The 86,273-nt window shown below is 66.0% G+C and carries 72 protein-coding genes and 1 riboswitch (1 of these 73 only partly in view); of the genes, 36 read left to right on the top strand and 36 right to left on the bottom strand.

Annotated features, from left to right (window positions below; genetic code table 11):
• Window positions 1–290: transposase (locus tag BMY12_RS20065; RefSeq protein ID WP_143068985.1), on the bottom strand; the 290-nt coding region annotated here is incomplete at its 3' end.
• 513 nt (window positions 291–803) lie between these two features.
• Here BMY12_RS20065 and BMY12_RS17155 point away from each other — a divergent pair.
• Entirely contained in the window at window positions 804–1,781 is a 978-nt protein-coding gene (locus tag BMY12_RS17155) for an integron integrase (protein WP_093288957.1), read from the top strand.
• Window positions 1,782–1,952: 171 nt separating this feature from the next.
• Here the strand turns inward: BMY12_RS17155 and BMY12_RS17150 are convergent, their stop codons facing one another.
• The 3 genes from BMY12_RS17150 to mgtA form a co-directional block, all read right to left on the bottom strand.
• A complete protein-coding gene (locus BMY12_RS17150) occupies window positions 1,953–2,720 on the bottom strand; it encodes an SDR family NAD(P)-dependent oxidoreductase (RefSeq protein ID WP_093288956.1) in 768 nt (255 codons plus the stop codon).
• Window positions 2,721–2,820: 100 nt separating this feature from the next.
• Entirely contained in the window at window positions 2,821–3,609 is a 789-nt protein-coding gene (locus BMY12_RS17145) for an outer membrane lipoprotein-sorting protein (RefSeq protein ID WP_093288954.1), read from the bottom strand.
• A gap of 90 nt (window positions 3,610–3,699) precedes the next feature.
• Entirely contained in the window at window positions 3,700–6,432 is a 2,733-nt protein-coding gene (gene mgtA, locus BMY12_RS17140) for a magnesium-translocating P-type ATPase (protein ID WP_093288952.1), read from the bottom strand.
• A gap of 289 nt (window positions 6,433–6,721) precedes the next feature.
• Here mgtA and BMY12_RS17135 point away from each other — a divergent pair, with 289 nt between their 5' ends.
• On the top strand, window positions 6,722–7,534 hold the full coding sequence (locus BMY12_RS17135) for a hypothetical protein (protein ID WP_093288951.1): 813 nt from the start codon (window positions 6,722–6,724) through the stop codon (window positions 7,532–7,534).
• A gap of 44 nt (window positions 7,535–7,578) precedes the next feature.
• On the opposite strand, the gene BMY12_RS17130 is transcribed toward BMY12_RS17135, so the two are convergent.
• From BMY12_RS17130 to BMY12_RS17110, 5 genes are all read right to left on the bottom strand, one after another.
• On the bottom strand, window positions 7,579–7,854 hold the full coding sequence (locus tag BMY12_RS17130) for a DUF167 domain-containing protein (RefSeq protein ID WP_093288972.1): 276 nt from the start codon (window positions 7,852–7,854) through the stop codon (window positions 7,579–7,581).
• Between the two features lie 40 nt (window positions 7,855–7,894).
• Window positions 7,895–8,221 (bottom strand): hypothetical protein, encoded by a 327-nt coding sequence (locus tag BMY12_RS17125; RefSeq protein WP_143068991.1) that lies wholly within the window; start codon window positions 8,219–8,221, stop codon window positions 7,895–7,897.
• Between the two features lie 242 nt (window positions 8,222–8,463).
• Entirely contained in the window at window positions 8,464–11,511 is a 3,048-nt protein-coding gene (locus BMY12_RS17120) for an efflux RND transporter permease subunit (protein WP_093288948.1), read from the bottom strand.
• Entirely contained in the window at window positions 11,508–14,726 is a 3,219-nt protein-coding gene (locus BMY12_RS17115; protein WP_093288946.1) for an efflux RND transporter permease subunit, read from the bottom strand. Before BMY12_RS17115 ends, BMY12_RS17120 begins: the two co-directional genes overlap by 4 nt.
• Window positions 14,723–15,805, bottom strand: coding sequence for an efflux RND transporter periplasmic adaptor subunit (locus BMY12_RS17110; protein ID WP_177189050.1), 1,083 nt, complete (start codon window positions 15,803–15,805; stop codon window positions 14,723–14,725). The genes BMY12_RS17115 and BMY12_RS17110 overlap by 4 nt, the downstream gene beginning before the upstream one ends.
• A gap of 303 nt (window positions 15,806–16,108) precedes the next feature.
• Here BMY12_RS17110 and BMY12_RS17105 point away from each other — a divergent pair, with 303 nt between their 5' ends.
• Window positions 16,109–16,591, top strand: coding sequence for an FKBP-type peptidyl-prolyl cis-trans isomerase (locus tag BMY12_RS17105; RefSeq protein ID WP_093288971.1), 483 nt, complete (start codon window positions 16,109–16,111; stop codon window positions 16,589–16,591).
• 54 nt (window positions 16,592–16,645) lie between these two features.
• On the opposite strand, the gene BMY12_RS17100 is transcribed toward BMY12_RS17105, so the two are convergent.
• Together BMY12_RS17100 and metH are read right to left on the bottom strand one after the other, a co-directional pair.
• Entirely contained in the window at window positions 16,646–18,649 is a 2,004-nt protein-coding gene (locus BMY12_RS17100) for an alpha/beta hydrolase family protein (protein WP_093288943.1), read from the bottom strand.
• A 109-nt stretch (window positions 18,650–18,758) separates the two neighbouring features.
• Entirely contained in the window at window positions 18,759–22,550 is a 3,792-nt protein-coding gene (gene metH, locus BMY12_RS17095) for a methionine synthase (RefSeq protein ID WP_093288942.1), read from the bottom strand.
• 415 nt (window positions 22,551–22,965) lie between these two features.
• Between metH and BMY12_RS17090 the strand changes: the two genes are divergently transcribed.
• From BMY12_RS17090 to ppnP, 4 genes are all read left to right on the top strand, one after another.
• The gene (locus tag BMY12_RS17090; protein ID WP_093288940.1) at window positions 22,966–24,105 is read left to right on the top strand and encodes an alkane 1-monooxygenase; all 1,140 of its coding nucleotides are present in this window, start codon (window positions 22,966–22,968) and stop codon (window positions 24,103–24,105) included.
• A 29-nt stretch (window positions 24,106–24,134) separates the two neighbouring features.
• Window positions 24,135–24,308, top strand: coding sequence for a rubredoxin (locus BMY12_RS17085; protein ID WP_093288939.1), 174 nt, complete (start codon window positions 24,135–24,137; stop codon window positions 24,306–24,308).
• Window positions 24,309–24,420: 112 nt separating this feature from the next.
• On the top strand, window positions 24,421–24,594 hold the full coding sequence (locus BMY12_RS17080) for a rubredoxin (protein WP_093288937.1): 174 nt from the start codon (window positions 24,421–24,423) through the stop codon (window positions 24,592–24,594).
• Window positions 24,595–24,600: 6 nt separating this feature from the next.
• Window positions 24,601–24,915 carry a pyrimidine/purine nucleoside phosphorylase gene (gene ppnP, locus BMY12_RS17075; protein ID WP_093288936.1) on the top strand — a complete coding sequence of 105 codons (315 nt, stop codon included), beginning with the start codon at window positions 24,601–24,603 and terminating at the stop codon, window positions 24,913–24,915.
• Window positions 24,916–25,012: 97 nt separating this feature from the next.
• Here ppnP and BMY12_RS17070 read toward each other — a convergent pair whose 3' ends face one another.
• The 3 genes from BMY12_RS17070 to BMY12_RS17060 form a co-directional block, all read right to left on the bottom strand.
• Entirely contained in the window at window positions 25,013–26,770 is a 1,758-nt protein-coding gene (locus tag BMY12_RS17070) for a DUF885 domain-containing protein (RefSeq protein ID WP_093288934.1), read from the bottom strand.
• Between the two features lie 85 nt (window positions 26,771–26,855).
• A complete protein-coding gene (locus BMY12_RS17065; RefSeq protein WP_093288933.1) occupies window positions 26,856–27,626 on the bottom strand; it encodes a vitamin B12-dependent ribonucleotide reductase in 771 nt (256 codons plus the stop codon).
• 1 nt (window position 27,627) lies between these two features.
• A complete protein-coding gene (locus tag BMY12_RS17060) occupies window positions 27,628–29,724 on the bottom strand; it encodes an adenosylcobalamin-dependent ribonucleoside-diphosphate reductase (RefSeq protein WP_436278871.1) in 2,097 nt (698 codons plus the stop codon).
• A 200-nt stretch (window positions 29,725–29,924) separates the two neighbouring features.
• On the opposite strand from BMY12_RS17060, the gene BMY12_RS17055 reads away from it, so the two are divergent.
• From BMY12_RS17055 to BMY12_RS16995, 13 genes are all read left to right on the top strand, one after another.
• Window positions 29,925–31,052, top strand: coding sequence for an NAD(P) transhydrogenase subunit alpha (locus BMY12_RS17055; RefSeq protein ID WP_093288930.1), 1,128 nt, complete (start codon window positions 29,925–29,927; stop codon window positions 31,050–31,052).
• 3 nt (window positions 31,053–31,055) lie between these two features.
• A complete protein-coding gene (locus BMY12_RS17050; RefSeq protein ID WP_093288928.1) occupies window positions 31,056–31,349 on the top strand; it encodes an NAD(P) transhydrogenase subunit alpha part 2 in 294 nt (97 codons plus the stop codon).
• Between the two features lie 77 nt (window positions 31,350–31,426).
• The gene (locus tag BMY12_RS17045) at window positions 31,427–32,851 is read left to right on the top strand and encodes an NAD(P)(+) transhydrogenase (Re/Si-specific) subunit beta (protein WP_093288927.1); all 1,425 of its coding nucleotides are present in this window, start codon (window positions 31,427–31,429) and stop codon (window positions 32,849–32,851) included.
• 164 nt (window positions 32,852–33,015) lie between these two features.
• Complete coding sequence (locus BMY12_RS17040) at window positions 33,016–34,110, top strand: potassium channel family protein (protein ID WP_093288925.1); 1,095 nt, start codon at window positions 33,016–33,018, stop codon at window positions 34,108–34,110.
• A gap of 152 nt (window positions 34,111–34,262) precedes the next feature.
• Entirely contained in the window at window positions 34,263–36,356 is a 2,094-nt protein-coding gene (locus BMY12_RS17035) for a toll/interleukin-1 receptor domain-containing protein (RefSeq protein WP_093288924.1), read from the top strand.
• A gap of 49 nt (window positions 36,357–36,405) precedes the next feature.
• Window positions 36,406–36,750: a hypothetical protein gene (locus BMY12_RS17030; RefSeq protein WP_093288922.1), complete on the top strand. Its 345-nt coding sequence runs from the start codon at window positions 36,406–36,408 to the stop codon at window positions 36,748–36,750.
• 19 nt (window positions 36,751–36,769) lie between these two features.
• On the top strand, window positions 36,770–37,240 hold the full coding sequence (locus BMY12_RS17025; protein WP_093288921.1) for a GFA family protein: 471 nt from the start codon (window positions 36,770–36,772) through the stop codon (window positions 37,238–37,240).
• Window positions 37,241–37,369: 129 nt separating this feature from the next.
• Window positions 37,370–37,849: a DUF3015 family protein gene (locus tag BMY12_RS17020; protein ID WP_093288920.1), complete on the top strand. Its 480-nt coding sequence runs from the start codon at window positions 37,370–37,372 to the stop codon at window positions 37,847–37,849.
• A gap of 78 nt (window positions 37,850–37,927) precedes the next feature.
• The gene (locus BMY12_RS17015) at window positions 37,928–39,850 is read left to right on the top strand and encodes an Lnb N-terminal periplasmic domain-containing protein (RefSeq protein ID WP_093288918.1); all 1,923 of its coding nucleotides are present in this window, start codon (window positions 37,928–37,930) and stop codon (window positions 39,848–39,850) included.
• Entirely contained in the window at window positions 39,850–40,695 is an 846-nt protein-coding gene (locus tag BMY12_RS17010) for an alpha/beta hydrolase (RefSeq protein WP_093288917.1), read from the top strand. Before BMY12_RS17015 ends, BMY12_RS17010 begins: the two co-directional genes overlap by 1 nt.
• Before the next feature lie 63 nt (window positions 40,696–40,758).
• Window positions 40,759–41,499: a queuosine precursor transporter gene (locus BMY12_RS17005; protein ID WP_093288915.1), complete on the top strand. Its 741-nt coding sequence runs from the start codon at window positions 40,759–40,761 to the stop codon at window positions 41,497–41,499.
• A 197-nt stretch (window positions 41,500–41,696) separates the two neighbouring features.
• Complete coding sequence (locus BMY12_RS17000; RefSeq protein ID WP_093288914.1) at window positions 41,697–42,506, top strand: crotonase/enoyl-CoA hydratase family protein; 810 nt, start codon at window positions 41,697–41,699, stop codon at window positions 42,504–42,506.
• A gap of 295 nt (window positions 42,507–42,801) precedes the next feature.
• Window positions 42,802–44,967: a primosomal protein N' gene (locus BMY12_RS16995; RefSeq protein WP_093288912.1), complete on the top strand. Its 2,166-nt coding sequence runs from the start codon at window positions 42,802–42,804 to the stop codon at window positions 44,965–44,967.
• Here BMY12_RS16995 and BMY12_RS16990 read toward each other — a convergent pair.
• Window positions 44,964–45,743 carry a hypothetical protein gene (locus BMY12_RS16990; RefSeq protein WP_093288911.1) on the bottom strand — a complete coding sequence of 260 codons (780 nt, stop codon included), beginning with the start codon at window positions 45,741–45,743 and terminating at the stop codon, window positions 44,964–44,966. The genes BMY12_RS16995 and BMY12_RS16990 overlap by 4 nt on opposite strands.
• 82 nt (window positions 45,744–45,825) lie before the next feature.
• Complete coding sequence (locus tag BMY12_RS16985; protein WP_093288909.1) at window positions 45,826–46,404, bottom strand: TMEM165/GDT1 family protein; 579 nt, start codon at window positions 46,402–46,404, stop codon at window positions 45,826–45,828.
• 12 nt (window positions 46,405–46,416) lie between these two features.
• Window positions 46,417–46,589, bottom strand: a riboswitch (yybP-ykoY riboswitch).
• 96 nt (window positions 46,590–46,685) lie between these two features.
• Here BMY12_RS16985 and argS point away from each other — a divergent pair.
• Window positions 46,686–48,461 (top strand): arginine--tRNA ligase, encoded by a 1,776-nt coding sequence (argS, locus tag BMY12_RS16980; protein WP_093288908.1) that lies wholly within the window; start codon window positions 46,686–46,688, stop codon window positions 48,459–48,461.
• A gap of 66 nt (window positions 48,462–48,527) precedes the next feature.
• Window positions 48,528–49,136, top strand: a complete 609-nt coding sequence (locus tag BMY12_RS16975; RefSeq protein WP_093288906.1) for an SPOR domain-containing protein — start codon at window positions 48,528–48,530, stop codon at window positions 49,134–49,136.
• Window positions 49,137–49,185: 49 nt separating this feature from the next.
• Here BMY12_RS16975 and BMY12_RS16970 read toward each other — a convergent pair whose 3' ends face one another.
• From BMY12_RS16970 to uvrD, 4 genes are read right to left on the bottom strand one after another with little or no spacing between them, the layout of a single operon-like run.
• Complete coding sequence (locus tag BMY12_RS16970) at window positions 49,186–49,407, bottom strand: hypothetical protein (protein ID WP_093288905.1); 222 nt, start codon at window positions 49,405–49,407, stop codon at window positions 49,186–49,188.
• A gap of 52 nt (window positions 49,408–49,459) precedes the next feature.
• Entirely contained in the window at window positions 49,460–50,215 is a 756-nt protein-coding gene (locus BMY12_RS16965; protein ID WP_093288903.1) for a M90 family metallopeptidase, read from the bottom strand.
• Window positions 50,212–50,364, bottom strand: coding sequence for a hypothetical protein (locus tag BMY12_RS20385; RefSeq protein ID WP_177189049.1), 153 nt, complete (start codon window positions 50,362–50,364; stop codon window positions 50,212–50,214). The genes BMY12_RS16965 and BMY12_RS20385 overlap by 4 nt, the downstream gene beginning before the upstream one ends.
• Before the next feature lie 6 nt (window positions 50,365–50,370).
• The gene (uvrD, locus tag BMY12_RS16960; protein WP_093288969.1) at window positions 50,371–52,650 is read right to left on the bottom strand and encodes a DNA helicase II; all 2,280 of its coding nucleotides are present in this window, start codon (window positions 52,648–52,650) and stop codon (window positions 50,371–50,373) included.
• 322 nt (window positions 52,651–52,972) lie between these two features.
• Here uvrD and BMY12_RS16955 point away from each other — a divergent pair, with 322 nt between their 5' ends.
• The 6 genes from BMY12_RS16955 to BMY12_RS16930 are packed head-to-tail and all read left to right on the top strand — an operon-like array spanning window position 52,973 to window position 58,361.
• Window positions 52,973–55,099 (top strand): TonB-dependent receptor, encoded by a 2,127-nt coding sequence (locus tag BMY12_RS16955; protein WP_177189048.1) that lies wholly within the window; start codon window positions 52,973–52,975, stop codon window positions 55,097–55,099.
• 32 nt (window positions 55,100–55,131) lie between these two features.
• The gene (locus BMY12_RS16950; protein WP_177189047.1) at window positions 55,132–55,827 is read left to right on the top strand and encodes a DUF4198 domain-containing protein; all 696 of its coding nucleotides are present in this window, start codon (window positions 55,132–55,134) and stop codon (window positions 55,825–55,827) included.
• On the top strand, window positions 55,824–56,309 hold the full coding sequence (locus BMY12_RS16945) for a carboxypeptidase-like regulatory domain-containing protein (RefSeq protein ID WP_093288899.1): 486 nt from the start codon (window positions 55,824–55,826) through the stop codon (window positions 56,307–56,309). Before BMY12_RS16950 ends, BMY12_RS16945 begins: the two co-directional genes overlap by 4 nt.
• Window positions 56,309–56,908: a cobalt transporter CbiM gene (gene cbiM / locus BMY12_RS16940; protein ID WP_093288897.1), complete on the top strand. Its 600-nt coding sequence runs from the start codon at window positions 56,309–56,311 to the stop codon at window positions 56,906–56,908. Before BMY12_RS16945 ends, cbiM begins: the two co-directional genes overlap by 1 nt.
• Window positions 56,905–57,669 carry a cobalt ECF transporter T component CbiQ gene (gene cbiQ / locus BMY12_RS16935; protein WP_093288895.1) on the top strand — a complete coding sequence of 255 codons (765 nt, stop codon included), beginning with the start codon at window positions 56,905–56,907 and terminating at the stop codon, window positions 57,667–57,669. The genes cbiM and cbiQ overlap by 4 nt, the downstream gene beginning before the upstream one ends.
• On the top strand, window positions 57,666–58,361 hold the full coding sequence (locus BMY12_RS16930) for an energy-coupling factor ABC transporter ATP-binding protein (RefSeq protein WP_093288894.1): 696 nt from the start codon (window positions 57,666–57,668) through the stop codon (window positions 58,359–58,361). The genes cbiQ and BMY12_RS16930 overlap by 4 nt, the downstream gene beginning before the upstream one ends.
• Window position 58,362: 1 nt before the next feature.
• On the opposite strand, the gene BMY12_RS16925 is transcribed toward BMY12_RS16930, so the two are convergent.
• Complete coding sequence (locus BMY12_RS16925; RefSeq protein WP_093288892.1) at window positions 58,363–59,091, bottom strand: TerC family protein; 729 nt, start codon at window positions 59,089–59,091, stop codon at window positions 58,363–58,365.
• A 147-nt stretch (window positions 59,092–59,238) separates the two neighbouring features.
• On the opposite strand from BMY12_RS16925, the gene BMY12_RS16920 reads away from it, so the two are divergent.
• Entirely contained in the window at window positions 59,239–60,417 is a 1,179-nt protein-coding gene (locus BMY12_RS16920; RefSeq protein WP_093288891.1) for a glycosyltransferase family protein, read from the top strand.
• Here BMY12_RS16920 and pdxH read toward each other — a convergent pair.
• Window positions 60,369–60,989: a pyridoxamine 5'-phosphate oxidase gene (pdxH, locus tag BMY12_RS16915; protein WP_093288889.1), complete on the bottom strand. Its 621-nt coding sequence runs from the start codon at window positions 60,987–60,989 to the stop codon at window positions 60,369–60,371. The two genes, BMY12_RS16920 and pdxH, sit on opposite strands and share 49 nt — an antisense overlap.
• 106 nt (window positions 60,990–61,095) lie before the next feature.
• On the opposite strand from pdxH, the gene BMY12_RS16910 reads away from it, so the two are divergent.
• Window positions 61,096–62,094, top strand: coding sequence for a YhdH/YhfP family quinone oxidoreductase (locus BMY12_RS16910; RefSeq protein ID WP_093288887.1), 999 nt, complete (start codon window positions 61,096–61,098; stop codon window positions 62,092–62,094).
• Window positions 62,095–62,708: 614 nt separating this feature from the next.
• On the opposite strand, the gene BMY12_RS16905 is transcribed toward BMY12_RS16910, so the two are convergent.
• The 4 genes from BMY12_RS16905 to BMY12_RS16890 all read right to left on the bottom strand — a co-directional run bounded on the left by BMY12_RS16905 (window position 62,709) and on the right by BMY12_RS16890 (window position 68,766).
• Window positions 62,709–63,710 (bottom strand): bile acid:sodium symporter family protein, encoded by a 1,002-nt coding sequence (locus BMY12_RS16905; protein WP_093288886.1) that lies wholly within the window; start codon window positions 63,708–63,710, stop codon window positions 62,709–62,711.
• A 422-nt stretch (window positions 63,711–64,132) separates the two neighbouring features.
• Complete coding sequence (locus tag BMY12_RS16900; protein ID WP_093288884.1) at window positions 64,133–65,587, bottom strand: phospholipase D-like domain-containing protein; 1,455 nt, start codon at window positions 65,585–65,587, stop codon at window positions 64,133–64,135.
• Complete coding sequence (locus BMY12_RS16895; protein WP_245732592.1) at window positions 65,584–66,336, bottom strand: endonuclease/exonuclease/phosphatase family protein; 753 nt, start codon at window positions 66,334–66,336, stop codon at window positions 65,584–65,586. Before BMY12_RS16895 ends, BMY12_RS16900 begins: the two co-directional genes overlap by 4 nt.
• A gap of 48 nt (window positions 66,337–66,384) precedes the next feature.
• On the bottom strand, window positions 66,385–68,766 hold the full coding sequence (locus BMY12_RS16890) for a penicillin acylase family protein (protein ID WP_177189046.1): 2,382 nt from the start codon (window positions 68,764–68,766) through the stop codon (window positions 66,385–66,387).
• Window positions 68,767–69,073: 307 nt separating this feature from the next.
• Between BMY12_RS16890 and BMY12_RS16885 the strand changes: the two genes are divergently transcribed.
• A complete protein-coding gene (locus BMY12_RS16885; RefSeq protein ID WP_093288880.1) occupies window positions 69,074–70,726 on the top strand; it encodes a SulP family inorganic anion transporter in 1,653 nt (550 codons plus the stop codon).
• A 6-nt stretch (window positions 70,727–70,732) separates the two neighbouring features.
• On the opposite strand, the gene BMY12_RS16880 is transcribed toward BMY12_RS16885, so the two are convergent.
• The 7 genes from BMY12_RS16880 to BMY12_RS16845 all read right to left on the bottom strand — a co-directional run bounded on the left by BMY12_RS16880 (window position 70,733) and on the right by BMY12_RS16845 (window position 75,920).
• Window positions 70,733–70,918 carry a CopG family transcriptional regulator gene (locus tag BMY12_RS16880; protein WP_093288878.1) on the bottom strand — a complete coding sequence of 62 codons (186 nt, stop codon included), beginning with the start codon at window positions 70,916–70,918 and terminating at the stop codon, window positions 70,733–70,735.
• A gap of 34 nt (window positions 70,919–70,952) precedes the next feature.
• Window positions 70,953–71,243 carry a TfoX/Sxy family protein gene (locus BMY12_RS16875; protein WP_093288877.1) on the bottom strand — a complete coding sequence of 97 codons (291 nt, stop codon included), beginning with the start codon at window positions 71,241–71,243 and terminating at the stop codon, window positions 70,953–70,955.
• A gap of 344 nt (window positions 71,244–71,587) precedes the next feature.
• On the bottom strand, window positions 71,588–72,181 hold the full coding sequence (locus BMY12_RS16865) for an LON peptidase substrate-binding domain-containing protein (RefSeq protein ID WP_093288875.1): 594 nt from the start codon (window positions 72,179–72,181) through the stop codon (window positions 71,588–71,590).
• Between the two features lie 34 nt (window positions 72,182–72,215).
• The gene (gene dmpG, locus BMY12_RS16860) at window positions 72,216–73,256 is read right to left on the bottom strand and encodes a 4-hydroxy-2-oxovalerate aldolase (RefSeq protein WP_093288874.1); all 1,041 of its coding nucleotides are present in this window, start codon (window positions 73,254–73,256) and stop codon (window positions 72,216–72,218) included.
• A gap of 133 nt (window positions 73,257–73,389) precedes the next feature.
• A complete protein-coding gene (locus tag BMY12_RS16855) occupies window positions 73,390–74,274 on the bottom strand; it encodes an acetaldehyde dehydrogenase (acetylating) (protein ID WP_093288872.1) in 885 nt (294 codons plus the stop codon).
• A gap of 11 nt (window positions 74,275–74,285) precedes the next feature.
• Window positions 74,286–75,083, bottom strand: a complete 798-nt coding sequence (locus BMY12_RS16850) for a fumarylacetoacetate hydrolase family protein (RefSeq protein WP_093288871.1) — start codon at window positions 75,081–75,083, stop codon at window positions 74,286–74,288.
• A gap of 6 nt (window positions 75,084–75,089) precedes the next feature.
• Window positions 75,090–75,920, bottom strand: a complete 831-nt coding sequence (locus tag BMY12_RS16845; RefSeq protein WP_093288869.1) for an alpha/beta fold hydrolase — start codon at window positions 75,918–75,920, stop codon at window positions 75,090–75,092.
• Between the two features lie 101 nt (window positions 75,921–76,021).
• On the opposite strand from BMY12_RS16845, the gene BMY12_RS16840 reads away from it, so the two are divergent.
• Complete coding sequence (locus tag BMY12_RS16840) at window positions 76,022–76,822, top strand: SDR family oxidoreductase (RefSeq protein ID WP_093288868.1); 801 nt, start codon at window positions 76,022–76,024, stop codon at window positions 76,820–76,822.
• Between the two features lie 3 nt (window positions 76,823–76,825).
• On the opposite strand, the gene BMY12_RS16835 is transcribed toward BMY12_RS16840, so the two are convergent.
• Window positions 76,826–77,821 carry an AraC family transcriptional regulator gene (locus tag BMY12_RS16835; protein ID WP_093288866.1) on the bottom strand — a complete coding sequence of 332 codons (996 nt, stop codon included), beginning with the start codon at window positions 77,819–77,821 and terminating at the stop codon, window positions 76,826–76,828.
• 101 nt (window positions 77,822–77,922) lie between these two features.
• Between BMY12_RS16835 and BMY12_RS16830 the strand changes: the two genes are divergently transcribed.
• The 4 genes from BMY12_RS16830 (at window position 77,923) to BMY12_RS20060 (ending at window position 82,789) form a co-directional block, all read left to right on the top strand.
• Window positions 77,923–78,810: a sterol desaturase family protein gene (locus BMY12_RS16830; RefSeq protein ID WP_093288865.1), complete on the top strand. Its 888-nt coding sequence runs from the start codon at window positions 77,923–77,925 to the stop codon at window positions 78,808–78,810.
• Between the two features lie 97 nt (window positions 78,811–78,907).
• Entirely contained in the window at window positions 78,908–80,380 is a 1,473-nt protein-coding gene (locus tag BMY12_RS16825; RefSeq protein WP_093288863.1) for an FAD-dependent oxidoreductase, read from the top strand.
• Between the two features lie 49 nt (window positions 80,381–80,429).
• Window positions 80,430–81,998, top strand: a complete 1,569-nt coding sequence (locus BMY12_RS16820) for a POT-type proton-dependent oligopeptide transporter (protein WP_143068989.1) — start codon at window positions 80,430–80,432, stop codon at window positions 81,996–81,998.
• A 209-nt stretch (window positions 81,999–82,207) separates the two neighbouring features.
• Window positions 82,208–82,789: a hypothetical protein gene (locus BMY12_RS20060; protein WP_143068988.1), complete on the top strand. Its 582-nt coding sequence runs from the start codon at window positions 82,208–82,210 to the stop codon at window positions 82,787–82,789.
• A 137-nt stretch (window positions 82,790–82,926) separates the two neighbouring features.
• Here BMY12_RS20060 and BMY12_RS16815 read toward each other — a convergent pair whose 3' ends face one another.
• Together BMY12_RS16815 and gltB are read right to left on the bottom strand one after the other, a co-directional pair.
• The gene (locus BMY12_RS16815) at window positions 82,927–84,345 is read right to left on the bottom strand and encodes an FAD-dependent oxidoreductase (protein WP_093288860.1); all 1,419 of its coding nucleotides are present in this window, start codon (window positions 84,343–84,345) and stop codon (window positions 82,927–82,929) included.
• Window positions 84,346–84,420: 75 nt separating this feature from the next.
• Window positions 84,421–86,273: the end of a glutamate synthase large subunit gene (gene gltB / locus BMY12_RS16810; RefSeq protein ID WP_245732590.1), read on the bottom strand. It continues 2,614 nt past the right edge of the window; the window shows 1,853 of its 4,467 coding nt (coding positions 2,615–4,467); its start codon lies off the right edge, out of view; its stop codon occupies window positions 84,421–84,423.

Genomic DNA, 86,273 nt, shown 5'->3' with positions numbered 1-86,273 from the left:
GCGATCGCTTTTTTTAAAAGGTCGTGCTCGATCTTGAGCTGCTCATACGCCTTCTTCACACGGCGCAGCTCTTTGAGCTCGGCCGCAACGCCTTTGTCCACCGACACGCCCTTGGTCATGATCAATCCCTCTCGCGCTCGTTTGCGCCAAAGTGACAGCATGTACGGATGGATGCAAAGCGACTCGGCCACATCCTGTATCGCTACACCCGGCAGCTGGCTCAGGCGAACTGCCGTGGCTTTGAATTCATCGCTATATCGATACGTCGTTCTTGGACCAGGCTTGGGCATCTGAGGACTCCTGAATGGTTAGTTCAGGGTGTCCACTAAACCAAAGGAATCGTCCCTTCGCGTGGAGCGCCTTGTTAGGCCGAGCTGCCGCTATATGCTATGCCAGAACAGCCAGGGCAATGCGTGAAGATCATTTTGGCACGCGCCGAACTGCCCAGCGGATCGCGATAACCCAGATGCCAATGCACAAGTAGCAAATGGCAGCAGCAGCAAGTAGGAAAGGTAGACGGCCCGGCGTGTGATTGCGGGCTAGACTGGCGCCATGAACGACGAGCGGAGCCTCAAGGACAAACACCGCCACGCCTCCCCAGATAAAGATTCGACGGCCGACCTTCCGCCTCTGATTCGCTGTGACGTCAACCAATGAGCTATTCATTTGCGGCCCAACTAGATTTAGATGGCCCCCAGCCTAGCCCCGCCTTCCGCCTAATTCAATGCAGGGTGCCGCAGGCATCCGTCGAAACAATGACTTGGTTCGCTGTTGGCTTTTTAGGGCGGACTAAAATTTTGCGGATGGAACAGGCCGCCGGATCACCGCCGAAGCTTCTTGATCGGATGCGCGAGGCCTTGCGGCTGAGGCATTACAGCATCCGCACGGAAACCAGTTACGTGGACTGGGCGCGGCGCTACATCCTGTTCCACGGCCGCAAGCATCCAGCCACCTTGGGCGCCACAGAGGTTTCGGCATTCCTGAGTCATCTGGCCAGCGAGCGTAATGTCTCGGCGTCCACGCAGAATCAGGCCAAGTCCGCGCTCCTGTTCTTGTATCGCGAGGTGCTTGCAGTCGATCTTCCCTGGTTGGAAGAAATAGTGCAGGCCAAGGCGAGACAGAAGCTGCCGGTGGTGCTGACGCAGCGCGAGGTCAGCGCCTTGCTCGATGAACTCAACGGCACCATGTGGATGATCGTGGCCTTGTTGTACGGCACTGGCATGCGTGTCTTGGAAGGGCTGCGCTTGCGGGTGAAGGATATTGAGTTTGAGCGACGCGAGATCGTGGTCCGTGACGGCAAGGGTGGCAAGGATCGGGTGACGATGCTGCCGGAAAATCTGATGCTGCCGCTGCGCAAACAGTTGGCGGCAGCCAAGGTGTTGCACGACGGCGATCTTGCGGACGGTCTGGGTCGGGTGTGGCTACCGGATGCGCTGTCCGTGAAGTATCCCAACGCGCCGAAAACCTGGGGCTGGCAGTACGTGTTTCCAGCGCCGCAGATTTCGATCGATCCCCGCAGCGGCGTCCGGCGGCGGCATCACATACTGCCGGACAGTGTGCAGAAGGCCGTTCGCGGCGCAGCGGTGCGCGCTGGCATCGTCAAGCCCTGCACGCCCCATGTGCTGCGACATTCCTTCGCCACGCATTTGCTGCAGAGCGGCTATGACATCCGCACGGTGCAGGAGTTGCTGGGACATGAGGACGTGAGCACCACCATGATCTACACCCACGTCCTGAATCGAGGAGGGCGAGGAGTGGTCAGTCCACTAGATCATATCTAGTGGACTGATGCGAAGCGCCAGCTTCGCAAGCGACGAGCGCGCGAGCGCAGGACCTGGAGTGGTCAGCGCAGGTGCCGCCCCCTCTCCCCTGGCCCCTCTCCCGCGAGGGGAGAGGGGAATACGGCAGTTTCATGCGGCGGGGATATGCGAGGCGCGTGCGGCCTGCTTTGCTTACACGCCAAACCCGCCCGAAACATTGATCTGCTGCCCGGTCACATAGTCGTTCGTCGCCAGGAAGATCGCCGCGCTGCCGATGTGTTCGGGCTGGCCCCAGCGCTTGAGGCAGAGCATCTTCTGCGTCTCGTCTATCCACTGCTGGTCAAACACGCCGCGCCGCGACAGTTCCAGAAACATGCCGGCTTCAATCACACCCACCAGAATGGAATTGGCGCGGATGTTGTACCGGCCCTCTTCCTTGGCAATGCCTTTGATGAAGGCTTCGTTGGCGGCCTTGGGAATCACGGAGAGGCCGTCCTTGGGCGGCCAGTAGACATGGCCGGCGGAGCCCAGGTGCACATAAGAGCCGCCGCCTTGTGCGCGCAGATGCGGCAGCGTGGCCTGCACCACTTGATAGAAGCCGTGCACCTCGATGTCGAAAGAGCGCTTCCACAGCGCTTCGCCGGTTTCGGCCAGCGGCAGCTGCTCCACCACGGGGCCGGCGGCCCAGACCACGGTGTGGATGCGGCCGTGCTCGGCCATCACCTCGGCGATGGCGCGGCGTACGGCGGCGGCATCGGTGACGTCGCTGGCGTGCAGGCTGGCCTTGCGCTGCAGCGCGCGGATGTCTGCGGCCACGCGCTGCGCAATCTCATGCTTGCTGCGATAGAGAATGGCCACGTCGGCGCCGGCGGCGGCGAAGCTTTTCGCCACGCCCTGGCCAATGCCGCCACTGCCGCCCACCACCAGTACCGCACCCTGGGGAAACGCTGCTGCCTGCATGGCCCGTGCTCCTCGCCGCTTCGTTGGTGGCGGGATTATTGGACGACGGGCCGGGCGGCGGCCTCCTGCATTGGGGTGACGGCGACGCGGCTCGGGGGGCTTACAGGCTGCCCGGCAGGAAGAAGGTCTGCACGTTGAACAGCTCGGGCGACGGGATCTTGGGCGCGTCGATGTCGGCCAGGCTCAGCACCGTCTGCGTGCCGTTGTCCAGATTGTTCATGCGCAGCTGCGTGGCGTACCAGCTCTTGCCGGCCTGGCGCAGGCCGGTGGCGGGCACGCTCAGTTCCTTCACGGCGTGCTCGCCCTGCAGGTACTGCGCCTTGAGCGGCACGCAGCTTTGCGCGTCCACCCAGAATTTCACGCTGCTGTATTCCCAGGTGCCGCTGGCGGGGGTGAGCGTGAGGCGGAAGCTGCGCCGGCCTTCCACGCGGTCCTCGCCTTCCAGGCTCAGCTGGCTGCCGCTGAAGCCGCTCTGCAGCTGCTTGAGATCGCGATAGCTGAAGTCGCTGCCCAGAAGAGCGCCGTCGCCGAAGTTGTCATACACGGCGCGCACGGCGCGGATGCTCGGCAGGTAGACATACATGGCCGAATCCTGCGGATCGCCCACTTCGCGCACCAGATAGGCGGCGCCGGCAAAGCTGTCGGGCTGGCTCACGCGCAGCACCGCGCGAAGCTGGAACTGGCCCTCGGCGCTCTGGGTGCTGGTCAGCGCCATGCGGCCGGAGATCACGCGGGTGGCACCGTCGCTCTCGGTGGTGGTGAGCGTGAAGGCGTGCACCCGCAGCTCCTTGCTGACATTGGCCTGCATGCAGGCCTGCACCGCACTCAGGCTTTCAGCGTGGCCGGCAAACGGCACGCAAAGCAAAGCCCCCAGAATCAATCTGCGCATTTCTCATTCCCATTGGCGGCCGGCACGCTCAAGCTTGTACCGGATCAGTGGGCAGTGAAGCACATTCGGGGCCGGTTGGCCACCGCCCGGCTATTGCCAACCGTAGCGACGTGTGTATGCCCCCTTCATCGCCTGCACCAGGGCTGCATATGCCAGCAGAATCACCAACAGACAGATGAAATAGCTGCCGGGCAGGGCCTGCAATTTGAAGTACGCGGCCAATGGCGACTGCGGCAGCGTCAGTCCAATCAGCACCACTGCGGCGGTGGCCAGCAGCAGAGGGCGGCCCGGCCGGCTGGCCGCCCAGGGCGGGGCACGGCTGCGGATCAGATGCACGATCAGGGTCTGCGACAGCAGCCCTTCCACAAACCAGCCGGACTGGAACAGGCTCTGCGTGGCCGGCGTGCTGGCGCCGTAACCGAACCACAGCAGTGCGAAGGTGATGAGATCGAAAATCGAACTCAGCGGCCCGAAGTGCAGCATGAAGCGGCTCACGTCCTCGGGTTGCCAGTGCTGCGGGCGGCTGAGGAATTCCTCGTCCACGCTGTCGAAAGGGATGGCGGACTGCGAGAAGTCATACAGCAGGTTCTGCACCAGCAGGTGCAGCGGCAGCATCGGCAGGAAGGGCAGCAGCGCGCCGGCAATGAGCACCGAAAACACATTGCCGAAGTTGGAGCTGGCGGTGAGCTTGATGTACTTGAGCATGTTGGCGAAGGTGCGGCGGCCTTCGCGCACGCCGGCATGCAGCACCATCAGGCTCTTTTCCAGCAGGATCAGGTCGGCCGCTTCCTTGGCGATGTCCACGGCGGTGTCCACGGAAATGCCCACGTCGGCGGCACGCAGGGCCGGCGCATCATTGATGCCGTCACCCAGAAAGCCCACCACGTGCCCGGCCTGATGCAGGCAGCGCACCAGACGCTCCTTCTGCGCCGGCGTCATGCGCGCAAACACCGTGGCTTCTTCGGCCAGCGCGCGCAGCCGCGTCTCGTCCAGACCTTCCAGCTCGGGGCCGAGCACGATGCGTGTCACCGGCAGGCCCACCTGACGGCAGACCTGGGCTGTCACCCGCTCGTTGTCGCCGGTGAGAATCTTCACCGTCACGCCGCTGTCCTTGAGCGCGCGCAGCGCCGGCGCGGTGGAGTCCTTGGGCGGATCCAGAAATGCGATGTAACCCTGCAGCGTGAGCTGCGCCTCGTCCTGGCGCGTCACCGCGTGCTGCGCCGGCGGCAGCGTGCGCGTGGCCACGCCCACCACGCGCAGGCCCTCGCCATTGAGCTTGCCGGCCACCTCGCGGATCTGTGCCAGGCGCGCAGCGTCCAGCGGCAACTCTTGTTCGCCATCGCGCACGTTGGCGCACACCTGCAGCACTTCTTCCACTGCGCCTTTGCAGATCAGCAGCGGCGCTTCGGCGCCGCGCGCCACCAGCACCGACATGCGACGCCGCTCGAAGTCGAAGGGAATCTCGTCCAGCTTTTGATACTGATCCAGCAGGGGCGGCTGCTGATCCGCCGCGCCATGCTCCAGCACCGCCACGTCGAGCAGGTTTTTCAGACCGGTCTGGTAGTGGCTGTTGAGCAGGGCATAGTCCAGCACCTGCGCGGACTCGCGGCCCTGGGCATCGGTGTGGCGCTGCAGGGCGATGCGGTCCTGGGTGAGCGTGCCGGTCTTGTCCGTGCACAGCACGTCCATGGCGCCCAGGTTCTGGATTGCATCCAGGCGCTTCACGATCACTTTCTGCCGCGACAAGGCCACCGCGCCGCGCGCCAGCGTGGCGGTGACAATCATCGGCAGCATTTCCGGCGTGAGGCCCACGGCAATGGACAGCGCGAACAGAAACGCTTCCAGCCAGTCATGCTTGGTGACACCGTTGATGATCAGCACCAGCGGCGACATCACCAGCATGAAGCGGATCAGCAGCCAGCTCAGCCGGTTCACGCCGGCCTGAAAGGCGTTGGCGGCGCCGTTGCTGGCGGCCACACGCTGGGCCAGTGCGCCGAAGTAGGTCTGATCCGCCGTGGCAATCACCAGCGCGGTGGCGGCGCCGCTGACCACATTGGTGCCCATGAAACACAGGGTCTCGCAGTCCAGCGGCTCACGCGGCGCGGCAGCGCGCAGCTGCGCAAACTTCTCCACCGGCAGCGACTCGCCGGTGAGCGCGCCCTGGCTCACGAACAGATCCTTGGCGCCGAGCACGCGCAGATCGGCGGGAATCATGTCGCCTGCGGAAAGCTGCACGATGTCGCCCGGCACCAGCTGCGACAGCGGCAGCTCCTGCGCGCGGGCGTCACGCAAGACCGTGGCGCGCGACTGCACCATGGCGCGCAGTTTTTCGGCAGCGTGATTGGAGCGTGCTTCCTGCACAAAACGCAGCGCGGTGGAAAACACCACCATGCTGCCGATCACGACGGCGGCCTTGAGGTCCTGCGTGAAATACGAGACCAGTGCCAGCAGGCTCAACAGCAGATTGAAGGGATTGCGATAGCAGGCCCAGAGATGTTCATACCAGCGCAGCGGCCGCTCCTGGCCGATCTCGTTGGCGCCGTGCTCGCGCAGGCGCTGCGCGGCTTGCGTCGCATCCAGTCCGGCCAGCTGCGTGCCAAAGCGCTGCAGCAAGGAGGCCTCATCCTGTTGCGCCGCCTGCAGCAGCGGTGCGGCCTGCTCGGCGCTGGCGCGCTCGGGGCGCAGCTGCGCATGTCCGACGGGCAATGCCAGACGCCGGAAGTGACGCAGCAGCTTGCGCGAGGAGAACAGCCCCCAGGTATGACGACGTCCCGCCCGTTTCGGCCGCGACGCCGCAGTGCTTGGCTCAGTGCCGAGAGACATGCGCGCAGCTTAGCCGCTCGTCATCATCACGCGCACAAAAAAAGCCCGCGTTGGGGAACGCGGGCCATCTAGGGGGGAGTTGGGCAACTCCGTTGAAGGTCGGGGAACCTTCAACACGAGTCACTTTAGTGGCACCGCCTGATTGCTGGCTGAACATCGACAAAGCGCCGCGTCACAGTTGCCGCCGCCGTAACGAGGTCTTGAAAAGCAGGCATCGGTGAACCACTTTGCGAAAGTGACGATCCAAGTCTGCGTCCGGAGCCTTTCGCTCTGTAAGGAGAATGAAAACATGCCTCAGGGTCTTGCGCGTGCGCTGCTGCTGTCGGTGGCGCTGATTGGTTCCGCTGCGTCGCTGCCCGCCAGCGCCGCCGATCCCTCGCTGCACGAGATTTATCAGGCCGCCGAATCCGGACATCTGGATCAGGCGCAGACCATGATCGGCACGGTGCTGGCCGATCATCCCAACAGCGCCAAGGCGCACTACGTGGCGGCGGAACTCGACGCGCGTCAGGGTCACATCGTCGGCGCGCGCGAACAACTGGCCACCGCCGAACGTCTGGCGCCTGGCCTGCCCTTCGCCAAGCCTGAAGCGGTGACGGCCTTGCGTGCCCGGCTCAGCGGCGCCAGCGTGCCGACCTCCCATGCCCCCAGCAGCGGCACACCGCAGAGCGTCCCCTCGATTCCCTGGACACCGATCGTGCTGGGCGCGCTCTTGCTGGGTCTGTTCTTCGCCTGGCGCAGCGCGCGCCGCCCGGTGGCCTACGTGCCGCAGCTGCCGCCGGCCAATGGCGCCACCTATGGCCCTGGCAACGGCCCTTATCCCGGCACGCCGCCTGCCGGCGGCGGCCTGGGCTCGACCCTGGCCACGGGGCTGGCGGGTGGTCTGGCCGCCGGTGCCGGCATCGTGGCCGGCGAGGCGCTGATGAATCGCGTGCTCGGCAATGGCGAACGCGGGCGCGAAGTTCTGGTGCGCGACGATGCGGCGGGTCTGGATGATCGTCGCGGCAACGCCGACATGGGCGGTGCGGACTTCGGCGTCAATGATGCCGGAAGCTGGGACGACAGCAGCGCCGACGCCGGTGGTGGTGACGATTGGGGCTGATTGAAGGCTTTAAGTGATGAACACGGCGCCGCAAGGCGCCGCGTTCATTTGGTCTGGGCGTCGATGCGCCGACGCAGCTCGGCCTCGTCCAGGCCTTCGATCTCGAACAGCTTCTGACTGCTGGTGTCGCCGCGCAGCAGGGTGATGCGCGATTTGGGAATGCGCAGCAAGTCCGCCAGCAGCTCACGCACGGCCGCATTGGCCTTGCCGCGTTCCGGCACGGCGGTGACGCTGAGCTTGAGCTGCGCTTCATGCCAGCCCAGCAGCGCATCGCGCGCGGCCTTGGGGCTCACCTTCACCTGCAGACGCACGCTGGCCACTGCCGACTCCAACCGTGGCGGCACACGCGCGCCTCAGCTCTTAGTGATTCAGCAGTCCGCCGATCAAGGCGCCGAGCAGCAGCCCGCCCACCTGCACCGAGACCAGGGCCAGACTGCCCAGTTCGGCGAGCGCGCCGATCAGCGGCATGCCCGAGAGCAGCCCCACCAGCGCAGTGAACATGGCGGCGAGAAACAGCGCCGGCGCAAAACTGGCCAGCACCGCCTCGCGTGTGCTGCCGGCCATGCGACCGCCCACCACACCGGCGGTGAGCGTGCCGACGCCCGGCAGCGCTCCGATCAGAATGCTCAACATCAACATGACCGACATCGCCGACGCGATGCCGCCACGATACGTCACAGTGGCCATTAGCCTTTTCTCCGTTGCCCCGCGCCGGCTCCTCCCCGCTTATGCGGTGTGTCTCCGGCCTTCCCATGCGCCTGCGGCTCCGGGGTCTGTTCACCTTCCCTTTCGCGCTGCGTTGCTGTCGGAAATCGCGCAGGGCGGGCGTTGGCAGTCGCTTGCTTGGAATCACCAAGCGGCGCGCCTGCCGCCTTGCCCTGCGCCAAAACCGTCTCCGTCGCAGTGCGCAAAGGGAAGGCGAACAGACCCTAAGTCCTTTTGAGCGTCTCGCCTCGTGCTCGGCGTGCAGTACGCAATCCCCAGTAGCCGACATCTTCGATCATCAGGTACAGGGTCGGCAAGACCAGAAGGCTCACCACGGTGGCAAAGGCCAGGCCGCCGATGATGGCGCGGGCCATGGGGAAGTAGGGCGGGCCGTCGCTGCCCACGGCGGTCTGCGACAGTGCCAGGGGCAGCATGCCCAGAATCGTGGTGCAGGCGGTCATGAGGATGGGCCGCAGGCGGTCACGCGAGCCCTGGATCAGCGCCGCCTCCCGGCTCAGGCCCGCCTCGCGCAGCTGCTGCACATGGTCGATCAGCACGATGCCGTTGTTCACCACGATACCCATCAGCACCAGCATGCCGATGATGGCCATGAACGAGAAGGTGGTGCCGGTGAGGAAGAAGAACCAGAACACGCCGACGAAGGAAAACAGGATGCCGGTGATGATGGCGCTGGGCGCCAGCACCGACTCGAACAGCGCCGCCATCACCAGATAGATGCAGGCCAGGGCCAGCAGCATATTGATCAGCATGGACTGCAGGCCCTGCTGGTCCTCGTCGAAAGCCTGACCGTAACTCCAGCCGTAGCCCGGCGGATATTGCAGGGCATCCAGCACCGCGCTCACGCGCTTGCGGGCGTCCTCGGCGGTGACGCCCTTGGCGGTACCGAAGCGGACCTTCAGCGCGGTGTGGCGGTCTTCGCGATGAATGCCGCCGGGGGTCTGCGCGATGCCGATCTGCGCCACCGCGTCCAGACGCAGGGCGCGGCCATCGCCGGCCTGCAGCGGCAGCGCGCGCAGCGCATCGATATCGGTGCGATCCTCGGCGCGCAGTTCCAGCACCAGCTCGGATTCACCGCTGCGGCTGCGATAGGGCTTGAGCGGAGTGCCGCGCATGGCACCGGAAATGGTCTCGGCGATCTGGCTGCTGGACAGGCCGTAGAGACGCGCACGCTCGCGATCCACCTGCACGCGCAACTCGCGATCGGTGGCGCCGGCTTCCAGGCGCACATCGGTGAGCCCCGGCACGCTGCGCAGCACCTGCTCGGCCTGCCGCGCCAGGGGCCGCAGGCCTTCCGTGGTCTCGCCCCAGATGTTCACGGCGAGGCCTTCACCGCCGCTGCGTTCCAGATCGAAGTTCACCTCGCCAATCGCGAGCTTGGGCATGCTGCTGCGCACCTCCTCCGCAATCTGCTCGGCGTTCTTGTGGCGCAGCTTGGGATCCTTGTGCAGATACAGCACGGTCTGCGCGTTGTTGATGGTGAAGTAGGTGTAGAAGGATTCCAGCTCGAAACGCTCGCGATTTTCCTGGAAGAAATTCTCCAGCCGGTTCACCGACTCTTCCACCTTGTCGAGCCGGTAGACATTGTTGAAGTGCCAGCCCAGCACCAGACGCGTGGCACCGCCCTGCGGGAAGAAATCCATCTTCACGCGGCTGGCCGGCAGCGCCACGCTGAACACCACCAGCAGCGTGAACAGCAGCATCAGGCCGCGATGGTGCAACGACCAGCCCAGCAGCTGCGCATAACGCGCGCTCAAGCGCTGCATCCAGGGCGCGCCGCTGCCGGCGCTGCCGGGCAGGCGTGTGGTGAGCTGCGGGATCAGCGTCACCGCCACCAGCAGCGAGGCCGCCAGCGAGACGCAGATGGTGATCGCCACATGCGAGAGAAACACCGAAATCTCGTTCTGCACGCCGAAGATGTTGGGCAGAAACACGATGGCGGTGGCGGCGGTGCCCAGCACCACGGCCAGACCCACCTTGCTCACGCCGCGCAGCGTGGCCTCGGCGGCCTGACTGTCGTGGCTGCGCTCCTGGAAGATCGACTCGGTGACCACCACCGCGTTGTCCACCAGCATGCCGATCGACAGCATCAGGCCCATCAGGGTCAGGATGTTGAGCGAGTAGCCCAGGAAGTACATCACGCCCAGGGTCATCAGCAGCGACAGCGGCACCGCCAATGTCACGATCAGGGTCATCTTCCAGTCGCGCAGAAACACATACAGCACCGCCAGTGAAAACAGCGCGCCCAGCAAGCCCGCCTCGATCAGTTCCGAGAGCGAACGCTTCACGTCCTCGGCGGCGTCGTTGAACATCACCAGCGCGATGCCCTGCATCTCCGGCAGCTGGCGCACGCGCTCCACTTCCGCCTTCACGCGCTCGCCCACTTCCACCAGATTGGCGCCGGTCTCCTTGTACACGTCCAGGCCGATGGCATTGCGCTGGTTCAGATGCCGGCGCTCGGTCAGCGGCGGCAGGCCGTAGCGGATTTCGGCGATATCGCCCAGGCGCAGACCCTGGGCGTTGATGCGCAGCTTGCGTACCGCATCCAGATCCGCGAAGCGGTCCTCGGCCTTGACGTAGTAGCGCATGCCGCCTTCATAGACATCGCCGGCGCTGAGCGAGAAATTGGCCTTGCGCAGCTGCTCGGCCAGCGCGCGCAGATCCACGCGATAGGCGCCCAGGCGCTCGGCGCTGAGCGCGATGCGCACATCCTTGCGCTGCACACCGTACAGACTCACGCGCGAGACGCCGGGCAGGCGCTGCAGGCGTCGCACCAGATTGCGGTCGAGCATGTCGTAGGCATTGGTCAGATCGCGGCTGGCGGAGATGCGATACACCAGCATGGCCTGATCGGCGCCGTTGAAGCGCTGGATGAAAACCCGTTCCAGATCGCTGGGCAGCTCGCTACGCAGGGCGTCGATCTTGTCGCGGATCTCCGCGCCGCGCGCCGCCACCTGCTGGCCCCAGTCGAACTGCAGCTGGATCTTGGTGCCGTCGGCCTGCGAATCCGACTGCATGTTGCGGATGCCCGGCAGCGTGGCCAGCGACTCCTCGATGGGCCGCGCGATGTGACGGTCCACTTCCTCCGGCGTGGAATTGCGGTACGGCACATTGAGCATCAGGAACGGAAACTCGATGTCCGGCAGCGACTCCAGCGGCAGGCGCTGGCTGGCGATGACACCGATCACCACCATGCACACGAAGAACATCGCCGTGGTCACCGGCCGCGCCAGCGAGAGCCGCGTGATTCTCATGCGCGCGGCGCCTCGCGCCGGTCGATCAAGGTGTACACCACCGGAATCACCACCAGGGTCAGCAAGGTGGAGATCGACAGGCCGCCGATCACGGTGATGGCCAGCGGCTGGCGCATCTCCGCGCCCTGCCCGCCCCCGATGGCCATGGGCAACAGACCCAGCAGCGCGGTGAGCGTGGTCATCAGAATCGGCCGCAGGCGCGTGGGGCCGGCACTGAGCAGCGCCTGCTCGCGGCTCATGCCCTGCGCACGCAGGCGGTTGACCAGATCGATCAGGATGATGCCGTTCTTCACCACGATGCCGATCAGCATCACCATGCCGATCAGCGCGATGACATTGAGCTCGGTGCCGGTGAGGAACAGCGCGCCGATGGCACCGACCGCCGCCAGCGGAATGGAGAACAGAATCACCAGCGGCTGACGCAGCGATTCGAACTGCGAGGCCATCACCAGGTAGACCAGGAACACCGCCAGCGCCAAGGCCAGCTGCAGCGAGCGGAACGAGACCTGCATTTCCTCGCTCTGTCCGGCGACTTCGGCGGACACGCCGCTGGGCATGGCGATGCCGGCGATGATCCGCTGCAGCTGCGCGATGGCCGCGCCCAGATCGCCGTAGGCGAGATTGGCCGAGACCACGATCACGCGCTGCTGATCCAGGCGGCGGATTTCCGAAGGCCCGGAGCGCAGGCGCACCTGCGCCACCGAAGACAGCCGCACCGGATACGCGCTTTCGGGATTGACGATGAGATTGGCCACCGCCTCGATGCTGCCGCGCTGCAGCGGCGCGCCGCGCACCCGCACATCGATCTCGCGATCGGCGAGCTGGTAGCGCGTGGCCACCTCGCCCTGCACCGCCTGGGCCACGCGCTGCGCCAGATCACCGCTCTGCAAGCCCAGGGCCGCGACGCGCTCCTGATCGAACAACACCTGCACCTCCGGATGGCCCGGCAGCAGCGTGGTCTCCACCTCGGTGTAGCGATCATCGGCCAGAAGACGCGCGCGGATCGCTTCGGCGACGTGCGCGAGGGCCTCCAGATCGTAGCCGGAGACTTCCACCTCCAGCGGCGTCTTGAGCGTGAACAGCGTGGGCCGCGTGAAGCGATACGAAACGCCGGGCAGCGGCTCGATGGCGGCGCGCAGGCGCTCGCGCAGCGCAGCTTCCTGTGCATAGGCCTCGGGCTTGAGCACCAGGGTCAGCGCGCCCTGGTTCTCGCCACCGGATTCGGCATTGGCGTCGAGCCGGTCACCGCTGCCGGCCACCGAGTAATTGGCCGACAGCGCCGCCTCGCCCTTCAAGGGCGTGGCCAGCTCGCGCAGCACGGCATCGCTGCGCTCCAGGGCCGCGCCGGGCGCGAGCTTGAGCTCGGCGCTGAACTGACCTTGATTGAAGGGTGGAATCAGCTCCACGCCGGTGCGGCTCAGCAGCAGTGCCGTGAGCATCAGCAGCAGCAGCGCGCTGCCCAGCACCAAAGCGCGATGCGCCAGGGCCCAGACCAGCAGCTGGCGATAGCGCGTTTCCAGGCGCTCATAGCCGCGCTGCCAGGCGCTGGCCAGCGGCCGCATCAGTGCGCCGCAGAAACGCGCCAGCAGACCCAGCGGCCAGAACAGCAGCCAGCGCAGCAACTGCTGCGGCAGCGTCTCCAGCAGCGCGTAACGCGTCTGGCTCAGACCACGCCGCCAGCGCGCGCCGTCCTCGCGCACGGGGGCGGCCTGGGGCAGCGCGCGGCGGCTGTGCAGGCGCGCGGCCAGCATCGGAATCAGGGTCATCGCCACCAGCAGCGAGAACAGCAGCGAGGCGGTGACCACCAGCGCCTGATCGGCGAACAGCTGGCCGGCGATGCCCTGCACGAAGACCATGGGGAAGAACACCGCCACGGTGGTGAGCGTGGACGCCAGCACCGCGCCGGCCACTTCCCGCGTGCCGGTCACCGCCGCCTCGGCCATGCTCAGACCCTGCTCGTGCTTGCGGAAGATGGCTTCCAGCACCACGATGGCATCGTCCACGATCAGGCCCACCGCCAGCGCGATGCCGCCCAGGGACATGATGTTGAGCGTCACGCCGCTGGCGTACATGACGTTGAAGGTGGCGATCACCGAGACCGGAATCGAAGCCGAGACGATGGCGGTGACCGGCGCATTGCGCAGGAACAGGTAAATCACCAGCACCGCCAGCAGGCCGCCTTCCAGCGCGGCATGCAGCACATCGCGCGTGGCGCCCTTGATGAAGATGGACTGGTCGTAGAGGGTTTTCAGCTGCAGATCGGCCGGCAGCGATTTCTGCAGCTGTTCGAGGCGATGGCGCACGCCCTGCGCGATATCGACGATATTGGCCTCGCCCTCGCGATACACCGCGATCTGCACCGCCTCGGCGCCGTCGATGCGGATGATGGCCTGCCGCTGCTTGTAGCCGCGCTGCACGCTGGCCACGTCGCGCAGATAGATCTTGCGGCCATCCTTCTCGCTGAGGATGGTGCTGGCCATTTCCTCCACGCTCTGGAAGCGGCTCAGGGTGCGCACCAGATAAGAGGCCGTGCCCTGCTCGATGCGCCCGCCCGCGACATTGGCGTTCTCCAGCTTCAGGCGCTGCGCGACGGCATCGACCGAGAGATTGAGCTGGGCGAGCTTCTGCAGGTCCAGCTGCACCTGCACCTCGTCTTCCAGACCGCCGGAGATCTTCACCGCCGCGACGCCGGAGACGCCTTCCAGCGGCCGCTTCACCAGGTCTTCGGCAATGCGGCGCAGGCGCTTGAGCTGCGCCTCGCTGGCCGCCGCGTTCTGCGCGTTCTTGAAGGCCAGGCCCAGACGCAGGATCGGGTCCTGGCTGGGATCGAAGCGCAGCACGATGGGCCGCTTGGCGTCCTTGGGCAGCTCCAGGGCATCGAGCTTTTCGCGCACATCCAGCACCGCGAAATCCATCGTCGTGCCCCAGTTGAATTCCAGGGTCACGTCGGACTGCTCGGCGCGCGACACCGAGGACACGCGGCGCACGTTCTTGATCACGCCCAGGGCTTCTTCGATGGGCTTGGAGAGCAGGGTCTCCACTTCCGTGGGCGCGGCGCCCGGCAGCTCGGCGCGGATGGTCAGACGTGGATAGGAAAGGTCCGGCAGCAGGCTCACCTGCAGGCGCGACAGCGAGACCAGGCCGAACAGCAGCAGCGCCAGCGTCAGCATGCTGATCGCCACCGGCCGGCGCGTGCAGACCTCGATCCAGCTCATGGCGTTTTCTGCGCCTTGGCACCCGTCGGCGCAGCGGGCAGCGCCGGCTGCGGATTGACCACGGTCACCGATGCATCGTCCTTGAGATTGGCCTGCCCGGTCACCACCACCTGCTCACCGGCTTTCAGGCCCTGCATGATTTCGATGTGCTGCGCGTCGCTGTAGCCGATGTGCACGCTGCGCCGTTGCGCGCGGTTGCCGGTGACCACGAACAAGGACTGCGCGGCGTCTTCGGCCAGCACCGCGTCACGCGGCACCAGCAGCGCCTGCTCGCGGCGGTCGTAGAGGATTTCCACGCGCGCGAACATGCCCGGCTTGAGCTGGCGCTGGCCGGCGTCCATCTGCAGTGTCACCTTCACCGTGCCGCTCTGCGCGTCCACTACCGGACTGATGCGCAGCAGCTGCGCGCCGAAGCGCTGCTCCGGCCAGGCGTCCACCCAGACCGTGGCACGCTGCTGCGGCGCCAGCTTGTGGATGTCGCGCTCCGGCACGTAGATGGCGGCCTGCAGTCGATCCAGGCGCGTGATGCGAAAAGCCTGTGCACCGACGGTGATGGCATTGCCGGCCTTGATGTAGCGCTGCGAGATCACACCGTCGATGGGCGCCTTGATCTCGGCCTCGCGCAGATTCAGCGCCGCGACGTCATAGGCCGCACGCGCGGTTTCCAGCTCGTACTTGGTTTTGTCGTAGGCCTCGCGCGAGACGATGTTGCGCTGGAACACCGACTCGTTGCGCTGGAAATTCTGCTCGGCCTGCTCGCGGCTGGCGGTGGCGCGCGCCAGCTCGTAACGCAGGCGTTCGGTGTCCAGGCGTGCCAGCACCTGTCCGGCGCGCACCGGCTCGCCTTCCTCCACCAGAGTCTTCTCGATCACGCCGGCGGTCTTGGCGGCGACCGTGGCCTCGGCCTCGGCTTCCAGCGTGGCGGTGCCGCGATACGCGGCCTCGATCAGGCCATTGGCGGCCAGCGCGATCTCCACCGGCACCTTGGCCTCGTCTTTCTGTTCTTCCTTCTTCTGCTGCCCACAGGCCGCGAGCAGCGCCAAGGACAGCAGGCCCACGACGCGAATCGTTCTGCGCAAATCCCTTCTCCCAAGTGCCATTGCCAGGTCCTTGAAGACCAAGACCCATGCCAGCCCAGCCTGCGCCCTTAGCCTTTGTTTTTATTCGACATGCCTCAGGCCATTCGAGCGCCGCGCGCGGCGGCTCGCCAAGTTCTGGCAAAACCGGCCAGCGCATCCTGCCGGTTTTGCCGGCACACGATGCGGCTTTGATGCCGCAGTCCCGATCCCGGTTGCATCGGGAGTTTCACCCAGAATGCAGGGCGGCAAACTGCTACCATGCGCGCCTTGTGCGGCCCCTCTTACTTCAAGATGGATATTCAAATGGAAATCGCAGATCAGCGCGTCGTCGTGATGCACTACACCCTCACCAATACCCAGGGCGAGGTGCTCGACAGCTCGCGCGGCGGCGAACCGCTGACCTATCTGCATGGTGCCGGCAACATCATCCCGGGACTTGAGAAGGCCCTGGTCGGCAAGCAGGCCGGCGACTCGCTCAATGTGCAGGTGCAGCCGGCCGAAGGCTACGGCGAGCGCCGCGAGGAACTGGTGCAGCAGGTTCCCAAGCGCGCCTTCCAGGGCGTGAAGGACGTGCAGCCGGGCATGAGCTTCCAGGCCCAGGGCCAGCACGGCCCGATGCGCGTGGTGGTCACCAAGGTGCTGGGCGACATGGTCACCATCGACGGCAACCACCCGCTGGCCGGCGAGGTGCTGAACTTCGACGTCGAAATCACCGAGGTGCGCGCCGCCACCGCCGAGGAAATGCAGCACGGCCATGTGCATGGCCCGGGTGGTCATCACCACTGACGCGGTCGCAAGCCAGCGTTGGAAAGGGCGCCTGCACGGCGCCCTTTTTTTGGCTCAAGGGGCGGCGCTTGCCGCAACGCCGGGCATCCCCGGGCCGATGTTCTCGCGCAGGAAGTCACGCACGGCCAGCAGAAACTTCTGCTCATTGGCCTCCTGCACAAAGCCATGCTCTTCGCCCTCATAGGGCAGCCAGACATGTGGCTTTTTCAGGCGCTCCAGTGCCGCCTGCACGGCCTTGGCCTGATTGTAGGGTGCGCGCTGATCGGCACTGCCATGCGAAATCAGCACCGGAATCTGCAGGCGATCAAGCTGATACAGCGGGGAGAATTCCCGCAGCTGGTTTTTGTCGTCGCCCAGGAAGCGCAGCAACTGGGCGCGGCCGGAGGCCGTGAAGGTGACGTCGGAGTCTTCCTGCAGGGCCAGCAGGTCGTAGACACCGGCATAGCTGATGGCGCAGCGATACCGCTGCGGATCGCGGATCGCGCTCATCAAGGCGGAGTAACCGCCGTAGCTCGCGCCCATGATGCACATACGCTGCGGATCGGCGATGCCCTGTGTCACGGCCCATTGCGCCGCATCACTCAAATCATCCTGCATGCTGCCGCCCCAGTTGCGGTAACCGGCCGCCTGAAAGCCGCTGCCATAGCCATAGGAGCCGCGATAGTTGAGCTGCAGCACGGCGTATCCCAGGCTGGCCAGATACTGCGCCCAGGGGTCCCATTCCCAGTTGTCGCGGACACCGTGTGGACCACCGTGCACCAGCATGATCATCGGCCGCTTCTCGGGCTTGAGGCCCCGCGGCGCGGTCAGATAGCCCTGCAAAGTTTTCTGGTCGCGGCTGCGCAGGCTGATGGGCTCCACCGGCGTCATCCGCTCCGGATCGATCCATTGCCGCGCCGAGAACAGGTATTCGGCCTTCTTGGTCGCGCGGTCATAGAGGTAGAAATCACCGGGATTGCGGTCGCTGTCCACCACCACCACCATCTTCTGGCCATCGCGCGTGCGGCTGCTGATGCGCACCCGCTGCCCCGCGAAACTCTTCTGCAGTGCCCGGTACACCTTCACCGTGGTGTCCGCTTCGTCCAGCACCACTGCCTGCGGACGCCCATCCTCGAACAAGGCCACCAGCGGGCGGCCATCGGTGTCCGAGAGCGCGATGGACTGCAGGTCGACGCGCGGATTGCAGCTCAGCGACTGCAGCTCGTCATTCTTGAGCCCACGTGCCTGCACGCAGACCGTGGCGCTGTTCTCGTCAGTGGCCATCCAGACCCGCTCGCCATCACGGCTCACGCCCAGCAGGCCGCTGCGGTGTCCCTGTGAGTTCTTCACCGCCGTCCAGGTCTGCGTTTCCGGATCGCGACGCAGCTCTACGGACTCGCCCAGCGCATTCACGCCAAGGGCATAACGAGGCCGCCCCTGGGCGTCGCCGACCACCGGATAGCCGATGCGCCGGAGATCGAAGTAGTAGCTGGCATCGATGGTGCTCACCCGGGTTTTCTGCCCGGTGTTCACATCCATCCTGGAAATATAGAAGTTATTGCTCATGCGCCAGGGCACCTCGGCGATGAGCGCGTGATCAGGATCGTCCGGCAGCGGATCGAGCAGATAGGCCCAGGCCTGCTGGGCGGTGTCCACCGTGATATGGGTGCCGGTGGCTTTGCGGCCCTGGTAGCCGAACAGGTACTGCTTGCGGCTGCCATCGGCGTCCATGGCATAGATCTCACCGGTCAGGCGCGGCTGATCGAGCGGACCAAATTGCCTGCTGATTTCCACCGCAATGCGCTTGTCCGAAACCCACCAGACGCGCTCCACGTTCTGACCCTGGGAGAAACGCAGGGTGCTGGCCGACTTGAGGTTCCTCACGTCGACGATCCCCACCGCCACCACATCATCGACCGGATAGCGCAGGGCCAGATAATCGCCTTGCGGCGAGATGGTGGCGTCCAGATATTGCGGTTTGCGCGCGAAGTCTGCGGCCTCGGGCGACCCCGAGGCCGCGGCGCTCAGACCCGGCAAGCAGAGCAGCGGCAGCAACCATCCACGCCAGGCTTTTCGCATTTTTTGTTCTCCCCTTGGTGCTGGGGATTAGCTTAGCAAGCGACCTGGCCCTTGGAAGCGGCGGCTTGTCACAGTCGCCCGGCGCGCACCGCCAGGTACGCGGCGTGCTTTAGTCCTCCGGCTCGTAGCCCAGATTCGGCGCCAGCCATTTCTCGGCTTCCGCCAGCGTCCAGTTCTTGCGGCGCGCGTAGTCGGCGACCTGATCCTTGTTGATGCGGCCGAGCACGAAGTACTGCGATTCGGGGTGCGAGAAGTACCAGCCCGAGACCGCCGCGGCCGGCCACATCGCCATGCTCTCGGTGAGCTGCATGCCGGTGTTGCGTTCCACGTCCAGCAGCTGCCAGAGCGTGCGCTTCTCGGTGTGTTCGGGGCAGGCCGGATAGCCGGGCGCGGGGCGGATGCCGCCGCCGCTGCTGATGTAGCGCTCGGCGATCAGATCCGCGTTGTCCAGCTGCTCATCCGGCGCATAAGCCCAGAATTCCTTGCGCACGCGCTGGTGCAGGCGCTCGGCGAAAGCCTCGGCCAGACGGTCTGCCAGCGACTCCAGCAGAATCGCGCTGTAGTCATCATGGGCCTTCTTGAAGGCCGCCACGCGCTCGGCGCAGCCCAGACCCGCCGTCACCGCGAAGGCGCCGACGTAATCATGCAGGCCGCTGTCCACCGGCGCGATGTAGTCGGCGAGGCTGCGCTGCGGCACGCCGTCACGATGCTCGCTCTGCTGACGCAGATTGTGCAGGCGGCTCAGTTCCTGGCTGTAGCTTTCATCGGTGTACACGATGATGTCGTCCCCCTCGCTGCGCGCCGGGAACAGACCGATCACGCCATTGGCGCTGAGCCACTGCTCCTCGATGATGCGGTCCAGCATCGCCTGCGCGTCTTCATACAGTTTGCGCGCGGCCTCGGAGGTCTTCGGATTGTTGAGCAGCTCGGGGAACTTGCCCTTGAGCTCCCAGGCAATGAAGAAGGGCTGCCAGTCGATGTACTCGCGCAGCTCGGCCAGCGGGTAACGCTCGAAGCGCTTCACGAACTGCGTCTCGTGCCAGTGATGCTGATGATCGCAGGCCGGGCCCTGGCAGACGTCGCGCGCCTGCTGCAGCAGCAGGCGCGGACGCGGCGGCCGATAGCCGGACCAGGCGATCGGCGTGCGCCGCGCGCGTGCCTGTTCCAGGCTCAGGAATTTTTCCTGGCGATCCTTGCTGGCATGACGCTCGCGGATCTGCTCGTAGTCCTTGTCGATCTCGGCCAGCAGCTTCGGCTTCTGCTCGGCCGACAGCAGGGCGGCGGCCACCGGCACCGAGCGCGAGGCGTCCTTGACCCAGACCACCGGGCCTTCGTACGCGGGATCGATCTTCACGGCGGTGTGCGCGCGTGAGGTGGTGGCGCCACCGATCAGCAGCGGCACGGTGAAACCCTGGCGCTGCATCTCGCGCGCCAGCGTCACCATCTCGTCCAGCGAGGGCGTGATCAAGCCGGACAGACCGATGATGTCGGCCTGGTGCTCGCGCGCGGCATCGAGAATCTTCTGCGGCGGCACCATCACGCCCAGATCGATGACCTCGTAGTTGTTGCACTGGAGCACCACGCCGACGATGTTCTTGCCGATGTCGTGGACATCGCCCTTGACCGTGGCCATCACGATCAGGCCGTTGCGCTGGCTGACTTCGCCGGGCTGCTTTTCCGCCTCGATGTACGGAATCAGCCAGGCCACCGCCTTCTTCATCACGCGCGCGGACTTCACCACCTGCGGCAGAAACATCTTGCCGGCGCCGAACAGATCGCCGACCACGTTCATGCCGTCCATCAGCGGACCCTCGATCACTTCCAGCGGACGCCGGCCCTGCGCGGCCAGCTCGGCGCGCAGCGCTTCGACATCATGCTCGACGTGCGCATCGATGCCCTTGACCAGGGCATGCGTGATGCGTTCGCGCAGCGGCAGGTTGCGCCAGGCCAGCTCATCGCCGACTTTCTTTTCCGTGCTGCTGGCGCGGAAGCGCTCGGCGATCTCGATCAGGCGCTCGGTGGCGTCGTCGCGGCGGTTGAGAATCACATCCTCGATGCGCGTGCGCAGTTCGGGATCGATGTCCTCGTACACCGGCAGCACGCCGGCGTTGACGATGCCCATGTCCATGCCGGCGGCGATGGCGTGGTAGAGGAACACCGAGTGGATGGCCTCACGCACGAAATTGTTGCCGCGGAAGGAGAAGGACACATTGGACACGCCGCCGGAGACCTTGGCGTGCGGCAGGTTCTGCTTGATCCAGCGCGTGGCCTCGATGAAGTCCACACCATAGTTGTTGTGCGCCTCGATGCCGGTGGCCACGGCAAAGATGTTCGGGTCGAAGATGATGTCCTCGGCAGGAAAGCCGAGCTGCTCGACCAGGATCCTGTAGGCGCGCGTGCAGATCTGCTTGCGCCGCTCCAGGGTGTCGGCCTGGCCCTGCTCGTCGAAAGCCATCACCACGGCCGCCGCGCCGTACTGCTGGCACAGCCGCGCCTGCTCGATGAACTTGGCCTCGCCTTCCTTCATCGAGATCGAGTTGACGATGGGCTTGCCCTGCACGCACTGCAGGCCGGCCTCGATCACCTCCCACTTGGAGGAGTCGATCATGATCGGCACGCGCGCGATGTCCGGCTCCGAGGCGATCAGATTCAGGAAGGTGCGCATCGCGGCCACGCCGTCGAGCATGCCCTCGTCCATGTTCACGTCGATCACCTGCGCGCCGGCTTCCACCTGCTGGCGCGCGATGGCCAGGGCCGGGGCGTAGTCGCCGGCCTTGATCAGCTCGCGGAACTTGGCCGAGCCGGTGACATTGCTGCGCTCGCCGACATTGCAGAAGTTGATGGCGGCGGTGAGGTTGAGCGGCTCCAGGCCGGCGAGGCGCGTCACCGGCGCGATGCTCGGCAGCGCGCGCGGTGCGACATCGGACACCGCCTGCGCAATCGCGGCGATATGCGGCGGCGTGGTGCCGCAGCAGCCGCCGACGATGTTCACCAGCCCGGCCTGCGCAAACTCGCGGATGATGGCGGCGGTGTCCTCGGGCCGCTCGTCGTACTCGCCGAAGGCATTGGGCAGGCCGGCGTTGGGATAGCAGGAGATATGACAGTCGGCCAGGCGCGAAAGCTCGGCGATGTAGGGGCGCATGTCCTTGCCGCCCAGCGCGCAGTTCAGGCCCACGGCCAGCGGCCGCGCGTGGCGCACGGAATTCCAGAACGCTTCATTCACCTGACCGGAGAGCGTGCGGCCCGAGGCATCGGTGATGGTGCCGGAGATGATGATCGGCCAGCGGCGGCTGCGTTCCTCGAACAGCTTCTCGCAGGCGAAGATCGCGGCCTTGGCGTTGAGCGTGTCGAAGATGGTTTCGATCAGCAGCAGATCCACGCCGCCGTCGGCCAGACCGCGCAGCTGTTCCAGATAGGCCTCGACCAGCTCGCGGTACGTGACATTGCGCTTGCCGGGATCGTTGACGTCCGGCGAGATCGAGGCGGTGCGGTTGGTGGGGCCGATGGCACCGGCCACGAAGCGCGGCCGCTCCGGCGTGCTCAGGGCATCGGCGGCCTGCCGCGCCAGGGTCGCGGCGGCGTGGTTCAGCTCATAGGCCAGCGGCTCCATGCCGTAATCGGCCAGCGAGATGCGCTGCGCGTTGAAGGTGTTGGTTTCGATCAGGTCCGCGCCGGCCTTGAGATACAGGCCGTGAATCTCGCGGATGATGTCCGGCTGCGTCAGCACCAGCAGGTCGTTGTTGCCCTTCAGATCGCGCGGCCAGCCGGCAAAGCGCGCGCCGCGATAATCGGCCTCGCCCAGCTTGTAGGTCTGGATCATGGTGCCCATCGCGCCATCCAGCACCAGGATGCGGCGCGACAGCGCCTGGGAGAGTCGCTCGGTTACGGAGGCGGATGACATGGCGGCGGCCGGCTGAAAACGGGCCGGCAGTATATCTCTTGATCCGCATAGGCGGATGCAGATATGCCTGAGCAGCGGACGGGCGGCAACCTTACCGTTTATCCGCCCATTCCGGCCTTGCATCCCACATGCCCGGTTTGGTCTCCCGACAGCCTGTAGTCTTATTTCCATGGAAGCGCGGTCCCCCAAGCCCGCTTCCTCGACTCCCCCAACCCGGACTTCCCCCAACCGCTCCGGGTTCTCTAGGGCCAAGTTCCCCCAACTTGGCCCTTTCTTTTTTCCCTCGCGCACAAAGACTTGAGCCGGATTGCGGAAACCCGCAGCTTGCCTGCAATTGAACGCTCGGACAATTATGAATTGAACGTACGGTTTATTAACCGGCCGTCGTCTGATCCCGACATCTGGAGAGCGAACCATGCAGCAATCCCTTCCCGGCAACTGGCGCGACCGCAAGCGCTACCTCTGGCTCCTGGGCATCCTGGCCATGGCCCTGCCGCTGATCGGCGGCGGTCTGGTGCAGGCCACCGGCCTGTCCCTGTTCTGGTGGTTCGCGCCGCTGTTCGTGTACCTGGGCGTGCCGGCGCTGGACTTCATTTTCGGCGAGGACCGCAACAATCCGCCGGAGGCCGTGGTGCCGGCGCTGGAGCGCGACCGCTATTACCGCTGGGCGGTGTACGCCGCCGTGCCGGTGGAATACGCCTCGCTGATCTGGGCCGCCTGGGTGGCCGCCACCCAGTCCCTGCACTGGTACGAATACCTGGGCCTGTCGATTTCCGTGGGCATGACCACCGGCATCGCCATCGCGGTGGCGCATGAGCTGGGTCACAAGACCAATCCCTTCGAGCAGTGGCTGGCCAAGCTGGCGCTGGCGCCGACCGGCTATGGTCATTTCTACTCCGAGCACAACCGCGGCCATCACGTGCGCGTGGCCACGCCGGAAGATCCGGCCTCCTCGCGCTACGGCGAATCCTTCTACGCCTTCCTGCCGCGCACCATCCTCGGCGGCATGCGCTCGGCCATCGCCATCGAAAAGGCGCGCATGGCGCGTCGCGGTCACGGCTTCTGGCACTGGCGCAATGACGTGCTCAACGCCTGGGTGATGACGCCGATCCTGTTCGCAGGCCTGGTCGCCTGGCTGGGCTGGATGGCCCTGCCCTTCCTGCTGATCCAGGCCGTCTACGGCTTCAGCCTGCTGGAAGTGGTGAACTACCTGGAGCATTACGGCCTGTGCCGCAAGAAGCTGCCCAGCGGCCGCTACGAGCGCTGCCAGCCCGTGCATTCCTGGAACAGCAACCACATCTTCAGCAACATCTTCCTCTACGGCCTGGAGCGCCATTCCGACCACCACGCGCATCCGCTGCGCGGCTATGAGGCGCTGCGTCACTTCGACGATTCCCCGCAGCTGCCCAATGGCTATGCCGGCATGATTCTGCTGGCCTACTGCCCGCCGCTGTGGTTTGCGGTGATGAATCCGCGCGTGCAGGCGCATTACCGCGGCGATCTGCGCAGCGCCAATGTGAAGCCGGCCCTGCGTCTGGCGACCTCCGCCGCCTGAACGCCTCTGCCATGAAAGGAGCCACCCCCATGCGACGCTGGCGCTGTGTGATCTGTGATTTTGAATACGACGAAGCCCTCGGCATGCCGGAAGACGGCATTGCCCCGGGCACCCGCTGGGAAGACGTGCCCGACAGCTGGTCCTGTCCGGACTGCGGCGCGCCCAAGGCGGAATTCCAGATGGTGGAAGTCGCCGAGGCCTGAAGCCCTAAAAAGCTTGAGGCCATTGCCCTGGCGGCGCATCGAAGCCGGTCATCGGCTAAGATGCGCCGCCTTTTTTTATTGACTTTTGGGCCTCGGGGGCCGGGATACTGCTATGCCATATCGGAAGTGGCGCTGTGTGATTTGCGACTGGGTTTATGACGAAGCCGTGGGCGCGCCGGATGACGGCATCGCGCCGGGCACCCGCTGGGACGACGTGCCGGACACCTGGTCCTGCCCGGATTGCGGCGCCTCCAAGGGCGATTTCGAAATGGTCGAGGCGGACTAAGGGCAGATGAGCACGCAATTCGATCAGGTTTCCGTCGTCAAGAAGGCCAATGTCTACTTCGACGGCAAGTGCGTCAGTCACACCGTGCTGCTGGCCGACGGCACGCGCAAGTCGGTGGGCGTGATCCTGCCCTCCAGCCTGCGCTTTTCCACCGGCGCGCCGGAAGTGATGGAACTGCTGGAAGGCCGTTGCCGCGTCAAGCTCGCCGGTCAGAGCGAGTGGACCGAGTACCAGGGCGGGCAGTCCTTCGAGGCGCCGGGCAACTCGCACTTCGATATCGAAACGCTGGAAACCCTGCACTACGTCTGTCACTTCGCGTAAGCGAAGCCGCGCTTCAAGATCACAAGCAAAACTCTCGCTGGAGAATTCCCTCTCCCTCATCGCGCAGCGATGGGGGAGAGGGAATCGCGGCCTGCCCTCAGAACAGCCGGCCGTCGTCCTTCTCGCCCAGCATCTGCCGGCGCACCAGCGGAATCGGCGGGCCGCCGTAGGACAGGAACTGATCGTGGAAAGCGCGCCAGGCCTCGCGGCCGCCGCGCGTCGCGGTCCAGTCGGCGCGCAGCTTCATGATCATCAGCTTGCCCATCGTGTAGTTCAGATAGGCCGGGTCGTAGGTGCCGCGCGCCGCCTGCTGCCGCGCATTGCCCGGATCCTGAAAGGCCTTCTCCCGGAACAGGGTCTCGCATTCCTGCACGCTCATGTTCTGCGTGTGCAGGCCCATGGCGCAGATGAAGCGCACATCGCGCAGCAGCGCTTCTTCCAGCTGGCCGATATGCGTCTGCGGATCGCCATCGCCCAGGCCCGCGTCCCACATCATCTCTTCGGTGTAATGCGCCCAGCCCTCGGCGTAGGCATAGCCCACGAAAATCTGTCCGAACAAAAACGGTGAGCGGTTGGCATGCAGGAACTGCAGGAAGTGGCCGGGCCAGACTTCGTGCACGGAGGTGAACAGCAGCGAGGCCTTGCCCGGCACATAGGCCAGCTGCTCGGCCTTGGGCCAGCTCGGGTCCGGCGGCGCGATGTTGTAGACCGAGGGCATGCCCTTGTCGTAAGGGCCGGCGATGTCGATGTAGGCGAAGTTCCAGCGCTGATACGGCGGCGCCTCGGCCACCAGGGCCTGCTCCTCGCCGGGAATGGTCACCAGCTGCTTGTCGAGCAGGAACTGCTTGAGCCCGGTCAGCTGCGCACGCGCGCCCTCCACGGCGCCGCCCTGCGGCTTGTCGGCGGCCTCCTTGGCGGTGCACTCGGCCAGGCTGGCGCCCGGCGCAAACTGCGCGCAGGCCTTGGCCAGGGCTTCGAGATTGCGATTCAGATCGGCCTGCGCAATCGCGCGCAGCTGACTCAGCGGCGTGCTCACGCGCTCGGTCATGTACAGCATGTTGGCGAAGCGTTCGTAGCCCAGCGCGAAGTTGTCGTTGGCCGTGGCCTGCTGGGTCTTGAGCCAGTTCGCCAGCTCCTGCATGGCCTTGGCGGCCTCTTCGTTGGCGGCGCGCAGTTCCTTCTGCAGCTGCGGGTCCTTCACTGCCGCAAAGACCTTGGGCACATCCTTGCGATAAAAATCCGGAAAGCCGCCGAAGCCATTGATGCCCAGCTGCACGAAGGTCCTGGGCAGCGGCGAGCGCAGATTGGCGCGGATCTGCGCCGCCGCGCGCGGCACCGCGCGCGCGTAGGCGATGTAGGCCTTCATGCGCTGTTCCAGCGGCGCGTAGGGGCGCGACAGATACATCGCCGGCTCCAGGCTGCCGGTGTAGTAGGCAGGGTTGCGATAAGGCCCTTCGGCCTCGCGCTGCCAGAACAGCTCGGTGTCGATGCGCGCGAGCAGGTATTCACGTTCGAAGCGCTGGCGCGGCGACAGATCGAATTCACGGAAATCGCTGCTGATGGCGCGCTGCGCCTGCAGCCAGTCCAGCTTTTTCCTGAGACCCTCGGCGCTCCAGTCCGGCAGCTGACCATCGTACTCATGGCGGCCCTGCATCGCCGCGCCCGCCGGCTCGTAATGGAAGTAGTCCTCGATGAAGCCCTTCAGATGCGCCGACCAGTCAGGATTGTCGTAGACCTCGCTCGGCGGCGGCGCCACTGCGAGCGACTCCTTGATCGGAGGCGGCACCGGCGCACTGCTGCAGGCGATCACCAGAAAGCACAGCGCGATGCTGGCTGCGGTGCGGGCTGAAAACATGCGCAGGACTCCGGAACGAAGGGCTGAAGCCGACGATCTTATGCGAGCCGCTGCGCCTGCCCAAGCCGCAAAAATCCTCAGCCGCTCATCCGCATTTGGAATACCCGCAATCCAGGCAGGTGGGACAGCCGTCCTTCATCACCATCTCGCCGCGGCATTCCGGATCGGGACACAGGCCCAGCACCGGCAGCGCGCTGCGCGGCGGCGGGGTCTCGATCAGCGGCAGGCTCAGGGTCGCGGCGCCGGGGTTGTCCAGCGGCAGGGCTTCGCGATACTCGCGCAGCCGTGCGTACTGTGCGGCCAGTTCCGCCAGCGGCTTCTCCTGGCCCTGCTCGTCCAGATAACCGCGCTTGCGCAACTCCTGCTGCATGGCCCAGGCGATGGCCGCGACTTCGGAGTCGTGCACCAACCCCTTGCCGGCCTTGTTCTTGCCGAACCACACCGGGCCGCGATCCCAGGACACCTTGCGCAGATCGGCCAGGGCCTTGGCCAGAAAGCCGCCGCGCGCCGACAGCGACAAGGTGCGCATGGTGGCCGAGACCCATTGATGCTCGGCGGCGGTCTGCCCGGCCGGCACGAAGAATTCCAGCGGCCGTTCGATGCACACGTTCTCGTCCTGCACGCGGCCGCAGACCACGCCGAAACCGATCACGAAGTAGATGGTCTTCGGCCCGGTTGAAGAGGTGAGCGTGATCTTGGTGGTGAGCGATTCCCAGCTGCCGTCCTCGCGCTTTTCGATGCGAAGATAACGCGGGTCGCGCTCCGGCGCCGCATCATTGGCGCTGGGCGCCGCCGGCTGCGTCGACCAGCCGACGATTTTCTGCTTGATGCGCGTGATCTTCTTTTTCTCGCTCATCTCATAGCTTCCCGTAGAAACCTTCCTTGAGTGCATCGTAGAGATTGGCGGCGGTGTAACGCGCGTTCTCGTACTCGACTTCGGCATCGCCCGGCAGCTGCACACGGCTGCCATCGGCGAGCTGGAATTCATAACGGGTCTGCGCCAGATCCTGCTCGCGCACCAGCACGCCCTGATGCTGCGCCGGATTGAAGCGGAAAGTGGTGCAGCCTTTCAGGCCCTGGGCGATGGCCTCGTCGTAGAGCGTCCTGAAGTCCTCGAAGGCGATGTCGCCCGGCACATTGATGGTCTTGGAGATGGCGGCGTCCACCCAGTGCTGCGCGGCGGCCTGCACGGCCAGATGCGCACGCGGGGCGATCTCGGTGGCGGCGTGAAAGATCGCCGGCAGTTTTTCGGCATCGACTTTTTCATCCACCAGCTGTCGGTACAGCAGCAGCTCGTAGGACTCCATGCGCAGCGCGCGCTTGGCGCGCTCGCCCGGCACGATCATGTTGCGCAGATAGCTGTGCGCGAAGGAAGGCTCGATGCCATTGCTGGCGTTGTTGCCCACCGAAGCGGCCATGGTGCCGGTGGGCGCGATGGACGTGGCGTGCGTGTAGCGCGCACCGTGCTCGGCGAGCTGTGCAGTCAGCTCCGCATCCAGCGTGGCGAGGCGCTGCAGGTACGGCGAGTAGCGCGCGTGCAGCAGGCGCGCCGGTATTTTCTGTCCCGCGCGATAGCCGTCCTGCGCAAGCTGCGGGCTCTGGCGCAGATGCCGTGGGCTGAGCTCGATGTCCTCGCGCAGCGCCGGCGCCGGGCCTTTCTCTCGCGCCAGCGCCAGCGCCGTGCGCCAGTTGGCCAGGGCCAGACGCTGCGTGACTTCGTGCGTGAAGCGCAGCGAGGCCTCGTCGCCATAGGCCATGCCCAGCATCACCATCGCCGAACCCAGACCGAAGTAGCCCATGCCATGGCGACGCTTGCGCGCGATCTCCTGCGCCTGCTGCGACAGCGGCAGACCGTGCAGCTCGCAGACATTGTCGAGCATGCGCGCAAACACGCTCACCACCTCTTCGTACGCCGCGAAATCAAAACGCGCGCGCGGCGTGTAGGGCTCGTGCACGAGGCTGGCGAGATTCACCGAACCGAGCAGGCAGGCGCCGTAGGGCGGTAAAGGTTGCTCGCCGCACGGGTTGGTGGCGCGGAGCTGCTCGCTGAACCACAGCGGGTTCATGCGATTGCACTCGTCGATCAGGATGAAACCGGGATCGGAGTAGTCATAGGTGGAGCGCAGGATCAGCGCCCAGAGCGCGCGGGCGCGGAGGCGGCGATAGATGCGGCAGGCGGTCTGGCCCTGCTCATTGACGGTGTAGTCGGGGTCGGTGCGCGGCCAGTCGCGCCAGAGCAGCGGCACATGGCCGATCTCGTGGCGGAAGGCGGGAAATACCAGCGGCCACTCCTGGTCCTCGCGCACCGCCTGGATGAAGGCCTCCGTGACCAGGCAGGACAGGTTGAAAGCGCGCAGGCGGCCGGTCTCGCGCTTGGCCAGGATGAAATCCTCGATGTCCGGATGGCTCACCTCCAGGCAGCCCATCTGCGCGCCGCGCCGGCCGCCGGCACTGGCGATGGTGCGGCAGATGGCGTCGAACACGTCCATGAACGGCAACGGCCCGGAGGTGGCGGCGCCGGCGCCCGTCACGTGCGCGCCGCGCGGCCGCAGGGTGCTGAAGTCGTAGCCGATGCCGCAGCCGGCCTTGAGCGTCAGTGCCGCCTCGCTGGCGGCCTGCATGATGCCTTCCAGCGAGTCCTCGATGCTGCGCGAGACCGTGCAGTTGATGGTGGAAACATGGGCGCGATAAGCCTGGGCGCCGGCATTGGCCATGATCCGCCCGCCGGGGAAGGCGTGCTGCAGCGTGCGGTAGAAACGCGGCTCCCAGTCCGCCGGCCGGGCCTCGACGGCGGCCAGGGTGCGCGCCAGGCGCCGGCGCAGGCCGTCCAGGTCCTCGCCGGGCAGGAAGTACTTGGCGCGCGCGATCAGCTCCGCCGCTTCCTGCAGCGCCGGCACCTGTGGATACGAAGCCTCGTCTGCACCCATGCTCATCACACCTTTTGCCGTCCTCATCCTGCGCCTGGCGGGGGCGGGCGTCCACCGTTGCGGCGCAGCACGGAAAGCGCCTGAGCGCAAGCTGCTGACAAGAGTTTGGGTGTTATTCCCGTCCGCCTTTAGCTAGACTTGCTGCCCGCTCGCGCCCGCCAGGCTCGCCTAGAAGCCAATGCCGCGCCGGCTCTCAATCATTCATTTAGCACTCGGAGCACCAATCCATGCCGGTCAAAATTGCCGTGCTGAAGGAGACTCGCGCGAACGAGCGCCGTGTGGCGCTGGTTCCGGCGGTCGCCGACAAACTCGCCAAGCTCGGCTGCGAGATTCACATGCAGTCCGACGCCGGCGCGGCCAGCCGCATTCCGGATTCGGCCTTCAAGAACGTGACCTTCGCCGCCAACCCGCAGGGTCTGGTTTCGGATGCCGATATCGTGGTCAGCGTGCAGCCGCCGGAGCTGTCGGTGGTCAATGCCATGAAGGAAGGCAGCGTGCTGCTGTCCTTCGTCTATGCGCACAAGGAAGTGGAGCTGACCAAGCTGCTGCGCGACAAGAAGATCACCAGCTTCGCCATGGAACTGGTGCCGCGCATCACCCGCGCCCAGGCCATGGACGCGCTGTCCAGCCAGGCCGCGCTGGCCGGCTATTACGGCGCGCTGCTGGGCGCCACCAATCTCGCCCGCATCCTGCCGATGATGACCACGGCGGTCGGCTCCATCCGCCCGGCCAAGTGCCTGGTCATGGGTCTGGGCGTGGCCGGCCTGCAGGCCATCGCCACCGCGCGCCGTCTGGGCGCCATGGTGGAAGGCTATGACGTGCGTCCGGAAACCAAGGAACAGGCCGAGTCGCTGGGCGCCAAGTTCGTGGACACCGGCGTGGACGCGCGCGGCCAGGGCGGTTACGCCCGCGAGCTGACGCAGGAAGAAAAGGACAAGGTGGCCGCAGTCATCACCAAGCACATCCAGCAGGCCGACATCATCATCACCACGGCCTCCATCCCCGGCCGCCCCTCGCCCAAGCTGGTGAGCAAGGCGCAGGTGGACGGCATGAAGAACGGTGCGGTGATCGTGGACCTGGCCTCGGAAGGCGGCGGCAACTGCGAATACACCCAGCCCGGCCAGACCGTGCAGATCGGCCAGGTGACCATCGTGGCGCCGCTGAACGTGCCCTCGCTGCTGGCCGAGCACGCCTCCGAGCTGTATGCCAAGAACCAGTTCAACCTCATCGAGCTGATGTTCGACAAGGACAAGAAGTTCGCGGTGAACTGGGAAGACGAGGTGCTCGCCAAGGCCTGCCTGACGCATGCCGGCGAAATCAAGAACGAAGCTGCCAAAAAGGTCATTGAGGGCTAAGTCATGCTGACCGGATTCGTCGCGCTGTACATCTTCATGCTCGCCGCCTTCACCGGCTACGAGATCATCGGCCGCGTGCCGTCCATCCTGCACACGCCGCTGATGTCGGGTTCCAACTTCGTGCACGGCATCGTGGTGGTGGGCGCGCTGTTCGCGCTGCTCAATGCCACCTCGCTGGTCGAGCAGATCATCGGCTTTTTCGGCGTGCTGCTCGGCGCCGGCAACGCCGCCGGTGGCTATGTGGTGACCGAACGCATGCTGCAGATGTTCAAGTCATCGGACAAGAAGAAAGCGTGAGGCGACCAGCGTGAGGAGCGCGGCGCGAACCGCGCCCGCTCCCACGCCTCACTCCTCACCCCTCACGGACTTCGAAAATGAATGCACAACTGATCATCGACGCCAGCTACCTCGTCGCGGCGTTTCTTTTCATCTACGGTTTGAAGCGCATGTCCTCGCCGGTGACGGCGGCCTCGGGCATCCGCGTCGCGGGCCTGGGCATGCTGGTGGCGGTGCTGGCCAGCTTCCTCTACGTGTTCGGCGTCAATGACGCCGCCGCGCCGCATCTGAACGTGAACGTCGCGCTCGGCGCCGCGGCCCTGGCCCTGGGCTTCGGCTGGGCCTGGTGGAGCGGCAAGAAGGTGGAGATGACCGCCATGCCGCAGATGGTGGCGCTCTACAACGGCATGGGTGGTGGCGCCGCCGCCGCCATCGGCGCCGTGGAGCTGTTCCGCAGCAGCGCGCAGCACGAAACCATTCCGCTGGTGGTCACCATCATCGGCTCGCTGATCGGCGCCATCTCGCTGTCCGGCTCGCTGATCGCCTGGGCCAAGCTCGACGGCCGCGTCAACGGCACCTGGCGCTTCACCGGCCTGCAGCTGATGAACGGCTCGGTGTTCTTCGCCACCCTGGCCCTGGGCCTGTACATCGCCTTCGTCGAACACGGCCACGCGCCGGTGGCGATCACCGCCGCCTTCTTCGCGCTGGCCCTGGTGTTCGGCGTGCTGATGACCATGCCCATCGGCGGCGCCGACATGCCGGTGGTGATCTCGCTGTACAACGCCTTCACCGGCCTGGCCGTGGGTTTCGAAGGCTTCGTGCTGCAGAACCCGGCGCTGATGATCGCCGGCATGGTGGTGGGCTCGGCCGGCACGCTGCTGACCCTGCTGATGGCCAAGGCCATGAACCGCTCGGTAAGCAATGTGATCTTCTCCAACTTCGGCGCCACCGGCGACGAAGGCCAGGGCGAGATCAAGGGCTCCATGAAGCCGGTGGATGCGGGCGACGCCGGCATCAACATGCGCTACGCCAGCAAGGTGATCATCGCCCCCGGCTACGGCCTGGCCGTGGCGCAGGCGCAGCACAAGCTGTTCGAGTTCGTGAAGCTGATCCAGGACGCCGGCGTGGAAGTGAAGTTCGCCATCCATCCGGTGGCCGGCCGCATGCCCGGTCACATGAACGTGCTGCTCGCCGAAGCCGGCGTGCCGTACGACATCATCTATGACATGGAAGACATCAACAACGAGTTCAAGGAAGCCGACGTCGCCATCGTGATCGGCGCCAACGACACCGTGAACCCGGCGGCGCGCACCAACAAGAGCAGCCCGATCTACGGCATGCCGATTCTCAACGTGGACCAGGCCAAGCAGGTCTACGTGGTCAAGCGCGGCCAGGGCAAGGGCTACTCGGGCGTGGAGAACGAGCTGTTCTTCGCCGACAACACCAACATGGTCTACGGCGACGCGCAGAAGGTGATGGTGGCCATGATCCAGGCGGTGAAATCTCTCGATGGCGGCCATTAAGCCGCCGGGGCTGGACGGCGGGCACTGAGACAGATTCCTGTTCGCGCAAACGAGCCGCCTCCGGGCGGCTTTTTTGTGCCTGCTGGACAAGCCGCCGGCGGCATGCGAGCTTTTCCGCGCCGTCAGAATTCAAACACTCCTCGCCAGCCCCGCCCGCCCCGCGCATGCCCACGCGCAAGACCCTGTCCGCCAGCGCCGAAGGCATCTTCGGCTCGCCGCTGCGCAATGTGGCCGGCACCCTGGTATTTGTGGCCTTGGTGTTCGTCTTTGCCACGGCAGGTTACATGCACGCCGGCTGGAGTTTCAGCGACGCGGCCTACATGGTCACCTTCACCGTGTTCTCGGTGGGTTATGGCGAGGTGCATGCGGTCACCACGCCTTATCTGCGCGGCCTGACCATCGCCACCATCGTGCTGGGCTGCACCGGCATGATCGTGCTGACCGGCGCGCTGGTGCAGTTGTTCACCGTGGTACAGATCCGCCGGATGCTGGGAGTGGACCGTATGCAGACGCAAATCGATCGCTTGCACAATCACATCGTCATCTGCGGCTTCGGCCGCATCGGCGTGCAGCTGTCCAAGGAGCTGAGCCCGGCGCGCAGCGACTTCGTGATCATCGAGCACGAGGCCACACGCGTGGCGGAGGCGCAGGCCCTGGGCTTTCTCTGCATCCAGGGCGATGCCACCGACGAGAACGCGCTGAAGATTGCCGGCATCGAGCGCGCGAAGATTCTGGCCACGGTGCTGCCCAATGACGCGGCAAACGTGTTCATCACCTTGAGCGCACGCAGCCTCAATCCGCGCCTGACCATCATCGCGCGCGGCGAGGAGCCGAGCACGGAGAGCAAGCTCGCCCATGCCGGCGCCGATCAGATCGTGCTGCCCACGCACATCGGCGCCGAGCGTATCGCCGAGATGATTCTGTATCCGGCCACCCTGCACTTCGTCGATGACTCGCCGCAGATGCGCGAGATGAAGCGTGGCCTGCACGAGCTGGGCCTGGAGCTGGAGGTGGTCAGTGTGCCGGCCAATGGCGCGCTCACCGGCGTGACGGTGGCCGAGGCCGAGCAGGCCGGGCGTGGCGCCTTCTTCGTGGTGCATATCGACCGCGCCAGCGGCCAGAGCCTGCCGCATCCCTCGCCCGAAGAGCGCATCGAGGCCGGCGACAAGATCGTGCTGGTGGCGCGCGGCAACAAGATCGCCAGCGGCACGCTGTTCACCAAGCCGCGCGAGCGCTTCCGCACCGGCCGCATCCGCTAGCCCGCTGCGCCTGTTTCAGGTGTGCGACACCGTCCGTCGCGGGCCGGCGGTCAGGGCAGACTCAGCCGTTTGCGGCATGATACGAAGGCTGATCGGCGCAAGACTGCCGCTGATCGCCATCGTCGAGCGTAGCTTGGGAGAGCTGGGAAGGCGTGTCCGAGGCAGGGGATTTCAAGTATTGGGCGTTCATCAGCTACAGCCATGAGGACCGGCGCTGGGCGGGATGGCTGCGTCGCCGCATGGAGCGCTACCGCCTGCCTGACAAGCTGGTGGGGCAGCCTTGTGCGGATGGTCCGGTACCGTCACGGCTGTATCCGGTGTTCCGCGATCGCGATGAGCTGTCCAGCTCTTCGGAGCTGGGGCCGGAGATCGAACGCGCGCTGCGCGCCTCACGCTATCTGGTGGTGATCTGCTCGCCGTACAGCGCCCGCTCGAAGTGGGTGAATGAGGAAATCCGATACTTCAAGTCGCTGGGCCGCGCCGATCGCGTGCGCAGCTTCATCGTCGGCGGCCGGCCGCATGCCGGCGATGGCGATGAGTGCTTTGCGCCGGAACTGCTGTACGTGCGCGACGCCGGCGGCAAACGCAGCATCGAGCCGATGGCGGCCGATGCGCGCAGTCAGGGCGATGGCCGCGACAAGGCGCTGCTGAAACTGATCGCCGGCCTGCTGGGCCTGGGTTACGACGAGCTGCGCCGGCGCGATCTGCAGTCGCGCAACCGCCGCCTCGCCGGCCTGTCGATCTTCGCGACGCTGATCGCGGCGCTGACCATCACCCTGGCGGTCGCCGCCTATATCGCGCGCGGCGCCGCCGAGCGCAGCCGCGCGCAGGCTGAGGATCTGATCGGCTTCATGCTCGGCGATCTGCACGCGAAGCTGGAACCGGTGGGCCGGCTGGATGTGCTGGATGCCGTGGGCGAGCGCGCTATGCGGTATTTCAGCGCCGCGGCCCAGGACGGCGAGACCGATGCAACGCTGGCCGCGCGCGCCCGAACCCTGCGCCAGATCGGCGAGATCCGCGTGCAGCAAGGGCATCAGAAGCTGGCCGCGCAATCCTTCGCCGCCGCCCTGGAGCTGGATCGCAAGCTGGTGCAGCGTCAGCCACGCTCCGCGCAGGCGCTGTTCAATCTCGGACAGTCGGAATACTGGACCGGTTACGCCGCCTGGCTGGAGCAGGACTACGCCGGGGCGCAGGCGCATCTGCTGGCCTATCGCGACATCGCCCTGCGCCTGGTGGCACGGGAACCCGACAACAGCGACTGGCAGCAGGAAGTGGGTTATGCCGAGTCCAATCTCGGCACTCTGGCCGAGGCGCGCGGTGAACTGGATGTGGCGCTGCAGCGCTTCAGCGCCGCGCATGAAGTCAGCCGCAAGCTCGCGCAGCGTTTCCCCGACAAGCGCGAATACCAGCTGGCCAATTCCGAATCGCTCGCCTGGCTTGCCGCCGTACAGGAGAAGCGCGAGCGCTACGATGAAGCGCAGCAGTTGCTGCAACAGCAAAGCGAAATCCTGAGCCGGCTGAGCAACGGCCAGCCAGAGGACATGTCGCTGAAGTTTCGCCTCGATCTTGCGCTCTTGCTGCTGGCCAATTTGCAGCTCGAACACGGCGAGGCAAGGGCCGGGCTGGCCAATGCCGAGCGCAGCCTGCAGCTCGGCGGACAACTGCAGGTCCGCGATCCTGACAATCTGGAGTGGCGCCATGCCCTGGCACACAGCCATCTGCTGCTGGCCAGCGCGGCCGAACTGGCGCAACAGCTGGATCCGGCCGAACAGCAGGCGCAGCAGGCGCTGACGCTGCTGCGTCGCTGCTACGAACATGATTCCCAGCAGCTGAGCTGGCGGCGAAGCTATCTGCAGGCCGCCAACCGGCTCGCCGATCTGCAGCTGGCACGCGGCAAGCCCGCTGCGGCGCGGCAGACGCTGGAGACGGTCACGGGCGTCGTCGCCGGACTCAAGGACGACAACCCCGCCAACCTCGGTACCGCGCTGGAGCACGCCCTGCTGCTGCGGGAATTGAAACCAGGACGCGACGCACCCGATCTGTCCACGCAGCTGACGCGCCTGCAGACGCTGGCGCCGTCACGGGCCGAGCCGTTGCGCCTGCGTCTGGCTGTGATCGACAACGCAGACCTCACGACGATAACGGTGCCATCCTCCTTGCAGCGTTGCGACCTCGGTCGTTTGCGCTTACAGCGTTTTCTTGAACGTCATCGTCGCGGTTCCCTGCTCGGCGCTTGCTCATCCTGAAAAAGGGGGCGCGCGGCAAAAGAGCCGCGCCAGCCAAGGAGCAAGTCTCATGTCCGTCATCGCCACCCAGGTTCCGATCAACAGCCAGGGCCAGTGCCCCGATCCGAGCGCCATCGTCTCGACCGTGAAGGCACTGGATCTGATCGTCTACGAGCTGGTGCCAGCCAGCAGTGACGACGACATCGGCTCCTGGCATTTCGAACTGTTTCTCACCAACAAGGCGGGCGGCGGCACGCTCAATCTCAGCCTGGGTCTGGGTCTGGGCCGCTATCTCAGCGCGCTGGTGCTCACCAGCCTGAGCGAGGGCACCTACAACGTGAATCTCAAGGTGCGCAACTATCTGAACGGCACCGAGGTGCTGATCGACCCGATCATCGTCCGCAAGCCGGGCTGAGTTTGCTAAGGTGGCGGGCATGAATCCAACGCCCGCCACCCCTGCCTGCGGCGGCTGCCAGTGCGGCGCAGTCCGCTACGAGATTCACGCCGCCCTGGAGAAAATCCATCTCTGTCACTGCCGCATGTGTCAGCGCGCGATGGGCAATGCCTTCGCCGCATTGGCGGGCTCACCCCGTGACGCGCTGCGCTGGACACAGGGCACACCCAAGTACTACGCGTCCTCCTCTCTGGCCCGTCGCGGCTTCTGCGCGGACTGCGGCACACCGCTGAGCTTCGAGTATCTGGATGCCTCAAGGGTGTATCTCACCATCGGCAGCCTCGATGATCCGGCCGCCGCCGCGCCCGGCGTGCACTATGGCGCGGAGAGCTGGCTGCCCTGGCTGCATCTGCAGGACGGCCTGGCGCGCGAGCCCACCGCCGATGATCCGCGCCTGCGCAATATGCAGATCCTGCAAAGTGCGATTGCGCCGCCGCGAATCGAATTCTGAGGCACCGTCATACTGCGGCAGGGCGATCAGGCGCATCCAAGGCGCCCGTCGCCCTTTGCTCAGCTTCGCGGCTACGAGTATCTTGTCGCCGCGGCACACACTCGATACAAGGATTTGGGAGAACTCTAGATGAAGAAGCTTCTCGCGCTTGCTGCACTCACGCTCGCTCCTCTGAGCGCCATGGCCGATCATGACGCCGGCTGCGGCGTGGGCACGCATCTGATGGCCGGTCAGACCGGTGTCATGTCCAAGCTGCTCGCAACCTACACCAACGGCATCCTCGGCAACGGCACCTTCGGCATCTCCAGCGGCACGCTGGGCTGCAACGGCCGCGACGCGGTCACCGAAGGCGCCAAGTTCACCTTCCTGTCCAGCAATCTGGATCAGCTCTCCACCGAAGCGGCGATCGGCTCCGGCGAATCGCTCAGCACGCTGGCCGGCATCTACGGCATCACCGATGCCAAGGATCGTGCGCTGTTCTACGCGATGCTGAAGAACAACTACACGAAGATTTTCGACCGTGCCGACGTCAGCTCCAACGAGATCGCCGAGCGTGTCGAAGCCCTGATGGGTGCCGACCAGCATCTGGCGCGGTACATCCAGGCCTGATCCGGCTTTGCGGCAAAGCAGACGGCGGCTGGCAACAGCCGCCGTTTTTATTGCCTGAACTCCTGCTGGTTTCCGCGCATGCGCTATCGCCTGCTGTTGCTGCTCGCCTGCCTGCTGCCCTGCGCGGCCCGCGCCACCGCAGCGGACGACTATCTTCGCGAGCTGCAGCAAAACGCCGCCCGGGCCCATCTGGCGCAGGATCCGTACTGGCTGCGCTTGCTGCACTTTCGCGACAACCGTTTGCTGCCCGGCGCCGGCAGCACCATCGACGACGCGCTGTTCTTCAACGCCGCACAGGGCAAGCATGATGCGCAGGCGGAGCTCAATGCCACGCTGGCGCGCTTCTTCAGCGATGTGCCGGTGATGGATGAGCCGCCGCAGTGCCGCTTCCGGGCACGCTACGAATGGCTACGCCAGCGGCTGCAATTCGATCCCGCGCGCCTGCCGCCGCAGCGCTGTCCCCTGCACGAGGAATGGCTGCGCAATCTGGACACCGTGGCCATCGCCGCCGTGTTCGCCGCCAACGATCTCAACAGTCCGGCCACCATGTACGGCCATTCCCTGCTGCGGCTGGATCGCGAAGGCCAGGGCCCGGACCAGCGCCTGCTCGCCTATGCGGTGAATTACGCCGCCAACATCGCGCAGGGCGAGAACATGCTCACCTACACGGTGCTGGGCATCTCCGGCGGTTTCGCCGGCCAGTATTCCGTGTACCGCTATCACGAGAAGGTGCGGCAGTACGCGCGCATCAACAATCGCGATCTCTGGGAATACCCGCTCAAGCTCAGCCGCGAGGACGTGCATCGCGTGCTGCTGCATCTCTGGGAGATGCGCGGCGTCGGTTCGGAGTATTACTTCTTCACCGAAAACTGCTCGTACATGATGCTGGCCCTGCTGCAGACCGCGCGGCCGGGGCTGTATCTCACGCAGGCCTACGATTTTCCGGGGCTCTACACCATCCCCGTGGATACCCTGCGCACGCTGCGCGAAGCCGGGCTGCTGGACGAGGCCGAGTTCCGCCCTTCGCTGGCCCGCCGCCTGCGCCATCAGCTGCAGCAGCTGAGCCAGGCGCAGGAACGATGGGTGCTGCAGGCCAGCGACCCGCACGGCACGGTGGACTTCGAGGATCCGCGTTACCGGCAGGCCAGTGCGCGGGATCGTGCGCGCATGCTGGAGACCGCCAACGACCGGCTCTATCTGAGCTTCAACGAGCACGACGTCGAGCGCGCGCAGGCGCTGCCGGCGACCCGCGCGCTGCTGGCCGAACGCAGCCAGCTCGATGCCGACGCCGGGTTCACGGCGGTGCCGGTGCCCGGGACCTCGCCGGAGCGCGGCCACGAAACCTCGCGCTGGACCTTCGCGCTGCGTCATGCGCAGGGCCAGGACGCCGCCGTGCTGCGCTTTCGCGGCGCTTATCACGACCGCCTCGATCCGCCCGCCGGTTATCTCGCCGGCGGCGAGCTGGAGTTCTTCGATCTGGGCCTGCTGGCGCGCCAGGATGGCCTGCGCCTGTCCGATCTGCGCCTGGTCAATGTGCAGGCGATCAGCGCCTGGGATCGCGCTTTCAGGCCCTGGTCCTGGCAGGTCTCCGGCGGACTGCGCCGCTACGGCCTCGACGCCCTGCGCGCGCAGACGCAAGGACGGCCCGGGGCGTATGTCGATGGCGGCATCGGCCTGGCCGCCGCTCCGGCCAGCCAGCAACTGCTGTACGGCTTTGCCTTCGCGCAGCTCGACGCCAACACCGATCTGGACCAGGACCACGCGCTGGCCGCAGGTCTGCGGGGCGGCTGGGCCGGCAGCTTCGGCGCGCACTGGACCCAGCAGCTGGAACTGGATTACCTGGGCCCGCTCAGCGGCGCCGCCGGCCATCAGCTGCAGCTGCGCCTGGGCACGCAGTGGCAGCCGGGCGCCAATGACGGGCTGCGCCTGTCCTGGCGCAGCCTGCGCGAATCGCAGCAGAGCCTGCACAGCATCGAGCTGGGCTGGCAGCATTACTTCTGATGACCCGACGCCCGTACCGCTGGCTGGCGCTGTTGCTGCTGCCGATGCTGGCGGCCTGCACCAACATCTTCCTGCAGCCGGATCGCGTGCATCACTATCCGCAGCGGCCGCTCGGCACGCCGGCCGAGGACCTCTGGCTGCGCAGCAGCGACGGCACGCGCCTGCACGCCCTGCGTCTGCCCACGGCCGGCAAGCCCAAGGCCACGCTGCTCTATCTGCACGGCAATGCCGAAAACCTGTCCACGCACATCCATCTGGTCAGCTGGCTGCCGGCCGAGGGTTATCAGGTGCTGGCGCTGGACTATCGCGGTTATGGCGAATCCGAAGGCGAGCGCGATATCGACGGCGCGCATCGCGACGCCGAAGCCGCGCTGGCCTTTCTGCTCAAGCAGGACTGGGCACAGGGCAGTCCGGTGATCGTCTACGGCCAGAGCATCGGCGGCGCCATCGCCATCCGCATGCTGGCCGGCAGCCCGCTGCGCCACCAGGTGCGCGCCCTGATCAGCGACAGCGCGTTCTCCAGCTATCGGCGCATCGCCCGCGACAAGCTGTCCCTGCTCTGGCTGACCTGGCCGCTGCAATGGCCGCTGTCGTATCTGGTCTCCGACCGTCTCGCGCCGGAGGCGGTGATCGGCCAGCTGAGCCCGATGCCGGTTCTGCTGATTCACGGCGACGCCGACATCGTGGTCGATGTCGCACATGCGCAGCGCCTGTTTGCGGCGGCGCGTGAGCCCAAGCAATTGTGGATCGTGCCGGGCGGGCATCACATCGATGCGAGCTTTCATCCCGAGCTGCGGCAGCGCCTGCTGGATTATCTGCGCACGCAGAGCCAGACCACCGACTGAGCCGCCTTCCGTTATGCTGGCGGCAAAACAGGCAGCGCCAGCACGGGGGCTGGAAGACCGGCGATGAATCGCACCGCGCATTTCCGTCATTACGACTTTCTGGTCGCCGGCCTGGTCTGTGTGCTGCTGTGCTCCAACCTGATCGGCCCCGGCAAGGTCTGCACCTGGACGCTGCCGCTGCTCGGCGCGGTGACTTTCGGCGCCGGCAATCTGTTCTTCCCCTTCAGCTACATCTTCGGCGACGTGCTCACCGAGGTGTACGGCTATGCGCGCGCACGGCGTGCGATCTGGGCCGGCTTCGGCGCGATGCTGTTCGCCACCTTCATGAGCTGGGCCATCGTCAACATTCCGCCCGAGCCCAGCGAGCCCTACAACCAGCAACTGCAGCCGGCGCTGGAGCTGGTGTTCGGCAACACCTGGCGCATCGCCCTGGGCTCCATCGTCGCCTACTGGATCGGCGACTTCGCCAACAGCTTCGTGCTGGCCAAGATGAAAATCTGGACGCAGGGCCGCTGGCTGTGGACGCGCACCATCGGCTCCACCATCGTCGGCCAGGGCGTGGACAGCCTGGCCTTCTATCCCATCGCCTTCTACGGCCTGTGGAGCACGCAGACCATGATTTCGGTGATCCTGTTCAACTGGGCGATGAAGGTGGCGGTGGAAGTGGTGTTCACGCCGCTGACCTATGGGGTGGTCAACGCCCTCAAGCGCGCCGAAGGCGTGGATACCTACGATGTCCACACCCGCTTCACGCCGTTCTCGCTGAAGGAAGAGGGCGAGACCAAGAAGCTGCACGGGGACTAAAAAGCGCGACAGCAACAGCACAAGAGTCACGCCCAGGCGCAAGACGGGCAACAAGACATCCATCATTCCCGGCTTTTCATGGCGCCTTTGCGCTGCCGTGCGCCTTGGCGTGATTCCTTTCCAGAAAACTCCCGCCCACCCGGCAGACCGCTGCGGATCGCCTATGATCCGCAGTCCCGCCCGAAACCAAGCCGCCCATGTCCGCCTCGCCCTTCGTCCGCTACGAGATCCAGGACCGCATCGTCACCCTGACCCTGGATCGCGCCGAATCGCGCAACGCCATCGCCACGCAGGCGGATTGCGATGACATCGTTGCCGCGCTGACCCGCGCGCAGCGCGCAGCGCAGGCCAGCTGCATCGTGCTCACCGGCGCCGGCAGCGCCTTCTGCGCCGGCGGTGATCTGAAAGCCATGCGCGAGCGCAGCGGCATCGGCCGCCTGGATTCGCCGGTGGCCACGCGCGGCAATTACCGCATGGGCGTGCAGGCGGCGATCCGCGCGCTCTGGGACTGCGAGCTGCCGATGATCGCGGCGGTCAACGGTCCGGCCATCGGCCTGGGCTGCGACCTGGCCTGCACCTGCGATCTGCGCATCGCCGGCGAGCGGGCGCGCTTTGCTTCCAGCTTCATCAATGTCGGCCTGGTGCCCGGCGACGGCGGCGCCTGGCTGCTGCCGCGCGCGGTGGGTCTGGCCAATGCCGCCGAGCTGATGCTCACCGGCGACACCATCGATGCCGAAGCCGCCCGCGCCATGGGTCTGGTGTCACGGGTGCTGCCGGATGCGCAGCTGCTGGACGAGGCCTACCGCCTGGCCGGGCGCATCGTCTCGCGCCCCGCCAAGACCCTGCGCCTGACCAAGCGCCTGCTGCGCGAGGGCCAGCAGCAGCGCCTGTCCGACATCCTGGAACTGTCCGCCGCCTTCCAGGCCCTGGCGCATGAAACCGCCGACCACGAGGAGGCGGTGGAGGCTTTCGTGGCCAAGCGCCCGCCGCAATTCCGCGGGCACTGACTGCAAGCCGGAATTAGCGCAAATTTTCGCGGCATAAGGCTTGACGCAGCGGCAAAAACTTGATCCCGGCGGCGGCCCTGTGGCGGCCCTTATCAACACCGCAAAACGGCCCGGAAACCGCCGTCACAATCAAGTCACGCTTCATTCATGTTCTTTCCATATCAGTGCAGACAGTTGTTTCAAAAGTAAATTTTATCGTCTGCAAGGTACCTGCAAAGGATTTCGCGGGCCTTGCAGGCGGGGTCGGGCCACTTCGCACGACAGTCTTCCACATAGTTATCCACAGCTTTGATCCATGCTGCTGAGCTCCATCGCCCTGGACCTGCCGCTGCCGCGCCTTTTCGACTACGCGGTGCCGGAACATCTGGCCGCGCAGCTGCGCCGCGGCATGCGCGTGCGGGTGCCGTTCGGCCGTCGCCAGACCAGCGGCATCGTGGTCCGCGCGCCTTTCGAGGCCGGCGCCGACGCGGGTGAGCACCGCCTGATCGAGGCGCTGATCGACGACTCGCCGCTGCTGCCGGCCGAGCTGCTCTCGCTCTGCGAATGGGCCGCCGACTACTACCACCACCCGCTGGGCGAGGTGCTCGCTGCGGCCCTGCCCGGCAGCCTCAAGCGCGAGGGCAGCGCCGAATCCGGCGAGCCGCTCTGGCAGCTCAGCGAGGCCGGCCGCGCCGCCCTGGCCGGCCTGCCGGAACGCCAGCGCGCGCTGCGCGCCGCCTTGCAGACGCTGGCCGAGCAGCCGCGCCGTGGCAAAGCCTGGGCGCCGGCGGCGCAGCGGCAGACGCTTCTGGAACGCGGCTGGGCGCGCTGCGAGCTGGCGCCGGCCGCACCGGCGCCGTATCTGGCGCCGCTGCCGCTGCCCGAACTCACCGAGGAGCAGAGCCAGGCCCTGGCGGCGCTCCAGGAAAACGGCGAGCACTTCCATGTCAGCCTGCTCGATGGCGTCACCGGCAGCGGCAAGACCGAGCTGTATCTGCGCCGCATCGCGCAGGCGCTGGCCGCGGGCCGGCAGGCGCTGCTGCTGGTGCCGGAGATTGGCTTGACGCCGCAGCTGCAGACCCAGCTCGCGCAGCGCTTCGGCGAGGGCGTGGCCAGCTTTCACTCGGGTCTCTCGGCCCGCGAACGCGAGAAGACCTGGCTCGCCGCGCGCGCCGGCAGTGTGGCCGTGGTGGTGGGGACGCGCTCGGCGGTGTTCGTGCCTTTCGCGCGCCTGGGGCTGATCGTGGTCGACGAGGAGCACGACACCTCGTTCAAGCAGCAGGACGGCTTTCGCTATTCGGCGCGCGATCTGGCGGTGGTGCGCGCGCAGCGTGCGCAGCTGCCGGTGATTCTGGGCAGCGCCACGCCGGCGCTGGAGAGCCTGCACAACGCCCGCGCCGGACGTTACCGCCACATCCGCCTGACGCGCCGCGTGCAGACCCAGGCGCCGCCGCAGATCCGCGTGCTGGATGTGCGCGGCCAGCAGCTGCAGCACGGTTTGTCCGAGCCGCTGCTGCTGGCCATCGACCGCTGCCTGGAGAAAGGCGAGCAGGCCCTGCTGTTCATCAACCGGCGCGGCTATGCGCCGCTGCTGCTCTGTCATGCCTGCGGCTGGCGCGCGCCCTGCACGCATTGCGATGCGCAGCTCACCGTGCATCGCACGCGCGGGCGGCTGATCTGTCATCACTGCGGCTGGCAGCAGAGCCTGCCGCGCGAATGTCCTTCCTGCGGCGGCAGCGAGCTGATCAGCGTCGGCCAGGGCACCGAGCGCATCGAGCAGGCCCTGGCCAACCGCTATCCGCGTCATCGCGTCGAGCGCCTGGATTCGGATCGCCTGAGCCAGCGCAGCGAGCTGGATGCGCTGCTCGCCGACATCCGCGCGCGCCGCATCGACATCCTGGTCGGCACGCAGATCCTGGCCAAGGGCCACGACTTTCCCAGTCTCTCGCTGGTGGGCATCGTCTCTGCCGATCAGGCTTTATACGGCGCCGACTTTCGCGCCATCGAGCGCATGGGCCAGATGCTCACGCAGGTGGCCGGGCGCGCCGGGCGCAGCGGGCAGGCCGGCGAGGTCTGGCTGCAGACGCATGAACCCGAGCATCCGCTGCTGCGCACCCTGATCGACAAGGGCTATCACGCGCTGAGCGATGAGCTGCTGCTCGAACGGCAGGCCGCCTGCCTGCCGCCGTACTCGCATCTGGCCCTGCTGCGCGCCGAGGCGCAGGACGCGCAGACGCCGCTGCGTTTCCTCACGCAGGCGCGCGAGCACTGCCTGGGCTTTGCCGGCGTGCAGGTGATGGAACCCATCCCTTCCGGCATGGAACGCCGCGCCGGCTACTGGCGCGCGCAGCTGCTGCTGCAGGCCGCGCAGCGCAGCGAGCTGCACCGCGCGCTGGCCGCCGCGGTGCCGCAGATCGCCGAGCTGCCCGGGGCGCGCCGGCTGCGCTGGTCGGTGGACGTGGACCCGGCCGATCTCTTTTAGAAGCGGTAGACCAGGGCCAGATTGAGCACCGGCCAGAAGCGGAAGCTCTTGGCGTCATCCTCGATCCTGGCGATTTCGTCCTTGAGATCCTGCTGGAATACCAAAGCGCGCGGATCGCTGCTGCTGACATCGAAGCCCGAGACGCCATTGGGATCACAGGCGGAATCGACGCTGGCATCGCAGGCACGACCCGTGGCGCTGAGCCTGACGTCCGGGCTCTTGCCGATCAGCACGCCCATGTCGAAGCCCACGCCGAAGCCGCGCCCGTTGGGCGTGCCGCCCCAGCCCAGACCCAGATACGGTGCGGCCTTGCCCAGATCGATGCCGCCGTCCACTTTCAGATCGCCGTTGTAGGGCGTGTCATTGTAGTCGTACTGCTGCAGGCCGCGCGCCTTGAGCGTGAATTCCGGCACCTTGGTGTAGAGGCCCGCGCTCAGGCGAAAGCCGCCGCCGAAGGGCATCACATCCAGCATGAGCTTGGCGGCATTGGCCTTGAGCTTGCCGGTATAGGTGTTGCCGTCCTGATCCCAGTCGTGGCTGTAACTGCCGAACTGATAACCACCGCGCAGCGCCAGGAAGCGGTTGAAGCCGTAGCGGTAGTCGATGCCCAGACCGGTGCTGCCGAGATTGATGCCGATGCCGCCGTAAGGCGCCGGACCGCTGACGGGTGCGGGGGCGGGCGCCGCCGTGCCGTCCGTCTCCTGCGCCGGCGCCAGCAGGGGCGCAAGCAGCAGCATCGAAGCCGCCAGAACCTGCAGTTTCTGCGTCTTGTTCATCGTCACTCCCTATGCGGTGGTTGGCTCATGGCGCCTCGTGCGGACGCACGCCAGCTTATCGGCAGAGCGGCCGCGCCGCCTGCTAGCTCGTCGGGCCGATCAGACCGCGCAGCAGGATCGTGGTGATGCCCAGCACAATGAACAGCGCCGCCGCCGCAAAGCGGATCGGCTTGAGCGGCAGGCGCTGCGCCAGGGCCGCGCCCAGGAAGATCACCGGCACATCGGCCAGCAGCATGCCCAGGGTGGTGCCGCTGACGACGGGCACCAGCTCGCCGAAGCGCGCCGCCAGCACGGTGGTGGCGAGCTGGGTCTTGTCGCCGATCTCGGCGATGAAGAAGCTCACGGCGGTGACCCAGAACGCGCTCTGCCCGGCACGCTGCGCCTCATCATCCTCGACGCTGTCGGGCTTGAGCGCCCACAGGCCCACGGCGATGAAGGAGCCGCCGACGAGCCAGGGCAGCAGATGCTCCGGGAGGATGGCGCGCAGCCAGCCACCGACGAAGGCGGCGAGCGCATGATTGAAAACGGTGGCGACCAGGATGCCCGCGATCAGCGGTGCCGGGCGGCGGAAACGCGCCGCCAGCAACAGCGCCAGCAGCTGGGTCTTGTCGCCGATTTCGCCGAGCAGCACCGCGCCGGCGGAGACCAGAAAAGCTTCCATCGAATTCTCCACGAGCCGGGCGCAGATGAAACCGGACAGGCGCAGAGGCGCCCGGCAAGGCGCTGCGCGAGTCCTGGTCTCACCAGTACCGATTCTGATGAATCGGCCGGACGCGCCATGATCGGGTGATCAAGTGTGTTGACGCGCCCTCCGGCTCGATGCCGGGCGGCTACTCCCCAAAACGGCGCGCAGCATAACGCATCACCGGCGCGAACACGACGCTGGCCGCCGCTGCCGGCTACAATCCGCGCCTTTGCCGCATCACGACCCCTTTTTCGACGATGAAGACGCATCTGCAGGACCTGCTCAATACCGCCCTCGATCAGCTTCTGGTCGGCCGCGAGCTTGCGCGTCCGGCGGTGGGCCTGGACGCGACCAAGGACAAGAAGTTCGGCGACTTCCAGACCAACATCGCCCTGCAGCTGGCCAAGCCCCTGGGGCAGAACCCGCGTGCGGTGGCCGAGGCCCTGGTGAAGGCGCTGCCGGCTTCGGCGAATGTGGCCAAGGTGGACATCGCCGGTCCCGGCTTCATCAACTTCTTCCTCAATCAGGCCGCGTTCCAGGACGTGGTCACGCAGGTGCTGGACGCCGGCGCGGCTTACGGCCGCGATGATTCCGGAGCCAAGGGCCGGGTGATGGTGGAATTCGTCTCCGCCAATCCCACCGGCCCCATGCACGTGGGTCATGGTCGCGGCGCTGCTTACGGCGATTCGCTGGCCAAGCTGCTCGCTGCCACCGGCTGGACGGTGTGGCGCGAGTACTACATCAATGACGCCGGCCGGCAGGTGGACGTGCTGGCGGTGAGCGTGTGGCTGCGTTATCTGCAGGCCGGTGGCGAGGCCGTGGCCGTGGCGCGGCGCGGTTATCCCGCCGACTACATCAAGCACACTGCGAGCAAGCTGCGCGAGCAGCATGGCGCGGCCTTTCACAAGTCCGCTGCCGAAGTGCTGGCCGGTCTGCCCGAGGACGCCGTCGCGCCGGAAGACGCCAGCGAGGCGCAGAAAGATGCGGCAAAAGCACAGCAGGAACGTTATCTCGATGCGCTGATCGAGCGCGCCAAGTCGCTGCTGGGCGAAGGCTATCGGCTGATCCAGCGCGCGGCGCTGGACGATCAGCTCGCCGCCATCCGGAAGACGCTCGCCGACTTCAACGTCAGCTTCGATCAGTGGTCCTCGGAAGCGGCGCTGGTGTCGTCCGGCTTCGTCGCCAAGGCCCTGCAGCGTCTGGCCGACAAGGGCCTCACCTATGAGAAGGACGGCGCGCTGTGGATGCGCACCGAGCAGTTCGGTGACGAGAAGGACCGCGTGCTGATCAAGGCCGACGGCGCCGCTACCTATTACTGCAATGACCTTGCCTATCACGTCGACAAGCTCGACCGTGGCTGGCCGATGCTCATCGACGTCTGGGGCGCCGACCATCACGGCTACATCGCCCGCGTGCGTGCCGCGCTCGACGCACTGACCGGCAAGCCGGATGCCTTCAATGTGCAGCTGATCCAGTTCGTGACGCTGTCGTCTGGACGCATGGGCAAGCGCAGCGGCAACTTCGTGACCCTGCAGGACCTGATCGACGAAGCCGGCACCGATGCCACGCGCTTTTTCTATCTCACGCGCTCGCACGATCAGCATCTGGAGTTCGACATCGATCTCGCGCGTTCGCAGAGCAATGACAACCCGGTGTACTACGTGCAGTACGCGCATGCGCGCATCTGCCGCGTGTTCGAGCAGCTGCAGGAGAAGGGCGGGCACTGGGACGCGCAGGCCGGCAAGGCCGCGCTGCATCGTCTGGACAATGAACACGAGAAGGCGCTGCTGACCCTGCTGCAGCGCTATCCGGAAATGCTGCGCAAGGCCGCCGGCGCCTACACCCCGCACACCGTGGTGTTCTTCCTCAAGGATCTGGCCGAAGCCCTGCACAGCTACTACAACCAGCACCGCTTCCTGCTCGACGACGATGCCGAGCTGCAGAACGCGCGTCTGGCCCTGGTGGCGGCGACGCGCCAGGTGCTGCGCAATGGCCTGGCGATTCTGGGCGTGTCCGCGCCGGAGAAGATGTAAGCGCGGCCAAGGAAAGCCGCCGGCTTTCATGCCAGACTGCTGCGCCTTCGACGCTCACACCCACCGATGCCACGCGATTACGCACAACAAGGCGGCGCCCGTCGCCAGACGCGCAGCAAGAAAGCCGGCGGCGGTCTGCCCGGCTGGATCTGGATGATTCTGGGTTTGTCGCTGGGCCTGGCGGTGGCGGCCTTCGTCTACATCCGGCGCCCCACCGAAGCACCGCTGCTCAGCACCGTGGCCAGTGCCGGCGGTGACAGCAAGCCCGCGCTGCCGACCCCGCCGGCGGAGAAGCCCAGGCCCGGCAAGCCCGGCGCTCTCGCCCTGCCACCGAAGGAAAAGGAACGCTTCACTTTCTACGATGCCCTCAAGCATCAGGAAGTGGCGCTGCCTTCGGATGCTGTGCGCTCCGATCATCCGCCGGACAGCGGCAATACCGGCTCGGCCTATGTGATTCAGGTGGCGGCCTTCCGCTCCAAGGATGAGGCCGACAAGCAAAAAGCCAGTCTGGCGCTGCTGGGCGTGGAGTCGCGCATCGAAACCGTGACGGTGGACGGCGGCGACACCTTCTACCGCGTGCGCATCGGCCCGGATCGCAACTGGCCGCGCATCCAGACCACCATGACGCGGCTGGAAGCCAATGGCATCCAGGCGCAGCTGCTCAAGCTGAATTGAATGTAAGAAGGGCGCCGCGAGGGCGCCCTTCTCTGCCCGCGTCCTGCGCTCAGGCCGGCTTGCGACCCAGCACCAGCAGACCGGCGCCCACCGCGATCAGCGCCGCGCTGAGCCAGACCGGAATCTCCACCGATTCCTTTTCCTTCACCGAAAACTGCAGCGCGCCGAACTGGCCCTCGTGCGTTTCCTTGGTGTAGGAGAACTGGCGATAGATCAGGCCGGTGGTGCCCAGCACGATCAGGACGATGGCGATGATGCGGCTCAGATTCATGGCTTCCCTTTAAATTCCTTGGTGTATTGGTCTGCAGCGTGCGCCAACGTTATCACGCGGCGTCCGGCCAGAGCAGCCGGCTCGCGGGGTCGAGCAGGAAGTAATCGCGCAGCAGTTCATAAAGTTCGTGGTGGTGGCGCAGCAAGGCCTGCGGCTGCTGGAAAAACGCCTCGCAGACCACGCCGAAAAATTCCTCGGGACTCTCGGCGCCATAAGGGTCGAGCACCGGCGGGCGGCGGTGACGGCGCAGACGCTGGTATTCGCGCTGCATCACTTCCGCCCAGCGCGCATATTCGGGCAAGGCCGGCGCACCGGAGAGTTCGGGCGTCTCATCATCGAGCTGATGCGCAAACTCATGCGCCACGACGTTCGTGGCATCACCGGCCAGCGCGGCTTCGACATCGGCCCAGGACAGAATCACGCGATCACGCTGCCAGGACTCGCCGATGCGCGCCTGCGGCGCATCGTCCACCAGGCCCAATTCATCCGGCTCGGTCTGCGGCACCAGGAAGGCATCGGGGTAGAGCAGCACGCGGCGCAGCGGCGGATAGACGCCGTCCGGCTCGCGCAAGATCAGCAGACAGGCCAGCGCCGCCACCGCCAGGCGCTGCGAATCCTCCAGCTGCAAGCCGCCACAGGCGATGAAGCGCTTCTGCCGCAAGAACGTCCCGACGCGCGCTTCGTAACGCGGCCACAGCGCGGGCGGCACATAGGCGCTGTGCGGAATCTGGCGCAGCTGCCCGGTCCAGCGTTCCGGCAGCGGGGATGGTTCGCCGCCGCCGAACCAGCGCCGCCACCAGGCGCTCACGAATCCTCGTCCTCGTCGCGATACGGCTGCGGTTTCACCGAGGGCGGCAGCCGTCGCTGCCGGAAGTAAGCCACCGCGCGCAGCGTTGCGAACGGTCCGATCAGCACCGCGACCACGAACAGGATGAGCAGCAGGATCGTGGTGTTCATCGCGGCTCAGGCCGGCTGCAGATTGGCAAAACTCAGCATCAGCCACTTGCTGCCGGCGTTCTTGAAGCGCACTTCCACGCGCGTGCGGTCACCATCACCATCGAAGGACAGGATGGTGCCGAGGCCGAATTTTTCGTGGCGCACTTCCTGGCCCAGGCGGAAGCCGGCGGGCCCGGCGCTATTGCCCATCATGCGCGGCGTGATCTGCGGTCGCGTCAGCGGCGCCGGCTCGCGCGCGCCGTAGCGGGCGCCGCGCTCCTGCGTTTCGTAGCCGCCGCCACCAAAGCCGCCGCTGCGCGGCGCATAGGCCGGGCGCAGGATCTGGGCGCGCGGCCGCGTCTCGACGATGCACTCGGCGGGAATCTCCTTGAGGAACATCGAGGGCATGTTGATCTGCTCGACGCCGTGCAGGCGGCGCATCTCGGCATAGCTCATGTACAGCTGGCGGCGCGCGCGGGTGATGCCCACGTAGCAGAGCCGGCGCTCTTCTTCGAGATTGCCTTCCTCGGTGGAGCGTGCGCTCGGGAACAGGCCGTTCTCCATGCCCACCATGAACACCACCGGAAACTCCAGACCCTTGGCCGCATGCAGGGTCATCAGCTGCACGCAGTCCTGGCCCGGCCCGGCCTGCTCCTCGCCTGCCTCCAGGGCGGCGTGGGTGAGAAAGGCGGTGAGCGGATCGACTTCCGGCTGCTCCTCGGCGGCGCTGGCCTCGCGCGGCTCGAAGCTGCGGGCGGCGCTGATCAGCTCGTCCAGGTTTTCCAGACGCGCCTCGGCCTGTTCGCCCTTTTCTTTGCGATAGTGTTCCCGCAAGCCGGAGCGCTCGATGACGCGCTCGGCGGCCCTGGAGAGCGACAAGGTCTTGGTCTCGGCCGCCAGCGATTCGATCATGCCCAGGAACTGCTGCAGATTGGCCGCGGACCGCCCCAGCGCCGCCGCGCCCTGGCTGGCGGCATTCCACAGCGAGGCCCCGGACTCGCGCGCCAGCTGGCGCAGCTTTTCCACCGTGGTGGCGCCGATGCCGCGCGCCGGCGTGTTCACCGCGCGCTCGAAGCTGACATCGTCATGGCGGTTGTGCAGCAGGCGCAGATAGGCCAGCGCGTCCTTGATTTCCTGGCGCTCGAAGAAGCGCAGGCCGCCGTAGATGCGATACGGGATGCGCGCGCGGATCAGCATTTCTTCCAGCACGCGCGACTGCGCGCCCATGCGATACAGCACCGCGATATCGCGGTGGGCGCAGCGGCCTTCCAGATGCTGCTGGATGCGCCCGACCACGAACTCCGCCTCGTCGTATTCGTTGAAGGCGGCGTAGAGCTGGATCGGCTCGCCCTCGCTGCCCTCGGTCCACAGCTCCTTGCCGAGCCGGCCGAGGTTCTTGGCGATCAGCGCGTTGGCGGCGTTGAGAATCGTCGCCGTGGAGCGGTAGTTCTGCTCCAGACGGATGATTTCGCAGCCGGGAAAATCCCGCGAGAGCTTGAGCATGTTGTCCACGCGCGCGCCTCGCCAGGAGTACACCGACTGATCGTCATCACCGACCGCAAACATCACGCCCTGCGTGCCGCAGAGCACGCGCAGCCATTCGTACTGCAGCTTGTTGGTGTCCTGGAATTCATCCACCAGCACGTGCCGGAAGCGGCGACGGTAGTGTTCCTGGATCTGCGGCACATCGCGCGTCAGCTCGTAGGCGCGCAGCAGGAGCTCCGCGAAATCGACGATGCCCTGCTTGTCGCAATGCGCCTGGTAGGCGGTGTAGATGCGCGCGAACTGGCGCTGGGTGAAGTCGCCATCGTCGCGCAGATGCTGTGGGCGGCGCGCTTCTTCCTTCTGCGCATTGATCCAGCCGGTGACGGTCTTGGGCGGCCACTGGTCGTCGGGCAGATCGAGATTCTTCAGGATGCGCTTGACCAGGCGCACCTGATCGTCGGCATCGAGAATCTGGAAGTTCTGCGGCAGGCCGCTTTCCTTCCAGTGCAGGCGCAGCATGCGATGCGCGATGCCGTGGAAGGTGCCGACCCACATGGCACGGATCGGCACGTTGATGAGCTGCTCGATGCGCCCGCGCATCTCGGCCGCCGCCTTGTTGGTGAAGGTGACGGCCAGGATCGACATCGGCGAGACCTGCTCGGCGGCAATCAGCCAGGCCACGCGGTGGGTGAGCACGCGGGTCTTGCCCGAACCCGCGCCGGCGAGCACCAGGCGGTGCTCGGGCGGCGCGGTCACCGCCTCGCGCTGGGCGGGATTGAGTGCGGCGACGAGGGGGATGAGTTCAGACGGCAGATCAAGCATGCGCCATTGTACCGGCGCGGCCTGCACACCACGACATCGTGCGACTTTCTCCATCGGCCCGATAAGCAATTTGCCGGTCAGCTTCCCGAAGCGGCAAGCCTGATACCACTTTCCTGCGCAACGGCGAAGCCCACCTTTCGCACTTTCAAAGGCTTGGAGACGCGGCATCAATTTTGTATGACGTTTCTGTAATTACTCATACAAATGCCGGCGACCGGCCGGCCCTCAAAGCAAAAGGGGAGTCCCGATGTTCATGCTTCAAACATGGCGGCGCAGCGCGGCGCCGGTGGCCCGATCAGTTGTCCGTCCACTGCAAACCCCGATGATGCTGGCCTGCCTGCTCGGCAGCGGCGCAACCGCCGTGCCCTTCTCAGCCGCTGCGCAGCCGGACGAGGAGCCCTTGCCGGAGGTCAAAGTCATCGCGCCGCTGAACCGGCCCGCCGGCACCACCATCAGCGATGACATCGCGGCGGCGCCTGCTTCGGTCACGGTCATCAGTAAGGCGGACCTCGACCGCAAGACCATCACCAGCTACGGCGACATTTTCCGTGGCATCGGCGGCATCAGCCTCATGCAGTACGGCCAGGGCCTGGTCGCCTACGAAATCAAGGCGCGTGGCTTCAGCAGTGGGCACGGTCGCGACTTCGCCTTCTTTCTCGACGGCATGCCGCTCAACGTCACCGCCTCGCAGCACACCAATGGCTACGCCGATCTGGCGCAGCTGATCCCCGAGCTGCTCAGCCGTGTGGAAGTCGTGCGCGGCCCTTTCACGGCCTTCGTCGGCAATCACGCCATCGCCGGATCGGTGCAGTTGTATACCGACACCGCCGCCAAGCCGCTGTTCAAGCTGAGCGTGGACAACTTCGGCCAGACCCGCGCGGTCTCGGTTCTGGGCAGGCAGATCGGTGACGGCAATCTGCTGCTGGCGGCTGACGGCACCAAGGGCGACAGCTATACCAAGGAAAGCGAGATCTCGCGCCTGAATCTGTTCGGACGCTACCTGTTTGCGCTCTGGGATGGCTACGCGGCCCTGCGCGTGCAGTCTTACCAAGGCGAGGCCGAGGCACCCGGTTATCTGGACCTGGCGAAAGTCCGCAGCGGCGCAATCAGCGAGAAGGACGCGCTGTCCAAAGGCATCGGCGACAAGAAGGATCAGCACAACCTAGTCTTCAACTATCGTTCGGATGACTCGCAGGGCACACAGCCCGGCTGGAGCGGCGGCTGGATGGCCGTGGCTTACTTCAACAAGGACAGCCGCTACCGCTACACCAACTTCAATCTGTCAACGCCGGTGAACTCCAGCGTCAATCTCGGCGGCGAGAATGATCGCCTAAACCAGTTCGGCTTCGATCTGCGCAAGACCCTGCAGCTGGACCTGGGCAAGCTGCCTGCGCAACTGGCGCTCGGCGCGCAATACGACGGTGAGCGCGTCAAGGGACAGCATTTCACCACCGACGCGGCGCGCAATCCGCTCAGCGGCAGCGGCGACACCGTGCAGGTCGATCGTCAGGTCAACGTCGATACCGAGGCGCTTTACGCGCAGTATCAGCTGCAGGCGCTGCAAAGGCTCAAGCTCACCGCCGGGCTGCGCTATGACCGGCTCGACTTCAAGGTAAACCTGCATCCGCAGGACGACACCTACACGGCCGCAGCCGCAGCTGGCGTCGCGGATTTTTCGACCAGCGTCTCGCAGTTCAGTCCCAAGCTTGGTGCCGCCTATAGCCTGCTGAGCAGCGACAGCAGCCAGTATGCGGAGCTGTACGCCAATGCCGCGCGCGGCCTCAAGAGCCCTTACCCCTTCTCCGACTACTACAGCAATCTGAGCGGCAGCAACAGCCTGCCGGACCTGAAGATCTCACCGCTGCTCAGCTACGAGGCGGGCCTGCAGGGCAATGCCGTGGATGGTTCGCTGAGCTGGCGCCTGTCCTACTGGGACACCAAGCAGAGCAGGGAAGCGGACGTCAACGCCGTCGGCGTCTATCAGAGTTTCAAGAAGACCGGGCGCCGCGGTTTCGACCTGGAAGCGGCGCTGAACCTGAGCAAGGCCCTGCGTCTGTTCGGCAACTACAGCCGGGTGCATGCCCGCGTCGAGAATCCGGTCACGCCGGCTGCGGATCAGATCCCCAATGTACCGGAGTACACCGCGACGCTGGGTCTGGAAGCGGTATTGATCATCGGCGCACATCACGTCGATGTTTCGCTGGCCGACACGCTCACCGGCTCGCAGCCACTGACCACCGACAACACCTTGCGCAGCGGCAGCTACAACCGCACCACGGCGCGCCTGGCCTACAGCCGCAATGAATGGCAGGGCAGCAATGTGTTCCTGTCCCTGGTGCATTACGACAAGCCGCTCAACGAAGTGCAGTTCGATTTCGGCGGCGGTGCCATCGGCACTTCCCCGCGCCCGCGCCTGCAAGCGATCGCCGGCCTGCAGCTGCAGTGGTAATGGCCTTTCCAGAATTGAAGGAGATTCAGCTCATGAACTACACGCACAGCTTGTCTTTACTCGCCGCTTTGCTGCTGATCGGCAACATCGCGCAGGCGCACGACGCCTGGGTCGCACCGGGCGGCACGACGCATGCGATTCTCTACGGCCACGGCAAGAGCACGGAAAGCTACGATGCCGCGAAGATTCAGCAGGTGCTCGCCTATGACGCTGCGGGCCGCAAGCTCGACGCGCGGCTGGACCGCAGCGCGGCCACGCCGGCAGTCAGCGCCGCCGGCGCCGCGATGTTCATCGTCGATTTCGACAACGGCTTCTGGAGCAAGACCGAGGCGGGCTATCAGAATCTGCCGAAAACCCAGGTGCAGGGCGCGCTGGAAAGCTCGCGCTCGCTCAAGTTCGGCAAGACCGTGCTCAGCTGGTCAGCGGCAAGCAGCAAGCCGGTAGGCCAGCGCCTGGAGATCGTGCCGCTGGCGACGACGGCGCCCAAGGCCGGCGGCAGGCTGCCGGTGCTGGTGCTGTTCGAAGGTCGGCCGCTGGCCGAGGCCAAGCTCAGCCTCGAAGGCCACGATGAAGTGCCGCCGGCAGGGACTGATGCCAAAGGCAGGGCCGAGCTGATCCTGCCCGCCGGCGGCGAGGTCGCGCTGGATGTCAGCCACAAGCTGCCGTACAAGGGCGCGGAGGCGGACGAATGGAGCCTGAGCGCCAACCTGCATTTCCTGCTGCCTTGAAACGCGGCGTCGCGCTGCTGCTGAGTCTGGCCTTCGCAAGTGCCGCGCAGGCGCACGCACTGCGGCTGAACGCCGAGGCGACGGGCGAAGGCGTCAGCGGCCTGGCGCACTACAGTGACGGCAGTCCGGCGCGCAGCGAACTGGTCTATGCCTACGATCAGGCGGCCCAGCAGGTGGCGCGCGTCCGCACCGACAGCGACGGCCGCTTCCTGCTGCCGCTGACGCGCGCCGGACGCTATCGCATCGTGGTGGAGGGCGAGGAGGGGCATCGCGCCGAGTTGCAGCTTTCCTATGCACCGCCGGATTCCGCACTGGCCACCGCGCTACGGGCGGAGCTGGCACCGCTGCGCGAGGACATCGCCCGTCTGCAGCAGCGCACCGCCCTGGCCGACATCGTCGGCGGCCTCGGTTTCATCGCCGGCCTGTTCGGAGCTGTGGCGTTCTGGCTCGCGCGCCGGCCGCGCGCGACGGAGCGGCGCTGATGCACATCGCCGAAGGTGTGCTGAGCGCGCCGGTTCTACTCGCTGGCGGCGCCCTGGCCGCCGCCGGCGTCGGCCTGGGTCTGCGCCAGGTTCCGGAATCGCGCGTGCCGTTCGCCGGCCTGCTCTGCGCGATGTTTTTTCTGGCTTCGCTGATTCATCTGCCGGTGGGGATCAGCTCGGTACACCTGGTGCTCAACGGTCTATGCGGCATCCTGCTGGGCTGGGGCGCGTTTCCGGTGCTGGCGGTGGCACTGCTGCTGCAGGCCCTGCTGTTCGGCTTCGGCGGCCTCAGTGCCCTGGGAGTGAATACCCTGGTGATGGCTACGCCCGCGGTGATCTGCGGCGCCTTGTACCGGCTCGCTGCGCGACACGGTGCGCCCGGGGTCAGTCGCTGGCTGGCTGCTGCAGCCGGCGCTGGCGCCGTGGCGCTGGGCGTGATCCTGATGGTCAGCGCGCTGTGGCTGAGCGGTGGACATCGTTACCTGCCCCTGATGGGTCTGGTGCTGCTGGCACATCTGCCGGTGATGCTGGTCGAGGCGCTGGTCACCGCTGTGATCGTCTCCGCCTTGCAGCGCGTGCGTCCGGAGTTGCTGCCATGAACCGGCCGCTGCTGGTCAGCGCACTGGCCGACGCCGAGGGCGGCGGCGCCTGGTTGCGGCGGCTCGATCCACGTACGCGCCTGCTCTGCGTGCTGGCCGCCAGCCTTTGGGCGGTACTGATCGCAGGCACGCTGGCGCTGCTGCTGGCTTGCGCCATGGCCCTTGTGCTGGCCTGGGCTGCGGGCTTGAGACCGCAGGCGCTGCGGCGGCGGCTGTTGTCACTCAATGCCTTCATGCTGCTGGCGGTGCTGACCTTGCCGTTCAGTACCCCGGGCACTGCGCTATGGCAGGGACTGGGCCTGCGCGCCAGCGGCGAGGGCCTGCTGCAGGCCACGCACATCGCCCTGAGCGGCAATCTGCTGATGTTGCTGATGCTGGGGCTGCTGTCCAGCATCGAGCCGGTCACGCTGGCGCACGCGCTGCTGGCGCTGCGCGTGCCGGAAAAGCTGGTGCGTATCCTGATGTTTGCGCTGCGCTATATCGACGTGCTGCACGCCTCGCAGCAGCGCCTCGGGCTGGCGATGCGCGCGCGCGGCTTTCGCCTGCGCAGCGACCTGCATACGATGCGCAGCATGGCGATGCTGGTGGGCTGCCTGATCGCGCACGCCGCTGACCGCGCACTGCGCATCGAGCAGGCGATGCATTGCCGGGGCTGGCGCGGACGCTTTCCGGTGTTGCTGCACTTCCAGACGGCGCCGCATGATCTGGATTTCGCCGCCGGCTTTGCGCTGGTGCTGTCGCTGCTGAGCCTGTTGCCATGAACCTGCAGCTGAACCTGAGGCCGCCAGCGCCGCAAGCGGTGTTGCAGGTTTCGCGACTGAGCCTGCGCCGCAATGCCGTGCGCTCGCTGTTGCAGCATCTCGATCTGGAACTGCTGCCCGGCGAGCGCCTGGGCCTGCGCGGCGCCAATGGCAGCGGCAAGTCCACGCTGCTGCAGGCGCTGATGGGCCTGCATCCGCTTCAGGGTGGCGCCATCGAAATCACCGGCAGACTCTGCCGCAGCGAAGCAGACTTCGAGGCGCTGCGCGGCGTGATCGGGCTGCTGTTTCAGGACAGCGACGATCAGCTGTTCTGTCCGACGGTACAGGAGGACGTGGCCTTCGGTCCCTTGAATCAGGGCCTGCCGGCGGCGCAGGTGCGCGCGCAGGTGGAGCACAGTCTGGCGCAGCTGCGGATTCTGCCCTTGGCGCAGCGCCCGATTCACCAGCTGTCGGGAGGCGAAAAGCGCCTGGTGGCGCTGGCCGGTATTCTCGCCATGCAGCCGCAAGTGCTGCTGCTCGACGAGCCGGTCAGCGGCCTCGATGCGCAGGCGCGTCAACGGGTGCTGGATGTGCTGCGCGCGCTGCCGCAGGCAATGATCGTGGTGGACCACGATCATGCCTTTCTGGAACAGCTGTGCACGCGCCAGCTGCTGCTGCAGGATGGCCGCCTGCAGCCCTTGGCGCCGGCGTGAATCAGCCCGCCGGCGGCAGCTTCGCGCGCATGCGGATGTTGATGATCTCCACCAGGGTGGAAAACGCCATCGCAAAGTAGATGTAGCCCTTGGGCACGTGGAAGTGCATGCCTTCGCCCACCAGCGCCATACCGATCAGCACCAGGAAGGACAGGGCCAGGATCTTGATGGTGGGATGGCGTTCGACGAAGGCGCCGATGGGGCCGGCGAAGAACATCATCACGCCGATGGCGATGACGATGGCGGCGATCATCACGCCCAGGCGGTCGGTCATGCCCACGGCGGTGATCACCGAGTCCAGCGAGAACACGATGTCCAGAATCATGATCTGCACGATCACCATGGCGAAGCTGGCGCCCGCCACCTTGGCGGCGGCGCTGGCCTCGCCCTCGTGATGGCCTTCCACGGAACTGTGGATTTCCAGGGCGCTCTTGGCCAGCAGGAACAGGCCGCCGCCGAGCAGAATCAGATCGCGGCCGGACACCGGCCAGTCGCCGACATGGAACAGCGGCTGGGTGAGCCGCGCCAGCCAGGCCAGGGACAGCAGCAGCAGCACACGCGTCAGGCAGGCGCCGATCAGGCCCAGGCTGCGGGCGCGGGCGCGCTGCGCCTCCGGCAGCTTGTTGGCCATGATCGACAGGAAAATCACATTGTCGATGCCGAGCACGATTTCCAGCGCGGCAAGGGTGAACAAGGCGGCCCAGAGTTCGGGCTCCAGCAAGGCGTGCATGAGTTTGGCGTTAGCACCGCAGATCGCGGCTGGGAATCATTCTAGCCACAGCCGCCGGCGCGTGTCTGTCACCGCAGCGCCATCGCGGCGTCACAAGACCATCACCGCCCGTCACTAATCTGCAATGCAGATGAGAGGACGAGGACCATGCGGATCGCTTATGGCGTAATGGGTTACGGGCGCGGCCATGCCATGCGCACCCTGTCGGTGCTGCCGGCGCTGTGTGCCGAACACGAGGTGACGGTGTTTGCCGGCGGCGACGCCTACGAGGTGCTGGCGCCGCGCTTCGCCACGGTGCGCATTCCCTGCATCGCTTATCAGTACAACCAGGCCGGCACGCATTCGATTCCGAAAACCGTGGCGCACAATTTTGCGCCGATGCGCGATCTGCTGTTCCGCGGCCAGGGTTCGGCGCTGGTGGAGCGCGAGTTCAGGAGCCGCGGCATCGAGCTGGTGATTTCCGATTCCGAAGCCTGGACACATCGCGCCGCGCAGCGGCTGAAGCTGCCGCGCCTGAGCTTCGACCACATCGGCGTGATCGCCTACTGCAAGCCGCATTTCCCGCCCGATCTCTGGGCCACCGGCATGCGCGACGCCTGGGGCTACCGGCAGCTGATGGGCGTGCCGGAACGCATCCTGGTCTCCAGCTTTTACAAGGCCGAGCCCGCGTACCCGCAGGTGCGCATCGTCGGCCCGATGATGCGCGACGAGGTGCTGCGCGCGCGGCCGCGCGAAGGTGATTACCTGCTGGCCTATTTCAACAAGGGCGATCACCAGTATCTGCCGCAGGTGGATCGTGCCCTGCGCCTGCTGGACTGCAAGGTGATCGTCTACGGCACCAGCCTGCGCGGTGAGGACGAAAACCTGGAGTTCCGCGCGCCCAGCGTGGCCGGCTTCGTCGCCGACCTGGCCGGCTGCCGCGCGGTGCTGAGCACGGCGGGCAATCAGCTGATCGGCGAGGCCATCGAGCTGGGCAAGCCGCTGCTGGCGCTGCCCGAGCAGGCCTTCGAGCAGCGCCTCAACGCGCATCTGATCGAACGTCTGGGCATCGGCCAGCGCGCCGAGCTGATGCGGCTCACGCCCAGCGATGTCGACCGCTTCCTGGGCAGTTACGACTGGTACCGCTCCAACTTGAGCGGCGTGGCGCGCGAGCGTTATCCGGGCGACGGCCGCGCGCAGGCGGTGCAGATTCTGCTGGAGGACATCGAGGCGCTGCGCCCGCGCCGTCGTGCCGCCTGCAGGTCGCGCCGCGCGCAGGCCGTGGCCGTCGCGCTGCCTCAGGGTTCCAGACGCTCCACCACCCAGCCATCGCCCTCGCGCCGGTAGCGCAGGCGGTCATGCAGGCGCGCGCCGCGTCCCTGCCAGAATTCGATGGCTTCCGGCTCCACGCGATAGCCGCCCCAATGATCCGGCAGCGGCACCTCGTTCTCGCCGATGCGCGCGGCGGTTTCGTCGTAGCGGCGATCGAGGTCGGCACGCGAGGCCACCACACGGCTCTGATGCGAAGTGGCGGCGGCGATCTGCGAGCCGCGCAGGCGTGAGTGGAAGTAACGATCCGACAGCTCGCGCGAGACCTTGCTGACACGGCCTTCCACGCGCACCTGCCGCTCCAGCTTGTCCCACCAGAACACCAGGGCCACCTGCGGATTGGCGGCCAGCTCTTCGCCCTTGCGGCTCTGGTAATTGGTGTAGAAGCTCAGCCCGCCCTCGACGAAGCCCTTGAACAGCACGATGCGCGCCGAAGGCCGGCCCTGCGCATCGACGCTGGCCAGGGTCATGGCGGTGGGTTCCTGCATGCCGATCGCCGCCGCCGCATCCAGCCAGCCTTGCAGCTGATCGAGCGGATCGGCCTGCAGATCGCCGATATCCAGCGGGGAGTTCTTTTCGTACTGCGCCATGACCGCGATTCTCCGGTACACAAGGTCGGAACTGCGCGACAATTGTCGCCCGTTTGGCCGCCGACGGAAACGCTGCGGCCTTGCTCAAGATCAATGGAGAGACGAGATGAGCCGCTTTACCGCCCTGCGCGTGCACGCGCCGGAGAAAAACCGTCTGGAAGCACGCCTGGAAAGCCTGAGCCTGGACGATCTGTCGCCGGGCAATGTCGTGGTGCGCGTGCAGTGGAGCGGCATCAACTACAAGGACGCCCTGGCGGTGACCGGCAAGGGCCGCATTCTCAAGTCCTATCCCAAGGTGCCGGGCATCGACTTCGCCGGCGTGGTCGAGCGCAGCGAGGATGCGCGTTACCAGCCCGGCGATGAGGTGCTGGTCACCGGCTGCAACATCGGCGAGGTCTTCGACGGCGGTTATGCCGAATACGCGCGCGTGGCGGCCGACAGTCTGGTGCGCAAGCCGGCGGGCCTGACGCTGCGCGAATGCATGGCCCTGGGCACCGCCGGTTTCACCGCCGCGATGGCGCTGCGCCGCATGCTGGAGAACCATCAGGCGCCGGAGATGGGTCCGATTGCCGTCACCGGTCCCACCGGCGGCGTGGGCTCCATCGCCATCGATCTGTTCAAGCGTGCCGGTTTCACCGTGCATGCGATCACCGGCAAGGCCGGCGTGGCCGACGACTATCTGCGCGCCCTGGGCGCCGACGAGATCGTCTCGCGCCAATCGCTGACGATGGGCAACAAACCGCTGGAGACCGCGCTCTGGGGCGGCGCCGTGGACAATCTCGGCGGCGAGACCCTGGCCTGGCTCACGCGCACGGTGCGGCCCTGGGGCAACATCGGCAGCATCGGTCTGGCGCAGAACCACGAGCTGCACACCACGGTGATGCCCTTCATCCTGCGCGGCGTGTCGATTCTGGGCATCCATTCCGTGGAATGCCCGCGCGCCTGGCGCGAGGACATCTGGAACAAGCTCGGCAGCGACTGGCGGCCGCGTGCGCTGGAGCGTCTGGTGCAGCGCGAGGTTTCGCTGGCGGACCTGCCGGTGGTTTGCGAGGAGCTGATTGCCAGCACCGTCACCGGCCGCATCCTGGTCAAGATCGGCGCCTGAGCACGAGGCCCTGGCCTAGCGTAAATCATAGGGCTGGTTAGGCGCGTAAGCGCCGTAACCCGCCGCTTTGGCTTTGTTGTTTGTTGCTAGGTTTTTTCTCGATCTATTGCCTCGTTCGTCCGCCCTCCGGCGGACGACTCACTTCTCTTTGCTTGTGCAAAGAGAAGTGAGCAAGAGAAAGCACACCCCGGCGCCAGAGACGGGGACCCCAAAGTCAAAAGCCACAGCAACAGCAGTTTCGAGCACGGAGCGTCGCTGCGCTGTGCTTTGCTTTTGACCTACCCCCCTTTGCCTCGCACCGAGCAGCGCAGCGAGCGCAGTGGGAGAGCCGAACAGGAAGTTCGGCTCAGTTGCAGCCGCGCCAGGGATGGCGCGTCTGCAACGGCCCCGAGCACGCGAGCAGCGCAGGCTTCCGGCGCCGCGACAGCGGCGACGGATGCGAGGCGTAGGGTGTGCTTTCTCTTGGGTACTTCTCTTTGCACAAGCAAAGAGAAGTACCTCGGGCGCCGAAGGGCGCACGAAACCAAGGACAGATCGAGAGCCCAAACCAGAAGCAACAGCAAAGCCGGCGGGTTACGCAGCTGCGCCGCTACCCGCCCTACGAAACTACGAAGCTACGAAACGTGTTGTACGAGCGCCGGCCGTTGTGCGTAGCGCTTGGCGATCACCGAGCAGACGATCAGCTGCAGCTGGTGATAGAGCATGATCGGCAACATGATCAGGCCCAGGGTGCCGCCGGCGCTGCCGGCGAAAATCAAGGCGGCCATCGGCGCGCCGCTGGCCAGACTCTTCTTGGAGCCGCAGAACACTGCCGCGATCTCGTCTTCCGTGTTGAAGGCAAAACGCCGCGCAACCAGATGCGTGAGCTTGAGCACCAGCGCCAGCAACAGGCCCGTCAGCGCCATGGTGATCAGCAGCGGCGCCACGCCATTGCGCGTCCACACCTGCGCGGCGCTGGCATCGCAGAAGGAATTGAACACGATCAGCAAGATCACGCCGCGATCCACCTTGCTGGTGATGTGCTTGTGGCGAACGATCCACTCGCCCAGCCAGGGCCGCAGCAGCTGGCCCAGCAGAAACGGCAGCAGAAGCTGCTCGCCGATCTTGATGAACTGATCCAGCAGCGGCGTGCCCTGCTTGGCGGCGTGCAGCCAGAGACTGATGTACAGCGGCGTGAGCACCATGCCGATCAGGCTCGACAGCGTGGCGTTGAAGATCGCGCCGGCAACATTGCCGCGCGCCATCGAAGTCATGGCGATCGAGGACGAGACCGTCGAAGGCAGCGCGCAGAGATAGAAGAAACCCAGCAGCAGCTCCGGCGGCAGCCAGCGGCCCAGGCCCAGCGCCGCCAGCAGGCCAAGCAGCGGAAACACGATGAAGGTGAAGCTCTGCACAAACAGATGCAGACGCCAGTTGGCGGCACCCGCCTTCAGATTGGCGCGCGACAGGCCGGCTCCGCTGAGCAGGAACACGATGGCCACGCCAAAGTTGGTGACGTGCTCCAGATGCAGCCAGCCACCGCTGGCGCCCAGTGGCGGATAGACCAGGGCCGTGCCGGTGGCCAGCAGCATGGCGGCGAGAAAGCCGTCGAGAAAGGGAATGCGGGGCAGACGCATGCGGTGCAACGTTCTGGATTTTCGTGAGCGCTGCACGCTAAGGGAGCACGCTGCGCTTGGCAACTGCCGTGTTGGAATATGCGCAGGCTTGCAGCGCGCTTTCTAGTCCAGCGCGTGCAACGGAAGCTCAGGTGATGGCCGCAGGCCTTTCGTGCAGATCAAGGCGCGAATCGGAGGCGCAGCGGGCGCGACGGCGACGATGGGCAACGCCGCGCTGCGCGAGACTCGGCCAGGAATAACGGTCTGTTGCGCGCGCTGCCCTAGTGTCGTGAGTCAGAAGTTCCTTGATGAAGTCGCCGAGAATTTTTCGTGGCTGGCAAGGCGCGCCGACGAGGCATAGTGGTGACTATGGCGAGGAGGCGCAACGCCGCCAGACGCGAAAAAGACCGGCGAATTCGCATGCGAATTTCTGACTCACGACACTAGAGATACGGCGAAAACAGCCAGCACACCGCATCGCGCATGCGCAGCGCCAGCGGCCGCGTGCGCAGCGCTTCCAGGGTGATTCCGGCGGCCTGCGCCCAGGCCGCTTCGAAATGCGCAGTCATGCGGGCCGCGAAGTTCTCGTCGTAAAACTCGGCATTGAGTTCGAAGTTGAGCAGCAGGCTGCGCGGATCCCAGTTGGCACTGCCGATCTGGGTGTAGACGCCGTCGATCAGCAGCAGCTTGCTGTGGCAGAACACGCCGCCCTGATAGCGCACCTGCACGCCGCGCTCCAGCAGCGTGGGCAGCATGTGCCGCGTGGCCCAGTCCACGTAGATGAGATTGTTGCGCGCCGGCAGCAGCACGCGGGTGTCCACGCCGCGCAGGGCCGCGCCCTGCAGCGCGGCGATCAGCGCCGGCGTGGGCAGGAAGTACGGGGTCATGATCAGAATCTCGCGCTGCGCGGCGGCGATGGCGGCCTGCAGCACCAGATCGAGCTGGTCGATGTCTTCGTTGGGACCGTCGGTGATCACGCGCGCGATGGCCGGCGTCGGCTCCGGCTGCGGCGCCTCCGGCAGCGGCAGGCGCCGGCGCGTGGCGAAGGCCCAGTCCTCGGCGAACACCTCGGCCATCTGTCGCAGCAGCGGGCCTTGCAGCTCGAAATGCAGATCGCGCACCGCGTGGCGGCCGCTGCCCGCGCCGGTCAGATGCCGCGCGCTGAGGTTCATGCCGCCGGTATAGCCGATGCGATCATCGATGATCAGCAGCTTGCGGTGATTGCGCAGGTTCAGATGCAGGGCCGGCGGCAGCAGGCGCAGGGGATTGAAGCGCGCCAGCTGCACGCCGCTGCCCTTGAAGCGGCCGCTGATGCGGCGCAGCGAATAGCGTTCGCCGACATCGTCGATCAGCACGCAGACCGTGACGCCGCGATGCTGCGCGGCGATCAGGGCGTCGGCGAAGCGCCGGCCGACCGCGTCATTGTCGAAGATGTAGCTGGCCAGCCAGATGCTGCGCTGCGCGCCGTCGATGGCGGCGAGCATCGCCGGGTAGGCCTGCTCGCCGTCGTACAGCTCGCGCACGCGATTGCCGCCCAGCAGCGGGCGGTGGGTCATGACGTCCGCGGTGCGCACCACCTCCAGCAGCGGGGCGGGCAATGCGGCGGTTCCGGATATGGCGTTGCGCACATCGCTTTCATGCGCCGTGCCGATCGCGCCGCTGCGCCGCTGCATGGCAAAGCGCCGCGCCAGGGTGCGCAGGCGGTTCATGCCGAACACGAAGTACAGCGCCGGCCCCGCGAAGGGAAACAGCAGGCCCACCGCGATCCAGCCCCAGGCTTCGGCCGGGTTGCGCTTGGTCATCAGCACATGCCCGCCGACGCCCAGGGCCACCAGCAGCCAGGCGCCGAAGAGCAGCGCCTGCCCGTTGTGCAGCAGCCAGTGCAGAGCCTGGGTCACGGCGCGATCTGAAACTCGGCGGCGACGGCGAGATGATCGGACAGCGGCGAGGCCAGCACCTGACTGTCCAGGAGGCGCAGCTGCGGGGTGTGCAGCAGATGATCCAGACGCCGGCGCGGACGCCAGCTGGGAAAGGTGGGCGTGCCGCTGATCGGCGTGAGCCCGGCGTTGCGCAGACGCGTATGCGCCAGCAGCTCGCGCGCCTCGCAGTTGAGATCGCCCAGCAGCAGGGCCGGCCGCTGCGCATCGACCAGTCCGGCGATGTGGTCCAGCTGGCGGGCGCGGGAGACGCGCGCCAGCGACAGATGGGTGACGATCAGCTGCAGGCTGCGCCCGCCGCTGAGTTCCAGCGTCGCGCACAGCGCGCCGCGTCCCGGCACGCGCCCCGGCAGCGCGTGGTGATGCAGCTGGTGCAAGGGGCGGCGCGAGAGAAAGCCCAGGCAATGCTGGGCGAACGGGCCGAAGTTGCGGTTCACGGCAGCGTGCCAGTACGGCATCTGCGCACGGCGGGCCAGATATTCCACCTGGTTGAGCTGGCCGGTGCGCAGGCTGCCGGCGTCGGCTTCCTGCAGCGCCACCACATCGTAGGCGCTGGCCAGCTCGGCGATGCGGTCGAGATTGTCACGCACGCCGCGCGAGGGCAGCAGATGGCGCCAGGCGCCGGTCAGGTAGTGGCCGTAATGCGCGGTCTGCAGGCCCACTTGGATATTGAGCGTCAGCACGCGCAGCGTGTCGGGGGATGAGGTCATCGGCGGCTCCAGTGCCGGCATTATGCGGGCACCGGAGCCGCTGCGGCGCTACTCGCTGAGGTTCTGGCTGCTGATCTGCGCGGCGCGGATTTCATCACGGGTGAAGGGGAAGCGATGCCACTGCTGCTGCGAGTAGGCCTCGGTGAAATCGCGGTAGTGCGGGCTGGCCGGATCGGTGGATTCCGAGTAGGTGATGAAACCTTCGGCGTGCACATGGCCGTTGTCCCAGCCCACGGTCTGGATGTAGCTGTTGCCGAAGTTCACCGCGTAACCCTGATCGCTCAGGCCATCGTTGTCGGCGACGGTGAAGGCGCCGATCTCGCCGAAGCTGCCGAAGATGGGAATCGCGCTGCCCTGGTGCACGCCCGAATGCTGCACCTGCCCGAAAGGCGTATCGAAACCGATGCCGTGATCGATCAGGGTCTGCTGCGCGTCGGCCAGGGCCTGGCGGACCTGCACATTGGCGGTGTTGAGGGTGTTGGGTGTGTTGACCGGATCGCTGGATGAATACGCGTTGACCCAGAGATTGTTCACCCCGGCGAGCCGCTGCCAGAACTCGATCCACACCGGCGTGCCCACGGAAGACAGCCTGGCGGCGCCGTCCCAGTTGCCGAGCGCGGCGCAGGCCTGCTGGATGTCCGCCGACAGCGGCGTGGGGCACAGCTCGCTGCGCACCGCGCCCAGGCCCAGCGTAGCGCTGTAGATCTCGCTGCCCAGCGCGATCTGCTGCAGCTGCGCCATGGTGAAGCCCGTGCCGGACAAACCATCGCCACCGGCCAGACGGCGCTGGATCTGGCGGATGCCCAGCCGCGTGCGCAGCGTGCGCTCGGTATCCTCGTCGCCGATGATGCGCGCATAGCCGGTGAGCGGCTGCTCAGGGTTGCTCAGCCAGTAGCTGTCGTTCATGTTCGCCACATAATCATTGCGCCGGAGCGTGGGCAGATGACTGGCGCCGAAGATGCCGGGCACGGGCGCATCGCTGTCGCTGAGCCACTGGCAGTCACTGCGATTGCCCAGCAGCAGCGGCAGGCCCGGCGCGACGCTGGCGATGACGGGCGAAAGCAGCGGCGCCTTGCAGCGCTCGACCAGATCGTCGGGGGTGTTCGGCACCACGCTGATGTCGCCGTAATAGACATGCTCGCCGGGACCGGTAGCCACGGTGTTGACCCAGGGCACGCCCAGCACCTCGGCGTGCCTGGCTTCGAATTCGGCGAGACTGCCGGCGCTGTTCCAGGCGAAGAACTGGTTGATCAGGCGCGCGTTCTCGGCGTTGGCATCGCGCAGGCTGTAGCCACGCAGGCGATCCCAGCTCAGCACCGGCACACCACCCGAGCTCAGGGTCAGCATCGGCCCGTACTGGCTGCGGTAGAGCGTGCGCTGCTCGCTGCTGATGCTGCCGTCGCTTTCCTTGACCTGCACCGTCAGCGGCACCGGCGTCATGTCGACGGTATTGCCCTCGTAGTAGTACTGCGTGGGATCGAGCGGATTGATCGGCAGCTCGTAGAGCGTGAAGCGGTAGGCGGTGGAAACCGTGTGGCTCCAGGCGAAATGATCATTGAAGCCGATCAGCACCAGCGGCACGCCGTAGAGCGAGGCGCCCATGATGTCCATCTTGCCGGGCACGGTGAGATGCACGATGTACAGGCGCTCGGTGCCGCTCCAGGGAAAGTGCGGATTGCCCAGCAGCAGGTTACCGCCGCCCTGCACCGCTTCCGGCCCCAGGCCGTACATATTGCTGCCCAGGCGCTTGCTCCTGGCGAAGGCGGCGAGCACGCCGGGCTGCTGCTGCAGGGCCGCAGCCTTCGCGGCCAGACCCGGCGCGGCACTGCCGCTGCCCGACAGCGGCGGCGGCTGCGCCTGCGCGATCTCGCTGGTGAACACCGAGGACGAGGCGATGATCGAAAGCCGGAAATAGCGCCGGTACAGATCGTCCTCGGAAATCGGCGCCAGGTACGCGGCCTGCGCGCAGGCCGCGTGGCGGCCGGGATGTTCGCCCGCGCGGAGTTCGCGGATATAGCGATTGAAGCCGGCGACATAGCCGCGCGTGAGCTGCGCGGTCTCGGGCCGCGCGGCGGCCTTGAGCTGCGCCACCACCGCATCGGTGGCCATCAGCTTCCAGAAGAAATCGCTGTCCACATTGTTGGCCGTCACCGGCACCGCGGGAATGCTGTAGCTGCCGTCGCGGCCGAAGTAGCGGGCGCGCTCGCCACGGATGGTCACCAGATCTTCCAGCAGCGTGCAGAGATTGTCCTCGGCAAAGGCATAGCCGTAGCCATAGCCCAGGCCCGGGTAGTCGCGCGCCTGGATATGCGGGATGCCGTAGGTGCTGCGGGTGATGGTGGCGGCGAACGGCGGCACCGGTTTGCTGCTGCCGCAGGCGGCGAGCAGGGCCGGCACCAGCAGCAGCGCGAGTGTGCGCAGGCAAGACATGGACATTCCCCCTCCTGTTCTGCGGGCGAGCACCCCGCAGTTTTTTCATGATGGCGACACTACAGGAGCGCCACGGCGGGGCAGAACGGGTAAGAACGGCTCAGGCGCTTGCCGTATCGTGACAGCCGGCGGTACGCCGGCGGCGGCACCTCGGCCAGGGGCTGCTTGCCACGGGTCACCGCCGCCGGCTGTGCATGGTTTTATGCTTGGATGGTAATAGTATTAACATGCAACACCTGTTCACCCTCGCTTTGCCCCTCGCGCAGCGAGGGCCTACAGGTCCTAAGGCAGTTCAGCGGAGTGCAGCATGATCGCAGTCGTCGAAGCGGCCCGGGCCGGTCTGTTCCAGCGTCAGCACTGGGCCTCCAACATCGTCGCCGGCCTGATCGTCGGCGTGGTGGCGCTGCCGCTGGCCATGGCCTTCGCCATCGCCTCCGGCGTCAAGCCCGAGCAGGGCCTGTACACCGCCGTCATCGCCGGCATCTGCGTCTCGCTGTTCGGCGGCAGCCGCATCCAGATCGCCGGCCCCACCGGCGCCTTCATCGTGATTCTCGCCGGCATCACCGCCAAGCACGGTGTCGAAGGCCTGATGCTGGCGACGATGATGGCCGGCGTGATGCTGATTCTGCTCGGCGCCGCCAAGTTCGGCGGCGTGATCCGCTTCATTCCCGATCCGGTGATCGTCGGCTTCACGGCCGGCATCGGCGTGATCATCTGGGTGGGGCAGTGGCGCGACTTCTTCGGCCTGCCGAAAGTCGGCGGCGAGCACTTCCACGAGAAGCTGCTGCATCTGCTGCAGGTGCTGCCGCAATTGCACCCGGCCACCACGCTGCTGGCGCTGGCCAGCCTGCTGCTGGTCATTTACGGGCCGCGCCTGCCGGGCCTGAAGCGCGTGCCCGGCCCGCTGCTGGCGATGGTGGCGGCCACCGGCGCGCAGGCGCTGTTCCACTTCGAGGGCGTGGCCACCATCGCCAGCACCTTCGGCGGCATTCCGCAGGGTCTGCCGCATTTCAGCCTGCTGGGCTTTTCCCTGGGCCAGCTGGTGAATCTGCTGCCGGCGGCCTTTGCCATCGCCATGCTCGGCGCCATCGAATCCCTGCTCTCGGCGGTGGTGGCCGACAACATGGCCGGCACGCGCCATGACTCCAATCAGGAGCTGATCGGCCAGGGCATCGCCAATGTGCTGGCACCGCTGTTCGGCGGCTTTGCCGCCACCGGCGCCATCGCCCGCACCGCCACCAATTTCCGCAACGGCGCCAACAGCCCGCTGGCCGGCGTGGTGCACGCGCTGACCCTGGTGCTGGTGCTGCTGTTGCTGGCGCCGCTGGCCGGACAGATTCCGCTCTGCGCACTGTCGGCGATTCTGTTCGTGGTGGCCTGGAACATGAGCGAGGCGCATCGCTTCCTGCGCATGCTGCGCACCGCGCCGCGCGCCGACATGGCGATCCTGCTCATCACCTTCCTGCTCACGGTGTTCGCCGATCTGGTGATTGCGGTGAACATCGGCGTGATTCTGGCCATGCTGCACTTCATGCGCCGCATGTCGTCCTCGGTGGAAGTGCGCCAGCTGGGCGAGCTGGAACTGGGCACGGTGCTGGAGGACGCCGGCCTGGCGGCGCTGCCGCCGGCCACGCTGGTTTACGAGATCGAAGGTCCGCTGTTCTTCGGCGCGGTGGAAAACCTGGAGCGTGTGCTGCAGCAGAAGAAGAGCGAACCGCGCTGCGTGCTGCTGCGCCTGAACCACGTACCGTTCATGGACATCACCGGCATCCAGACCCTGGAAGAAGTGATTCAGGCCTTTGAGCATCGCGGCGTGCGCGTGCTGCTCTGCGAGGCCAATGCCCGGGTGCTGGCCAAGCTGGTGCGGGCGGAGATCGTGCGGCGTGACACACAGCCGGTGCGCTATTACCGCGAGCTGTCCAACGCCCTGCAGGACTGTCAGGAAAGCACGGCCGCCTGAGCGGATTTACTTGCGCGGGGCGCGCCTTGCGCTCTTGGCGCCGACGTCCACGCCGTGCTCGGCGAGGTAGTTGCGCATCAGCTGCCGGATCACCTGCGAGGGCGTGAGATCCTGTTGCGCGCAGAGCGTCTCGAAGGCTTTCTTCTTGTCGGGATCGACCAGTACGGTCAGGCGCGCGGTTTTGCTCTCCATGCGCCGAGAATATCACAGCATGTGCATGCCATTATCATGTGCGCGCAGGCTTGGCGCGCTTGCCTCTGGCCGGCGTGCGCCGCGCCGCCGCCACCGCCTCGCGCGCCAGTTCCAGCAGGGGCTCGGCATCTTCGATCAGCTCGCCCGGCACCTGGTAATAGCGTGCAAGGGCGACGCGCTTGCGCGCGGTTTCGTAGGTGAAGCAGCTGCTGCCCATGGCCTGATACCGCGGCCGGGTCTGATCGTCCACACAGAAATACAGCGTGTCGTTCAGCACCAGGGCGAAGGGAGTGCCGCGCGCATACAGGCAATGGCCGCCGAACATGCGCCGGCTGCTAGGGCCTGTTAACCATCACTTTGCGCGCTGCGTTGCTGCCAGAAATCGCGCCAGGCAAGGCGCGAAACGCAGGCCTTGGTGGTGCCAAGGCCAAGTTTCGCAACGCCGCATGGCGCGATTTCTGGCGCAACCCGAAGGGACGGGGCGGTTTTGGCGCAGCGCGGCGTTGGCAGCCGCTGGCTTGGAATCACCAAGCGGCGCGTCTGCCGCCTTGCCCTGCGCCAAAACAGCCGCCGTCGCAGCGGGCAAAGGGATGGTTAACAAGCCCTAAGACCATCGAGCCCGTCGAGCTGGTCCTGCAGATAGGCGATGAACTCGCGGCTCATGGCCGATCAGAACGTCTCGTGCAGTCCGCCCAGCACGTCCAGCTGCTGATCCAGAATCGCGCCGACCTCGTCCATCTCCAGCCAGCGCTGCCGCTGCTCGGGCGTCACCGGCAGCAGCTCCGCCATGCGCTGCGCCACCCAGGCGGCGTCATCGCTCTGCACCGAGCTGGTGAAAGCCTGCGCGCCCAGCTCGCGCGCGACACGCTGCAGGATGGCGGCAAGCCCGGCATAGCGCGGCGCCAGCGCCTGGCTGCGCAGTTTCGGCAGCCATTGCAGCTGCGCGCGGATCAGTCCGCTGTCGCTGTTCCAGCGTTCAAGGATGCGGAAGCGCCGCTCGCCCACACAGGTCAGGGTGTAGCGATTCGGTGCGGTTTCCTGCGCATCGACGATGCGCGCGCTGCAGCCGACGAGACAGGGCACCGCCGGCGTGCCGACTTCGAAGCCGGCCTGAATCAGGCTCACGCCGAACACGCTGTCCTCGCGCAGGCAGTGCCGTGTCATCTCCACGTAGCGCGGCTCGAAGACGCGCAGCGCCAGCCGCCCCCCGGGAAACAGGGTGTTGCTCAGGGGGAAGATCGGGATGTCGGAGGTCTCGCGCATGACCTGCCAAGCTTCAGGCCATGCGCGAAGCAGATCAAGCCCGGGTGGCGAGCAGGCCGCGCTCCCGCGCCAGGGTCAGGGCGGTGTCTTCGATCATGTCTTCCTGACCGCCGACCATCTTGCGACGGCCCAGCTCCAGCAGCAGCTCGCGCGCCGGGATGCCGTACTTTTCCTGCGCGCGCTTGGCGAACAGCAGGAAGGACGAGTACACGCCGGCATAGCCCAGGGTCAGGGCATTGCGGTCGATGCGCACCGGAAAATCCAGTATCGGCGTGACCAGGTCCTCGGCGACATCGCTGACCTTGAACACGTCCACGCCGGTGTCGATGCCCATGCGATTGCAGACCGCCACGAACACTTCCAGCGGCGTGTTGCCGGCACCGGCACCCATGCCGCCGCAGGCGCAGTCGATGCGCCGCGCGCCCGCCGCCACCGCCGCGATGGAATTGGCGACACCCATGGCCAGATTGTGGTGGCCGTGAAAGCCGATTTCGGTCTCCGGCTTGCAGCGCTCGCGCAGCAGGCGGATACGCGCGGTGACATCATCCGGCAGCATGTAGCCGGCCGAGTCGGTGACGTAGAGGCAGTTGGCGCCGTAGCTTTCCATCAGCAGCGCCTGCTCGACCAGCGGCTCGGGCGCGATCATGTGCGCCATCATCAGAAAGCCCACGGTGTCCAGGCCCATCTTGCGGCCCAGCGCGATGTGCTGCTCGGAGACATCGGCCTCGGTGCAATGCGTGGCGACGCGGATGGTGCTCACGCCGCAGTCGGCGGCCATGCGCAAGTGATCCACGGTGCCGATGCCCGGCAGCAGCAGGGCCGAGACCTTGGCGCGCTTCAAGAGCGGAATCACCGCACGCAGATATTCCTCGTCGCTGGCGGCGGGAAAACCATAGTTCACCGAAGCGCCGCCCAGGCCGTCACCATGCGTGACCTCGATCAGCGGCACGCCGGCCTCGTCCAGTCCCCTGGCGATGGACTGCATCTGCGCCACCGTGATCTGGTGGCGCTTGGGATGCATGCCGTCGCGCAGCGACATGTCGTGCACCTTGATCTGAATGCCTTGCAGATTCATCGTTCGCTCCTGACTTGTTCTCCCTCTCCCCCGCGCGGGGGAGAGGGAAGCTTCTCTGCGTGACGGGTGGTGGGTGATTCGTGGCTCGCAAAGCGGTCTCTTCGCGACCGCCACCACCGTCACCCTTCACGAATCACCGCTTCATCATCTCTTCGGCAAACATCTCCGCCGTGCGCGTGGCACTCGCGGTCATGATGTCGAGATTGCCGGCGTACTTGGGCAGGAAGTCGCCCAGGCCTTCGACTTCCATGAAGGTGGTGACGCGATTGCCGTCGAACACCGGGCCGTTCTTGAGCCGGTAGCCGGGCACGTATTGCTGCACCTGGCCCAGCATCTCGCGCACCGAGGCTTCGATCTCCTCTTGCCGGGGCGGCTCCACGGTGAGGCAGTGGATGGTGTCGCGCATGATCAGCGGCGGCTCGGCGGGATTGATCACGATGATCGCCTTGCCCTCGTCCGCGCCGCCGACGCTGGCCACCGCGCCGGCCGTGGTGCGGGTGAATTCATCGATGTTCTTGCGCGTGCCCGGTCCCACCGATTTGCTGGCGACGGTGGCGACGATCTCGGCATAGCGCACCTTCTGCACGCGCGACACCGCGTAGACCATGGGAATGGTGGCCTGCCCGCCGCAGGTCACCATGTTCACGTTCATCTCGCGCTTGCCGGCATGCTTCTTCAGATTCACCGGCGGCACGCAGTACGGGCCGATGGCGGCCGGCGTGAGATCGATCATCATCACGCCCAGGGCATTGAGCTTGTCGGAGTTGCTCTTGTGCACATAGGCCGAGGTGGCATCGAAGGCGATCTGCACGCCGTCGGCTTTCACATGCGGCAGCAACCCGTCCACGCCTTGATCGGTGGTCTTCAAACCGAACTCGCGCGCCCGCGCCAGGCCCTCGGAAGCCGGGTCCACGCCCACCATCCACACCGGTTCCAGCAGCGTCGAGCGGCGCAGCTTGTAGAGCAGGTCCGTGCCGATATTGCCGGGACCGATGATGGCGCATTTGATCTTGTTCATGAGCGAATGACTCAGGCCTCGAAGCCGATCCACGCCTCGCCGATGCCGGCGAGCGTCATGGCAAAACGATCACCGGGCAGCGCCGGCAGCAGCGGCGCCAGCGAACCGGAGAGAATGATTTCGCCCGCCAGGAACGGAATGCCGAAGGCACCGAGCGTGTTGGCGAGCCAGGCCACTGCCGTGGCGGGATGACCCTGCACCGCCGATCCCAGACCCGAGGCGATGTGCGCGCCGTTCTTGTGGATGTCCATCTTCACCGCCGCCAGATCCAGGGCATGCGGTTTGACGCGGTCCTCACCCAGCACGAACACGCCGCAGGAGGCGTTGTCGGCCACGGTGTCCTGGATCTTGATCTTCCAGTCCTCGATGCGCGAATCCACGATCTCGAAGCAGGGCAGCACGTAGTCGGTGGCGTCCAGCACCTGATCCTCGTTCACGCCCGGACCTTTCAGATCCTTCTTCAGCACGAAGGCGATCTCGCCCTCGGCGCGCGGCTGGATCAGGCCGCTGCCGGCGATGCTGATCACCGCGCCGCTCTTCACCTGCATGCGGTCGGTGAGAAAGCCGAAGTCCGGCTGATGCACGCCCAGCATGTCCTGCACGGGCTTGCTGGTGACACCGATCTTCTTGCCGATCACGCGCTCGCCTTGCGCCTGGCGGCGCTGCAGCAGGCGCAGCGAGATGCGGTAGGCATCGTCGATGTCGATGCCGGCTTCGCGCTCGGTGAGCGGCGCCAGGGTGCGCCGCTCACGCAGCGCGGCGAACAGCTCGTCGCCCAGGGCCTGGATACGATCCGGATGCAGGGCCATGTGCGCTCAACCGTTCTGCAGGAAATCCAGCACCGTGCGATTGAACAGCGCGCGATGCTCGATCATCACCCAGTGCCCGCACTGCGGCACCAGCACCATGCGGCAGTCCGGCAGGTTCTTGGCCAGCTTCAGGATGCCGCTTTCCGGCATCATGTTTTCATTCAGACCCCAGAGCGCCAGCACCGGCACGCGGATCTCGTGCAGGCGCTCGCTCAGGTTCGGCACCTTGAGCGTCTTCATCACCTGCGGGTTCTGCAGCTTCATCAGCTCGAAGCGCTCATGCACCAGGGCATCGTCCACGCATTCGCCATTGACCACGAAGGCCTTGCGGAAGAAGTCCTTCATGCGCGCCTCGGTCACCGGCTCGCTGCTGTTGAACAGGCCGAACATCATCGCCATGCCGGGCATGGCCAGATATTCCGGCAGCTCATTGAGCCCGCCCGGCGCCATCAGCACCAGACGCTCGGTCTGCTCCGGATGATCCAGGGCGAAACCCAGGGCCACGGCGCCGCCCAGGGAATTGCCGACCAGGGTACAGCGCGCAATCTTCAGCGTGTCGAGCAGCTGCTTCAGGCATTCTACGAAGAAGGACAGCGGGTATTCCACATCCGTGGGCTTGTCGGAGTAGCCGAAGCCGATCATGTCCAGCACGAGGCAGCGATAGCCCGCCTGCACCAGGGCCGGATAGTTGTGCTTGAAGTTGGAATAGCCGCTGGCGCCATTGCCGGAGCCGTGCAGGAACACGATCACCGGACCCTGGCCTTCGTCCAGGTAATGCAGGCGATAGCCGTTCGCCAGCTGCGCGTAATGGCCTTCGGGTATGGGCTTGCTGCTCATCGCGGATGTGCCGGCAAAAGGACAGCTTGCATGGTCGCTGCTGGGCGCTGCTGCGGCTTCATCCTTTTGCAGTAAAGCCGCAGTGGCGCCAATGGCCTAGGATGCAGGCAGGCAGACAGGTTTATGGAGCAGGTGTGGACAAGCAGCGCGTAGTGCTGGTGACCGGCGGCGCCAAGGGCGTGGGACGTGGCATCAGCGAGGCTTTTCTCGCCGCGGGTGATCGCGTGCTGGTCTGCGGCCGCGAGGCGCCGGCGCAGCTGCCCGGCGTGGAGGGCCGCAGCGCCGAGTTCATTGCCGCCGATGTGCGCGACTCCGCCGCCATCGACGCCCTGTTCGCCGAAATCCGGAACCGCTGCGGGCGGCTCGATGTGCTGGTCAACAATGCCGGCGGCGCACCGTATGCGCTGGCCGCAAACGCCTCGCCGCGCCTGCATGAAAAGATCCTGCAGCTGAACCTGATTGCGCCCCTGCATCTGGCGCAGCAGGCCAATGCCCTGATGCAGCAGCAGGACGGCGGCGGCGTGATCGTGTTCATCGGCAGCGTCAGCGCGCTGCGTGCCTCGCCGGGCACCGCCGCCTACGGCGCGGCCAAGGCCGGCATCCTGAGTCTCACGCAATCGCTGGCCGTGGAATGGGCGCCGAAGGTGCGCGTGGTGGCGGTGAGTCCGGGCATGGTGCTCACCGAGCAGGCGCATCTGCATTACGGCGACGAGGCCGGCATCGCCGCCGTGGCGCACACCGTGCCCGCCGGGCGTCTGGCCATGCCGCGCGAGATCGGCGAGACCTGCGTGTGGGTGTGCTCGGCGACGGCGGCCTATCTCTCCGGCAGCAATCTGACGCTGCACGGCGGCGGTGAACGGCCGGCGTTTCTGGATGCCGGCAACGCCCGCCACCAGGCCTGAGTTTCAGCCCGGCCGCTGGCGCTGACGGAAGGCGCGCGGCGTCCGCCCGGTCCAGCGGCGGAAGGCGCGTGTGAACGCGCTCTGTTCCGCATAGCCCAGCAGCAGGGCGATCTCCGCCAGGCTCAGACCGCGATCCTCCAGATATTGCCGCGCCAGCTGTTCGCGGGTGCGGTCCAGCAGCTGCTGCCAGCTCAGGCCAGTGCGTTCCAGGCGCCGCTGCAGGGTGCGCGCCGACTGATGCAGGGCCGCAGCCACACGCTCGATGTTCACCTCGCCCTCCGGCAGCTGCCGCAGCAGCACCTGCTGCACGGCGCGATCGAAGTCGCCGGGCTCCGGCAAGGCTTCCAGCAGGGCCTGCGCCTGACGGTCGAGCAGGGCGCGCAGTCCCGGCTCGTGCTGCGGCATGCTGATGCCCAGATAGGCCTTGGGAAAGCGCACCTCGGTGTGGCTGCTGCCGAAGTCCACCGGGCAGCCGAAGAAGTCTTCGCAGGCACGGGCATGCGCGGCATCGGCGCCATGCAGAAAGCCGACGCGCTCCGGGCCGGCGGGACGATCCAGCTGCCGGCGCAGGAAGGTCACCAGCGCGGCAATCGCGGTTTCATCGGCAATCGCCGCCGCCTGGGTCGGCGGCCAGCGCAGACTCATCGACGCGCCCTCGGCGCGGACCTCGACCAGGCTGAGGCCGTAGAACAGGCGCTCGTAGCGCTGATAGGCCAGCATCGCCTCGCCCAGGTTGGCGCAGGCCAGCACCAGATAGCCCAGCACGCCGACATGCCGCGGCTGCACCCCGGCGCCGATGGCCAGCCCCGGTGCCGCCAGTTCGGGGCGCAGCGCGCAGGCCTGCGCCAGCAGGCGATGCCAGTCCTGGATCGGCAGCACATCGTCGGGCGCGTAGGTGGCCAGCTGGCCCCGGATCGCCGGCGCCGCCAGGGCCTCGCGGTCCAGCCAGTCGCTCAGCAGCTGCGTCCAGGCGCCGGTGACACGGATCAGGAAGCTCATCGCCTTGTCGTAAATTGGTAAATCGACGTCATGGATTGTCGATCAGAACCGCAGCGCCGTCACTACAGTGAGCCGCCTCGACCGCCCGTGGAGCGCTCCTCATGCAAGACATCCTGCACGCCCTGCAATTCGTGTTGTACGCCGGCATCGCCTTTCTGGGCGTGATCGCGCTGGAGCGCGCTTACTGGCTGCGGCGGCAGCGGCCGCAGGCCTATGAGCTGCGCGAGACCCTGGCCAATATCAGCACCGGCTTTCTCTACAAGATGTGCGATGGCGTGGTGGTGGCGGTGTTGGTCACCCGCTTCTACGACAGCGTGCGGCAGTTCGGCCTGCAATATCAGCCCGAGAGCCGGCTGCTGGGCATCGTGCTGCTGTTCCTGGCCACCGACTTTCTGTTTTACGTGCTGCACTTTCTGATGCACAAGCTGCGCTACGGCTGGTGCTCGCATGTCACGCACCACAGCTCCGAGCGCTTCAATCTGTCCACGGCGCTGCGCCAGAACTTCCTCTTCGATCTGTCCGGCCTGGCGATACTCTGGTGGCTGCCGCTGGCGCTGATCGGCTTCGACAAGATGTCGGTGGTGGTGGCCATCGAGCTGAACCTGTTCTACCAGTTCTTCATCCACACCGAGGTCGTGCAGCGCCTGCCGCGCTGGTACGAGGCGATCTTCAACACGCCCTCGCACCATCGCGTGCATCACGGCCGCAACCCCGGACAGATCGATACCAACTTCGGCGGCGTGCTGATCATCTGGGACCGTCTGTTCGGCACCTTTGTCGATGAGCGCGATGCCGGCCCCATCGTCTACGGCATCGGCCACCGGCAGCCGCGCACGCTCAATCCGCTGCGCCTGAACCTGGATGAGTGGTTTGCGATGTGGCGCGATGTCTGGACCTGCCGCGATCCGCGCATCCTCTGGCGCCATCCGGACTGGGTGGAGCACGAGTATCCGCTGCGCCGCAACCGGAGCCTGCTCGGCAGCGGCTGAAAAGCTCATCCATGCGGGGGAGGGAAGCGTGCACGCGGCCGTCTAGTGTGCGCTGGCATCGATCTTCCACCCGAACAGCCTCGTTCAAGGAGCGGCCATGAGCGCCCCGTATTCCCGTCACCGTCCCTGCCGCCTCTCGCAAGTGCCGCGCTGGGATCTGGAAACCGAGGTGCTGATCGTGGGCTTTGGCGCGGCCGGCGCCAGCGCCGCGATCGAAGCCGCCGGGGCGGGCGCCCAGGTCTGCCTGCTGGAAGCCGCATCCGGACACGGCGGCACCTCGGCGCTGTCCGGCGGCGAGATCTACCTGGGCGGCAATGGCGGCACGCCGATCCAGCGCGAAGCCGGCTTCAGCGACGACACGGAAGATTTGTATCAGTACCTGCTGCTGGCCGGCGGCAGCGATGCCGACGCCGCCAAGTGCCGGCTCTATGCCGACAACAGCCTGAAGCATTTCGAATGGCTGCAGGCGCAGGGCGTGGTCTACAAGAACTCCTTTATCGCCACACGCATCATCGAGCCCTTCACCGATGACTGCCTGATCTGGAGCGGCAGCGAAGAGGCCTGGCCCTTCATCGACAAGGCCCGGCCCTGCCCGCGCGGCCACACGCCGCAGTGGATGGGCCTGGGCGGCGGCAAGTATCTGATGGACCGCCTTGCCGAGCGCGTGCAGGCATCCGGCGTGGACGTGCAGTACGACTGCCGCGTGCAGGCCCTGATTGCCGACGACGACAATCGCGTGCTGGGCGTGGTGGCGCGACGCAACAACGAAGACCGTTTCATCCGCGCGCGCAAGGGCGTGGTGCTGTGCGCCGGCGGCTTCATCATGAACAAGGCCATGCTGCAGCAGCACGCGCCCAAGCTGCTGCGCGCCAACACGCCCATCGGCACCGTGGATGATGGCTCCGGCATCCAGCTGGGGCAGAGCGTGGGCGGCAATGCCATCCACATGAATGAAGGCTTCGTCACCATCCCCTGGTATCCGCCGCAGGATCTGATCAAGGGCATCATCATCAATGAACGCGGCCAGCGTCTGATCAACGAGGACTGCTATCACGGCCGCGTGAGTCAGGCGATTCTGCAGGACGAGGGCACGCGCTTCTTCCTGCTCGCCGACAGCAGCTTCTTCGCCGAGCCCGAATGGGGCCCGTTTGCCAAGATCGGCATCGCCGCCGCCGGCGAGAGCTGGGAGGAAGTGGAGCGCGAGCTGGAGCTGCCGCAGGGCGCGCTGCAGACCACCGTGCAGGTCTACAACCAGCACGCCGCCCGTGGCGAAGATCCGCTGTTCCACAAGCAGGCGCGCTGGCTCACGCCGCTGGTCAAGCCGCCGTTCGTGGCCCTGGACCTGCGCATCGACCACTGCATCTATTCCAGCTTCACGCTCGGCGGTCTGCACACGCGACCCACGGGCGAGGTGCTCGATGCCGCCGGTGAAGCGATTCCCGGCCTCTACGCTGCGGGCCGCACCACCTCCGGTTTGCCGCGGGTGGGCGCCGGCTACAGCTCGGGCCTGTCGCTGGCCGACGCCACTTTCTTCGGCCGTCAGGCGGGGCTGCGCGTGGCGAAGGCCTGAGCGCCGCGTAAACTCCGGCGTGGAAGATCAGCACGCCGGAGAGACTGACGTGAATCACGATCATGCCCGCATGCCGCCGGGCATTCCCTACATCGTGGCCAACGAGTTCGCGGAGCGCTTCTGCTACTACGGACTCAACGCGATTCTCTCGGTGTACATGGTCAATGTGCTGCGCTTCGGCGAGGCACAGGCCACCACCTGGCAGTCGCTGTTCAAGTCCGGCGCGTATTTCTTTCCCTTGCTGGGCGCCATCGTCTCGGATGTGCTGCTGGGCAAGTACCGCACGATTCTGCTGTTCTCGCTGAGCTATGTCGGCGGCTGCGCGCTGCTGGCGCTGGGCAGCACTTCGCCGGCCACGCTCGCTGCGGGCTTGTTTTTCATCGCCCTGGGCACCGGCGGCATCAAGCCCTGCGTCTCCACCAATCTGGGTGATCAGTTCACCCGCGCCAACGCGCATCTGATCGAGCGTGCCTTCTCCTGGTTCTATCTCTCCATCAACGCCGGCTCGCTGATTTCCATCGCCGCCTGCCCCTGGCTGCTGCGCGAGCACGGGCCGCGTCTGGCTTTCGGCCTGCCGGGCGCGATGATGTCGCTGGCGGTGCTGGTGTTCTGGCTGGGCCGCAAGCGCTTTGCGGTGCTGCCACCCGCCGGCAAGCCCTGGCTGCGCGAGCTGTTCTGCGCAGACGGGCTCAAGCTCATCGGCCGTCTGCTGCTGATCTATCTGTTCATCGCCTTCTTCTGGTCGCTGTGGGAACAGTCCAATGGCCAGACCTGGACGCTGCAGGCGCAGTCCGATCTCATGGACAAGCATCTGGGCTTTGGCTTGCAGATCCTGCCGGCGCAGATCCAGATCGCCAACGCCCTGTTCATTCTCTTGCTGGTGCCGCTGTTCAGCTACGGCGTGTATCCGCTGTGGGCGCGTTTTGCGGCGGTGACGCCGCTGCGCAAGATCGGCGCCGGCATGTTCGTCACCGCCAGCTCCTTCGTGCTGGTGGCCTGGATCGAAAACCGTATCCAGCACGGCCAGGTGGTCAGCGTGTGGTGGCAGATCCTGGCTTACGCCATTCTCACGGCTTCTGAAGTGCTGGTTTCCATCACCGCGCTGGAATTCAGCTACAAGCAGGCGCCGCTGAAGATCAAGAGTTTCATCATGGCCCTGTTCCTGCTCTCGCAAAGCCTGGGCAATCTGTTCACCGGCCTGGTCAACGACGCGATGGTGCGGCCACTGGCGGTGCACGACATCCGCGTCGGCGCGCAGACCTGGGTGGCGCTGGCGGAGATTTCGCCGTTCACATTGGGCCAGAAGCTCGACTTCGCCGGCGACACCGGCATCCGCGTGCAGACCGGAAACGGCGCGGCCAGGCCCCTGGCGGGCACATATCTGATTGCCGAGATCGATGCGGCGCAGCAGCGTCTGCGCGTCGTCGATGCGATCCATCGCCAGGATCTGATGAGCCAGGGCGCGTATCGCGCCAGCGCGAAAGTCTCCACCTATGCCCTGGTCGGGCCGGCGTACTTCCTGTTCTTCGCCGGCGTGATGGCGGTGGGTGCGCTGCTGTTCATCGTCGTGGCGATGTTTTATCGCGAGCGGGTTTATGTGCGGGAGGCGGCGGGCTGAGCTGTTGTGAACAATTGATTCAGGACATGAGGCGCTGCTCAGCGGCGCGATACCGTCCTTTATGTGTGGGCGTATCAGAGCTGAGCGCTGTGCGGAAAACGACGAGACTTCAACTCCCACACAAAGCATTAGCCCTGCATCGGACGTAAGACGGAATAGCGCAGCGTGTTCAAATACCACGTAGACGTTGATTGTTAGGAGAACAACCAATGTATTGGGCAGTAATCTTAGTCAGTGCAGTAGCATTACTACTCAAGCCAGTCGAAGCCTTCGCACAAAAGGAAGATCAGCACGTACTTCGCACCAATGCGCTGGACCGTGCACTTTTTATGACGGCTCCCTTCTTCGAAGGAGTCATGTCGACTATCACGCCGGCACTAGGCAACCGCGCTGGTAAGGAAAAGATAGTTCGGTGTTTTCAAAACGATGGAAGGCCGGTAGCTGCAGACGTCTTTGGTCACATAATTAATGCCGCGCTCTCTCCAGACGAATTTACGAAGGGATCTGATCTGGCGTTAAAGCCCGTCTTCTTGCCGGTTGTCAACTATGCAGAAGCACACGTGGCTGAATTAAGTGCTGGAGCCCGTAGCGGGGGTGCAGATTTTGTCGATTACCTCCTGACTACCAGCAGCTCTCGACTGAATCTAACGGAGCTGGAGCAACAGGATGTAAGCAGCTTTATAGCTTGGCATAACTCAATTGCATTGAAATTAACCAAGCAGCTGAGCAACGACTATCCCTCGATCCTTGAAAAATTGCGCGCCGTTCTGGTGGCCTGCGAATCTCGGTGAACCCAGAGCCTTGGATGGTATCGCGCTAAACGACGGAGATAGATTGGCGTCTGATCTTTGTCCTCCCCTGTGGCGTAAAAACAACAAGGCCCGCGACTGCGGGCCTTGTTGTTGAAACAGCAATCGCTAGCCACGATTCAGACCTGCAGATAATCCAGAATCCCTTCCGCCGCTTCACGGCCTTCGAACACCGCCGTGACCACGAGGTCGGAGCCGCGCACCATGTCGCCGCCGGCGAAGACCTTGGGGTTCTTGGTCTGGAACTTGTGCTTGGCGAGCACGGCGCCGTTGACCTTGACGCGACCGTCCTCGTGCAGCTGGATGTCGTGCTGCGCGAACCAGTCGGCCGGCGAGGGACGAAAACCGAAGGCGACAATCACGCGGTCCGCCGGAATCACCTGCTCGGAACCCGCGATCACTTCCGGCTTGCGGCGGCCGCGTGCGTCCGGTGCGCCGAGCTTGGTTTCAACCACCTTCACGCCTTCCACCTTGTCCTTGCCGACAATCTCCACCGGCAGGCGGTTGAACAGGAACTCCACGCCTTCTTCCTTGGCATTGGCGACTTCGCGGCGCGAGCCCGGCATGTTCTCTTCGTCGCGACGATAGGCGCAGATCACGCTGTCGGCGCCCTGGCGGATGGAGGTGCGATTGCAGTCCATGGCGGTGTCGCCACCGCCCAGCACCACCACGCGCTGATTCTTCACGTCGAAGGCGGTGTCGGCCTCGCTGCCCTGGCCGAGCACGCGGTTCACATTGGCAATCAGGAAGGGCAGCGCTTCGAACACGCCCGGCAGGTTTTCGCCAGGGAAGTCGCCCTTCATGTAGCTGTAGGTGCCCATGCCCAGGAACACTGCGTCGTAATCCTTGAGCAGCTGCTCGAAGGCGATGTCCTTGCCGATCTCGGTGCCCAGGCGGAATTCCACGCCCATGCCTTCGAGAATCTGGCGGCGACGCTTGACCACATCCTTTTCCAGCTTGAACGGCGGGATGCCGAAGGTGAGCAGGCCGCCGACTTCGCTGTACTTGTCGAACACCACGGCCTTCACGCCATTGCGCACCAGCACATCGGCGCAGCCCAGGCCAGCCGGACCGGCGCCGACGATGGCGACCTTCTTCTTGGTCCACTTGCGCTTGGACATGTCCGGACGCCAGCCCTGCTTGAAGGCTTCGTCCGAAATGTACTTTTCGATGGAGCCGATGGTCACCGCACCGAAGCCGTCGTTGAGCGTGCAGGCACCTTCGCAGAGGCGGTCCTGCGGGCAGACGCGGCCGCAGATTTCCGGCAGCGAGTTGGTGCGGTGCGACAGCTCCGCCGCGGCGAACAGATTGCCTTCCTCCACCAGCTTGAGCCAGTTGGGGATGTAGTTGTGCACGGGGCACTTCCACTCGCAATACGGGTTGCCGCAGGCCAGGCAGCGCCCGGACTGGTTCTTGGCCTGATCGCTGCCGAAGTGGCCGTAGATTTCCTTGAAGTCATGGATGCGGACTTCAGCGGGAGTCTTCTTCGGGTCCTGCCTTGGCAGGTCGAGAAACTGGTTGACGTTTTTGGCGCCCATTTTTTGAATCCGTGATTCCTAGTTGATGATGGGTGATTCGTTTCGCGAATCACCGCCTCCGTGCGGGCCGCCGCTTCAAGCGGCAGCGCGCACGGAGTCGATCAAAGAGCCGATCTCCGCCGCCTTGGGCTTCACCAGCCAGAACTTGCCGACGTAATCCGCCCAGTCCGAGAGGATGTGCAGCGCCCAGCTCGAACCGGTGACCTCGGCGTATTCCTGCACCAGCTTGCGCAGATAGTGCTCGTGCGCTTCCATCTGCTCGGAGACCACGCGATGGATGTCGATCAGCTCGTGGTTGTAGCGGTCCACGAAGCTGCGCTTTTCATCCAGCACATAGGCGAAGCCGCCAGTCATGCCGGCGCCGAAGTTCACGCCGGTGCGGCCCAGAATCACCACGCTGCCGCCGGTCATGTATTCGCAGCCGTGATCGCCGCAGCCTTCGATCACCGCATGCGCGCCGCTGTTGCGCACGCCGAAGCGCTCGCCGGCCATGCCGGCTGCATACAGCGTGCCGCCGGTGGCGCCATACAGGCAGGTGTTGCCGATGATCGCGGCTTCGCGCGTTTCATAGCGCGCGCCCTTGGGCGGCTTGACCACGATGCGACCGCCGGCCATGCCCTTGCCCACGTAGTCGTTGGCATCGCCTTCCAGTTCCAGATGCAGACCGCCGGCGTTCCACACGCCCAGGCTCTGGCCGGCCGCGCCCTTGAGCTTGATGGTGATGGGCTTGTCGTTCATGCCCAGCGAACCCCAGCGCCGCGCGATCTCACCCGAGAGACGCGCACCGATGGAGCGATGGCGGTTGCTCACCGAGTAATGGAACACGCCGCCGGTCTTGTGCTCGATGGCCGGCAGGCAGTCCTGCAGCATGGCCTCGGCCAGCTCGCCCTTGTCGAAGGGTTCGTTGTTGAACATGCAGTACTGGGCGCTGGGCAGCACCATGCCGGCCGATTCGAGAATCGGCTTCAGGTCCAGATGCCCGGCCTTGGCGTGCGGCGCTTCGGCGATCTCGACCAGATCGGTGCGGCCGATCAGCTCGGCCAGCGAACGCACACCCAGCTGCGCCAGCCAGCGGCGGGTTTCCTCGGCCACGAAGCGGAAATAGTTCATCACCATTTCCGGCAGGCCGATGAAGTAGTCGTGGCGCAGGGTCGCATTCTGTGTGGCGACACCGGTGGCGCAGTTGTTCAGATGGCAGATGCGCAGATACTTGCAGCCCAGGGCCACCATCGGCGCGGTGCCGAAGCCGAAGGATTCGGCACCGAGAATCGCGGCCTTGATCACGTCCAGGCCGGTCTTGAGACCACCGTCGGTCTGCACGCGCACCTTGTCGCGCAGATTGTTCATGCGCAGGGCCTGATGCGTTTCCGACAGGCCCAGTTCCCAAGGCGTGCCGGCGTACTTCACCGAGGTGAGCGGCGAGGCGCCGGTGCCGCCGTCATAACCGGAGATGGTGATGAGGTCGGCATAGGCCTTGGCCACGCCGGCGGCGATGGTGCCGACGCCCGGGCCGGACACCAGCTTCACGCTCACCAGTGCCTGCGGGTTCACCTGCTTCAAGTCGAAGATCAGCTGCGCGAGGTCTTCGATGGAGTAGATGTCGTGATGCGGCGGCGGGCTGATCAGTGCCACGCCGGGCTTGGCGTAACGCAGCTTGGCGATCTGTTCGTTGACCTTGTCGCCGGGCAGCTGACCGCCTTCGCCGGGCTTGGCGCCCTGCGCGACCTTGATCTGCAGCACCTCGGCATTGACCAGGTACTCGGGCGTGACGCCGAAGCGGCCGGAGGCCACCTGCTTGATCTTCGACATCTTCTCGGTGCCGTAGCGCGCCGGGTCTTCGCCGCCTTCACCGGAGTTGCTGCGGCCGCCGAGGCGGTTCATGGCGATGGCCAGGGCCTCGTGCGCCTCGGGCGAGAGCGCACCCAGCG

The sequence above is a fragment of the Solimonas aquatica genome (genome assembly GCF_900111015.1).
GTDB classification, from domain to species: domain Bacteria; phylum Pseudomonadota; class Gammaproteobacteria; order Nevskiales; family Nevskiaceae; genus Solimonas; species Solimonas aquatica.
The sequence above is the reverse complement of the archived record's forward strand: the minus strand, read 5'-3'. Positions and strand labels throughout refer to the sequence as shown.

Coding starts and splice junctions, on each gene's coding strand:
- BMY12_RS17155 (WP_093288957.1), top strand. CDS start 804: ATGGAACAGGCCGCCGGATCACCGCCGAAGCTTCTTGATCGGATGCGC.
- BMY12_RS17150 (WP_093288956.1), bottom strand. CDS start 2,720: ATGCAGGCAGCAGCGTTTCCCCAGGGTGCGGTACTGGTGGTGGGCGGC.
- BMY12_RS17145 (WP_093288954.1), bottom strand. CDS start 3,609: ATGCGCAGATTGATTCTGGGGGCTTTGCTTTGCGTGCCGTTTGCCGGC.
- mgtA (WP_093288952.1), bottom strand. CDS start 6,432: ATGTCTCTCGGCACTGAGCCAAGCACTGCGGCGTCGCGGCCGAAACGG.
- BMY12_RS17135 (WP_093288951.1), top strand. CDS start 6,722: ATGCCTCAGGGTCTTGCGCGTGCGCTGCTGCTGTCGGTGGCGCTGATT.
- BMY12_RS17125 (WP_143068991.1), bottom strand. CDS start 8,221: ATGGCCACTGTGACGTATCGTGGCGGCATCGCGTCGGCGATGTCGGTC.
- BMY12_RS17120 (WP_093288948.1), bottom strand. CDS start 11,511: ATGAGAATCACGCGGCTCTCGCTGGCGCGGCCGGTGACCACGGCGATG.
- BMY12_RS17115 (WP_093288946.1), bottom strand. CDS start 14,726: ATGAGCTGGATCGAGGTCTGCACGCGCCGGCCGGTGGCGATCAGCATG.
- BMY12_RS17105 (WP_093288971.1), top strand. CDS start 16,109: ATGGAAATCGCAGATCAGCGCGTCGTCGTGATGCACTACACCCTCACC.
- BMY12_RS17100 (WP_093288943.1), bottom strand. CDS start 18,649: ATGCGAAAAGCCTGGCGTGGATGGTTGCTGCCGCTGCTCTGCTTGCCG.
- metH (WP_093288942.1), bottom strand. CDS start 22,550: ATGTCATCCGCCTCCGTAACCGAGCGACTCTCCCAGGCGCTGTCGCGC.
- BMY12_RS17090 (WP_093288940.1), top strand. CDS start 22,966: ATGCAGCAATCCCTTCCCGGCAACTGGCGCGACCGCAAGCGCTACCTC.
- BMY12_RS17085 (WP_093288939.1), top strand. CDS start 24,135: ATGCGACGCTGGCGCTGTGTGATCTGTGATTTTGAATACGACGAAGCC.
- BMY12_RS17080 (WP_093288937.1), top strand. CDS start 24,421: ATGCCATATCGGAAGTGGCGCTGTGTGATTTGCGACTGGGTTTATGAC.
- ppnP (WP_093288936.1), top strand. CDS start 24,601: ATGAGCACGCAATTCGATCAGGTTTCCGTCGTCAAGAAGGCCAATGTC.
- BMY12_RS17070 (WP_093288934.1), bottom strand. CDS start 26,770: ATGTTTTCAGCCCGCACCGCAGCCAGCATCGCGCTGTGCTTTCTGGTG.
- BMY12_RS17065 (WP_093288933.1), bottom strand. CDS start 27,626: ATGAGCGAGAAAAAGAAGATCACGCGCATCAAGCAGAAAATCGTCGGC.
- BMY12_RS17060 (WP_436278871.1), bottom strand. CDS start 29,724: ATGAGGACGGCAAAAGGTGTGATGAGCATGGGTGCAGACGAGGCTTCG.
- BMY12_RS17055 (WP_093288930.1), top strand. CDS start 29,925: ATGCCGGTCAAAATTGCCGTGCTGAAGGAGACTCGCGCGAACGAGCGC.
- BMY12_RS17050 (WP_093288928.1), top strand. CDS start 31,056: ATGCTGACCGGATTCGTCGCGCTGTACATCTTCATGCTCGCCGCCTTC.
- BMY12_RS17045 (WP_093288927.1), top strand. CDS start 31,427: ATGAATGCACAACTGATCATCGACGCCAGCTACCTCGTCGCGGCGTTT.
- BMY12_RS17040 (WP_093288925.1), top strand. CDS start 33,016: ATGCCCACGCGCAAGACCCTGTCCGCCAGCGCCGAAGGCATCTTCGGC.
- BMY12_RS17030 (WP_093288922.1), top strand. CDS start 36,406: ATGTCCGTCATCGCCACCCAGGTTCCGATCAACAGCCAGGGCCAGTGC.
- BMY12_RS17025 (WP_093288921.1), top strand. CDS start 36,770: ATGAATCCAACGCCCGCCACCCCTGCCTGCGGCGGCTGCCAGTGCGGC.
- BMY12_RS17020 (WP_093288920.1), top strand. CDS start 37,370: ATGAAGAAGCTTCTCGCGCTTGCTGCACTCACGCTCGCTCCTCTGAGC.
- BMY12_RS17015 (WP_093288918.1), top strand. CDS start 37,928: ATGCGCTATCGCCTGCTGTTGCTGCTCGCCTGCCTGCTGCCCTGCGCG.
- BMY12_RS17010 (WP_093288917.1), top strand. CDS start 39,850: ATGACCCGACGCCCGTACCGCTGGCTGGCGCTGTTGCTGCTGCCGATG.
- BMY12_RS17005 (WP_093288915.1), top strand. CDS start 40,759: ATGAATCGCACCGCGCATTTCCGTCATTACGACTTTCTGGTCGCCGGC.
- BMY12_RS17000 (WP_093288914.1), top strand. CDS start 41,697: ATGTCCGCCTCGCCCTTCGTCCGCTACGAGATCCAGGACCGCATCGTC.
- BMY12_RS16995 (WP_093288912.1), top strand. CDS start 42,802: ATGCTGCTGAGCTCCATCGCCCTGGACCTGCCGCTGCCGCGCCTTTTC.
- BMY12_RS16990 (WP_093288911.1), bottom strand. CDS start 45,743: ATGAACAAGACGCAGAAACTGCAGGTTCTGGCGGCTTCGATGCTGCTG.
- BMY12_RS16985 (WP_093288909.1), bottom strand. CDS start 46,404: ATGGAAGCTTTTCTGGTCTCCGCCGGCGCGGTGCTGCTCGGCGAAATC.
- argS (WP_093288908.1), top strand. CDS start 46,686: ATGAAGACGCATCTGCAGGACCTGCTCAATACCGCCCTCGATCAGCTT.
- BMY12_RS16975 (WP_093288906.1), top strand. CDS start 48,528: ATGCCACGCGATTACGCACAACAAGGCGGCGCCCGTCGCCAGACGCGC.
- BMY12_RS16970 (WP_093288905.1), bottom strand. CDS start 49,407: ATGAATCTGAGCCGCATCATCGCCATCGTCCTGATCGTGCTGGGCACC.
- BMY12_RS20385 (WP_177189049.1), bottom strand. CDS start 50,364: ATGAACACCACGATCCTGCTGCTCATCCTGTTCGTGGTCGCGGTGCTG.
- uvrD (WP_093288969.1), bottom strand. CDS start 52,650: ATGCTTGATCTGCCGTCTGAACTCATCCCCCTCGTCGCCGCACTCAAT.
- BMY12_RS16955 (WP_177189048.1), top strand. CDS start 52,973: ATGATGCTGGCCTGCCTGCTCGGCAGCGGCGCAACCGCCGTGCCCTTC.
- BMY12_RS16950 (WP_177189047.1), top strand. CDS start 55,132: ATGAACTACACGCACAGCTTGTCTTTACTCGCCGCTTTGCTGCTGATC.
- cbiM (WP_093288897.1), top strand. CDS start 56,309: ATGCACATCGCCGAAGGTGTGCTGAGCGCGCCGGTTCTACTCGCTGGC.
- cbiQ (WP_093288895.1), top strand. CDS start 56,905: ATGAACCGGCCGCTGCTGGTCAGCGCACTGGCCGACGCCGAGGGCGGC.
- BMY12_RS16930 (WP_093288894.1), top strand. CDS start 57,666: ATGAACCTGCAGCTGAACCTGAGGCCGCCAGCGCCGCAAGCGGTGTTG.
- BMY12_RS16925 (WP_093288892.1), bottom strand. CDS start 59,091: ATGCACGCCTTGCTGGAGCCCGAACTCTGGGCCGCCTTGTTCACCCTT.
- BMY12_RS16920 (WP_093288891.1), top strand. CDS start 59,239: ATGCGGATCGCTTATGGCGTAATGGGTTACGGGCGCGGCCATGCCATG.
- pdxH (WP_093288889.1), bottom strand. CDS start 60,989: ATGGCGCAGTACGAAAAGAACTCCCCGCTGGATATCGGCGATCTGCAG.
- BMY12_RS16910 (WP_093288887.1), top strand. CDS start 61,096: ATGAGCCGCTTTACCGCCCTGCGCGTGCACGCGCCGGAGAAAAACCGT.
- BMY12_RS16905 (WP_093288886.1), bottom strand. CDS start 63,710: ATGCGTCTGCCCCGCATTCCCTTTCTCGACGGCTTTCTCGCCGCCATG.
- BMY12_RS16895 (WP_245732592.1), bottom strand. CDS start 66,336: ATGACCTCATCCCCCGACACGCTGCGCGTGCTGACGCTCAATATCCAA.
- BMY12_RS16890 (WP_177189046.1), bottom strand. CDS start 68,766: ATGTCTTGCCTGCGCACACTCGCGCTGCTGCTGGTGCCGGCCCTGCTC.
- BMY12_RS16885 (WP_093288880.1), top strand. CDS start 69,074: ATGATCGCAGTCGTCGAAGCGGCCCGGGCCGGTCTGTTCCAGCGTCAG.
- BMY12_RS16880 (WP_093288878.1), bottom strand. CDS start 70,918: ATGGAGAGCAAAACCGCGCGCCTGACCGTACTGGTCGATCCCGACAAG.
- BMY12_RS16875 (WP_093288877.1), bottom strand. CDS start 71,243: ATGTTCGGCGGCCATTGCCTGTATGCGCGCGGCACTCCCTTCGCCCTG.
- BMY12_RS16865 (WP_093288875.1), bottom strand. CDS start 72,181: ATGCGCGAGACCTCCGACATCCCGATCTTCCCCCTGAGCAACACCCTG.
- dmpG (WP_093288874.1), bottom strand. CDS start 73,256: ATGAATCTGCAAGGCATTCAGATCAAGGTGCACGACATGTCGCTGCGC.
- BMY12_RS16855 (WP_093288872.1), bottom strand. CDS start 74,274: ATGAACAAGATCAAATGCGCCATCATCGGTCCCGGCAATATCGGCACG.
- BMY12_RS16850 (WP_093288871.1), bottom strand. CDS start 75,083: ATGGCCCTGCATCCGGATCGTATCCAGGCCCTGGGCGACGAGCTGTTC.
- BMY12_RS16845 (WP_093288869.1), bottom strand. CDS start 75,920: ATGAGCAGCAAGCCCATACCCGAAGGCCATTACGCGCAGCTGGCGAAC.
- BMY12_RS16840 (WP_093288868.1), top strand. CDS start 76,022: ATGCAGGCAGGCAGACAGGTTTATGGAGCAGGTGTGGACAAGCAGCGC.
- BMY12_RS16835 (WP_093288866.1), bottom strand. CDS start 77,821: ATGAGCTTCCTGATCCGTGTCACCGGCGCCTGGACGCAGCTGCTGAGC.
- BMY12_RS16830 (WP_093288865.1), top strand. CDS start 77,923: ATGCAAGACATCCTGCACGCCCTGCAATTCGTGTTGTACGCCGGCATC.
- BMY12_RS16825 (WP_093288863.1), top strand. CDS start 78,908: ATGAGCGCCCCGTATTCCCGTCACCGTCCCTGCCGCCTCTCGCAAGTG.
- BMY12_RS20060 (WP_143068988.1), top strand. CDS start 82,208: ATGTATTGGGCAGTAATCTTAGTCAGTGCAGTAGCATTACTACTCAAG.
- BMY12_RS16815 (WP_093288860.1), bottom strand. CDS start 84,345: ATGGGCGCCAAAAACGTCAACCAGTTTCTCGACCTGCCAAGGCAGGAC.